Below are 115343 nucleotides of genomic sequence, written 5' to 3' on the forward strand. Positions count from 1 at the left end.
GGTCACGCGAAACAGGCCACAGCCGGGAGCCGGCACCGCCAGCAAGAAGAACCGGCGTGATCTTTCGAGAGTGTTCCTTCACAATAAAACCTTTCCAACGCGGCCTGATAAGGGTCAGGATTATGCTACGTCCGCATCGAACTGGATGCTGTGTAGGCGTTTATAAAGACCATCCGTTGCAAGCAATTCACGCCGACTGCCTTCTTCGACAACCTGTCCATTATCCATGACGACGATCTTGTCGGCTCGATTGATTGTTGAAAGCCGATGAGCAATAACAATAGATGTCTTGTTCAGGGTCAGGCGCTCAAGCGCATCCCTCACGAGGGATTCGGATTCTGAATCCAGTGCACTGGTCGCCTCGTCGAGGATAAGAATGTCAGCGTCTCTCAGCATGGCGCGAGCGATCGCAACACGTTGTCTCTGGCCGCCGGATAGGCCTGAGCCATTTTCACCAAGCTTGCTATCATAACCGTCAGGCATCTTCATGATGAAGTCATGCGCATTGGCAGCCTTGGCCGCAGCTATGATTTCTTCTTCTGTCGCATCGTCCCGGCCAACGGAAATATTGTGCTTTACGGTGCCCGAAAACAGGAAGGTTTCCTGACCTACATAAGATACGTGCTCGCGCAGGCTCGCAAATGACACATCACGCAAATCCATGCCGTTGATTTCAACGGAACCGTTTTGAGGATCGTAAAGGCGCATCATAAGATTGATTATGGTAGATTTTCCACTGCCGGAAGGACCGACCAGTGCGGTCATTTTGCCGCCCTCGAAGAGCACGCTGACATCCTTCAGAACTGGCTGGCCCGAAACATATTCGAAGCTGACGTTCTTCAGTTCCACATCGCCACTTGCCCTGGGGAGAGGCAGAGCATCCTTTTTTTCGGCAAGCGTCAAAGGTGCGTCCAGAACCTCGAACATCATGCGGACCCCGATCATGCCGCTTTCGATCTGGATTCTCATACGCGCCAGACGTTTTGCCGGTTCGTAGGCAAGAAGCAGAGCGGTTATAAAGGCCATCAGATCGCCAGGAGAACCACCTTTTTCCAGAACAGTATAACCGGAAACGGCAATGACGACGGCAATCGCGAGGCCCGACAGCGTTTCCATGATCGGGCTGGTCGCCGCTTCAAGCTTCGCGATACCATTGGCGCGATGCTCGACATCGGACACCGCCTTGTTCATACGTTGACGCATAAGCTTCTCAAGCGAAAACGCTTTGATCACGCGGACGCCGATGCTGGTTTCCTGCACGACGTTGACGATTTCGCCAAGCGAAGCAAGTTCCGCCTCCATGATTTTGCGCACACGACGCAAGACAAGACGGACACTGAAAATTGCAAGGGGTCCTATAATCATTGAAATCGCGCTCAGAAGAAAATTCTGGGCGAACATCACCACGATCAAGCCGATGAGCGAAAGCAGGTCGCGTATGAAGGACGTGACGATCGTATCGATAACGCTTCTGGCGGCCTGTGCATTGTAGGTTACGCGAACCAGCAGCTCCGACGATGGCAGGTTCTGAAAGAATGATACGCCTTGCTTCAGCAGGCGATCATAGATTTTGCGCTGCTGCTCTGCGACGATACTGTTGCCTGCTTTGCTCAGATAGTAGCTCTGAACGAACGTGGCGAGGCCCTTGACGATGAATATAGCGGCGACCGCGAACGCAATTTCAAGAACGACATCAAAGCCACGCTTCAGGTACACGCTGTTAACGATATCGCGCATGATCCAGGCGCTGAGAGATGTCGTTGCAGCAACGACAACCATTGCCGCGATTGCCATCGAGTACCAGCTAACATGCTTTTTAAAGTTCTCTTTGAACAGTCGTACCAGCAGCTTCTTGTCGTTTGGCGACAAAAATGATCCGATCACAGCGATATTCCTAAATTGGTGCAGAAACTACATTTGGTGAGTGTTATCACGTTAGACGAACAAACCCAAACTCGTGGAGTTATGTTGTGCGTGTGACGCTCATATATGATCTGCCCAAGTTTCATACTCAGAAAACTCAAAGCTTAACACTGATCCCAAATGCCGAGGCACGTCTAATCCAAAATTGGTTTAGTGCACTTAAATGGGTGATCGCTAAGTGTCAATCTCCCTCTGGTGAGGAAGCCATAACGTGCCGTTCTGCCTAGAGCAGAATAGCGGGCAATTCGCGCTTTAGTTGTTAGGCGAAAATGTGTAGTTTTCCCCAACTGAAAGGTTCTCAACATTGACAAATGGGCTGCCCAAAATCTATATGCCAAATTCAATGGTGGGCTATTGACAACGGCGTGGCATATAAACTCGTAAGTTTTTGCAATCTAATGTGTTTTATGACGGAAGTGTCCGTCAGGCAGGACGGTAAATGCCCCAAGTATTTTTTGATCTGTCGGAACTGTTCCTGAACTCGGGAGTGAAATTTAAGTATTACGGAATCGCTCGAACCGTAATGGAAGTCGCTTATGAACTGACTTTGGCGGATAAATCAGTAAGGTATGTAATCTATTCGCCGTTGCATCGTCGTTTTTTTGAAGTTTTTCCGCGTATAGGTGATGCATCGCCAACCGGCGTTTTAGATCCGAATGTCCCTTCAAGTGCGACGCCACTGCGCCTCAGACAAAATCTTTTTGATACGAATTTTTTGAAGTCTTTGTTCTACAGGGCGGTGCGCACTGTAGTTGAGCATCGCAATCGCAAACGTTGGGCAACTATTCCGGCGGGTGCAGTTCGAGAGGTTGATCTAGACGGGCAGATTCTGGTCTCGCTGGGTAGGCCTAAAATTATGTCAGATTATATCATGGCGTTGAGTGAACGGGGCGAAAAAGCCACCTTTATTCCAATGCTGCATGATATGATTCCGTTGCATAATTTCACCCACCGGAATCAGTTTTCGTTTCCGAGGAATTTCATTCATGATAATAAGGTCGCTATAGGAGCAGCGGCACTGATTTTGACGAATTCAGAATTTACGGCGCGGGAAGTAGAGCATTTTTCTAACATGGGAACATTGCCGCCCGTGCCGGACGTTGTGGCTATACCACTTTGCAACGAGCTTCGGCCGACAGTTGAGCCGATTGATAAGCGGCCTCCTCAAGGCCGTTACCTGTTGGGTGTCGGTATTTATAATGGCCGTAAAAACCTGGAATGTGTTGTTGAAGCCATGCTTATATTGCAGGCTTCCGGCGTCGTGCCGCCTGCGTTGGTGTTGGCAGGTGCAAGGCGCAAAAGGGTTGAAAAATTTTTAAAACTGGAAAAATTCCGTCCGATCGTCGACAAGTTTCACTTTGTTCTTAATCCGAACCAGGCGGAATTACGTTTGCTGTACGAAAACGCCTACGGTCTCGTTTTACCGAGCAGGATGGAGGGGTGGGGTTTGCCGATCAGTGAAGCTCTTTGGTGCGGGACCCCGGCGTTTGCCGCGGATGTGCCGGCATTGAGAGAGGCCGGTGGGACGCTGGCACTTTATTTTGATCCGGAGAAACCAGACGAGTTGGCGGATTTGGTTCGTGTATTGTTGTTGGATCCGGACAAGTATGCTGCCTTGAAAGCGAAGATAGCCGAGTTCAAACCACAAATGCGAACATGGAAGGATGTTGCGTCAGACATACTCCGTGCAGTTCATGAATTGGATAACAACGAGAGGCGGGCGACCACCTAAAGCGGCAAGTCGAAGCTGCGACAGGTTCGACAATCTGCTCTTTGTCCGTTCGTGCGGCGTGCGTGCCGATATTGTCGCTAGCCTGCCAATGGTTTCTATCTGATCACAAGCGACGCCTGTACGAAGGAGATACCCGAACTCCGCTTTTTTATTTCCACATCGCCCGCATCCGCGCGCCCACATCAATCCGGATCTGCTGCGCGCTGCGCTCCGAAGCTGCGGCCGAAACAATCGGCCATGTCGTCGTTTCGAAAAACTGCAGCAATGTGGCCGGTATGAAGCGGGTTCTTGAGGCGTAGACATGCCGGTCGCCCTGCTGGCTCTGGCCGCCGGTGAAGAAGCGTTGTGGCGTGATCAGCGACAGGCCGTCCTTGGCGCGGGTCATCGCGACATAGAGCAGCCTTCGCTCTTCCTCCAGTTCCTGGGTGGTGCCGACGCCAAGGTCGGATGGGATACAGCCATCGATGACGTTCAGGATGAAGACGGAACGCCATTCCTGGCCTTTTGCCGAATGGATGGTTGATAGGGTCAGGTAATCCTCGTCAAGCAGCGGCACGCCGGCCTGATCACTGGTGGCGTCAGGCGGATCGAGCGTCAGCTCGGTCAAAAATCGTTCTCGCGAGGGATAACCGCTGGCGATCTGCTCAAGCTGTAGCAGATCGGCCTTGCGGGTATCGGCATCCTCATGGATGCGTTCGAGATGGGGCTCGCACCATAGCCTTGCCTGGCCGATTTCGCCTGGCCATCCGTTTTGGCCCCGTCGCAGGCCCACCAGCATTTGCGTGAAGGCCGTCCAGTCCTCGCCGGTCTTCGGCGGCGGCGGAATTTCGGCAAGGGCAAGCAGCGGCTCGGCGTCTGCAGCGATCGTATCGAGAATGTTACCGGCTTTCTTCGGTCCGATGCCGGGCAGCATCTGCAGCAGCCGGAAGCCGGCGACACGGTCCCGCGGGTTCTGGGCGAAGCGAAGCACGGCCAGCATGTCCTTCACATGGGCGCTGTCGAGGAATTTCAGACCACCGAATTTGACGAAGGGGATGTTGCGGCGGGTCAGTTCCACTTCAAGCGGGCCGCTGTGGCTGGAGGTGCGAAACAGCACTGCCTGCTGTTTCAGCGTCATGCCGGTTTCACGATTGGCAAGGACCTGATCGATGATGAAGTTCGCCTGTTCGGTTTCGTCCTTCACCGTCACCAGCTTCGGGCGTTCGAGTGACTGTCGCTCCGTCCAGAGGTTTTTGGTGAACCGCTCACGCGCCAGATCGATGACGCCATTGGCGGCGGCAAGAATCGGCTGCGTCGAGCGATAGTTGCGATCAAGCGTGATGATATCCGCCGCCGGGCTGAAGGATGCCGGAAAATCGAGGATGTTTCGCACCGTCGCAGCCCGGAACGAATAGATCGACTGCGCATCGTCGCCCACCACCGTCAACCCACGGCCACCGGGTTTGAGGGCCATCAGCACCGAAGCCTGCAGCCGGTTGGTATCCTGATATTCGTCGACCATCACATGGTCGAAACGGTTGCCGATATCGTCTGCCAAAGTGGGGTCGCTCACCATCTGCGCCCAATAGAGCAGGAGATCGTCGTAATCGAGCACGTTCTGGACCTGCTTGGCCTCGACATAGGCCGCGAACAGTTGCTTAAGTTCGCTCTCCCAGTTGGCGACCCAAGGATAATGCTGGCGCAGGATCTCCTTCAGCGGGGTCTGGGAATTCACCGCACGCGAGTAGATCGCAAGGCATGTTCCCTTGGTCGGAAAGCGGCTTTCGGTCTTGGAGAAGCCCAGCTCGTGCCGGGCAAGGTTCATCAGGTCGGCGCTGTCTTCGCGGTCGTGGATGGTGAAATCGATATTGAGGCCGATCTGTTCGGCATAGATGCGCAACAGGCGTGCGCCGATGCCATGAAATGTGCCGGACCATGCCAGCGCATCGGTCAGGGCACCTGAATTGCCGCCTAGGACATGTTTACAGATACGCTCGACACGCCGCGACATTTCCGAGGCCGCGCGTCTGGAAAAGGTCATCAGCAGGATGCGGCGGGGGTCGGCGCCGTTGACGATCAGATGCGCGACGCGATGGGCGAGCGTATTGGTCTTGCCGGAACCGGCGCCGGCAATGATCAAGAGCGGTCCGGCCGTCTGTCCCTCCGTCAGCCCGACGCCGTGTTCCACCGCCTTGCGTTGTTGTTCGTTCAACTTGTCCAGATAGGCAACCGCCATGCCTGCAATCCTTGATATGTGGTTGTCCGTCCGTGGATAGCGGTGGAAATGGCCAGCCGTCGAGGCATCGGCTGGCCATTTCCACCGTTCCTGCAATGATTAGCAAAGACTCAAACACCAATCCAGAACAAATAATGAACGCTTCGACGTGATAATCCAAGCCGATATACCGGCCCCGGCGTCACTGTTTGGCAAGGATCTGATTTTCCCATCACGATAAGAATAGTAATGAGGAAAATCTCGTACTTAATTGAAATATATAATCATTTATTCTCGTCGCTCTCGCGTTTCCCGTTTCGGCTCGGAAAGGCCTGAACCAGGCCGGAGGCTTGCGCGTTCAATCATCGGCCTTGGGGAAAAGGCCTGTCTGTTGGGAGGACAAAATGAAAAATCTGAAATTCTGCCTGATCGCCGTAGCTGCCCTTGCCACTTCGACATTTGCCTCGGCCGAGCAGAAAGCCGTGAAATCCGATGTCACCATCGCCTCTGACATCAATTACCTGCTTTACACCCCGAAGGATTATGCTGGTTCAGACAAGACCTATCCCCTCGTCGTCTGGCTGCATGGCGGTGACCAGGGTGGCAGCGATGTTGAAAAACTGCGCACAAGTGGTCTGCCGAAAATGATCGAAGAGGGGCGTGATTTTCCTTTCCTGGTGTTTTCGCCGCAAAACCCCAGTGAGGAACTGCTTTACCCGATCGAGCGTGTCGCAGCCACTCTGCAGTCGGTGGTGGCCGATCATCGGGTGGACCGCAGCCGCATCTACCTGATCGGTTATAGCCGAGGTGGATTTGGCGCATGGTCAATGGCCGAACAGTTTCCGGAGACCTTTGCGGCTGTCGTGCCGATCGCCGGCGGCGGTATCCGGCATTATCTCAACCGCACCAATGAAAAGACCGCCTTCTGGGCTTTCCACGGTGCAAATGACGAGGTGATACCGCTGTCAGACACCGTGGTTCTCGTACAACGCCTTCAGGAGTTGAAACGCAATGTTCGGCTCACCGTGTTCGAGGAGACAAATCATCAGGCGGTGGAGGGAAAAGTGCTGAAAGACGAGGCGATGTGGACGTGGCTTCTCGAACAGAAGCTTGCTGAGGTCAAAGCACCGTCTTCTCCCTGAGTTTCCGGATTACTGATTGAGGCAATCACAGACGAAGCCGCCCGGCGCTTCCGCCGGACGGTTGTCTTTAGAGGCTCGATGTCGATCTAAAGGAAGCTGCTTTCGAACAGCTCGCCTGAATAGGCCGCGTGGGTAACGCCCGCTTCAAGGTCGGCCCTGGTCAACTCATCGACAAAAACACCGCTCTGCATGACGAGAACGCGGTCGCACATATGGGCGATGACCGCGAGATCGTGGCTGACAAGAACGAAAGTAAGGTCGCGTTCCTCGCGCTGGTCGGCGAGCAGATTGAGGATTTCCGCCTGAATGGAAACGTCGAGTGCGGATGTCGGCTCATCGAGCAGCAGGATCGGCGGCTCGAGGATCAACGCGCGGGCGATCGCCACACGCTGGCGCTGGCCGCCTGACAGTTCATGCGGGAACCGCTCGGCGAAATGTGCGGGCAGGCCGACCTGTTGCAGGGCGGCCGGCACTTTCGACCAGCCATCGCCAAGCCCCATGGAGCGGATCGGTTCGGCCAGAGCCCGGCCGATGCGATGGCGTGGGTGCAGCGAACCGTAAGGGTCCTGAAACACCATCTGCGCCAGTTTCAGTTCCTCGCGGCTGCGCACCTTGCCGACCGGCTTGCCGTCGAAACTGATAGATCCGGTCCACACCGATTCCAGCCCCGCAAGCGACCGCAGCAATGTCGATTTGCCGCAACCGCTTTCACCGACGATGCCGAGCGTTTCACCCCTGTTGACCTTAAGGCTGACGCCGCGAACGACGTGATTGCGGTTTTCCTTCGTGCCATAGACGACATCGAGCTTGTCTACCGTGATCATCGCATCACCTCCGCATCAATTGCCTGTCGGTCGAGTACCTTGAGACGCCTGACAGGATTGCGGGGGTCGGGCATCGCCGCGATCAGGCCGCGCGTATAGGGATGTTGCGCATCTTCCAGCTTCGTCAGCGTTTCCACCACGCGTCCGCCATACATGACCAGCACGCGCTCACAGAAGGCGGCAACCATGCGGATGTCATGGCTGATGAGAATGAGGCCCGAATTGTTTTCACGCACCATCTCGTCCAGAAGCAGAAGCACATCCTTGCGAACGCTGACATCGAGAGCCGAGGTCGGCTCGTCGGCGATAACCAGCTTCGGTTTGGCGAGCAGCATCATGGCGATCATCACGCGCTGCCCCATGCCGCCGGAAATCTGATGCGGGTAAAGTCCCATCACGCGGTCGGGATCGTTGATGCGCACGCGCAGCAGCATGTCTCGCGCGGCGTTTCTCGCTGCCTTGCCGGTGAGAGCGAGATGCAGTTCGGCCGCCTCCGCCACCTGTTTTCCGATCGGCAGGACCGGATTGAGCGAATAACGTGGGTCCTGCATGATCAGCGCCATCTCGCTGCCGCGGATCGCGCCCATCTGGCGTTCGGATCGGGTAAGCAGCGGTTCGGAGAGGAAGTCCATGCGCTCCGCCGTAACGGTGGCGCTTTTCGGCAGAAGCCGCATGGCGGCGCGGCCGGTCGTGGACTTGCCGGAGCCGGATTCGCCGACGATGCCGACACGCTCGCGCCCGACGTCAAAGTTGACATTGGAAACGGCGGGAATGGAGTTGCGGCCGAAGCGAACGTTGAGATCGCGGACCGAAAGAATGGGGGAGCTATCAGGAACGGGCATGGCGCGGATCCAGCAGGTCTCGCAGCGTATCGCCGGCGATGTTGAAGGCAAGGCTCGTCAGCAGGATGGCGATGCCGGGCATGACGGCGACCCACCAGTAATCGAGCATGAATTTACGGCCGCTGGAGATCATCGCTCCCCATTCCGGCAGCGGCGGCTGAGCGCCCAGACCGAGGAAGCCGAGCGACGCGGCAGTGAGAATGATGCCGGCCATGTTCAGCGTCAGACGGACGATGACCGAAGGAATGCACATCGGCGCAATGTATAAAAACAGGATGCGCAGCGGTGACGCGCCATAAAGGCGGGCGGCGGCGACATAATCGGTATTGCGCACGACGAGAGCTTCGGCACGGGCGAGACGCGCGATTGGCGGCCAGGCAGTCAGCGAGATCGCGATGATCGCCGTGCCGAGACCCGCACCCATGGCGGCCGCAAAGGCAAGCGCCAGCACGAGCGATGGGAAGGACAGAACGATATCGGTGGCGCGCATCAGGATCGCGTCGGTTCTGCCGCCGAAGAAACCGGCCATGACGCCAATCGCAAGGCCGATGGGGCCGACGATAACCGAGACCGACAAGACAGTCTGGATGGTGATGCGGGTGCCATAGACAAGCCGGCTGAAAATATCCCGACCGAATTCGTCGGTTCCGGCCAGATGCAGCCAGTTGGGTGGCTGAAGCGCGTTATCGAGGGCCTGGCGCGCCGGATCGAATGGCGCAATGAGTGGCGCAAAAATCGCGACGAGAACCAGGATGGCAAGGATGGCAAAACCGAACATTCCAAGCGGCTCGTCACCGAGCTTTCTTAATGTCCGGAATGTCGTGGTCGACAGGCGTGACAGGGCGCTGCGGCCGTGAACGCCATTATTCTGGGTGATATCGGTCATCGAGCGACCTCCTGTGTGCGCGGGTCCAGCGTGGTATAGGCCACGTCTGCCAGGAAGTTGAGCATCATGAAGATGAATCCGATGACGATGGTGGCCGCGAGAATGGCATTCATGTCACCGATGAGCAGGGCGTTGGTCATGTATTGACCGATCCCGGGCCAGGAAAAGACGATTTCCGTCACCACGGCGCCTTCGAGAAGATTGCCATAGGAAATGGCGAGAACGGTGATGAGCTGTACGGCGATATTGGGCAGCACGTGCCGGGTGACCGTGCGTGCCGGGCTGACGCCCTTGGCGCGCGCTGCGATCACATAATCCTGGCTGAGTTGCTCGAGCGTGAAAGCGCGTGTCATGCGGGTGATGTAGGCCATCGCCATATATGCAAGGATGATCGCCGGCAGGAGGATGTGCGAAAGCGCGTTCCAGAAAATCTCGGTTTCGCCGGCAAGCAGGGTATCGACCAGCATCAGCCCCGTTTTCGGTTCCACGAGGCCTTCGTAAAAAACGTCGACACGGCCGGGGCCAGCAACGAGATTGAGATTGGCGTAGAAAATCACCAGCCCGACGATGCCGAACCAGAAGACCGGGATCGAATGTCCCACCAGCGCGAAGACACGCGCGAATTTATCGATGAACGTATCACGAAACAGCGCGGCGGAAAGACCAAGCGGCACGCCGATAACGGTGGAGATGATGATCGCCAGCGTCGCCAGTTCCAGCGTTGCCGGAAAGGCCTGTGCCAGATCCTTGGTCACCGGATTGCCGGTTAGGATCGCTATGCCGAAATCGCCATGCAGCAGGCCGCGCAGATAAAGGAAAAATTGCTGGTAGAGCGGCAGATCAAGTCCGAGCCGCGCCCGCATGGCCTCATAGGCCTTGGGGTCCGCAAGCTCGCCGACGATTGCGCCAACCGGATCGGTCGGCATGACGCGGCCAATGATGAACGTGATGCAAAGCAGAATGAAGAGGCTGACGACAAGTTGCAGGAAGCGATGTCCAAGCCCGCGCAGTGAGATTTCCGTCATTGCAGGCCGCACTTCCGCAAGAGGGAACCGTCAGCGAATGGCGTACCGCGAACCGCTCGCCGATGACGCGCAATTCTCCATTGCAAAAACTCTTGATGGTACTTCATCCCAACTCCTCCCTGAGCTAACATGAAAACATATGACGTAACACAAAGTCATCATATGAGTAACGAAGGGATTCGTATTTCGCAAGAGGGAAGAGTGGCATGAGGGACGATATGGCAAAACCGCGGGAGCGACGGGCGCAACAGATCATCGACAATCTCAGCGCGGAAATTCGCAGCGGTAAACTGAGAAATGGTGACCAGCTTCCCACGGAACCGCAGCTTGAGCGCACCTATGGCGTGAGCCGAACGGTGGTGCGCGAGGCGATCGCGGATCTGCGCTCTGCCGGTTATGTCGTTCCCATCCAGGGCAAGGGGGTTTTTGTCAGCAATACCAGTGAATGGGCCGGGGTAAAGCTGACCCAGTCAGAAGCTGGCACCATTGCGGAAACGCTGGAAATGCTGGAGTTCCGGCTGGCAACGGAAGGGGAGGCGGCGGCGATTGCCGCATACCGCCGGACGGCCCAGCAGGAAGCCGCAATCTCTGCCGCGCACCGGAAAATGGCCCGCGCCATAGATGCCGGCGAAACCACCGTTGACGCCGATTACGAGTTCCACACAGCCATCGCGATCGCCACGAATAACCGCTTTTATCTGGAGGCTCTGCGCCAGTTCGGTTCGCGCTCTATACCGCGCGGTCAGTTTCCGACGCTGCCTGAGACGGGGGATGCGAATTATCTTCGCAAAGTGCAGGCGGAACACGATGCAATCCTGCGCGCCATCGTCGAACAGGACCCGGATGCGGCGCGAAAAGCCATGCGCGAACATATGCTTGCGAGCCAGCGTCGATATCGCCTGCTTTCGGAGGCGCAATAGCATCTCGACACTCATCTTATTTCGTGCGATGTCATATGATGACTTGCATGGAGAGAGGAGAGAATCGATGTATGTCGGCACCCAGGTTGCTGCACGCGATGATGAGGATTTCAAGGTTTGGGCGCAGCTCGGCGTCAAAAACATAAGCGCTGACCCGCCCGGAAAACCCGCGAGCTGGGTTCTCGATGACTTCGAGCGTCTGCGCGACAAGGTCGAAAGTTTTGGTCTGGTGCTGGACATGGTGCAACTGCCCCTGCCTTCCCGGCCGATCGAACAGGCATCGTATCCCGATATCCTGCTTGCCGGTCCGGAGCGTGACCGGCAGATCGATGCCGTCTGCACGATGATCGAGAACATTGCCAAAGCCGGCATTCCGGCAGCGAAATACAATCTCAACCTCATCGGCATTCCGCGCACTGAAATGGAACGTGGCCGCGGCGGTTCGCTGAATGAAGCGTGGCGCTGGGAAAAGGCCGACCACAATGCCGATCCGGGTGTCGCCGGGGTGCTTTCGGAAGACGAGAACTGGGAGCGCATCGATTATTTCCTCGAGCGCGTGGTGCCGGTCGCGGCAAGCAACAAGGTGCGTCTCGCCTGCCATCCCCATGACCCTTACACGCCGCCGGGCTATAAGGGCGTCACCCGCGTGCTTGGCACCGTCGAAGGGCTGAAGAAGTTCGTGCAGATGCGCGAAAATCCCTATCACGGCCTGAACTTCTGCCAGGGATCGATTGGCGAGATGCTCGATAATCCGCGCGAGGAGATCGACGACATCATCCGCTGGTTCGGCAGCCGCGACAAGATTTTCAACGTCCATTTCCGCAATATCAGCGGCGGCAAGCTGTCGTTCATGGAGACGTTCCCCGATGAGGGCGACATGGACATGGTGCGTTCGCTGAAGCTCTACCATGAGCTGGGCTATCGCTACATGATCATGCCCGATCATGTGCCGACGATTGCCGGCCGTGACGCTGTCGGCGTCGCCTTCGCCTTCTGCTACGGCTACATCGCAGCACTTCTGGAAGCACTCAACAACAAGCATCTTTGACCGTTTCAGGCCGGTCGGCGCAGGTCCGTGCCGCCGGCTTCATCCATAACTACCGATCTGTAGGAGGAGCAGGTATGAGAAAATCATTGATCCGTCTCGCATTCACCACCGTTCTGGGGGCAATGCTTGTGCCGGCGGCGCCAAGTCTGGCAAAAACCCCCAACGACCAGCTTATCATTGCAACGTCGCTGGCTCAGGTTCTGTCGCTTGATCCGCATCAGGCCACCGAAGCCAAGGCCAACGAAATCATGGCCAATCTTTATGATCGCCTGATTTCGGTGGATGGTTCGGGCAAGGTTTCGCCGCAGCTGGCGGAGCGTTGGGAGACAGACGACAAGGGCATCACGTTCCATCTTCGCGAGGCAAAATTCGCGTCCGGCAATCCCGTCACCTCTGCGGATGTGGTTTATTCGTTCAGCCGCCTGTTGAAGATGAACCAGGCGGCCGCCGCCAATCTTAAGCGTGTCGGTTATAATGCAGACAATGTCGACAAGCTGGTGAGCGCGCCGGATGAAAAAACGGTCCGCATCGAACTTTCTGGTGAAACCACGTCCGAACTGCTGCTCTATCGCCTAGCCATGGTCATTGCCAGCGTTGTCGACAGCAAGGAACTCAAGTCCCATGAAGTCAATGATGATTGGGGCAATGCCTGGCTGAGAACGAATTCCGCCGGTTCCGGCCCCTTCACGCTCAATCGCTGGTCGCCCAATGAGATCATCATTCTCGAGGCCAACAAGGATTATGTGGCCGGCAGCCCGAAAATGCGCCGCGTCATCGTGCGGCACGTGCCGGAAAGCCAGGTCGAGCGTCTGATGCTGGAGCGTGGCGATATCGACATTGCCAGCGCGCTGACGGCGGCCGACCTTGCGATCTTCAACAACAAGGAAGGTTTTCAGATCCAGCGCGTGCCGACCGGCGGTTTCTACGTTCTGTCCATGAATGCCGGCAAGGAGCCTTTGTCCAACCCCAAGGTCCGCGAAGCGATTGCCTATGGCATCGATTACAAGGGCATGGAAAAGACCATCATGGGGCCTTATGGCCGGGCACGCACGGTGCCGGTGCCGGAGAATTTCGAATATGCCATTCCAAGCCCGGACTGGAAACTCGATGTTCCCAAAGCCAAGGAACTGCTTAAGGAAGCCGGATATGAGAACGGCTTTACGCTTAATCTGAAGACGATTGCGCAGACACCGCGTATCGACCTTGCCACCGCAATCCAGGCGTCGCTGAGCCAGATCGGCATCAAGGTCAACATTCAGCAGGGCAACGGTTCGGACGTCATTGCCGCCCACCGCGCCCGCGATTTCGATCTGCTCATTCCGCAGACCGGCGCGTATATGCCGAATGTGCTGGGTTCGATGGAGCAGTTTTCCAGCAACCCCGACAATTCGCTTGCCGCCAACAATGCCGGTAATTTCGTCTGGCGCTCGGCCTGGGACATTCCGGAACTGACTGCGTTGACGGCAAAGGCTTCGCTTGAGCCCGACGCCAAGAAGCGTGGTGAAATCTACACCGAGATGCAGGAAAAGTTCGTAGCGCAGAATCCGGCCGTGCTGCCGATGTTCGAGCGGTTCGAACCGATCGTGCTGAATGCGCGCGTGAAGGACTATGTCGGCCATCCAAGCCAGACGACGCGGCTGGAAAAAGTGACGAAGGACTAAGGGTAAAACCACATACCATCTGAAAACCTGTGACGGGCGGTCTTACCGCCCGTTTTTTATGGGCAGTTGCAGCGTGATGTTTTAGGGCAAACCGTTGGTCTCACGCGATTATCCTCATCATCCCGAAATTTCGGGGGTTTTCTCAGGGACTTCATCGGATTAGACCGTGTGATGATCATTCCTTCCGCTGGGCGAGAGTCGCAAACTCCGCTCATCAACCTCCCGCAAAATACGTTGACGATCATGAACCTTGCACAGATAAAACTTCCGTCGCGGCCGCTTAGCCTCAAGCGTGGCGTCATTTCGGTGCCGGCAGCCTATTATTTCTCCATTCCGGTGCTTCTGGTAATCCTGGCGGTGATGCTTGTGGCCGAGGGCCCGGGCATATTGCGCGACTACCAGATCAGCAAAGATCCGCTGGAGATTGAAAGCGGTGATATCAACGGCAGCTGCAAGACACGCAAGGCGATCTTTACGACCTGCGAGGCGGACCTTTCTTATGAGCACGCCGGCGTGAGCTACACGAAGGAAGTCGAGGTTATGTTCGTCGATTTCCATTCCGGCGACTATGAGACCGGGCTGGTCATTTCCGCGAAAAACCCGGAGCTTGCTACGATCTCCCTCGGCCTCGATATGCTCTGGAACCGCATCATCACGCTCGGCGTATTTGTTGCCCTGCTTGGTTTCGGCAGTCTGGCAATGCTGTTTACGCTTATCCGCGTTCTGCGAGCCCGCCTGCAGCTGCGGCATCCGGCCCCTTTGACCGTTATCCCCGTGGCGCTGACGGCAGTCGCCGAAAAACGCAGCCGTCTTTTCGTGACCTATGCCGATACGGTGAGAGACGCCAGGACCAAGCGGCAGTCCTTCACCCATCTGGAGAGGGGACGCATCCCTGTCGTCGTCGGTCACACCGGAAAACACGATGTGGCGCTGGCAGTCTGGCACGGCAATACCGCGCTTCCGGTTCTGCTCGACGACCAGCTGGAACGGATCGACCTGTCGAATGAGGAGCGGGCGCAGGCTCTTGCATCAATAGCACCAATGGTGGCGAGCCAGGCACAGGAAGGCGCCTCCACTGCCGGTGCGGCGATAAAGAAACAACCGGGCCTTCTGCGGCGGCTCGGCACTTTCGTCGCAATCGTGGCCGTCATCATTGTCGCGGTCTTCGGTTACTGGTTGTGGTACGTCACAGCCGCGCCGTCGCAATTCAATTCGCCGGGCATGGACCTCAACAACATGATGCCTGCAGCCCTCAATGAATGGGGTTGCGCCCGTCTGCAGGAGCGCTTTGCCGACGGCCCGGCACCCTTTGGATGCACTGCCGCTGACTATCGAAGCTGGAAATAACGGCTTTTCTCTCTGATGTCGCCGGACCAAGCGCAGTGTTTTGCGCCGGTCCGGTGCATTTGCTGTTCGGCACAGAACGGATGGTGCCATTTATCAATAGTTGCATTAGAGATTTATAAATAAACCAAATTCATAGTGCGAGCATGGGCGGTTCTTCAGAGGCTGGGAGAGTGCATCATGTTCACGGTTCTGGAATGCGTTGCCGTACAACACGACAGGGCTGTCGTGCTTCTTGCGGCATTGATCTGCCTGCTTGGCATGCTTGCCTTTTTTCATCTGTTGTTACGTGCGGAGGAAAGTCCGGCTGGCCGCAAGCCCTATTGGGTGCTGACGGCCGCCTTTGCCGGAGGGCTCAGCGTCTGGGCCACACATTTCGTCGCCATGCTTGCTTATAAGGGTTCAGTCCCTATCGGCTTTGATTTTTTCTTCACGGCTCTTTCGGCAGGACTTCCGGTTCTGGGTTTCTGGCTGGCGCTCAGGGTGCCCTCGCAGGCAGGTTACAGCCCGGCAATCGTTGGAACTCTGGTGACCGTGTCGGTCGCCGTCATGCATTTCGTCGGCATGGCGGGAATGGATGTCGCCGCCACCGTCAGCTATCGCTGGGGGTCGGTTATTGGCGGTTTTGCCGTTGCCTGGGTGTTTTTTCTTCTGGCTTTTTTCCTGTTTCGCCGTTCCGGCTCCTGGAAACAACGTATCTTCCTCCCGGCCGGCTCTTCGATCCTGGCAATCTGCGCGTTGCACTTCACCACCGTTTCGGCAACGGTTCTGTCGCCGGATCCTTCCATTTCCGGTCCTGACCCCGATAGTCTCGCAAGGCTGATGGTGATCGGCGCCGTGTCCGGCGTAACGTTCCTGATCCTTTGTGCGACCGCTACCGCGGCCCTGGTAGATCGCTACCTTGTCGATCTCAAGGGCCTTGTCGATGCGACACTGGATGGCCTTGCCGTTGTGCGTGATGGTCGTATCGTTGAGCTTAACACCCGTTTTGCCGGTCTTCTCGGCAATGATGAGGTATCCCTGATCGGGAAAAATCCCGATGATCTGTTCAAGGCCATCGACGGGCAGCCCGCCTATCTGCCGCGCCATGCGCCGGTTGAGGCGATCCGCGAGCGGGCCGACCGGCAGCAGGTGTTCGAGCTTGCCGTGCGCACCATCGAATATCGCGGTCGCCCCTGCGAGGTGATGGCCATCCGCGACCTGACGGAAAAGCGCGAGGCGCAGCGGGAAATCGAATATCTCGCACGCCATGACGTGCTGACGGGCCTTGCCAACCGTACGATGTTCCAGACGCGGCTACGCCAGCAGATCGAGAATTGCGACGAAGAGGACGAATTTGCGCTGCTGGCGCTCGATCTCGACCGGTTCAAGGCGGTCAATGACATATTCGGCCATGCCGAGGGTGACCGGGTGCTGAAAAGGGTTGCCGCCATTCTCCACGAATGCGCAAGGGCAGGGGATGTGGTCGCGCGCCTGGGCGGCGATGAGTTCGTCATCCTGACGGCCCGGCACACCAAGGCGGATGAGGCGCGCCTGCTCGCCGAGACCATCCTTGGCATGTTCGCGTTGAAAATGAATGTTGCCAACGACCCGACCGCGGTCGGCGTCAGCATCGGCATCGCCGTTTTCCCGCGCGACGGTCGGGATGATGAAAGCATCATGCACGCGGCAGATCTGGCGCTTTACCGCGCCAAGGTCGGCGGGCGCGGCATATTGGCTTTTTACGATCCTCTGATGGATCAGGAGGCGCGTGAGCGCCGGCAGCTCGAAACCGATTTGCGGCTTGCCGTCAATCGCAACGAGTTGCTGCTGAACTACCAGCCGGTCCTGTCGGTGGAATGCGGTCAGGTCGTCGGTTACGAGGCGCTGGTGCGCTGGCAACATCCGACAAGGGGTGTCGTGTCGCCGGATGTTTTCATTCCGATAGCGGAAGAAAGCGGTATCATCATCTCGCTCGGCGAATGGGTGCTGCGTGAGGCCTGCCGCCAGGCGAGCACCTGGGCACCGCATCTGAAAATCGCGGTCAATGTCTCGCCATTGCAATTCTCTCTGGCAAATCTCGGCCATGTCGTGTGCACGGTGCTTATGCAGACCGGTCTTTCGCCGAACCGGCTGGAACTGGAAATCACCGAGGCGGCACTTCTGAAAGACCGCAAGGCGACGCTGATCATCCTCAACCAGTTGAAGGCGCTAGGCGTTGCCATCGTCATGGACGATTTCGGCACGGGTTATTCTTCGCTCAGCAATCTCCAGAGCTTCCCGTTCGACAAGATCAAGATCGATCGCAGCTTCATTGCCGCCATGAGCGATGATGACAATGCCCGCGCCATCGTGCGCGCGGTAATCGGCCTTGGCCGCAGCCTCGATCTGCCGGTGACGGCGGAAGGCATCGAAACCGATGCCCAATATCGCATGGTCGTGGATGAAGGATGCGCGCAGGCGCAAGGTTATCTCTTCGGCAAACCCGATGTGGCGCCCGCCGGGGCTGCAGGTGCGACCACGCGGAAGAAATATTCCGTGTGAAATAAAGCGCGACGGCATGATGCCGTTGCCTGCCTTTCCCCAAAATGATGGAACGAGAGCGGACGCAGATCGTTAGGGTCACGTGTGATGCGTCCACATCGTCGGCGAGATCCGGCACCGGACGGCCGGCGTTATCGAGCGATACAGACGCGCTTGTCGCGGGACGCACCACGGATGGATATCTATCTATGGAGAGACCGCGATGACAGACCGCCTCGAGCCGCAGGACCCACGGAGCCAGTACCCGCGTCCGCCATTTTCGACACCCGAACAGGAAATGCCGGGTCTGGTGACGAATATGACGCCTTTTCCGGACCACGGCGAAAAGAGCTACAAGGGCTCGGGCAAGCTTGCCGGGCGCAAGGCGCTGATAACCGGCGGCGATTCTGGCATTGGCCGTGCTGTTGCCATCGCCTTTGCGCGGGAGGGTGCTGATGTGGCGATCTCCTATCTGCCCGAAGAGGAATCCGATGCCGAAGAGGTCGTGGCGCTTATCGAGGCGGAAGGCCGCGTGGCCGTGGCGCTACCGGGCGATATCACAGATGAAGGCTGGTGCCGGGAACTGGTCGAAAAGGCGGCCGGTGATCTCGACGGGCTGGACATTCTTGTCATCAATGCTGCGAGACAGCAGTATCGCGAAGGCATAGACGAGCTGTCGACCGACGATTTCGACCGCACCATGAAGACCAATCTCTATGCGCTGCACTGGATTGCCCAGGCTGCCGTTCCACACCTGAAGCCGGGCTCGTCGGTGATCACGACAGCATCGATACAGGCCTATGAGCCGTCGCCGATCCTGCTCGACTACGCAACCACCAAGGCCGGCATTGTTGCCTACACCAAAGCGCTTGCCAAACAGCTGATCGAAAAAGGCGTTCGTGCGAATGCGGTGGCGCCTGGACCTTTCTGGACTGTGCTACAGCCGAGCGGCGGCCAGCCCGACGAAAAGGTGCGCAATTTCGGCAAGGACAGCGATTTTGGCCGGCCGGGACAGCCTGTGGAACTCGCGCCCGTCTATGTGCTGCTGGCCTCTCAGGACGGGAGCTTCATCAATGGCGAGGTCTATGGCGTGACCGGTGGCAGGGGCATTGCCTGAGGGCGGTGTGTCAGTCTTGAGGATATGACATGAAACAGCAGGCAGAACGTTCAGATACGCAGGTAAACGCCCTCGACGTCCGCGACCGGCTGATACTGGCGCTTTATGCCCAGCTGAAGGCGGAGCGGCAGACACGTGAGGCGATGGAATGGGTCATCCGTAACGGTGGCCTCACGCCCGAGGTGCTGGAGGCAATGGCATCCGACCCCGTGCCGGTGCTGGCTGAGGCGGATATTCCCGCCATCGAGCGTATTCTCGGCGCTGATCGATCTCCACATGACGCTAATAGCGGACGACCATCATGAACCGGAGAGCCAGCTGGAAGGGCCATCTTGCCTTTGCCGATTTCAACTGCGAAATCGGCCTTTATGCCGCGCTGACCTCCACGGAGAAAATCTCGTTCAACATCGTCAACCGCAAGACCGGCCACCGGGTTGAGCGGCAATATGTCGATAGCGATACCGGCGAGGCTGTCGGGCGTGACGATCAGGTCAAGGGTTACGAGCGCGACAATGGTGACTACATCGTCATCGAAGGCGATGAAATCGCGAAACTGATGCCGGAGAGTGACAAGGTCATTCGCATCCGGCATTTTCTTGAATGCGACGACATCGACAAGCTGTTTTTCGACAAATCCTATTACCTCGCCCCAACGCAGGAAGGCGGGGAGGAGGCGCTGACACTGCTGGCGAAGGCCATGCAGGACGAAAACGTCGTTGCGCTTGGCGAGGCGGTGCTTTTCCGCCGCAACCGCATGCTGCTGATCCGCCCAAGCGGCAAGGCGCTCGTCGCAACCACGCTGAATTTCGGTTACGAGGTGCGCGCTGAGAGCAGCGTCTTCAAGTCTATTCCAGATATCCAGTTCGATGCCGAGATGCTGGAGCTTGCCGGCCATATCATCGAAACACGCGCCGGCACCTTTGATCCCTCCGAATATAGCGACCGTTACAATGATGCCCTCGCAGAACTGGTGAAGGCCAAGATCGACGGCCGGGAAATCCCCAGGCGGGCCGCGCCGAAAGAAGACAATGTCATCGATCTGAAAGAGGCCCTGCGCCGCAGCGCGAAGGCCGAGGGCGGGAAGAAAACCACGACGGGCCGCAGGACTTCCCGGAAAGCGAGCTGATGCATGGGATTGCAGACCTATAACGCCAAGCGCAGTTTCGACAAGACGCCGGAGCCGAAGGGCACTCGGGCCGAAGCTCAGGGGTCGAGTTTCGTGATCCAGAAACACGATGCCCGCCGGCTGCATTATGATTTCCGGCTGGAAATGGACGGGGTGCTGAAAAGCTGGGCGGTGACGCGTGGCCCCAGCCTCGACCCCGAGGACAAACGCCTTGCGGTGCATGTGGAAGACCATCCGCTGAGCTATGGTGATTTCGAAGGCGTCATTCCCAAGGGCCAATACGGCGGCGGAACGGTCATCGTCTGGGATCGTGGCGTCTGGAGGCCGATTGGTGATGCGAGGAAAGGATATCGCAAGGGCCATCTCGAATTTGAACTTGATGGCGAAAAGCTGAAAGGGCGCTGGCACCTGGTGCGTATGCACGGAAAACCCGGTGAGAGCAGGGAAAACTGGCTGCTGATCAAGGGGGATGATGAAGAAGCCCGGCATCAGGGTGGTGCGGATATTCTGGAAGAGCGGCCGGAATCGGTAAAGACCGGACGCAGCGTCGAGGATGTCGCGGCCAAACCGAAAGACACGTGGAATTCCAAGCCGGTATCCAAAAAAGCTGCTGCCTCTTCTTCCGGCCAAAAGCAGGCGCACGCCTTGCCGAAGGGAGCACGCAAACAGACGCTTCCCTCTTTCGTGCCGCCGGCGCTGGCAACGCTGAAGCCGAAACCGCCGAGCGGTTCCCGCTGGCTGCATGAGATCAAATTCGATGGTTACCGTCTGCAGGTGCGGCTCGATCACGGCAAACTCCAGCTTCTGACCCGCAGCGGGCTGGACTGGACGGCGAAGTTTGGCGATGCGGTGGCACGCGCGCTAAAGGGCCTGCCGGCCGAAACACTGCTCATGGACGGGGAAATCGTCGTGGAACGTGACAGCGGCGCCTCCGATTTCTCGGCATTGCAGCAGGATCTAAGCGAGGGGCGAAGCGACCGTTTCGTTTTTTATGCCTTCGATCTGCTTTATCTCGATGGCAGCGATCTGCGCGGTGCGGCGCTTACCGACCGCAAGGCGCTGCTTGAAAAGCTGTTGCCGGCGGGTGATCCCAAGCTTCGGTACAGTGTACATTTCGAGGAGAGTGGCGAGCTTGTGCTGGACCATGCCTGCCGCCTCAGCCTTGAGGGCGTTATTTCCAAGGTCAAGAACAGCCAATATGTTTCCGGCCGCAAAGGCGAATGGGTGAAATCCAAATGCTCCATGCGGCAGGAATTCGTGATCGGCGGCTACACGGTCTCTTCGACATCGGACCACGCCATCGGCTCGCTGGCGCTTGGCGTTTATGAAAAGGGCAAGCTGCGCCATGTCGGCCGTGTCGGCACCGGCTACACGGGTGAGGTGGCCGAAATGCTGCTTGGCCGCCTGAAACCGCTGGACCGCAAGGAAAGCCCGTTCGGCGACAAACTCACCGCGCTTGCACGCCGCGACCTTCACTTCGTCACGCCGCAACTGGTGGCGGAAGTCGAGTTTCGGGCCTGGTCTGGCGATGGCAATCTGCGTCACGCTTCCTTCCGCGGCCTGCGCGAAGACAAGCCGGTGAAAGAAATCGAACGCGAGGAGAAGGCCGTGAGCGATACAGGCGCGCCGCAATCCACCATCAAATTCACCCATCCGGACCGGCTTTATTGGCCTGAGGACGGAGTGACCAAGGAGGGGCTCGCCGATTATTACGCGCAGGTGTGGCGGCACATGGCGCCCTTCGTCGTTGACCGACCGCTGGCGCTGCTGCGCTGTCCCGAGGGTATAGAGGGGCAGCGTTTTTTCCAGAAACACGCCTGGCGCGGCATCAACAAGGCCGTGGAACAGATCAAGGATCCCAAGGACAAGGGCGGCGAACCGCTGATCCGCATCACCGATTTCGACGGCCTTATGGCTCTGGTCCAGTCCGCCACGCTTGAAATTCACCCATGGGGCGCAACGACTGCCAACTGGGAGAAGCCGGACATGATCACCATGGATATCGACCCCGGGGAAGACGTGGCCTGGGAAGAGGTGATCGAGGCGGCGTTGGAACTGAAACGGCGTTTCGAAGACGCCGGGCTTGCGGCCTTCGTCAAGACGTCCGGCGGTAAGGGCTTGCATGTCGTGGCGCCGCTCAAACCGCAGGCGGGCTGGGCCGCCGTCAAGGCTTTCTCAAAAGCGATGGCCGCCGATATGTCGAAGGCTGAACCCGATAAATATCTTTCCGTGGCCACGAAAGCAAAACGCAAAGGTCGCCTTTTCATCGATTATCTGCGCAATGGCAGGGGCAATACGGCGGTTGCACCCTATTCGACCCGTGCACGACCGGGGGCGGCGATTTCCGCGCCGCTGGAATGGTCGGAACTCACGGCTGAGATCGGCCCGGCGCATTTTACCGTCAATAATATCGGCGCGCGCCTTTCAGCCCTGAAAAAAGACCCATGGGACGGTTTTTTCGCCGCAGCGGAACCGCTGCCGAAAAAAGCCCCTGACGGCAGATGATCATCAGCTTCGTTTTTCGGCGGCGAGGCTTTTCTTCAATGCGTCCATGATGTTGATGACATTGCCGCCGGTGCGGGCTTTCGTGCCGGTTTTCTTGTTGGACGACGGCGCCTCGTCGCCTTTGGTCTTCAAAAGCGCCTTGATCTTCTTCTGGATCGGGTCCTGCACCAGAGTTGGCTTCCAGCCGGTCATCTGTTTGCCGATGCGCTTTTCCATGGCCTGCAGCAGCGGTTTTTCAATTTTCATTTTCGGGTCGAGCGCGTCGATGCTCTCGCGCACCTCTTCGCCATAATGCAGCGTCCACAGGATGATGCCCTTGCCTGAAGGTTCCAGCAGAACTGCCCGTTCGCGGCGGTAAAGCACCAGCCGCGCAATGCCGAACACGCCATTGGCCGTCATGGCTTCGCGAATGACGCTGAAGGCCTCGGTGCCGATCTTGTCTTCCGGACGCAGAAAGTGCGGACGGTCATACCAGATCCAGTCGATGGACCCCTTCGGTACAAAAGTCTTGATATCGATCGTGCGGGTACTTTCCAGCGCCACGGCATCGATTTCGTCATCTTCCAGCAGCACATAATCGTCCTCGGCGCGGGGGAACCCCTTTACCTGATTTTTTGCTGCCACGGGCCGGTGAGTGATGCTGTCGACATACCGGCTTTCGACGCGATTACCGGTGTTGCGATTGAGAATGTGGAAACGGTATTTGTTGCCTTCGGTGGTGGCGGGCGTCAGCGAGACGGAGGCTGTTACCAGCGACAGCTTCAGATAACCCTTCCAGAAAACCTGCCGTGCCATTGTCCGCGGTCCGTTTCGCCGTTGATCTCCCGGATCAAACTTCCGCGGGGCGGTATTTGTTCCGGGAGAGTGGCAATCGGGCAGCGGGGCAGTCAGCCGAGCAGCGAGGTCAGCCCGTAGACGGCGGCGGAGATCAGTGCGGCGGCCGGCATGGTCACGATCCATGCGATGACGATGTTGCCGGCAAGCCCCCAGCGCACCGCGGAAACCCGGCGTGCAGCCCCCACGCCGACGATGGCGCCGGTAATCGTGTGGGTGGTGGAGACCGGAATGCCGAGCCATGTTGCGCCGAACAATGTCAGCGCGCCGCCGGTTTCGGCGCAGAAACCCTGCATCGGGTTCAGCCGGGTGATCTTCGAGCCCATGGTGTGCACGATGCGCCAGCCGCCGAACAGCGTGCCGAGCGCCATGGCCGACTGGCAGGAAATGACCACCCAGAACGGCACGTAGAAGCTTTCGCCCAGATGCCCCTGGCTGAACAGCAGCACGGCGATGATGCCCATGGTCTTCTGCGCGTCGTTGCCGCCATGGCCGAGCGAATAAAGCGAGGCGGAGATGAACTGCATGACGCGGAAGGTGCGATCCACCGCAAAAGGTGTCTGCCGAACGAACAGCCAGGAAACGGCGAGCACCAGAAGCAGCGCCAGGAAGAAGCCGATGGCCGGCGACATGAAGATCGCCCCGACGGTTTTCAAGAGGCCCGACCAGACGATCGAGTTAAAGCCGACTTTCGCAAATCCGGCGCCGACAAGGCCGCCGATCAGCGCATGTGACGAACTGGAAGGAATGCCAAAAACCCAGGTGACGATGTTCCAGACAATTGCGCCGATGAGGGCGGCAAAGATAACCTGCGGCGAAACGATGGCCGGATCGATGATGCCGGTGCCGAGCGTTTCCGCTACATGCAGGCCGAAAAACAGGAAGGCGATGAAATTGAAGAAAGCCGCCCAGGCAACCGCATATTGCGGGCGCAATACGCGGGTGGAAACGATGGTGGCGATGGAATTTGCAGCGTCATGGAGACCATTCAGGAAATCGAAGAACAGCGCGATGGCGATAAGGCTGACAAGCAGCGGCAGGGCAAGTGCGACATCCATCAGACGTTCTCGATAACGATGCCGCTGATCTCGTTGGCCACATCCTCGAAGCGGTCGACGACCTTTTCGAGTTCGCCGTAGATCTCGCTGCCGATCATATAGGCCATGGCGTTACCGGCCGCACCGTGGCGACGGAAAAGGTCTTTCAGGCCCTGATCATGAAGCTCATCGGAGCGGCCTTCGACGCGGGTGACTTCTTCGGCAATCGCCGAGAGGCGCTGTGCATTGGTGCCGACCTTTTCCAGAAGCGGAATGGCTTCGGCGATCAGGCTTGCCGCACGCACGATCTCGTGGCCCATCTCTTTCATCAGCGGGTCGAATTCGCCCTGTTCGAACAGGCGGATGGTCTTCACCGTCTTGTGCATCATGTCGATGGCGTCATCCATGGACTGGATGAGGTCCTTGATGTCGCCGCGATCAAAGGGGGTGATGAAGCTGCGCCGCACCGCAAGCAGCACATCGCGGGTAATCTCATCTGCCTGGTCTTCGAGGGCGACGATAAGGTCGCAATTCTTCTCGACATCGATGCCGCTTAACAGTTGATTGAGAGCACCAGCCGCCTTGACGACGGTTTCGGAATGTTTGCTGAACAGGTCGAAGAAACGATCCTCGCGCGGCATCAGCTTGCGGAAAATGCTCATCATGCGAATTGGCCCTCAATGGCGCTATTTATGTTGTAGGGGGTAATTGTCATAAAACTGTCATAAATGCAGGCAGGGCATTGATGCAACCCGGAAAATCGGCACTATCAACGCAAATGAAATCTTCCAAGAAAAGCCGGAAAACCCGTCCGGCGCGCCCCCTGACACTGCTTCAGCAGCTCGCTGCCGTTCCCGAAAAGCTCTTCACCGGCGCTTTCCGGCAGCAATATGCCGCCTTGTGTTTTCGCTACGGCGGCAACGGAGACGATGTTGAAATCCTCCTCGTCACGTCGCGCACCACCCAGCGCTGGATTATTCCGCGCGGCTGGCCGATGAAACGCAAGAAGCCGCATGAGGCGGCGGCGATCGAGGCGTGGGAAGAGGCGGGCGTGCGCGGCCGGGTGAGAAAGGCCGCCATTGGCCGTTACACCTATCTGAAGATGCTCGACAATGGCGACGTCGTCCCGTGCATGGTCGATGTATTCCAGATCGAGGTGACGGGTACGGAAACAAGTTTCAAGGAACGCGGCGAACGCCTGGTTGAATGGGTCCGTCCGGATGAGGCCGCGAGGCGCGTTCGGGAAATCGAACTGAAATCACTGCTGGTTGATTTCAGGCCCAAGGGCAAAAGGAAAGACAGGGCGGGTGAGAGACCCTGAGGGGCCGCCATGTTCTGTGTGCGCAGAGCCCGGATATTACGCTGTCCGGAGCTTTTGCCGTAATGCCATTGCAATATGACGCGCCCAATTTGGCCGGATGAATTTCATCAGGTGCATTATGCGTTTACGTCGTGCCGCCATGCGGCTTCCCGGCCGCTACCTCCTATACCATCATCGTTCTTTCCGTACTTCTGGCAGGGGCCGGCCACCATGCTTCTGCTCCGATAAGAACCGTTGCCCCATTCACGGAAAAAGCATTGCTGCCTCTCCCGCCAATGGGCGGTTTGCATGCAAACAAGGGGCTTTCAGCCGGGCTGCGCCTCGCGCGGCTGGACCGGGTGATCCGTCGTGTCCGCTTTCCCTGCCTCATCCGGTGCTTTCGGGAGGAGATTAGCGAAACGCCTGGTGATGCTGTCGATATAGGACAGGATGGTCGGCACGACGATTAGGGTGAGAAGGGTGGAGCTGATGAGGCCGCCGACCACCGCATGCGCCATTGGCGCGCGCTGTGCACCACCACCGCCGATGGCGAGCCCAAGCGGGATCATTCCGAAGATCATCGCAAGCGTCGTCATGATGATCGGCCGGAAGCGAATTACACCGGCATTCGCCAGCGCTTCGTTGAGCGAAAGTCCGCGTTTCCGCTCCCTGTTGGCGAAATCCACCAGCAGGATACCGTTCTTGGTGACGAGGCCCATCAGCATGATGAAGCCGATCAGCGAGAACATGTTGATCGTGCTGCCGGCCACCATCAACCCCAGAAGGACGCCGGCCAGCGAGAGCGGCAGTGAAGCCATGATAGCGAGCGGTTGCAGGAAGCTGCCGAATTGTGAGGCAAGCACGATGTAAATGAAAATAACCGCCATGGTGAGGGCCTTGACCATGTGGCCAATCGTTTCCTGCATGGTCTCGGCCTCGCCGCCGAAGCGGATGCGGTAACCATCCGGCAGATCGCGGGCGGCGGTCAGATTTTGCACGGTCTCCACCACGTCGCCAAGCGTGCGGCCGAAGATGTTGGCCGAAACCAGCACCTCGCGGCGATTGTCGATGCGACGGATTTCGGCCGGTGCCGGTGCGGCGCGGATCTCGGCGACCTGATCGAGACGCACCATCACCGGTGTGCCATTCGATGCCGTGCGACCGGTCGCGATCATCAATTCGCCGAGGGTTGCGGCATCGGAGCGCCGATCGCCGGGCAGGCGCACGACGATGTCATAACTGTTGCCACCCGTATCCGTCCATTTCGAAACGTCCTCACCACCGATGAGCGAGGAGAGGGCCGTGGCCAGATCGGAGCGGGAAATACCGAGATCGCTCGCCGCCTCGCGTTTCAGACGCACGGAAAGAACCGAGGTCACGTTGCGGGCGCTGGAATTCACATCAACGAGGCCGGGGATTTTTCTCAGGTCCTCGACCAGACCAGCGGCTATTTTCTCAAGGACGGCACGGTCGTCGCCGAGGATGCTGAGCTTTACCGGGCTTTCACCGCCGCCAAGACCGTCCTGAAGGATTGCGACCTCTATGCCGGGTATGGCTGACAGGCGCTTGCGGATCGGTTCGGCCAGTGTTGCGGGTGTTTGTGTGCGCGCTGTCAGCGGCACCAGACCCACCAGCACCATGGCGCGCTGCTTGCCCGCCGCGCCGCCCGTATTGATGGTGGAATAGAGTGTTTCAACCTCGGGAAACGCCCTCAGTGCCTTTTCGACCTGCCGCACCTTTGCCGTCGTGTAATCCAGTGACGAACCGGCCGGGGCCGTCACGCTAATCTGGAAGCGGCCCTCATCGGTAGCAGATACGAATTCCATGCCGACCAACGGCACCATGAACAGGCTGCCGATGAAGATGGCCGATGTGGTGAGCAGGGTGATGAGCCGGTGGCGCAATGTCCAGCCGATCACATGCCGATATTGTTCGGCCAGCCATTCGAAACCACGGTCGAAACGCGTAATCAGCCGGCCGATTGGCCCGCGCGTGGCATCCGGTTGCGCATCCGGGTCGTACCAGACGCTCGAAAGCATCGGATCAAGCGTGAAGGCGACGAAGAGCGAGATCAGCACGGCAGCCGACACGGTGACGCCGAATTCATAGAAGAACCGACCGATAATGCCGTCCATGAATGCGACCGGCAGGAAGACCGCCACGATGGTCGCTGTCGTCGCGATCACCGCAAGGCCGATTTCGTTGGTGCCGTCGAGCGCCGCGCGGATATGGGATTTGCCCATGTGCAGATGACGGGTGATGTTCTCGCGCACGACGATCGCGTCATCCACCAGAATGCCGATGGAGAGTGTGAGGGCCAGAAGGCTGAGTGTATTGAGGGTGAAACCAAGAAAATCGATGACGGCAAGCGTACCGATGATGGCGATTGGCAGTGTCAGGCCGGTGATGACCGTGCTTCGCCAGGAATTCAAAAACAGGAAAACGATGGCGATGGCGAGCGCTGCCCCTTCGATCAGCGTCGTCTGCACCTGATCGACGGATTCCCGGATGGGCGTGGAGGTGTCGGTGACGATGCGCAATTGCACATTCTGCGTGGCCAGCTCGGTATTGAGCTGCTGGATGCGTTTCTTCACATCCGTCACGACCTGAACCGTGTTGGCGTCCTGAACCTTGACGATATCGATCGCCAGCGCCGTCTGGCCATTATAGAGGGCGCGACTTTCGGCATCGACCGCCCCTTCGGAAACTGTGGCGACATCGCGCAGCAGGATCGCCGCGCCACCACGCCTCGCCACCACCATGTCCAGCAGCGCCTGCGGCTCTTCGACGCGACCCTGAACCTGGATCGTGCGTTCGGAGACGGGATCGACGATGCTGCCGGCCGGGCTGTTGCCGTTGCCGGTGCGCAGCGCGTTCACCACCTCGTTGACGCCGACCCCGAGCGCCCGCATGCGTGTTTCGTCCATGGCAACGTCGATCTGCCGTTTGCGGCCGCCCACCAGCGTCGCCTGTCCGACACCTTCAACGGTCGTCAGCTGGCGCACCACTTTCTGGTCGGCAAGGGTGGTGAGTGCTGGCACATCGAGCGACGTCGAACTGATTGCCAGCGAGAGGATAGGTTCGGCGGCGGGATCGAAACGCGAGACGACCGGCTTCTTGGCGTCTTCGGGCAAATTCGCTTCGATGGCGGCGACCTTGTCGCGCACATCCTGTGCCGCGGCGGCCCCCTTTACCTCGAGCTTGAATTTCACGACGACCACGGAGCGCCCCTCATATGAGGTCGAGGTGATCTCATCCAGACCGCCAATGGCGTTCAGCGCATCCTCGACCGGGCGCGTTATTTCGGTTTCCACGGTCTCCGGCGTCGCACCGGGATAGGTGGTGACCACGACGACGACGGGCACGTCGACATTGGGATATTGATCCAGCCCCAGCCGCTGCAGCGAAAAGAGGCCCATGACCAGCAATGTCACCATCATCATGGTGGCGAAGACGGGATGGGAGACTGATATACGCGTCAAGAACATTTCAGCCTGCCTTATCGATGGTCACGGCCATGTCCGGCTGCAATTCCGGAAGCGGTGCAGTCAGGATCGTTTCGCCATCCTTCAGGCCCGTGGCGATCTCGATCAGGCTGCCGCCGTTCCAGCGCGATCCGAGCGCTACCGTCTGGCGGCGCAGATGACCGTCCGTCACCTTGAGCACATGGTAGCCGGTCTCATCCTTGCGAAGCGCGATGGCGGGAACGACAAGCGCGTCGTTTTTTTCGCGGACAAGGATTGATCCGCTGGCAAACATTCCGCCCCACAACCGCCCGTCGCGATTGGCAAGCCGCAGATAGACGGCGACGAAACGTGTGCCATCATCGGCAACCGGGCTGATACGCTCGACAGTGCTCTTGACGGTCTGGCCGACGAGGCCGTCAATCTCCAGTTCCGCTGTCTGGCCAGGGGTTACACGGGGAATATCGCGGGTGGAGACCAGAACCTTCGCTTCCAGCACGCTGGTATCGACCAGTGTGAGAAGTTCGCCATCGGCGCTGACACGCGCGCCTGCCTCTGCCAGCCGGCGGGTGACTGTGCCACTGAAAGGCGCGCGGATTTCCGCATTGCTCAGTGCAAGGCGGGCAATATCCGTCTGTGCCGAAAGGCTTTGAACCCTTGCGGTTTTTACCACGACATCGCTTTTCGCCTTGTCCAGCTGTTCTGCCGATGTGATGTTTTTGGTGGCAAGCTGTTCGGTCCTCGTCAGTGCCAGAATCGCCAGCGTCAGTTCGGCCTCGGCCGCGTCCCGGTCGCTTTGCCGTTGCAGCAACGCCGCTTGCAGGTCGTCGGTTTCAAATCGCACCAGCACATCACCGGCCCGCACCGCCTGTCCGTCCCGAACGTTCATCTCCAGAATTTTCCCGGCCTCGCGGGCGCGGATCACGATACGGCTGACCGGCTGGAGTTCGCCGCTGATGCTGAGCTTTTCCACCATCTGGCGCGTGCCGATCTTCGCCGTTTCTGAAGCCGTCAATTCGAAGGGAATGCCGGCCGGGCTCAGGGAGGTGGCCTCGACAATTCCCCTGGCGCGTTCATTCGCATCGACGCTGCCGCGCGCCGGGTCGAGGGCAGTAACGACGAGAGCGCAGCCCGCAAGCGCGATCCCGGCCTTGATGCTTCTCTTCACCCACATAATACAATCCTTCCAGGCAAAGTTCCTTGGGTAGCGGCTCACCGAGCCGTCACGTCGCCGGTTATTCAGGCGGATGGTATCTGGATAAGTGACCATAATTGCAGCAGCATTACCCTGCCGCATCGTCTTCGCCGCAATACTTCCGCAACCTTTCTGGCAGACAAAGGCGGGCGAAGGGACGGTGACGCATGAGACTTCTGTTGATCGAAGACGAAAGGGAAATGGCCGATGCGCTGTCGGCAATGCTCGGCAAGCAGGGCATCGTCATCGACCATACGATGCGACTTGGTGACGCGATGGAACTGACGCGCCAGCATGTTTACGACGCCATCCTGCTCGACCGCCGGCTACCGGACGGGGAGGGGCTTGCGCTCATCCCGAAACTGCGCCGTGCCGGTGTCGATACGCCGATCATCCTGCTCACCGCGATGAATGAGCCGGAGGACCGCATTGCGGGACTGGATGGCGGTGCGGATGATTATCTGGGCAAGCCGTTTCTCGTCGGCGAGCTTCTGGCGCGGGTTCGCGCGGTTCTGAGACGACCGGTAAACCTTGCCCCGGCCCAGATCACCGTAGGCCGGATCGTGATCGACCCACTGCATCTCAGCGTCACCATCAATTCCCTTCCCTTCGATCTTCCCAGACGCGAACTTCTGGTTCTCGTCGCGCTCGCCAAGCGCAAGGGTAAATCTATGCTGCGTTCCACCCTCGAGGCGGCCGTTTATAATTACGAGGAAGAAATCCAGTCCAATGCGCTCGACGCGCATATATCGCGGCTGCGCAAACGCCTGCTCGACGCCTCGGCCGGGGTGAGCGTGCACAATATTCGTGGCATCGGTTATCTGTTGAAGGAAGAGGCATGAAAGCGCCGGGCAAATCCAACCCGTCCCTGTGGTGGCAACTGAGCTGGCAACTCAGCATCGTCGTCTCCGCCATGATCGCCGTCGTCATCGTCGGGCTTTGTGTTTACGGGGTGATGCGGGTCTCTCCCAATATCGGGCTTTGGGAGGATCTGTCTTCGACACTCGACGAGTCGCTTTCGCTCGATCCGCAGAAGGGGCTCGTCATCACCGAGGGACCGGCGCTGAAGGCCCTCAAGGCTGAGAATAAAGAGCTCTGGTTCGTTGCCTCGACGCTGGATGGGCAGTCCGTGACCTATGGCGCAGTGCCAGCGGTCTATGCCGAGCTATCACGTTACGCCCATCTGATGATGGATGCCGATATTCGCGGCGGTGCCGGCATATCCGAGGTTGCGCTGTCTGAAAGTCTCGATACGGCATCTGGGCCGCTGAGGGTCATGTTCGGTGGAACCTCCCATATCAGCGCGTCGTTTCTGACGCTTCTTCTCGGCACCTATCCAATCTATGTTCCGCTGCTGGCGGTTATCCTGCCTGCGGTGTTCTTTTCCGTGCCGCGCATCGTGCGCCAGGCGCTCGCCGGTCTCAGTTCCGTCGTCCGGAAAGCCCCGGAGATCGACCCGCGCCGGGCGGGCTCGAAGCTGCCCGTCGAGGACGTGCCGCGGGAAGTCGTGCCGCTGATCGTGTCTTTCAACAGCATCCTCGAACGGCTTGAGCAGCAGTTTCGGGCGCGGCAACGGTTTCTCATCGACGCGGCGCATGAACTCAGAACACCGATCGCCATCATGCAGACCCGGATAGAGGGTCTGCCGGAAGGGCCGGAACGGCAGCGCCTGATGGAGGATGTCGCGCGGCTTGGCGAGACCGCGGAGCAGCTTCTGGCCGTGGAGCGGAACGATCAGGTGCATGACCGATGGGAGACGGTCGATCTCGTCGAGATTGCCCGTACAGTCGTCGCCGATCTTGCGCCGCTGGCGCTGTCTGCGGGTTACGATATTTCCTTCGACACACAGATCGCGCGCTACGAGATGCAGGGCAATCCCTTCGCCCTGCCGCGCGCCGTCAATAATATCGTGCGCAACGCCATCGACCATGGCGGAAACAGAGGAATGATCCAGGTCTCGGTTCTCGCAAACGGGGAAGTTGCGATTTCCGATGAAGGGCAGGGCATAGCCGAAGACCAGCAGGAGCGGATATTCGAGCCATTTTATCGTGTGACACCGCGAAGCACGGGAGCAGGCCTGGGTCTCAGCCTCGTCAAGCAGATCGTCGCTGACCACAATGGACGTGTCCGTCTGGAGAGTTCCGCCTTCGGAAGCACATTCCGGCTCTGCTTCTGATCGCCATTTTTGCAGCGCCTGCGGACCGCGATTGTAATGCTGCCGCAATTTTAGCTGTCGTAGCGTGCGGGGCACAGGAAATCTTTCCAACCGGAGCACATCCAATGAAACACCAGCGGAATCCGTTCGTCACGGCCAGCGGCAGCAAAGTCGCGCGCAGCCGCAGCGCCACCTTCGCCACCTTGCCTTTTGCCCTCATCATGTCCGGCTGTGCCTCCGTTCCGCTGCAGGAAGGCGGCACGCTGACATCCTATGCGCAGCTCAGTCCCGCCAAGGGCAAGTTCACCAAGACCAGAACCTTCGTGGATGCCAAGGGACTGGCCGCGGTTAAAACCGTCGCCATCGTGCCCACCACCTTTTCCTTCACCGCCTCGTCGCGGGTCACCTCGGAAAAGGACCGCGCGCTTGTCTCGAACGCGCTCGATCGCGCCATCTGCGTGGCGCTCAGTGACAGATACCGGATCGCCGCTCTTGGCCAGCCGGCGGACATGACGGTGCGCACCGTCATCACCGATCTGGTGCCGACCGACAAGACCATGGCCGGTGTTTCGACGGCGGTGTCGCTCGGCAGCAACTTTGTCCTGCCGGTCGGCGTGCCGCGATTGCCGGTTGGCCTCGGCGGCCTGGCGGTCGAGTCGGAGGCGGTGGACACTACCGGCGTCCAGCGCGCAGCCGCCGTCTGGTCGAAGGGTGCCAATTCCTTCACCGACAATGCCCGTGTTTCGGAAATCGGCGATGCCTACGGGCTGGCATCGGACTTCGCCAATTATTTTGCGCGCATCCTCGTCACCGGCAAGACCTCCGAAGGTCTGGATATCTCAATCCCGTCCGGCCATCGCATGCGCTCGGCCCTCGGCGGCAAGCCTAAATATGCCGAGTGCGATGCCTATGGCCGGTCGCGTGGATTGCAGGGCATGGTGGCCGATCAATTCGGCGCACCGCCAAACTGGACGGACAAACAGGCAAAGGCCGCTTCGCGATAGGATCAACAGGTCTCATCCGCACCCGCCGTTGCCGTGTTGGCGGAACGGGCGGCCTGCGCCCATAATGACTGCGCCATCGTCTTCAGCCACAGCGATTCCGCCCATCTGTCGGTGGAATCGTTGCCGTCCCGGTCGGTAATCGCATAGGGTCGAGGGCCGAGTTCGCAGGTGAAGACCAGCTCGGCAGTATCGGGCGCACGGGATCGCCAGTGCCGGAACCCATAGTCCCACCAGTCCAGAAACAGATCGACCCATGGCCGATGATGGGCAAAGGAAATCTCGATCTGGATCTGCTCGCACGAGCCTACTCGTCCGTGAAAGGCCTGCGCATTATGGAGGATGCGGTGGATTTGCCTGTGGCTCTCGTCTTCCACCGGAAAGGCGAATTCGCGGGCAACGAGATAATGGGAGAGATCGGCGAGAAGCGGCAGATCGGGTCGCTGTTCGAGCAGGTCCAGCGTGAATAGGAGATCGCTGGTAATGCGGTTGCGGTGGGTCTCGATGTAGACGGGAACGCCAGCCTCTTCGGCAAGCCGCATCCAGCCGTCCAGCAGCGGCAGGCAGTCCTCCACCCGGCGCGGACGGATATCCGCCTGCAGATCGATATGGCTGACCGGAAACTCCTGCGCCAGTTCCAGCGTGTGGCGCAGGTCGTCGACATTGCGTGGAAAGCACACGCCTTCGATCCTGAGATCAGTGCCGCTGATCGCTTCATTGAGACGCCGCACATCCGCACGGTTGGTATAATGCGCGCTGATGCCATCGAACCCGGCTTCGGCGATCCGGGCAATGTTTTCCTCAAGGCCGGGTTCAGGGCCATTGCCGTTTAGCCGTTCCATGGCCCAGAGCGATTGAAAGACGAGCAGCTTCTGCATCAGGCCGCCCGCGCGCTTTTCAGCAATGTCTTGAGGTTGAGGCCGGGATCGGCAAGCGCCGCCGGATTGGGGCTGATGCCGGCGGCAATCAGCATCTCGGCCAGTTTTATGTCTTTGGCGACGCTGTTGCCGATACCCAGCCCGGCTGCTGCGACAAGCTGGCCGTCCTCAAGGAAGAATTCCAGCTCGCCATCGCCGAGCGGACGGATGACGCTTTGATGTCCCGGCTGCGGCAGGCCCGCGACTTGAAGGCCGAGATCATATTGATCCGACCAGAACCACGGGAGGGCGGCAAAGGCCTCGTTTGCGCCAAGACTGTTGCGCGCGGCGATTTCCGCCTGACTGCGGGCATTGCGCCAGCTTTCGAACCGGATATGCCCGCCGGCGGCTTGCGAGACGGCCGCGCAATCGCCCGCCGCGAAGATCTGGGGATCGCTGGTGCGCAGGAAGGCATCGGTCAGAATGCCGTTGCCGGTCGCAAGCCCCGCCGCTTCGGCCAGAGCGATATTGGGCACGACACCGATAGCGGAGACGACGATATCGGCGGGCACGCGCCCGCCATCGGCGAGCTGAACTGCTTCCGGCGTAATCTCCGAAACGCCCTGACCCAGATGGAAATGCACCCCTTCATCGCGATGGCGCGCATGTATCTTTTCGGCAAAACGCGGCGGAACCGCCCGGCCGAGTGGCCGCGCCGCCGCTTCGATAACGCTGACCGTAAGCCCCTTGCCGCGCAGCACCGCCGCAAGCTCCATTCCAATCAGCCCGCCACCGATGATCGCAATACGTGCGCTGCTATCGGCGCGGGAGAAAATCGCCTCCGCATCCGCATGGGTGCGGAAATTGAGCGCCTGTGCGGCACCGGGGCAGGCGAGTGTTCGCGGATGCGCGCCGGTTGCGAGGAGCAGCCTGTCATAACCGATCATACGCCCGTCATCGAGCGTCACCAGGCGGTCTTTCGCATTGATACGGGTCGCCGACACGCCTTGCAGATAAGTGATCCGGGCGGCCGCCAGCGTTCCGTCCGCGCAGATTGGTTTCATCCGCACCGCAGCTTCCAGCGGCTTGGAAAGCGGCGGCCGTTCATAGGGTGGATGCGGCTCGGCGCCGACCAGCGTGATATCGCCGTCGAAGCCGGTTTCGCGCAAAGTAAAGGCGGCACGGGTTCCCGCCTCGCCGGCGCCGATGATGACGATTGCGTCCATGATATCTCCGTGAGAAGGGGCCGGCGCGCTTTTCAGGGCGCACCGGCTGGGGGAGGGTCAGTTGCGGCTGGCGTAGTCGGTCATGTTTTTCCGCGTCACCAGTTCGAAGGGCACCATGACCTGCTTGTCGACCGGCGTGCCGCGCATCAGGGCGACGGCGGCATCGAGCGCACTTGTCGATTGCCCCCTGGCGTTCTGGAACACCGTGGCATCCAGATCGCCGGCGGCCATGGACGCAAGCCCGTCCGGGGTGGCGTCGATGCCGATGACGATGACATCATCCATCGAAACGCTCGCGGCCTTCAGGGCCTGCACCGCGCCGATGGCCATTTCGTCATTATTGGCGAAGACGACGTCGATGGGACGTCCGGCGGTGATCCAGTTCGTCGTCATGTCCATGGCGTTTGTCCGTGTCCAGGCCGCCGACTGCTCGTCGGCGATGGTGACCGCCTTGCAGTCGCCGGATGCGAGCGCCTGTTTAAAGGACGAGGTACGGTCACGCGATGCCTGATGGGCAAGGTCGCCCATCAATATGTAAGCCTGCGCATCCGCCGCCTTTCCTTTTTCCTTGAGCAACGAACAGGCCGCTTCACCGGCCAGCCGCCCGGCATCGGTTTCCCTTGAACCGACATAGGCCTGTTTTTCCGGAAGCCTGGCGACATTGTCCGGCTCGAGATTGAGATAGACAAGCGGAATGCCTGCCTTGGCGGCGGCATCGCTGATGCCGGGTGCTGCCGAGGTGTCCGCCAGCGTCACGATGATCGCATCGACGCCGGCGGCGATGAAATTATTGACCTGGTTGAGCTGCTTGGAAATATCGGCCTGCGCGTCCTCGACCTGGATCTTGACGCCGTCGACTTCCGATGCCCGGGCGCCGAGCCCTTCGCGCAGCAAGGTCTGGAAATTATTGTCGAAGCTCTGCATCGAAACGCCGATGGTCTCGGCCGACGCAGTGCTTGCGAAAAGGACCGCCAGAGCGGCCATGGTACAGATGGATTTCATGTTTGTCCTCCCTTGGGGCGCCGGGCCGCCCGGGTGCATTCCGGAGGCCCTTTCGGGCCTGCTCGAAAGCCCGGCCTAGCCGATGGTGACGCGTACTTCGCCGTCCACCACCTGCGCCGGATAGGTCTTCAGATTTTCGCAGGCGGGAAGCCGCAGGGCTTCACCGGTGCGGTAATCGAAGGCGCCGGAATGCTTGGGACATTCCACCTCGAAATCCATCACCAGCCCTTCGGCAAGATGGATCGCCTCATGGGTGCACAGGCCGGCAGTGCAATAAACGCTGTCATCCGGCCCGCGATAGATCGCGTAGGTGCGTCCGGCGTGGTCGAAGCGGATCGCGCCTTCCTGTTCAATGTCGTCCAGTTTGCAGGCTGAAACCCAGCTCATTCGGCTGCCTCCCCGATGGTATTGCGCGCCTTGCGGGCCGCGAGTTTTTCTTTGCGTTTGCGATAGCGTTCCTGCATGCGGGCCTCTCCCTCAGCCGAACCGTCGTGCCAGGTGCCGAACCACCGATCGAGCGGAATGAGGGCATCGCCGTAATTCACCTCGAAATATTTGTGGTGGAGGTAATGCGCATAGGCATGGCTATCGACCAGCTTGTCCTCGCCGACCTCGACCTTGTCGAAGCCGACATGGCCGGGGATCGCGCCGAAACCCGCATAATGCAGCTGGTAGAGCATGAGGACCGGATTGGACGGCAGGATCAGGTGATAAAAGGCTGTGCCGAAATAGAGCAGATGCTCGACCGGATGCATGGAGAGCGACGACCAGGGCGACGGGTTCACCGAATTGTGGTGGACGGAATGCACCCATTTATAAAGCAGCGGTATGTGGATGAGGCGGTGAATGCAGAAGAAGTGAAATTCGTGGATGATCGGCACCACAAGCGCCACGATGGCAAGCGTCCACGGATTTTCGGCAAAGCTGAGCCAGGGCGCATAACCATTGGCATAGGCCCACAGCATTGCCACTTCGATGGCGGTCCAGATCGTCACGCCGGAAAGGAAGGTACGCAGGATGTTGTCGAGGTTCTGGCTCTCGAACCAGAAGGCCTTGCTCTTCTGTTCGGCGGGAAACTTGCTGTTATATTTGAAGCGGTTTTCCTGCCGCTTGAGAATATAGAGATGGAGTTCGAAACCACCGTAGAAGAGGAAAACGCAGACCGCATTGACGGCATAAAGCCAGGCGACCCAGCCGATGCCGAGCGTGACCATGGTTTCGACCGGCGGAATGACAAAGGCCCAATAGGCGACAGCCGAAAGCGCGAAGATCGCATTCCACGGGAAAAAATAATGCGGCAGCCACTTCAGCACCGCCATCAGGCGCGGTGGAAAGGCGAAGAGCGGGGCCGTCTCCACCGGCTGGTTGGGCGCCCAGTCGCCGCGCTTGTTGCGCGTTCCATATTTCAGATCGTCCATGGCGCTCTCCTTCGGGCGCCCGCTTTCGACACGCCCGTGCAAGTTTTCACGATGAAGGAGGGCGTTCGCACGCCTTGGCCGCCCGTCGCTCCCTGCGATCTGCGGCTTTCCTCCCTGACGCAAAATTAGCAGGGAGGTTTGTGAATGCCGAAGCCTTCCTTGATCAAATCAGATCAAAGGCTCTCTGCGGTGATGGTAACGAAGCGGATGGGGGCGCTGTCGGGCTCGATATCGGTAAGACCGATCCGGCGAAGCACGAGGTCCAGCGCCCGACGGGCCTGCGCCTCGGGGGCCTGATCGAGCACGATATCCATGATGCCGTCATTCAGCGCCTTGCGCGTATAATCGGTCAATTCATGGCCGACGAAGAATATCTCGCCGCCGCGTGGGTGCCTGCGAAGAACGTCGATCAGTGCGGAATTGGCGCCGCCGACATTATAAAGGCCGGCCATGTCGGGATAGAGATCGAGCGCCATGCGCAGGGTTTCGGCGCTGTAATATTCGTCATCGCGGGTAAAACCCAGCCACTCGAAGCCATGTTCGCCGGGATGATCGCGGAAATAGTCGGAAAAGCCGCTGATACGGTCACGGTGAACCTGATAGATCGGATGGCAAAGCGCGATGACCGGGCCGGTCCGGCGCGCCATGCGGGTGATGAAATGCGCCGCCGTGCGTCCTGCGGCGCCATTGTCGATGCCGATGAATTCACCTTTTTCGGCCGAGGCACGTGTGACCACATGGACGACAGGCACGCCGCGCGCCACCACCGCCTCGACCGCGGCGCTGACCGCCGGACTGCTCGGGATGGCGAGGATCAGGCCGGCGCGGGCTTCGCCGGCGGCGATGATGCGGCTCGCCAGCTCCTCCGGCTTCATTTCCTCGGCAAAGCTGCGGTGAACGACGACAAGAGGATCGAGTGTCGCGGCAATTCTTTCGAAGGCCCTGGAAAGCCGCCGGTAAAAGGTGGTTTCGGGGCGTACCATCAGCACTTCTATGCGCAGCAGCCCGCGATGGGTTTCCGGCAAGGTGCGGGGATAGTCCAGTTCCCGTGCAGCGATGACGACCTTTTCCACGAGTTCGGCGCGAACACCGCCGCGCCCGTTCAGCACCCGCTCGACCGTTGCTGTCCCGACACCCGCGAGGCGGGCGATATCGCGATAATTCGGCCTGCTCAAATTCGGATTCCCTGCTGGTGGCGCGGCTGTCGGATTCTACCGCAGATGGATCAGGCGATGCCAAGTTTCTGCAGCCCGCATTCGCGGACAATCTCGGCAATATGGCTGAACTGCGCAGACAGCGGATTGCTCTTGCGCCACACCATGCCGATGGTGCGCGACGGGCGTGGTTCCGCCAGTCGGAAGACGGAGACCGTGGACTGGCGTGTTTCCATATCGACCGCCATCTGCGGAATAAGCGTGACGCCGATGCCGGCGCCGACCATCTGCACGAGGGTGGAGAGCGAGCTGCCCTCCATCAGGACGCGTGGCGGCGCATTCGTCGTGCTGCAGAAGGAAAGCGCCTGATTGCGGAAACAATGGCCTTCTTCAAGCAAGAGCAGGCGCATTTCACCCAGCTTGTCGGCGCTCGGCACCGGCATGCCCGCATCCTCCATCGGCCGCACCAGAATGAATTCCTCCGAAAACAGCGGAACTTCTTCCAGCGCCGGTTCCGAGACGGGCAGGGCGACGATCGCCATGTCCAGCTTCGCCTCCAGAAGATCCTCGATGAGTTTCTGCGTCACCGCCTCGCGTGGGCGCGCCTCCAGTTCCGGATAATGCCGCGTCAGCGTCTTGATGACCTGTGGTAAAAGATAAGGCGCGACGGTGGGGATGACGCCGATGCGCAGGCGGCCGCTGAGCGGGCCCTTCCCGGCGCGCGCCAGATCCTGCAGCTCATCCACCGACCGCAGGATCGAGCGGGTGCGCTCGGCAAACTCCTCGCCAAGCGTCGTCAGCCGGATCTGGCGGCTGCCGCGTTCGACAAGCGGCGCGCCGATCAGTTCTTCCAGCTCGCGGATCTGCAGCGAAAGCGCCGGCTGGGAAATCGCGCATGCCTCCGCCGCCCGGCCGAAATGGCCGATCTTGGCGAGCGCGTCGAAATAACGAAGATGTTTCATGGAGAGCGCAATCATAAGCTCAGCATATCGCAGCCTTTAGAATATACAATTGGAAATTATGGAACCCGGCTGTTAGTCATCTTCATGACAGAAAGAAGCTGTAGCTGTGAGAGATCACCAGCGCCACCGCACGGTTTTCCCATGACCTGCCGCGGGCTCTGGCTCGGAATGCTGCACATGTCGAATTGATTATTTCGTTTAATTGTAAAACCCATCGGAGGGCGAAATGGACGCAACTTCAAAACCGGCCGGCAAGTGTCCCGTCATGCACGGAGGCAATACGGCCTCCGGTAAATCGGTAACCGAATGGTGGCCGAATGCGCTGAACCTCGACATTCTGCACCAGCACGATACCAAGACCAACCCGCTCGGCACCTCCTTCAACTATCGTGAAGCGCTGAAGACGCTCGACGTCGAGGCCCTGAAGGCCGATCTGCGCGCCCTGATGACCGACAGCCAGGAATGGTGGCCGGCCGACTGGGGCAGCTATGTCGGCATGATGGCCCGCGTCACCTGGCATGCGGCCGGTTCCTACCGCGTGACAGACGGACGTGGCGGCGCCAACACCGGCAACCAGCGTTTTGCGCCGCTCAACTCCTGGCCGGATAACGTCAACACCGACAAGGGCCGTCGTCTGCTGTGGCCGATCAAGAAGAAATACGGCAACAAGCTTTCCTGGGCCGACCTCATCGCGCTCGCCGGCACCATCGCCTATGACGTTGCCGGTCTGAAGACCTATGGCTTTGCTTTCGGCCGTGAAGATATCTGGGCGCCGGAAAAGGACACCTATTGGGGTGACGAGAAAGAATGGCTGGCGCCGAGCGATGGCCGTTACGGCGACGTGAGCAAGCCCGAGACGCTGGAAAACCCGCTTGCCGCCGTGCAGATGGGCCTCATCTACGTCAATCCGGAGGGTGTGAACGGCAAGTCCGATCCGCTGGCGACGGCGGCGCAGATGCGCGAAACCTTTGCCCGCATGGGCATGGACGACGAGGAAACCGTGGCTCTGACGGCGGGTGGCCACACCATCGGCAAGTCGCACGGCAATGGCAGTGCTGCCAACCTCAGCCCCGATCCGGAGGCCGCAGGCCCGGAATATCAGGGTCTTGGCTGGATCAACACCAAGGGCCGCGGCATTGGCCGTGACACCGTGGTATCGGGCATCGAAGGCGCATGGACGAGCGAGCCGACCAAGTGGGACAACGGCTTCTTCGACATGCTGTTCAAGCATGAATGGACTTTGACGCACAGCCCCGCCGGTGCATCGCAATGGGCGCCGATCACCATCGCCGAGGAAGACAAGCCTGTCGACGTCGAGGATGCTTCGATCCGCACCATCCCGATGATGACCGATGCCGATATGGCCCTCAAGGTCGATCCGATCTACCGCGAGATTTCGCTGCGGTTCAAGGACGATCAGGACCATTTCTCTGACGTCTTCGCCCGTGCCTGGTTCAAGCTGACGCATCGCGACATGGGGCCGAAGTCCCGTTACATCGGCCCGGATGTTCCGGCGGAAGACCTGATCTGGCAAGACCCGATCCCTGCCGGTTCCACGAGCTACGATGTCGCTGCCGTCAAGGCGAAGATCGCCGCTTCCGGCCTGCCGGTCGCCGATCTGGTTGCGACCGCATGGGACAGCGCCCGCACCTTCCGTGGTTCGGACAAGCGCGGCGGCGCCAATGGCGCCCGCATCCGCCTCGCACCGCAGAAGGACTGGGAAGGCAACGAGCCCGCCCGTCTTTCCCGTGTGCTTTCGGTTCTCGAGACGATTGCCCGTGAAACCGGCGCGAGCATCGCCGATGTGATCGTTCTGGCCGGCAATTACGGTGTGGAACAGGCGGCGAAAGCGGCCGGCTTCGACATCGCCGTGCCTTTCGCGGCCGGCCGTGGTGATGCTTCCGCCGAGCAGACGGATGCCGACAGCTTTGCACCGCTTGAGCCGCTGGCGGATGGTTTCCGCAACTGGATCAAGAAGGACTATGTCGTCAGCCCCGAAGAACTGCTGCTCGACCGGGCGCAGCTTCTTGGTCTCACGGCGCCGGAACTGACCGTCCTCATCGGTGGCCTGCGCGTCATCGGCACCAATTATGGCGGCGCGGCACATGGCGTTTTCACGGACAAGCCCGGCGCGCTGACGACGGACTTCTTTGCGACGCTGACGGATATGGCCTATTCTTGGGTTCCGACCGGCAACAATCTCTACGAGATTCGTGACCGCAGGACCGGTGCGGCCAGATATACGGCGACCCGTGTCGACCTCGTAATCGGCTCAAACTCCATCCTGCGCGCCTACGCGGAAGTTTATGCGCAGGACGATAACAGGGAAAAATTCGTCCGCGACTTCATTGCCGCCTGGACGAAGGTGATGAACGCCGACCGTTTCGACCTCGTCTGAACGGAAAAGCGACCACCCGATAAAGCAACACCTCCCCGAGCGATCGGGGAGGTTTTTTTGACCTTGTCAAAGCATCCAAAAATCACATCAGCGGCGGTCGGAAGATGGAACCTGCCGCTCAGGGGAGGATTTTTCGGTTCTTCCCGCAGGCGTCTTGCCACTCTTTTCATTTTCATGCGCATCGGGCCCGGCGACAATGACGCCACGGCCCTGTTCCTCGCGCTTCTTGTCTGCGAAGTCGCCCGGTTCCTTCTTGCTATCCATGACAGTCTCCCGTGTTAAATTCATCTCATGGACTTAACGGGTCCCCCGGGTGGAAGGTTCCGCGCAAGCGAATGTTTCATTTTATAACGATCTTTGCTATTAACATGAATTGATAAGTCATGTTATTGGCGTAGGGGCGCGATGTCTGTTGCGGCGTTTGCCGCTTCCCGCGTCCCCAACCTCGGCTCGACAACCGGACGGTAACCGCATTGAGTTTCTGGCATTCCATGACCTGGCACACGGAAGGGATCAGCGTCACTGCGCCGGTCAAATGGCGCCAGTTTGACGGGCTGGTCAGCGCCTTCTGGGAGGCCGAAAGCCAGATGGGGGCGAAGGGTTATTATCTGGCCGCCGATCCCCGCATCATGATTTTCTTCAATGATGTCTCGTCACGGATCAGGATTTCCAACCGCGATGGCGAGCTTTCGCAGCATTCGCGGCCGATGACCCGGGCGGTCTATGTGCCGGCCGGCGTGCCGATGTGGACAAGCAGCAATGCCACACACCGTTTTTCCCATCTCAACCTGCATATCCACAAAGACCGGCTTTTGCGCTTCCTGTCGCCGGCGGTCGGTGGTTCTGCGGCCATGACGGCGTTGCGCCGTCCCGTCGAGATACAGGATATCGGTGCGGTGGAAACGCTGGCAGGCCTGCTTGTCGATGAACTGGCCGAGCCTGCCAAACATCCGCTTTATGCCGAAAGCCTGGTCGGCGGGATCGTTGCGGGGCTGCTGGATATTCCCGGCCCGACACCCGAGCAGGCCAATGGCCGGCTGACGCAGGCACAGATGAACAGGCTGCTCGCCCGCGTCGAAAAGCGGGGTGACGACCGTATGACGGTTGCCGAAATGGCCGATATTGTCGGGCTTTCCGAAAGCTGGTTCTCCACCGTGTTTCGCCAGACCACGGGCAAGACACCGCTGCAATGGCAGCTGGAGCGGCGCATCAATACCGCCCAGAAACTTCTGCTGGAAGGTGATCTGACCGTCGCCGATATCGCCGCGCAGCTCGGTTTTTCCGATCAGGCCCATCTGACCAAGGCCTTCCGCCACTCGGTGGGTGATACGCCGGCCGCCTGGCGGCGCATGCACAGGCTGCTTTGAACGGGTGGGTCGGCTCTCTGCCGCTCATGTTCAGCGGTTTGGCGCATTCCTCGAGCGTCTTCTCTACGTCATCCTCGGGCTTGTCCCGAGGATCTGCCAACTTCAGACTAGATGAGGCGTGGTTAGATCCTCGGGACAAGCCCGAGGATGACGTGGTGTGGTAGGAAAACCATACAATATATTGAAAAATATTGCTAATATATCCACTCACCACGTCTTGCGCAGGGTGACGGAAAACGCCCGGCCGGGATTGTAGAAGTCAGCGCCGAAACCACCATAAGCAACGTGTTTTTCGTTGAAGAGGTTGGAAACGTTGACATCCAGTGAGGCGGTCTCCTGGATCTTGTAGCTGAATGCCGCATCCACGGTGACACTGCTGCCGGTCGAGACCTTGTTGGCATTGTCGAAATAATAAGCGCCTGTGTAGCGGCCGCCGAGACCAAAGGTCATGTCGCCGAAGTGGTCGTTGCCGGCGAGCGTGTAGTTGACCCACAGCGAGGCCTGATGTTCCGGCACGAATTGCGGCCGGTTGCCGACATTGCCAGCCGTACCGTTTTCGGTGATTTCCGCATTGAGATAGGAATAGGCCGCCGTGAGGCTGAGATTGTCGGTGACTTCCGCCTTGGCTTCCAGATCGAGACCGCGCACGCGCACTTCGCCGATCGTGGTCGGCAGGCTGGTGATCGGGCTGGTGACGGTGATGTTGTTTTTCTTCAGGTCGTAAATCGAGGCTGTGAACAGGGCGGGGAAAGCCTCCGGCCGGTATTTGATGCCAAGCTCAATCTGTTCGCCGCGCTCCGGTTCAACGGTAAGGCCCGATGCTGGCACCACCGATTCGGCATAGCTGATATAGGGCGCGATCTCATTGGTGATCTTGTAGGACACGCCGATGCGCTTGGTCAGCTCGCTGATGTCGCCGCTCGCCGTCGTGCCGTTCAGCCGATTGGTCTGGTCAGTGTCGATCCAGTCGTTGCGCAGGCCGGCGCTGACGATCAGCCTGTCGAAGAAGGTCAAGTCCTGCTGCAGGTAGATCGCCTTGGTTTTCTGGTCCGTCAGCGAGCTGGCATAGAGCGGCACCGAGGCGGGTGCGCCGGTATAGACCGGGTTCATCCAGTTGATGCTTGGGGCCGATCCGAAGTAGTTTTTGCTGCCGGATGTATAGTCATTATAGAAGACGCCAACGAGGCTGCGGCTTTCGACATTTTCGAAGGTCGTGTCATATTGCAGCCGGGTGTCGATCAGGAAGTTTTCGGTTTCGGTGTCGTTGCCGAAAAAGGCGCGGTTGGCGATGGTCGAACCGTTGGTGGGCGTGGATGCGATATAGGCGTAACCGAAATCGGTATTGGTCTTGCTGTAGCGCGCATTGGAACTCAGCGTCAGGCCCGAGCCGAAATCGTGGTCGAACATCACGCTGACCGAATTGCGGTTGGTGCCGCGGTAGTTGTAATCCGGTTCGCCGAAGAAACGGCTGCGGTCGAAATGCGAACCGACCGGATGGCCGCCGCCGCCGGGAACGCCGTCCTTGTTGAGGTGGTCGTAAACCACGGTCAGGCTGGTGACATCGGTCGGACGCCAGGTCAGGCCGCCCATGAAGAATTTCTCGTCATCGCGGGAATAGTCATATTCCGCATCGGCATTTCTGAGCTTACCGGTCAGGCGATAGGACAGCGTATCGTCGCTGGTAATGTTGTCGCCGAAGTCGAAGCCGGTCTCGGCGCGGCTGTAGGAGCCGCCGGTGACATAGGCTTCGCCGAAACGGGCGCGTTTCGGCACCTTGGTGGAATAGTTCACCGAGCCGCCGGGATCCGAGACGCCAAAGGTGGTGGAGTTGCCGCCCTTCAGCACTTCCACGCGCTCATAGGCATAGGTTTCTTCGCGCAGCGCGCCGAAAGGGCGGCCGAGCGTCAGGCCGTCGCGATAGGTATAGGCGTCGAAGCCGCGTATCTTGAAATAGTCGAAACGATCATCCGAGCCGTAGAAATCCGTGGTCACGCCGGCGGTATATTGCAGCGCTTCTTCCACGGTCTGCACGCCGCGCTGCTGCATTTCCTTGGCGGTGATGACGGAAACCGAGGCGGGCGTATCGAGAATATCGGTCGCCATCTTGCTACCGCTCGTGGTGCGGGTGGCGACGATGGACTTCTGGTCATTGTCGCCGCTGTCGATGGTGATCCGTTCCAGAACCGTGCTGCCGCTTGTATTGGCAGCCTCCTGCGCCAGCAAGGGGCCGGGCAGGGTGGCGACAAGCGCCGTGCAGGCAAGCAGGGTGGCTTGCCCATACAAATGTGGCGCGGTTTTACGGTTTTTGCCGTCGATTTCGATTTTCATTGCCAGATTCCAGAAGTTGATGCCCCGATCGCCGCTTGCACGGCCCACTCTCGAAGCGCCCAATAACTTGAGAAAGTTAGTCCGGTATTGTAACTTTTTGCGGTTTTGTACAAAACCCCGGAAATTTCACCGCTCTACGGGCGGCATCTCTTCCTTAGGCTTGACGGGGGCATGTGAAGCTGAGAGTTCAAGTCCACTTTTGAACCTTTGAGAGCTTCGTCATGCTTCGTCCGTTCCGCTGCCTCGTGCCGGCCCTTGTACTGTTTCTGTCGATAATCGCGCCAAATATGGCCTTGGCGGATGATGCGACGAGTTATCCCATTGTCATCAAACACGCCTTCGGTACGACGACGATTGCGAAGAAGCCGCAGCGCGTCGCCACTGTCGCCTGGGCAAACCACGAGGTGCCGCTGGCGCTCGGCGTCGTGCCTGTCGGTTTCGCCGCCGCCAATTTCGGTGATGATGACGGCGATGGCCTCTTGCCCTGGGTGGCAAAGCAGCTCACCGAACTCAAGGCGGACAAACCGGTTCTGTTTGACGAGGGCGATGGCATCGATTTCGAGGCGGTGGCGGCAACGCAGCCGGATGTCATTCTCGCGGCCTATTCCGGTCTCAGCCAGTCTGACTACGATACGCTGAGCCAGATCGCGCCTGTGGTCGCCTATCCCGTTTCCCCGTGGGCGACGGACTGGCGCGAGATGATCCGGCTGAACAGCGCCGGCCTTGGCATGGCTGCGGAAGGTGAAGCGTTGATCAAACGCATCGAAGGCGAAATTGCCGAGGTGGTCGCTGGCCATCCGCAGTTGAAGGGCAAGTCGGCAATGTTCGTTACCCATCTCGACGCTACCAATCTCAGCGTCGTCAATTTTTACACCGCCAATGACAGCCGGGTGAAGTTTTTCGCCGATCTCGGGCTTGCCTCGCCGAAAAGCGTCGTGGAAGCAACGAAGCCGGGACAATTCGCCGCCGGCGTCAGCGCCGAGCGTGTCGATGCCTTCGACGATGTCGATATTGTCGTGACCTATGGCAGCAAGCCGCTGTTCGATGCCATGCGCGCCGATCCACTTTTGGCCCGCATGCCGGCCGTTTCCCATGATGCCATCGTCATGCTGGGGCGCGATCCGCTCGGAACAGCGTCCAATCCCACGCCGCTGTCGATTTCCTGGGTGCTGAAGGACTATGTCGATCTACTAGCGAAAGCGGCTGACAAATCCGCCGGGAAACCGCAATGACAAAGCCTGGGGCCGACAGCGCTCCCACCCTGCCATATGCCGGCCGCTCCGGCCGCAGGCGCATGTTCTGGCTTGGCATCGTGCTGGCGCTTCTCGCAGCCCTTTGCGCGCTTTCGGTCGCCATCGGCACGCGTGACGTATCGCTGGCCGATGTTACGGCGGCGCTTGCCGGCCGGGTCGAAACGGTTGCGGAAGCGGCCGTCGCGGTCCGCCTGCCGCGCACGGTGCTTGCGCTTCTGGCCGGGGCCGCGCTCGGTCTGGCGGGAGCCATCATGCAGGGCGTCACCCGCAATCCGCTGGCCGATCCCGGCATTCTCGGCGTTAATATGGGTGCGTCGCTCGCCGTCGTCATTGCCATCGTCTGGTTCGGCATTGCGTCTTCGCAGGCCTTCATCATTGCCGCCATCATCGGTGCTGGTCTCTCGGCCGTCTTTGTTTATGTCGTCGGTTCGCTGGGGCGGGGCGGGGCCACGCCACTGAAACTGGCGCTTGCCGGTGCCGCCACAGCCGTCGCCTTCTCCTCACTGGTCATCGCCGTGGTGCTGCCGCGCAGCGATATTGCCGGTGGCATTCGCGCCTGGCAGATCGGCGGTGTCGGCGGCGCGACCTTCGAGCGCATCGAGACCGTTCTACCGTTTCTGGCCGCGGGTTTCGCCATCAGTCTGCTTTCGGCGCGCAGGCTGAATTCGCTGGCGCTGGGTGACGAGCTCGCCGCCGGCCTTGGTGAAAACGTTGCTGTCGCCAGAGCCGTGGCCTCTTTCGGCGCCATTCTGCTCTGCGGTGCGGCCACAGCCATCTGCGGGCCAATCGGCTTTGTCGGGCTGGTGGTGCCGCATCTGTGCCGCCTGCTTGTTGGTGTCGACAATCGCTGGCTGCTGCCGTTTTCAGCGCTCGGCGGCGCCTCCCTGCTGCTTGCCGCCGATATTGTCGGCCGCATCGTCGCACGACCGTCGGAACTTGATGTCGGCATCGTTACCGCGCTGGTCGGCGCACCGTTCTTCATCTGGATCGTCAGACGCCAGCGGGTGCGCGAACTATGACCATGCACGCTGCCGTCATCGACACACTGGTTTTCAACCGACACGCCCGGCAGCGCCGGCGCCGCCTTGTCATTGCCGTCCTGTCGCTCCTGCTGATTGCCGCATTCGCCCTGACGCTGATGCTGGGGCAATCCTTTACGCCGCCCGGTGAGGTGATCCGCGTCTTGGCTGGCGAGGATATTGCGGGCGTCAGCTTCACCGTCGGGCAATTGCGCTTGCCACGTGCGCTGCTTTCGGTGCTTGCGGGCTTGAGCTTCGGGCTGGGCGGTGTTGCCTTTCAGATCATGCTGCGCAACCCGCTTGCCAGTCCCGATATTATCGGGATCAGTTCCGGCGCGAGCGCTGCCGCCGTCTTCGCCATCGTCGTGCTGCAGCTGAATGGGCCGCTTGTCTCGGTCTTTGCTGTCATCGCCGGTCTTGGCATCGCGCTGCTGGTCTATCTCCTGTCCTTCCGCAACGGCGTGGCGGGAACACGGCTTATCCTGGTCGGCATCGGCATTTCCGCCATGCTCGAAAGCTTCATCGCCTATATTCTTTCCGTCGCGCCCGCCTGGACGCTGCAGGAGGCGATGCGCTGGCTGACGGGCAGTGTCAACGGCGCCAAACTTGCCCAGACGTCGCCGCTCTTTATCGCGCTCATCCTGTTCGGTGGGCTGCTTTTGAGCCGCGCGCGCGATCTTGAGGCGCTTAGGCTCGGTGATGATGCCGCGGCCGCACTCGGCGTACGGGTTGGGAAAACGCGCATCATCGTCATCATCGCCGCCGTGGGCATGATTGCTTTTGCAACGGCGGTCTCGGGACCTATCGCCTTTGTCGCTTTCCTGTCGGGGCCGATTGCCGCGCGTATCGTCGGCAGCAACGGCTCGCTGCTCGTTCCCGCCGCACTTGTAGGCGCGGTGCTGGTGTTGGTGGGGGATTATTGCGGCCAGTTCCTGCTGCCGGGTCGATACCCGGTCGGCGTCGTTACCGGCGCGCTGGGCGCGCCCTATCTGATTTACCTTATCGTGCGGGTCAACCGCAGCGGAGGCTCGTTATGACCGGCCACTCCCTTTCCGTAAACGGCCTTTCGGCTGGCTATGGCGAAACCCTCATCATCGAAGGGCTCGATCTCGTTGTTCCGCGCGGCAGGATCACGGTCATCGTCGGCGCCAATGCCTGCGGCAAGTCCACACTTCTCCGCAGCATGTCGCGGCTGATCACGCCACGCGCCGGGCAAGTCCTGCTCGATGGCAAGTCGATCCACCGGCTTCCTTCGAAGGAACTGGCGCAGCGTATGGGTCTCCTGCCGCAATCGCCGATCGCGCCGGAGGGCATTGTTGTTGCTGATCTCGTCAGCCGTGGCCGACATCCGCATCATGGAATGTTCGCCCGCTGGTCGCGGCAGGATGACGAGGCGGTTGCCGCAGCCCTTGTCGCCACCGATACGGTTGACCTTGCCGAGCGGCCGGTGGATGAACTGTCGGGCGGCCAGCGGCAACGCGTCTGGATCGCCATGGCGCTTGCCCAGCAGACCGATATATTGCTGCTGGACGAGCCCACAACCTTTTTGGATATCAGCCATCAGGTCGAAGTGCTGGATCTTCTGACGGACCTTAACCACGCCCGGGAGACCACCATCGTCATGGTGCTGCACGATCTCAATCTCGCAGCCCGTTATGCCGATCATCTCGTGGCCATGAGGGACGGAAAGCTGCATGTCTGCGGCACGCCGGAAGAGGTGCTGACGGAAGAGAATGTGCGCCACGTCTTCGGCATCGAAAGCCGGGTCATCGAAGATCCGACCTCCGGCAAGCCGATGATGTTGCCGATCGGGCGGCACCGGGTGGTGGCTGAGGATGTCAGGTGCTGATCATGCCGCCTTGTGTTTGCTGGTGAGCTGAAAACCCAGGGAGTTGAGGACGGCGATCGTCGTTTCAAGCGTCGGATTTCCCGCTTCGCTGAGCGACTTGTAAAGATGCTCTCTGGCAAGTCCGGTTTCACGCGCGACCTGCGTCATGCCTTTTGCGCGCGCGATGACACCAAGCGCATTTGCAATGTATGCCGCATCATTGGTTGCGAACGCATCCTCCAGAAACACCTCAATGGCTTCATCGCTCCTGAGGTGTTCGGCGGGATCAAAGTTCGTGAATTTCTCACTCATCGTCATCACTCCACTGCGCCGCAATCTGCCTTGCGGCTTTGATATCCTTCTCCTGGGTGCTTTTGTCCCCGCCACAAAGGAGAACGATAATGACATCGCCTGACCTTACGAAATAAACCCGATAGCCAGGCCCATAATGGATGCGCAATTCGCTGATGCCATCGCCAACGGGAGCGACGTCGCCTGCATGACCAAAGGAAAGCCTGTTCAGGCGGGACGTAATCAGAGCCTTGCCCCGTTCATCCTTCAGTTTGCCAAACCATTTTTGAAATGTTGCAGATTGCTTTAGCTGCATTGTAATCGAGACTGTAATTTATAAGTTACAAAATGTGAAGGCAGAATATTGAAAACCGAAATCGGGTAGGTGAATGATGCTGCCGGTCTGGCAGCACACCAAGGCTGCCGGACTGTAGCAATAAGCCGCTGACGTTACAGCCTTATGCCAAGACGTCACGGCCAGGCCGCATAGGATGGCGGCGGCACGTTCTGCATCCGCATTGCGGCCCGGCGGAAACGTCCGGGAGACGTGCCCTCGTTGCGGGTGAAGAAGCGATTGAAATAGCCGGGGTCCTGAAACCCCAATCGAAACGCGATTTCAGCAACTTGCAGCGATGAGTTGAGAAGAAGGTCGCGCGCTTCGGACAGCAGTTCCCGGTGAATATAGGCCTGCGGCGAAAGCCCTGTGGCCTTGCGCACCGCAAATCCCAGGCGTTCACGGTTCACGCTCAGATATCTGGCATAATCGTCCACGCCCCATTGGTCGCGCTTGTGCTGGCTCACCAGCAGGACGAACCGTTCGGTAAGGCTGCCGGGGGTGGAGATGGCGGCGGCAATATCGGCGATGGCGTGCTGGCAGATGCGGATGAGGGTAACACAGAGCAGGCTGGCGATGATCGTGTCCGAACCGGTCGTTGCGCGGACGTTTTCGCTGGCGATGGTCTCGAGATAACCCGCCAGCTCCTGCCGGTCCTTTTCCGCTGGCACCTGCGTCAGAACACGCTGCAATATGTTGCGCACGGCGCTGGCGCTCGTGCCGGTGGGCATCGCATGGGCAAGCCCGATTTCGCTCGTCCTCAGCAGCGATCCACGGCTTCCGGCATTCAGCCGCAGGCGGCCGGCGGGGCCGCTGGGCAGCCAGACGAGCCCCGGTGCTACGACCGGCAGCGTCTTTTCACCTTGTATGATTTCCGCTTCCCCGGCGGAAAGGAGAAGCAGATGGGCGTTGTCCGATTCCAGCCGCAACTCCGATACGCGCAATGACGAGGAGAGGGTGCGTGCGGTTATCTCAGCGCGATTGCCGGCAATCTGGCTTTGCAGCGGCATTCAACCTCCAAAAGTACAATAATGCGCTACACTAGTGCATTTTATATGCGGCTGTCATTGCTAAACTTTGCTCAGCGCAGGGGAAAACCTTGAGGAGAACGGCAACCCCGATAAGGCGCTTTGGGAGGAACATCATGAATAGTCTGAAGCGCAGAACGCTGTTCTGCCTGCTCTCCGGTGCTGCCCTGTCGGCGGTATCTTTCGGTTTTGCCAATGCGCAGGACCGCACATCGGTGAAGATCGGTTATGCCGTTTCAAAAAGCGGCGCCAATGCCACGGGTGCTGGCATCACCACCATTCCAAACTACAAATTATGGGTGAAGGAGGTCAACGATGCCGGCGGCCTCACTTTACCGGATGGCAAGCGCCTGCCGGTGGAAGTGGTCGAATATGACGACCGTTCCTCGGCCGAGGATGCGGTGCGGTTCACCGAGCGTCTGGCCAGCCAGGACAAGGTCGATTTCATTCTGCCGCCATGGGGCACGGGCTTCAATCTGGCCGTCGCACCGCTTTATGAGCGCTTCGGTTATCCGCAGCTAGCGGTCACAGGCGTGACCGACAAGGCGCCCGAATTTGCCGCGCGCTGGAAGAAGAGCTTCTGGATGCTGGGCGGCGGCCATGATTATGCCAATGCGCTGGCCGACGTTTTGAAAGCCGCGCGCGAGGCCGGCCAGATCAACGACAAGGTCGCGGTGATTTCCGTGGCTGACGGTTTCGGCATCGATCTCATCAAGGCTGCGCGACCGGCGCTGAAGGAAGCGGGTTTCACACTCGCCTATGACAAGACCTATCCGGTCGGCACTTCGGATTTCGCAGCGCTGGTGAACGAGGCGGCGTCGAGCGGTGCCGACAGCTTCATCGCCTTTTCCTATCCGCCCGACAGTTTTGCGGTGACGAAACAGGCGCAGACGGCCCGGTTTAACCCGAAGCTTCTTTATGTCGGCGTCGGCGGTGCTTTCCCGATCTTCCCAAAGGTCTCCGATGGCAAGCAGGAGGGCGTGATCAGTATCGGTGGCGTTGATGGCAGCAGCGACAAGATCGAGGATTATTTCAAGCGCCACGAGGCCTTCATCGGCGCCAAGCCGGACAGCTGGGCAAGCGCCATCACCTATGCGAGCCTCGAAATGCTGGCCCAGTCCGTTCAACGCGTCGGCCTCGACAAGGCGGCGGTGGCAAATGAACTTTCGACGGGAAGCTTCGACACCGTCATCGGCCCGGTCAAGCTTGAAGACAACCAGCTTCGGCAGCTTTGGTGGGCGGGGCAATGGCAGGGTGACCGCTTTGTGGCGATTGCGCCGGCAGACCGTTCAGGCGTGGCAAAGCCAGTCATTCCGAAGCCGCAATGGTGAGCCTTTGCCGGCCGGGGCCGTGAACCCCGGCCGGCAGGCTTCGGCCATATTCCAGACTGGAGACATTCCCTTGTTTTTATCCACCCTCATCTTCGGCTTGATGCTGGGAGGGACCTATGCGCTGATCGCGCTTGGACTTTCGCTGCAATATGGCATTGCCCGCATCATGAACCTTGCTTATGGCGAAGTGCTGATTGCGGCTGCCTTCATCGCCTTCGTGCTGTTTTCCAGCTATGGACTGTCGCCGCTCTGGTCGCTGTTCATCATCGTGCCGCTCGGTTACGCCCTGTCTTTCGTGATCTATCGGGTCATGATGCGGCCGCTGGTGCGCCGTTCGGGCGGCTCCGGCCGTCTGGAAGTTGATTCCATTCTGGCGACCTTCGGGCTGCTCTTCGTTATCCAGGGCATCATGCTCGTGGCGTTTGGCGGCAACTACCATTCCTATTCCTATCTCGCCGAAGGTGTCGACATCTTCGGCACGACCGTGGCGCTGAACCGGCTCTTGTCCTTCGGCCTGTCGGTCGCGATCGGTGGCGGGCTTTATCTGGCGCTCACCCACAGCCGCTGGGGTCTCAACCTGCGGGCGGTGGCGCTTGCGCCCAAATCCGCGCCGCTGGTCGGTATCGATGTGAACCGTGTGGCTTCGATCGGCTTTGCCCTTGGCGGCGCACTCGCCGTGGCAGGTGGGGTGATGATCTCGATGTACCAGACCTTTTCCGCCTCCTATGGCGTGGTCTTCACCATGAAGGCGCTTGTCGTCGTCATCATGGGCGGTGTCGGCAATCTGCTTGGCGCGCTGGTGGCCGGTCTGCTGCTCGGCCTCGTGGAAACTTTCGTGCTCGTTTATGTCGATCCCGGCCTCACGCTTGCCGCCACCTATCTGCTTTTCCTCGTGGTGCTGCTCTGGCGTCCGGAAGGCATTTTCGCAAGGAGGGGCAAATGATCCCGCTTCTCATTGGCCTTGCCGCAGCCGCGCTGCTGGCGCTTTCCCCCTTCTTTTTTGATGCCTATGGCGTCGGCGTCATCATCGGCCTTCTCGGTTATGCGACGCTCGCCTCCGCCTGGGCGATGTTCTCCGGCCCGACCCGTTATATTTCGCTCGCCACCGTCGCCTTCTTCGGTGTCGGGGCCTATACGGTCGCGGTGCTGAGCGAAGTTTTGCCATGGCCGCTCGTGCTTCTGTGCGCGGCCCTTGTCGGCGCGGCGCTGGCGCTTGTCGTCGGGCTTTCCACACTGCGCGTCGCCGGCATTTATTTCGTGATCTTTTCCTTCGGTCTTGCCGAACTCATCCGCCAGCTCATCACCTGGTATGAGGTGAATGTGACCGGCACGCTCGGGCGCTATATCTTCCTGCCGCTGGAGCCGCAGCATGTGCTCTGGCAATTGCTGGCGCTGGCTGTCATCACCCTCCTGCTGGCAATCCTGATCGACCGCAGCAAGCTCGGACTGGCGTTGAAGGCAATCGGTGACGACGAGGTCGTGGCCGCCCATGCGGGCATTAATCTCGCCCGCACCAAGCTGACGCTCTTCGTGCTTTCCGCCACGATCATCACGCTGGTCGGCGCCATTCAAGCCCCGCGCTGGGTCTATATCGAGCCGGCCATCGTCTTTAATCCGCAGGTCTCGTTCCTCACCGTCATCATGGCGTTGCTTGGCGGAGCCACACGCCGCTGGGGACCCATTCTCGGTGCGGTGCCGCTGTTCCTGCTGTTCGAGTGGCTGGGCGCCAACTTCCCCAACCATTTTTCCATAATTCTCGGCGCTCTCTTCATCCTCATCGTCTTTGTTCTGCCGGATGGCGTGCTGGCGGCACTGGAGAAGCTACGCAAAAAGGAGAAAGCCGCATGAGCGCCGTTCTCGAAATCACCGATATCCGCAAGACCTTCGGCGGGTTGAAGGCGGTGGATGGCCTTGGCCTCACAATCGAGGCCGGCGAAGTCGTCGGGCTGCTCGGGCCGAACGGCTCCGGCAAGACGACGCTGATGAACCTGATCTCCGGGGCGCTGAAGCCCACCGAAGGGTCGATAAGGCTCAAAGGGCAGGAGATTGCCGGCCGGCGGCCGGATGTGATTGCGCGCGCCGGCGTGGCGCGCACCTTCCAGCTCGTGCGGCTTTTGCCATCGCTTTCCCTGCTTGAAAACGTTGCCGTATCGGCCATGTTCGGGCCGAAGCGGCTTTCACGTCCCGATGCGGAGAAGGTCGCGCGCGCCTGCCTCGAAAGAATAGGTCTTGCCGGGCGGGAAACCATGCCGGCCGGCGATCTCACCTATATCGACCAGAAACGGCTGGAACTGGCGCGTGCGCTGGCGGGCGAACCGAAGCTTTTGCTTCTCGACGAATGGCTTGCAGGCCTCAATCCCACGGAGCTGCAGGAAGGAATAGCGCTGATCCGGCGGCTGGCATCGCAGGGTACGACGATCCTGCTGGTCGAACATATCATGGCCGCTGTGCGCGCACTCTGCCCGCGATCCGTGGTCATGGCGGCCGGTCGCAAGATCGCCGATGGGCCGACGGCCGTGGCGCTTGATGATCCGCAGGTCATTTCCGCCTATCTGGGAGCGGCACATGCTTGAAATAGACGCACTGACAATCCGTTATGGCAAACATCTCGCGGTTGACGGCATATCGCTCAATGTTGCCAAGGGCGAAACGGTGGTGCTGCTCGGTGCCAATGGCGCTGGCAAGTCGTCGCTGCTGAAAGCGGTCGGCGGCATGGTGGCTCCGGCCTCCGGCGAAGTGCGCGTCAACGGTTCGTCGCTTGCCGCCGTCCCCGCCCATCAGATCGTGGAGCGGGGCGTGGCGCTGGTGCCGGAGGGACGTGGAATTTTCGCGGCGCTGACGGTGGAGGACAATCTCCGTCTCGGGGCCAATCCCCGCCATGCCCGTTCAGCGGAAAAGGCGACAAGAGAGCATATTTTTGCACTGTTTCCCCGCCTTGCGGAGCGGCGGCAGCAGCTTGCCGGCACCATGTCCGGCGGCGAACAGCAGATGGTCGCCATCGGGCGGGCTTTGATGTCGGCGCCGGATTATCTGCTGCTGGATGAGCCGAGCCTTGGCCTTGCGCCCATCGTCACGCAGGAACTTTTTGCCGCCCTGGCGGAGATCAAGAAGAGCGGCCTTTCCATTCTGCTTGTGGAGCAGAATGTGCGCGAAAGCCTTGCGCTTGCCGATCGCGGTTATTTGCTGGAAGCAGGACGGATCGTCGGGGCAGGCACGGCTGAGGCCCTGTCCGCCGATCCCGCCGTGCAACGGGCGTTTCTCGGCGGCACCACCGCCGCCATTGTCTGAACTCAGGAGAAAGACCATGCAGACTGTCAATCTTTTCATCGGCGGCGATCATTGCCCGGCCGCGAGCGGCAAGCGTTTCGAACGCAGCAACCCCATCACCGGCGATGTGGCGACGAGTGCTGCGGCAGCAACGGTGGAGGACGCCACCCGTGCGGCCGATGCCGCGGCCGCTGCCTTTCCCGTCTGGTCGGCAACCCCGCCCGGTGAACGCCGCCGCCTGCTCCTGGCTGCCGCGCAGGCGCTTCTCGCCGCCGGGCCTGACATTACCCAGGCGATGAAGGAAGAAATTGGCGCGACCGATGCCTGGGCCGGGTTCAACGTCAAACTGGCGAGCGACATGCTGGTGGAGGCGGCAAGCCTGACCACCCAGATCAAGGGCGAGATCATTCCCTCCAACCGTCCGGGAACCATGGCAATGGCATTGCGTCAGCCGGCAGGTGTTGTCCTGTCCATGGCGCCATGGAATGCGCCTGTTATTCTCGGTGTGCGCTCCATCGCCACGCCACTTGCCTGCGGCAATACGGTTGTCATGAAGACTTCGGAACTTTGCCCGCGCACCCATGCGCTGATCATCGAAGCCGTCGCTTCGGCCGGTCTGCCCAAGGGCGTGCTCAACGCCGTCTCCAATGCGCCGGAAGATGCCGCTAAGATCGTCGATACGCTGATCGCGCATCCCGCCGTCAGACGCGTGAATTTCACCGGCTCGACCCGCGTCGGCCGGGTGATTGCCGAAACCGCCGGCCGTTATCTGAAACCCGCTTTGCTGGAGCTTGGCGGCAAGGCGCCGTTCATCGTGCTTGATGATGCCGATATCGATGCGGCTGTCGCGGCTGCTGCCTTCGGCGCTTATATGAACCAGGGCCAGATCTGCATGTCGACGGAGCGCATCATCGTGCTCGACAGCGTTGCCGATACATTTGTGGAGGCCTTCGCCAAAAAAGCTTCGAGCCTCAAGGCTGGCGATCCGCGCGAGGGCAAAACACCGCTCGGCTCGCTGGTCAGCGCCGAAGCGACATCGCGCATCCGGGCGCTGGTGGATGATGCCGTTTCCAAGGGGGCGCGGCTGGTCGCGGGCGGCGGCGGCAATGGCACGATGGTGGATGCGATCGCCGTCGATGGCGTCACGCCCGCCATGCGGCTTTATGCGGAGGAAAGCTTCGGTCCCGTCGTCTCCATCATCCGGGCCGGCAGCATCGACGAGGCGGTGAGCATCGCCAACGAAACCGAGTTCGGTCTTTCCGCGGCGATTTTCGGCAGGGATCAGGCACGGGCGCTTGCCATTGCCGCCCGCATCGAAAGCGGCATATGCCACATCAACGGCCCGACTGTTCACGATGAGGCGCAGATGCCTTTCGGCGGCGTCAAGGCCTCCGGATACGGCCGTTTTGGCGGTACGGCGGGCATTGCGGAATTCACCGAGCTACGCTGGGTCACGTTGCAGGATGGGCCGCTGCATTATCCCATCTGAACCGCAAACGGTATGGGCTGGCGGGCGGCGTCATCGCCGCTCGTCGATCAGCCAGCCGGTGAGTTTTCTTACCGCACTGTCGCTGCTTTTCGGCCGTATCAGCCAGTAACCGCGTCCCGGTGCATCGAGGCTCGGGCCTGCCGTCACCAGCACGCCGGCCTCCAGCAACGGATCGACCAGTCCGGCCCAGCCGAGCGCGAAACCCTGTTCGCCAATGGTTGCCTGCACCACCATGGTGTAATTGTTGAAGCTGATATCGCCGCCATCATGCTCGGCAACGCGATGCACGCCGAAATGCTTGAAATAGGCAGCCCAGTCGAACCAGTGCGCCTGCGAGGTGTTTTCGAGGTGGATGAGTTTATGGCGTGAAAAATCAGCGACACCTGCCGGTGCCGGCGTTTCCGCCAGGAGCGCCGGCGAGCAGACCGGTGTGACCTTTTCCGAAAGCAGCAATACCGCTCCTTCGCCCGCCTCCTGCCGCGTGCCGAAAATCACCATCACGTCGCTGTCGTGTTTGCCTTGGCCAAGCGGATCCTGCGTGGCGACGATCTGGATGTTGATGTCCGGGTTGAGCGCGCGAAAACCATGCATGCGCGGGATGAGCCACAGGGACGAGAAGGCATAGTCCGTGTGCAGACGGATGGTCTGCCGCTCCTCCGTCCGGCGAAGCTGCTGCGCCAGAAGGTCGATAGCGTCGACATTGCGCGAGACGATCTCGAACAGCCTCTGACCCTCCGTCGTCAGTTCGATGCCGCGATGTCTGCGCTGCACGAGCGCCACGCCCAGTTCCTCCTCCAGCCGGCGAATCTGATAGCTGACCGCCGGCTGGGTCAGCCGCAGGGATGCAGCCGCCGCCGTCAGGCTGCCGCGGCGGGCAACCTCGGTGAAAATTCGCATCCATCCCAGATCAAGCGGCCGGTCTGACATTAAAATTCCTTATATCAACTATCGAAAAATACCCGCTTCACAGGCAAAAGCAACGTGGTGTTCAATAAACTGGATTGATAAAAGGGGAGCCGCAATGAAAACCATTTCTCATCTGCATCGCATCGCCGCCGGTCTTATTCTGTCCGTGGCGGCCTTCTCCACCCCGCTTCAGGCGGCTGATGACGCGGCCTGCAAGACGATCCGTCTCAGCGATCCCGGCTGGACCGACATCACCGCCACCAATGGCGTCGCCTCCGTGCTGCTCGATGCCTTGGGTTATGAGGCTGACGTCAAGACACTGTCGGTGCCGATCGGTTATCAGGCGATGAAAAACGGCGAGATCGACGTTTTCCTCGGCAACTGGATGCCGGCGCAGAAATCCTTCGTGGACGATCTGAATGCCGCCAAGGCGGCCGAGGTGATGACGAAGAACCTCGAAGGCGCAAAGTTCACATTGGCAGTACCGGCCTATATGGCGGAAAAGGGCGTCAAGGATTTTGCCGATCTCGCCAAACATGCAGATGAATTCGAAAGCAAGATTTACGGCATCGAGCCGGGCGCACCGGCCAACCAGAATATTCAGAAGATCATCGACGCCGATGATTTCGGCCTGAAGGGCTGGCAACTCGTCGAATCCGGCGAGCAGGCCATGCTGGCGCAGGTGGAAAGGGCGGGCAGGGACAAGAAGGCGGTGGTCTTCCTCGCCTGGGCGCCGCATCCGATGAATGAGAAGATCGATATCGCCTATCTCTCCGGCGGTGATGCCTATTTCGGTCCGAATTTCGGCGGCGCGGAAGTTTATACGCTCGCCCGCACCGGTTGGCCGCAGCAATGCCCGAATGCGGCGACGTTGTTCAAGAACCTGAAATTCGATATCGGCATGGAAAATACCCTGATGGGCTCCATTCTCGGTGGCGAGGATTCGAAGGCGGCGGCAGCGGCCTGGCTGAAAGCCAATCCAAAAGCGCTGGATGGCTGGCTTCAGGGCGTTACCACGCTGGATGGCAAACCTGGTGCGGACGCCGTCAAAGGCAAGCTTGGTCTCTAAGCCGGAAAGTGGAAATGCCGCGTCCCAATATCCTGATCCTGATGGCCGACCAGTTCAACGGGACTTTTTTTCCCGATGGCCCGGCCGATTTCCTCCACGCGCCCCATCTCAAAACACTGGCGAAGCGGTCCGTCCGCTTCGCCAACACCTATACGGCAAGCCCGCTCTGCGCGCCGGCCCGCGCCTCCTTTATGTCCGGGCAATTGCCGAGCCGCACGCGGGTTTACGACAATGCCGCCGAATTTGCTTCCGATATTCCGACCTATGCGCACCACCTGCGGGCGGCGGGTTATTACACCGGCCTTTCAGGAAAGATGCATTTCGTCGGCCCGGACCAGCTGCATGGCTTCGAGGAGCGGCTGACGACGGATATCTATCCCGCCGATTTCGGCTGGACACCCGATTATACCAAGCCGGGTGAGCGGATCGACTGGTGGTATCACAATCTCGGCTCGGTGACTGGCGCAGGTGTCGCCGAAATCACCAACCAGATGGAGTATGACGACGAGGTGGCCTATAACGCCACCCGCAAGCTTTACGACCTGTCGCGCCGCCTTGACGACCGGCCGTGGTGCCTGACAGTCAGCTTCACCCACCCGCACGACCCCTATGTGGCGCGGCGCAAATTCTGGGACCTCTATGAAGACTGCCCGGCGCTCGACCCAGAGACGGAAGCGCTTTCCTTCGATGAACACGACCCGCATTCGAAGCGGTTGCTGGAAGCCTGCGATTACGGGGCGTTCGAGATCACAGGTGAGCAGATACGCCGGGCACGGCGCGGTTATTTCGCCAATATCTCCTATATCGACGAAAAGGTCGGCGAAATCCTCGAGGTTCTGAAGGCGACGCGGATGGAGGAGGACACGATCATCCTCTTCCTGTCAGATCATGGCGATATGCTGGGTGAGCGTGGCCTGTGGTTCAAGATGTGTTTCTTCGAGGGGTCCGCCCGTGTGCCGCTGATGGTGGCCGCACCCGGCTGGCAGCCGGCTTTGATCGATGCCCCTGTCTCGACACTCGATGTCACGCCGACGCTGTGTGGACTTGCCGGGCTTGATATTACGTCACTCAAACGCTGGACGGATGGCGAGTATCTGGCGGCGTTGGCCAAGGGAACCGGCGGGCGTGGCCCGGTGCCGATGGAATATGCCGCAGAAGGCTCCATCGCACCGCTCGTCGCCATCAGGGACGGCCGCTACAAGCTGTCGGTCTGCGAGGCTGATCCGCCGTTGCTCTATGATCTCGAGGCTGATCCGGAAGAGCGCACCAACCTTGCCGGCGATCCCGCTTTCAGCGATGTACTCTCATTGCTTTCCGCCGAGATTGGCCGGCGTTGGCAATTGCCGGTGTTCGACGCCGCTGTTCGCGAAAGCCAGGCGCGGCGCTGGGTGGTCTACAAGGCGCTGCGCAACGGCGCCTATTATCCGTGGGACTACCAGCCCCTGCAGAAAGCCTCGGAGCGCTATATGCGCAACCACATGGACCTCAACGTGCTGGAGGAAAACCAGCGTTTTCCGCGCGGAGAGTGAAACAGGCGGGATGCCTCAAGCGGCGGCGGTCACCCTTGGTGCACCGCCTGCCGCCTGCACGGCAAGGCTGCCCGCCGCGACCCCGGCTTTGAGGCATCGCTGTTCGTCCTGCTCCTGAAGCCACGCATCAAGAAAACCGGCATTAAAGGCATCGCCGGCGCCGGTCGTATCGACAACCGGGACTTTCTGGGCCGCCACATGCTGCAGCTCCATCCGAGAGGAAACCCACGCGCCCTGCGCGCCGCCTTTCAACGCCACGACGGCAAACGTATCTGCCAGGGCGCGGATCGCGGTTTCCGGGTCAGAATGACCAGTGATCGCTTCGGCCTCTTCGAGATTGGGCAAAAATACGTCGACGCCTGCACAGGCCCTGAGCAGGCCCTTGTCGTAGATCAGCGAAGCATCCCAGCTTGGATCGAGCGACACTGACAACCCGCTCGCCTTGGCGCGCGAGACCAGATCGGGAATCTCATGCAGAGTCGCGAATTCGGCGATGTGCAGATGCCTCGCCCTGTCCCATGCAAAGGCGGCATCCAGCGTTGACGGCCGGGCGGCACCGGCGCGGCGCGTCAAAAATGCCCGGTCCTGACCAACCACTGTCGCGACCGTAACTTGCGGTCCGGCATCTGCCGCATGTTCCAGAAACTGCAGGTCGATACCGCTCTGCGCCATTTTATCGCCGATATCGCGCGAAAACGTATCGGTGCCGAGCCTTGCCAGCAGCGCAACCGGGCGGCCTATATGGGCAAAATGTGCGGCGGCAATGAAGGCGCCGCCGCCGGCGGCAATTTCCATGTCGCGGGCAAACAGTTCCCGGCCGAGCACAGGCAATTCATCGAGCCCGGTGAAAATGAGGTCGCAATAGATCCGGCCGATGCTGATGACGGCTGTTTTTTCTGTTGTCATCATGCGCGGCCCAGAAGCTTTTCCGTTTTCGCATCGAAAAGATAAAGCGAACCTGCTTCCGCCCGGCATTGCAACCGGCTACCGACAACGGGGATGGATTTGCCCCGGGCCGTGGCGATCACCGAGGTGGTGTCGGTATCCAAATGAACGAGCGTCTCCGGCCCGAGCGGCTCGACCGCCGTTACCGTTCCCTCAAGCGTAAACGTTCCCTGGGCAGCGCCGTTCTCGCCGACCAGCAGATCGTGTGGTCGGACGCCGATCAGAAGCTCACCCGTGGCGGAGGGCGCAACGCTGCTGGTTGTTTTGGTCCCTCGCAGCAGGTTCATCGAGGGGCTGCCGATGAAGCGGGCGGTGAAGATATCGACGGGTGTTTCGTAAAGTTCCGTCGGCGTGCCGACCTGCAAGATATGGCCGTCCTTCATCACCACGATACGATCCGCCATGGTCATGGCTTCTACCTGATCATGGGTGACGTAGACGGTTGTCGTCTTAAGACGTTGATGCAAGCGCTTGATTTCAATGCGCATCTGCGATCTCAACTGCGCATCGAGATTGGATAGCGGCTCATCGAACAGGAAGGCTGCGGGATCGCGCACCATGGCGCGGCCGATGGCGACGCGCTGCCGCTGGCCGCCCGACAGGGCCGCGGGACGGCGGTCGAGCAGGGCTTCAAGCCCCAGCACCCGGCCGGCCTCTTCGATGCGCCGGTTCTTTTCCGTCTTGTCGAGCTTTGATGTGTAAAGCCCGAAACCGATATTCTGGCGAACCGTCATATGCGGATAGATCGCATAGTTCTGGAAGACCATGGCGATGTTGCGCTGTTTCGGTTCTTTCTCATTGACGACGTTACCGGCGATCTTGAGCGTACCATCGGAAATCTCCTCCAGCCCGGCGATCATGCGCAGCGTGGTGGATTTGCCGCAGCCGGAAGGGCCGACAAAAACGACGAACTCGCCGTCTTCAATGGCCAGGTCTATGCCTTTGACCGCTTCGACCTTGCCGTAGCGCTTCACGAGTTGATTGAGTTCGATTGTCGCCATTATCGCGCTCCCGTCAGGGCGGTGAATTTCTCTGCCAGTTCGGCGGCTTTTGCTGCTTCGTGATCGGCGAACCGCTGGGCTTCCGTCGCAAAAGCGCCGAGCCTGTCGCGATATTCCGCAATCGCTTCCCGCATGCGTTCAGGCGCCGGGCCGCCAAAACGGCCGCGCACGGCGACAAAGTGCTCCGGCGAGACGATCTGCCTGAATTTGTCCTCGTTGATGCCGGTTTCGCGTCCCGTCAGTTCACTGAATGCCTTGAGGAACGGCTGGTATCCGTCATTCGGCAGATCCCCCTTCAAGGCGACGACGCTTTTGGCGACGGTCGCGGCAATTTCATGCGCCTGGCGGAACGACAGGTCTTCAATGCGGACAAGCGAATCCGCCAGTTCCGTGATGGTGATGCAGGATCGGCGGATATTCTGGTCGACCCTTTCAGGATCGATGCTGATCTGGCCAACGAGGCTGGCGAGCAGATCGAGAACCCGACCGGCAGAAGTGAAGGCCTCGTAACCCATGCCCTGCGTTTCGCCCTCGCTGTCATTCATGTCGGTGAAGGGCGTATTGTGCATCACATCCAGCACGGTCCGCGCCCGGCCGAAGGTCTGGCTGGCGAGGTGGCGCAGATGCTCGATCGGCACCGGGTTGCGTTTCTGCGGCATGATCGAGGAAATCTGCACCAGCGAATTCGGCACGTAGATCTGGCCGACCTCAAAACTCGTCCAGAACTGGAAATCCTGAATGAGCCGGCCGAGATGCAGGAACATCAGTTCGATCGCGCCATAGGTTGCCGTCGTATAATCCACCGCGGCGATGCAGGAATAGGAATTGCGTAAGGGTGCGGCAAAGCCCAGCAATTCGGCAACGCGCGCCCGATCGATGGGAAAGCCCGAGGTCGTGATGGCGGCAGCGCCCATCGGCGAAAGATCGACGATGCGGCGGGCCTCCGCAAAGCGGTCGATATCCCGGATCAACACTTCGATGGCGGCAGAAAGGTAATGGCCGAAGGTGGTGGGCTGGGCCGGCTGCCCATGCGTATAGGCCACGATGAGCGTTGATTGGTTACGCTCGGCGGCATCGATCAGCGCTTTCAGCAGAACACGCGCCTTGGCGGTGAGCGTGTCGATCTTGTCCTTCAGGCCGATCTTGAACAGCGTGTGATCGATATCGTTACGCGAACGGGCCGTGTGCAGGCGACCGGCGACATCGACGCCGATGCGGGCTTTCAGCTCCTTCTCGATCAGGAAGAAGAAATCCTCGACTTCGCCGGTATAGACGAGCTTGGAGGGCTCGATGGTCCTGTCGATATCCTCAAGCGCGCCGGCGATCTTGGCCGCTGTTTCGGCATCGAGAATGCCTGTCTCGCGCAGCATGACCAGATGAGCGCGGTCTATGCGGCGGAAGCCGTCGACATGGTGGTTCTTGGCGCCGTCGAAAAGCGGGCGCAGCACGGTTTCCTTGTAGACGGGGTCGGGAAACTTGCTGGTATCCGACTGGCGCGGGTTGATATCGGCCATGATATTATCCTTTCAGGCCCGCCAGCATCACACCGCGCACGATGTAGCGTTGCAGGACGATGAAGACGATGAGGGTAGGGATGGTCGCAATGGCTGCGCCCGTCATGATCATTTCCCACTGGATCTGCTGTTCCACGGCAAAGCTCGAAAGACCGACGGGCAGGGTGTAAAGTTCCTTGCTTGTCGTGACGATCAGCGGCCAGAAAAAGGCTGTCCAGTTGCCGAGGAAGGTGAAGATCGCGAGTGCGGAGAGCGCCGGCGTCACCAGCGGCAGGGCGACTTTCCACCAGATCTGGAATTCGTTGAGCCCATCAACGCGCGCAGCCTCGATGAAGTCGTTCGGAACCGTCTCGAAGAACTGCTTCATCAGGAAGGTGCCGAAGGCCGTCATCATGCCCGGGAACATGATGCCCCAGTAGCTGTCGAGCCAGCCCAGCTGGCTGGACATCAGATACCAGGGAATGACCAGCATTTCTGTCGGTATCATCAGCGTCGAGAGGATGGCGAGGAAGATGAAATAACGGCCGCGAAACTCGAATTTCGCCAGCGTGTAGCCGACGAGGCTGTCAAAGAAGCAGTTAGACGCGGTGACGATGACCGCAACCAGCATCGAGTTGAAGAACCAGCGCAGGAAACGGCCATCGGCCATAACGGTGATGTAGTTTGCAAGCGTCGGCGCGGCCGGAATGAGACGTAGATCGTAAACCTGATCCGCCGTCTTGAACGAGGTCGCGAACATGAAGAGCAGCGGCGAAACCATGATCAGGCCGCCGATGAACAGCAGCGTCCAAGCGAGAATGCGGCCGGGGCGGATACGGGCGTGGGAGAGTGGCGAGGCTTCGCTCATTTCTTTTCCCTCAGGACCCAGAGCTGGATCAGCGATACGACGAGAAGAATGGTGAACAGGACAACCGTCTGCGCGGCGGCATAGCCCATCGCATAGGAGTTGAACGCGGTCTGGTAGATCATCAGCACCAGCGGTTTGGTGGAGCCGAGCGGGCCGCCCGGATCATTGGTGGTCATGTTATAGACCTGGTCGAAAATGCGCAGGAAGCCGATCGAGGAAAACACCACGAGGAACACGGTGGTGGGTTTCAGAAGCGGCAAGGTTATCTTGCGCAGGATCGCCCATTCACCCAACCCGTCGATGCGGGCGGCTTCGTAAAATGTCGTCGGAATGGCGCGCAGGCCGGCCATGAAGATGATGATCTGGAAACCGAGGCCAGCCCAGATGGCGGTTACCATGACCGAATAAAGCGCCTGATCGGTGGAGCGAATAAAGGGCTGCTGGGGAATGCCGATCATGCCGAGGACGTCGTTGATGATGCCGATGGGTGGCGGCTGATAGAACCAGCGCCAGACCCAGGCCATGGCGGCAGCCGTGGTCAGGTAGGGCAGGAAATAAAGCGCGCGGATGAAACCGTGCAGAATGCGCACCCGGTCCAGATAAAACGCGATGACGAAAGCCAGAACGAGGCTGATCGGCGTGCCGACGATAAGATAGGCAAAGGTGTTCTTGAACACCTTCCAGAATTGCGGGTCCTTGAACAGCTTGACGTAATTGGCGATGCCGATGAACTTTGCCGGCCTGAGCAGGTCCCAGTTGGTGAAGGACAGGTAGAAGGCCTGCAGCGTTGGGTAAAAGCGGATGACGCTGTAAAACAGGATCGGGATCGCCAGAAAGCTCCAGATCCACAAAAGCCGTTTGGTGCGCATGGAAAGGCGATCTCCAAAGGAGCCGCCGGGGCGGCCGGATGCCGCCCCCTGTTGATCTATCGCTGTCATTGTTGGACCTGCGGTTTTCAGGGTTTCGCCGCGTCGATGATTTCCTGCTCGGCCTCGGCGGCCTGCTTGATGGAATCTTCGACCGACTGACCTTCGAGAAGCACCCGGTTGGTCATGTCGATGGCGTTCTGCCGCTGGGCGGCTTCATCCATGAACAGTGTCGTATGGGCATATTCCAGACCCTTGAGGAACGGCGCGTAGATCGGGTCCTTCAGGTTTTCTTCGGTCAGCGCTGCGGAGCGCCGTGCCGGCAGTTCACCCACCGTCTTCAGCCAGATCGCCATGGCTTCCGGGGAAGAGATATAGGCGAGGAACTTCTTCGACGCCTCAAGCTCTTCACCTGATGTCTTGGCGCTGATACCGTTGGCGAAATAGCTCGCATAGTTGGAGCGGATGTTCTTGTCATTGGTGGGAAGTTCGGTCACGCCCCACTCGAAATCCTTGATGGTGCGGAACGAGCCCAGCCGGAAGGTGCCGTCGATGGTCATGCCAGCCTTGCCAGCGCGGAAGGCGGCCTGGCCTTCATCCATGAAGCCAGCCTGACCGATCTTCTTTTCAAGCTGCAGGCTGGTGTAGAATTTCAGCGCCTGAACGCCCGCCTCGCTGTTATAGGCGACCTTCTGGTCGTTGTCGGTATAGGGTTCGCCACCATATTGGCGAATGAGAATCTCACGCCACCACTGGTGATCCTGGCCGCCCATGTCGAGCGTGGAGCCGGCGACCGTCAGGTTTCCGGCGGCGTCGTGCTTGGCGATCTTTTCCGCGGCTGCCACGAATTCGTCGAGCGTCTTCGGCGGATTGGCGGCGTCGAGACCTGCTTCGGTGAAGAGCTTCTTGTTGTAGAACAGCGCCAGCGAACGAACCGCCGTCGGCAGGCCGTAATAATCGTCGCCGCGCTTCATGGCGCTGACGATCGGGAAGAATTCGCTTTCGATCTTGTCATGCGGGAAGGCGTCGGTCGGCAGTGGCTGCAGGATGCCGCCGGCCGCGAACTTGTCCAGCCAGCCATAGAACAGCTGCATCACATCAGGGCCCTTGCCGGAAAGATTGGCGGCGATGACGCGCGTCTGGTAATCGGCGTAAGGGAAGGTCACCTGCTTGACGGTGATGTCAGGATTGGCCTTCTGGAATTCCGCGATCAGCTCATCCATGGCTTTTACGCGTGTGTCGAAGACATATTGCCAATATTCGATTTCAACCGCCTGGGCGGCGTTGAATGCAAATGTGCTGAAACCGGCGACCAAGCCGGCGAACAGAGTTGCCCTGCGCATGTAACCCTCCATTTCCTCCGTCCGGTCTTCCGGATGCGGAGTGATCGTTCCCTTTATCCGCGCTTTCGCGCGTGCTCATCGACTCGGCCGGCAACGGGATTTTTCGTGTCCCATCCCCCATGCGAGCCTGACCCCCGGTCGTTCTCTACGGTTCTCCGAACACGGGCATTTGTCAATAAGATAATTTACTTGAATTATTATATTGCGCTTATCGTCATTTGGACGTTATGAATTTTCTAAGGGACGGGGAAATTGAAGAGATGACGGTGCACACGGTGGATGCCTATCCCGTAGCAATCGGAAAAAATCCTGAGCGGAGCCGCGAGCATAACAGGCGAGTCGTCCTCGACCTCGTCCGGCGGCACGGTTCGCTCGGCCGCGCCCAGATCGCCAAGATCACCCACCTGACAGCCCAGGCAGTCGCCAACATCGTCGATGAGCTGGTGGGCGAGGAATTGCTGAAGGAACTCGGGCGACGGCGCACCGGCAGGGGCCAGCCGCCGATCCAGTTCGCCGTCAATCCGGATGGCGGCGCGACGATCGGCGTGGAAATCGCCGCCGACCATATGGTCACCGTCGGCCTTGATCTGGCCGGCATGCTGCGCACCCATCGCGTCACGCCGCTCACGGACACCACGCCGGAGGCCATATTCAAGACCTTCGCCGCCGAGCATGCGGCTGTTGCGAAAAATCTCGGTTGCAGACTGCTTGGCACCGGCGTCGTCATGCCCGGTCCCTTCGAGATCGATGGCATGACCTCGGTCGGGCCAACGACCCTTTCCGGCTGGGGCGGCATCGATGCCCGCCAGATGCTGAGCGATGCCTGCGGCCAGCCGGTGGTGGTGGAAAATGACGCGACGGCCGCGGCCGTCGGGGAACGCCTGTTCGGTGCGGGGCTGGCGATCCCCAATTTCTGCATGATCTATTTCGGCGTCGGTATCGGTCTTGGCATCATTCAGGATGGCTCGCCCTATCGCGGCGCTTTCGGAAACGCCGGCGAAATCGGTCACGTCACCGTATCGCCGCGGGGCAGGGCCTGCCCTTCCTGCGGGCAGAAAGGTTGCCTGGAAGCCTATGCTTCCGTTTACGTGCTGAAGGAAAAGCTCGGCCATGCCGGTATCGCCGATACGGAACTTGGCGATCTTGAAGCCCTGTTCAAAGCCGGCGATCCGGTCGTGACAGAGTGGATCGACGATGCCGCGGCCCATCTCGCGCCGATGATCGCCATGCTGGAGAACATTCTTGATCCGCAGACGGTCATCCTCGGCGGCGCGCTGCCGGAGGTCATCATCAGCGACATCATTCAGCGCATGGGGGATTTGCCGACCTCGGTCGCAAGCCGGCGCCAGCGGGAACTGCCGCGCGTCATGCATGGCAAATCCGGGCAGTTGACCGCCGCCCTTGGTGCCGCGGCACTGCCGCTGTTCGATATCGTCACACCAAAACTGGAGACATCCCCGGGAGCCGCAGCACAGGCGCCGGGCTGAATATTGGAGGAGACCGCCCATGCTTACCCCCCGCGAACGCATCGAACGGCAGATGACCGATCCATGGCTCGTTCGCCTGCACCGCAAGCTGAGCGCGCTGAAATCCACCGCAACCGTCATGCATACCGGCGCGCATCCGGATGATGAGCAGAACGGCCTCCTTGCCTATTTCCGCATGGAACTGGGCATGCGGATCATCATCGCCTGCTCGACACGCGGCGAGGGCGGGCAGAATGCGCTGGGGCCGGAAAGGCTGGGGGCGCTCGGCGTCATTCGCTCGCGGGAACTCGAAGAGGCCGCCCGTGTCATCGATGCCGACATAAGCTGGCTCGGTCACGGACCGGCGGATGTGATCCACGATTTCGGCTTCTCCAAGGATGGCGACCAGACCTTCGGCCGCTGGGGGCACGAGCGCATCGTCGAGCGGCTGGTGCGGGCCTATCGCAAGGAGCGGCCCGATATCGTCATCCCGACATTTCTCGATGTGCCGGGGCAGCACGGGCATCACCGCGCCATGACGCGGGCTGCAAGAAGCGCGATTGCGCTGGCGGCCGATCCTTCCGCTTACCCTGAACATTTCTCCGAGGGACTGAAGCCCTGGACGGTGGCGAAGTTCTACCTCCCGGCATGGTCGGGCGGTGGCGATACCTATGATGACGAAGTGCCGCCGCCGGAAACGACGCTGACGATCAATGCGGCCGGCAGGGAGCAGGCGACCGGTGCCGAATATGACCGTATCGGCGAATGGTCACGTTATTACCACGCCTCGCAGGGAATGGGGCACTGGCCGAAGCGGGCGCAGGAACTCTGGCCGCTTCATCTCGAACTCTCCGCCACAGCCAATCGAGAAGAAGGATCGATCCTCGACAACCTGCCATCGACGCTTGCAGCCCTTGCCGGCGTTGCGGGGCTGGATGCCGAATCTCAGAAAGCGCTGGTCGAGGCCGAACAGGCCATCACCAGGGCGATTGCGGCCTTTCCCGACACGCGGGAAATCACCAGATCGCTGCTGGATGCCGCAGCCCTTCTGCAAAAGGTGGATGAAGCCGCGGCAAGCGAATTCGCGGACTTGCATGGCCACAGGATCACGCGCAAGCGGGCCGAGGTCGATGCTGCCATTCTGACGGCGCTTAATCTTTTCGAGCGGGCCTATGCCGAACCGGCGGAGATCGTTCCGGGTGGGGAAACGTCGCTTTATGTGGAGCTTTCCGACCGGGCAGCCGAATTCGATGTCAAGGTCACACCGGTCCTTCCGAGCGGAGTGTCGTCGTCCATCAGCTCGCTGGGACGGACGGTTGTCTTTTCCCTCGCGGCCGATCAAAGCGCGGCTGTTTCAGGTCTCTATCAGCCGGACTGGAAAGCGGCAGGCGGCAACGGCCATGGTTTCGTACGTGTGGCTGCAAAGCTCGAAGGGCGGGAGGTTTCCGCCCTCTTCGATCTCGAAGAACCGTTTTTCGTTACGCCGGCGCAGTCGCTCACGCTTTCGCCGGATGCTTTTCTCGTTCCGCTGGGACAAGGCCGGGACACACATGTGTTTCAGGCCCTCGTGAAAGGCGCGGATACACCGCTGTCATTCAGGAGCGCCGGCGGCTGGAATGTGCAAAAATCGGGAGACGATTGGATTGCCGAACGCACGGGCGAGGGCGCGGCGGGGCTTGCACAGCTTGAGGCGATTTCCGGTTCGCAGCCGGCCTTTCAGATCACCCCCATCGCCTATCCGCATATTGGCCGGGCGCGGTTTCTCGCGCCATCCGTCATGAAAATCCTGTCGCTGGACCTCAAGCTGCCCAGGCGCGCGCGGATCGGTTATGTCGGCGGCGGTGCGGACCGGGTCGGTTCATGGCTGTCGCGCATGGGTCTTGATGTCACCGAACTCGACGCGCAGGCGCTCGGCGGCGATCTCTCGCCTTTCACGACAATTGTCGTCGGCATATTCGCCTTCGGCATCCGCAGGGATCTCACTGCTGCGACGGAGAAGCTCCATCGCTTTGTCGAAAACGGCGGCCATCTCGTCACGCTCTATCACCGGCCGACCGACGGATGGAACCCGGAGACAACGCCGGTCCGGCGTCTTGAAATCGGCAAACCGTCGCTGCGCTGGCGGGTAACGGACCCGAAGGCAGAGGTGACGGTGCTGTTGCCCGACCATCCGCTGCTTGCCGGGCCCAATGTCATCGATGCCGCCGACTGGGCGGGCTGGGACAAGGAGCGCGGGCTTTATTTCGCTTCGCGCTGGGATGATGTCTATGAGCCATTGCTCGCCATGCATGATGTTGACGAGCAGCCGCTGAAGGGGGCGCTGGTCTCGGGCATCATTGGCAAGGGTCGTCATACCCATACCAGCCTCGTGCTGCATCACCAGATGGACAAGCTTGTACCGGGGGCGTTCCGCCTCATGGCAAACCTTGTGCAACCGGCGTGAATGGCCACGGACAAAGTGAGAAACACGAAAACCCGCGCGAAACCGATACGCGCGCGGGTATCGGCTGGCTGTTGCTGGACATGACGCTTGTTGCGGGCGGAATGACGGCGCTCGTCAAGGCGCAGGGCGTTACCTATCCCGCCTTCCAGCTCGTCTTCATCAGGGCGATGATCGGCCTCATCTTCATCCTACCTTTGATCTGGCGGCACAGGATGGAGATGCTGCGTGTCAAATATCCCTGGCGCAACCTCTTCCGCATCTGCTGCAACGCCATCGCGCTCACGAGCAATTTCATCGCCATCACCCTACTGCCGCTTGCCACCGTTAACGCCATCGGCTTCTCCCGACCGCTGGTGACGATGGCGATGGCCGTTGCCTTTCTCGGTGAAAGGGTGAGCCGATATCGCTGGGCCGGAGCCTGTCTTGCCTTTGCCGGCGTGCTCGTCGTCATCGGGCCGGGTGGGGCGGAGTTTAACGCAGGCGTGCTCGTGGTCCTTGTGTCGGTGGTGTTCGGCGCACTCGCGGTGATCCAGACCCGGGCGCTGCGGCAGGAAAACACCACGGTCATGATGGTGTTTTATACCGTCGGCCTTGCCGTCATCACTGCCGTTCCGGCGATCTGGACGTGGAAGCCGGTTGCGCCGCTCGACTGGGGTCCGCTGCTCGCCATCGGGCTTCTGGCGCAGATGGGGCAATATTGCTTCCTGCGGGCCTACCGTATCGCCGATGCCAGCGTTCTCGCACCCGTCAGCTATCTCTCGATCCTGTTCGTCACGGCTGTTGGATATTTCCTGTTTGATGAGGTGCCGGAAACCCGCGTCGTGCTCGGCATTGCCATCATCCTCGTTTCGTTGCAGTCCACCGCAATTGTGGAATATGTCCTGAAGACGCTGCGCCGCCGGAAATAACGGAAGCGCCCTTACCGCTGGAATTCCATGACCCTCAGTCGGATCCAGTTCAAGGTCGCGAGTTTGGCGCGATCGTAAAAGGAACGGGCGAAGCGCACATAACGCATGATCCAGGCGAGCCAGGCGTAGGTGAGGAGCTTTTCCCGGCCCGCGTGATAGATGCGTTCGACGATCAGGAAGGTTGCCAGATGGGCAAGGATCGTCAGACCGATCCCGGTCTTGATTGCGCCGTGGGCAATCAGGAGAAGGCCGACGATCTTCATGGGTTCGGCAATGGCGAAGGGCACGGCGAGACAGAGCAGGATGGCGAGACGCGGCAAGCCGGCAATCCGGTTTTCCAGTCGCCTGATGAATGTCAGGCCGGATATGGTTCTGATAATGGGCCGGTAAAGCGGCCGGAAAATGCCGTCGAGGATCAGGGCAAATATGATGATTGCCCTGATTGGAAAGACGAGGATCGTGCGGATTTTGCTGTTCACCTCAGCCGTGTCTCCAAAGAGGTTGTTCCCCTCATTCTTAATCGCCTGAAACGTGGCAAAAGGAAGTTGTTTTTTCAGCTTCCGTCCTGCCGAACACTCGCATACATGCCGGTGGTGCGAAATTCGCTGGGGTTGGTGCCATAGAGCCTGCGGAAGACCTTGGAAAAATAGTTCGGGTCCTCGAAACCGCACAGCACGGACACTTCCTTGACGGGAATATTCCCGGCTGTCGTCAGCAGTTTTGCCGCCCGCCGCAATCGCCGCTGCAGCACGAATTCAGCGGGCGGCAGCCCTTCGCTCGCCGTGAAGATGCGGGAAAAATGCGCGCGGCTGAGGCCGGCCACCGCCGCAAGGTCGCTGACCGAAAGCCGCTCGCCGAGGTGGCTGTCTATATAGCTCAGCACCTGCTGCAGGGTGCGATATTCACCGCCGAAAGAGGGGTGCGAGCCGAATACATCGTCATAAAGCGTCATCGCCGCCTCATAGGCAACGGCGGAGGCGGCGCCTGGCGTTTCCGCGCCATTGACGAGGCGTGAGCAGCATTCGGCAAGGTGATCGACGGTTTCAGGCTGCAGCTTGAGGATCGGACCTGTGACGGCGAGGATGTTGCGGTGAATGCGCAGCGCCTCCTCGCCATTCATGGAAATCCAGAAGAATTCCCATTCCTTGCCGTCTTCCAGCCAGTAGCGGTGATTGTGCGGGATCAGCAGCAGCAGGGTTTCACCCGGTTTCACCACATAATGGCGGTTCTCGTAACGCAGATTGCCCTGTCCGCCGATGCAATATTGAAGCACCGTGAAGGGCGTCTGGCCGCGCTTGCGTCCGTCCCAGTCATAATTGCCGCCGCGGCGGATTTCATAACCGCTGCTGGTTGGCATGGTGTGCAGCGTCTGGCGGCCGCGCGGCAGCGAGACGGTGCGCATGCCGGGTCCCTGATCGATCAAATCGCGCAGCACAAAATTACCCATGAAAGCATAATCCTTCTCTGGTCCTATCCGTCTTTATACGCATAATCCCGATCCGAGGAGACAGCCAGCGGGATATTGCTGCTGAAAAATTGGGAGGAAGGCCGGTTTTCCGGGATTCTCAAGGGTATTTTTTCTGCAGCGCCATTTCATGATCCTTCGGCCCGTTTCACCCGTTCGATTTGCAACAGAGGTGGCGTTATGAGTTTCAAAATCGCTATTATTGGCGCAGGCAGCGTCGGTTTCACGAAAAAATTGTTCACCGATCTCCTGTGCGTGCCGGAGTTTCGCGACATCGAGGTCGCGCTGACGGATATCAGCCAGCACAATCTCGATATGATCAAGGCGATCCTTGAAAAGATCGTCGAGGCCAATGGTTTCCCGGTGAAGGTGACAGCCGATACCAATCGCCGCCGTGCGCTCGAGGGTGCGAAATACATCATCAGCTGTGTGCGGGTCGGCGGTCTGGAAGCCTATGCCGATGATATCCGTATTCCGCTGAAATATGGCATCGATCAATGCGTGGGCGATACGATCTGCGCCGGCGGCATCCTCTATGGCCAGCGCAACATTCCCGTCATTCTGGATTTCTGCAAGGATATCCGCGAGGTCGCGGCACCAGGTGCAAAATTCCTGAACTATGCCAACCCGATGGCCATGAACACCTGGGCGGCCATCGAATATGGCAAGGTGGATACGGTCGGTCTCTGCCACGGCGTGCAGCACGGTGCGGAACAGATCGCCGAAATTCTCGGCGCAAAAAGCGTGTCCGAGCTGGATTACATCTGCTCAGGCATCAACCACCAGACATGGTTCATCGATCTAAGGCTCAACGGCCGCAAGATCGGCAAGGAAGAGCTGGTCGCCGCCTTCGAGGCGCATCCGGTCTTCTCGCAGCAGGAGAAGTTGCGCATCGACGTGCTGAAGCGTTTCGGTGTTTATTCGACCGAAAGCAACGGTCATCTCTCGGAATATCTGCCGTGGTATCGCAAACGGCCGGAGGAAATCGCCCGCTGGATCGACATGTCCGACTGGATTCACGGCGAAACCGGCGGCTATCTCCGCCACTCTACCGAAACGCGCAACTGGTTCGAAACCGAATTTCCGCAGTTTCTCGCCTCGGCTGCCAAGCCGATCGATCCGGCAAAGCGCTCCAACGAACATGCGAGCCATATTCTCGAGGCGCTGGAGACGGGACGTGTCTATCGCGGCCATTTCAACGTCAAGAACAACGGCGTCATCAGCAATCTGCCCGCCGATGCCATTATCGAGTCGCCCGGCTTCGTCGACCGTTTCGGCATCAACATGGTGTCGGGTATCACGCTGCCGGAAGCCTGCGCTGCCACCTGCATGGCCTCCATAAACGTCCAGCGCATGTCTGTGCATGCGGCGGTGAGCGGCGATATCGATCTCTTGAAGCTTGCCGTGCTGCATGACCCGCTGGTCGGTGCCGTCGCCACGCCGGAAGAGGTCTGGCAGATGGTGGACGAGATGGTCGTCGCGCAGGCGCGCTGGCTGCCGCAATATGCCGATGCGGTGCCGGCGGCGAAGGAACGGCTTGCCAAATCCAGCGTCAAGACCCGCGACTGGGCGGGGGCTGCGCGCCGCAACGTGCGTTCCATCGAGGAATTGCGGGCCGAAAAATCGGCGCTGAAAAAGGCTGTTTGAGGAAAGCATGGGAACAGGCCGGCGGCGAAAGGGAGTTCGCCGCCCGGTCGTAACGATCACAGAGGGTGGGCGGTCGAAGAGCTGCCATTTGGGAGGAATGACGATGTTACTTCAACGCAGGATCGGTATCATCTCGGCACTGGGACTTGGTGTTTCGATGATCGCACTCAATGCGAATGCCTTCGAAACCACCACGCCGCCCGAGCCGCCGCAATTTCCGGCCGAAGGCAAGATCAATTATGTCGCGCGCGACTCGATCCTCGAATTCAAGGCGCTGCCGAGCTATAGCGAACCCGACTGGGTCAGCGAGAAATTCGAAAAGACCGGCAAGCTGCCGCCGCTGAAGGAGCGCCTGCCGGAAGAGCCGCTGGTCTATAAGGCGGCCAACATGCCAGATGGCGCCGGCGTTTACGGTGACACCATGCGCCATGTGGTTGGCGGCCGGCCGGAGGGCTGGAATTACATTGCCGGCCAGAGCCAGGGTTGGGGCGGCATCGATATCGCCCTTTCCGAATGCCTGACGCGCACCGCGCCGCTCTTCCAGGTGGATGCCAAGGACACCGAACCGCTGCCCAATCTGGCCAAAAGCTGGGAATGGTCCGAGGACGGCCACAAGCTGACGATGCATCTGGTTAAAGGTGCCAAGTGGTCGGATGGCGAAGCCTTCAACGCCGATGACGTGATGTTTTATTGGGAAGATGCCGTCGTCGATCCCAATGTCTCCCCGCTCGGTGGCGGTGCATCGCCCGAGGCTTTCGGCGAGGGAACGACGCTCACGAAGATCGATGACCACACCGTCGAATGGACCTTCAAGGCGGCTTTTCCCAAGCAATATCTTTACACGATGGCCTATCCGAGTTTCTGCCCCGGGCCGTCGCATGTTCTCAAACCCCAGCATCCGAAATATTCCAAGAACACCTATAACCAGTTCAAGAACGCATTCCCGCCGGAATATATGAACATGCCGGTGATGGGCGCATGGGTGCCGGTCGCCTATCGGCCCGATGATATCATCGTGCTCAGGCGCAATCCCTATTACTGGAAGGTCGATGAAAAGGGCCAGCAGCTGCCCTACCTCAACGAGGTCCATTACAAGCTTTCAACCTGGGCGGACCGCGATGTGCAGGCCGTGGCGGGATCGGGCGATTTCTCCAATCTCGAACAGCCGGAAAACTTCGTCGCTTCGCTGAAGCGTGCGGCAGACCCCAATGCGCCGGCCCGCCTTGCCTTTGGGCCGCGGCTTATCGGCTATAATCTGCAGATGAATTTTTCCGCCAACGGCTGGGGCAATCCGGATGAGCGCGGACAGGCGATCCGCGAGCTGAACCGCAACGAGGTGTTCCGTCAGGCCGTGACATCAGCCCTCGACCGCAAGGCGATCGGCGACTCGCTGGTGAAGGGGCCGTTCACGGCGATCTATCCGGGCGGTATTTCGTCGGGCACCAGCTTTTATGATCGCGCCTCCACGGTCTATTACCCCTTCAACCTCGAGGCCGCCAAGGCAGCACTTGCCTCGATCGGCCTGAAGGACACCGATGGCGATGGTTTCCTGAATTTCCCCAAGGAAACGCTGGGTGGCCGCAACGTCGAAATTACCCTTCTCGTCAATAACGGCTATGCGACGGACAAGAGCCTTGCGGAAGGTCTCGTCGGCCAGATGGCGAAACTCGGCCTGCGCGTTGTCATCAACAGCCTCGATTCCAACCAGCGCGATGCGGCCCATTATGGCGGGCAGTTCGACTGGCTGGTGCGGCGCAACTCCACCGAGCTTTCATCCGTGGTGCAGAATACCGAGCAGCTTGCCCCTGTCGGTCCGCGCACCAGCTGGAACCACCGCTCGCCCGAAGGCAAGGAGCTGGATCTGATGCCGTTCGAGAAGGAGATGGCCGATCTGGTGCGGAAATTCATCTCCTCGCAGGACAACGCCGAACGGGCCGAGCTGATGAAGCAGTATCAGAAGGTCTACACGCAGAACCTCTATACGATTGGTCTCACCGAATATCCCGGTGCACTCATCGTCAACAAGCGCTTCTCGAATGTGCCGCAGGGCACGCCGATCTTCATGTTCAACTGGGCTGAAGACGCCATCATCCGCGAACGCCTGTGGGTCGCTGCCGACAAGCAGGGCAAATACGAACTTTTTCCTGAGCAGCTTCCCGGCAAGCCGGGTGAGGGCGGCCCGATCAACTAAAGCATTTCCAGTAAAAGTGCGTAGCGGTTTTACGTCCGGACAATGCGAAACTTGAAGAACTCCTCCCGGAGAACACCCGGTACCGGTCGCGCGTGAAGCGCGGCCGGAGACACACGGCCCATCCAAACCGAGGAAGACCGTTCGATGCTGAGATTTCTGACGATACGCGTAGCATCCGCCATTCCGGTGCTGTTGATCCTGAGCGTGGTGACCTTCGCCATCATTCAGGCGCCGCCCGGCGACTATGCCGACTATATCCGCTCGCAGCTGATGAACCAGGGCGGCGCGTCCTTCGAACAGGCGGAAGCGCAGGCGCAGGCCTATCGTGTCGAACACGGCCTTGATCAGCCGCTTGTCGTGCAATATTTCAACTGGATCGGCGGCATCGTTACCCGCGGCGATTTCGGTTACAGCTTCTATTACAACAAGCCGGTTGCCGATGTGGTTGGCGAACGCCTGCCGCGCACCATTGCGCTGGCGCTGGTCTGCCATATCTTCGCATCCATTCTCGGCATCGCTTTCGGCATCTGGGCGGCCACACGGCAATATTCCTGGGTCGACAACCTGCTTTCCACCGTCGCCTTCCTTGGCATGACGATCCCGCGCTTCCTGATGGCGCTGATCCTCGTCTATCTCATGGTGTTTCATTTCGACGTGTCGGAGATCGGCAGCTTCTTCTCGCCACAATATGGAGGTGCGCCATGGTCGTGGGGCAAATTCGTCGATCTCGTCAGCCATGTCTGGCCGGTGGTCGCCATCGCCGTCTTCGGTGGGCTGGCCTATAATATGCGGGTGATGCGCGGCAATCTGCTCGATACGCTGAATGCGCAATATGTCGAGACGGCCCGCGCCAAGGGGCTTTCGGAAGGTGCGGTCATCATGCGCCATGCCGTGCCGAATGCCGTGCACCCGCTGGTCATGTATCAGGGCGTTGTGCTGCCCTACATGCTGAGTGGCGAAATCGAGACGGCCATCATCTTCGCGCTGCCGACCGTCGGCCCGGCCATTGTCGGCTCCATGGCGGTGGGCGATGTCTATGTCACCGCGACCTTCATGATGGTGCTGGCCGCGACGCTGATCGTCGGCAACATCATCGCCGACATGCTGCTTGCCATGCTTGACCCACGCGTTCGCGAATTCGGGAGGGCCTGAGATGATGGCGTTTGACGAAGTGAAAAACGAAACCGCCATCACCCCCAAGCCTGAACGCGGCACGCAGGGTAATGAGTCCTATCTCGCGCTGGTATGGCGTCGTCTAAGACGCTCCTTCACAGGCATGGTCGGGCTGGTGCTGGTGGCGCTGCTTATCCTGATTGCCGTCTTTGCGGATTTCTTCGCGCCGATGAACCCGCTTGAAACCAATGCCAGCTTCTCGCCGCCGCAGGTGGTGCGGTTTTCCGACAAGGAGGGCAATTTCAGTCCGTTCCCCCGCGTTTACGCGACTGCCGAAACCGAAGAGCTTGATCCGGTCACCTTCCAGCCCATCGTCGGTCCGGATTACGACAATCCCGTTTATCTTGGTTTCTTCGTCAAAGGTGCGGAATACAGGCTTCTGGGTCTCATTCCGATGAGCCGGCATTTCTTCGGCTCGACGGACGGCAAGCCGGTGCATTTTCTCGGAACCGATAAATTCGGACGCGACGTGCTGTCGCGCGCCATCTACGGTTCGCGTATCTCGCTCGCCATCGCGCTCAGCGTCGTCGCCATCGTCACCGTCATCGGCACCAGTGTCGGGCTGATATCAGGCTATTTCGGCGGGCCGCTGGATGCCTGGGTGCAGCGTTTCGTGGAAGTGGTGCTGGCCTTCCCGCAATTGCCGCTTTATCTCGCGCTGACGTCTCTGATCCCGGTCACCGCGCCAACCACCGTGTTCCTCGTTTTCGTGGTCGGTGTCATGTCGGCGCTCGGCTGGGCGCAGATGTCGCGGGAGGTGCGCGGCAAGACGCTGGCTCTGGCGCGTATCGATTATGTGCGGGCGGCCATTGCCGTCGGGGCGACCGACCGGCGTATCATCTTCCAGCATATTCTGCCGAATGTGATGAGCCATGTGATCGTCGCCGTGACGCTGCACATTCCAAGCGTCGTGCTGCTCGAATCCTTCCTCGGTTTCCTCGGCTTTGCGGTGAAGCCGCCGCTGATTTCCTGGGGGCTGATGCTGCAGGATACCGCGACCTATTCCGTCATCGGTTCCTATCCCTGGATTCTCGCACCGGTCGGTTTTGTGCTGGTCACCGTCTTCGCCTTCAACGCGCTCGGCGATGGCCTGCGCGATGCCGTCGACCCCTATTGAGAGGAGCGTAAAATGGTAGCTAGCCAGAACAACACATACGCCCCTGCGATCCGCTTCGATGCTGATAATCGCAACGACGACGCCATCATCGACGCCCGCAATATCGCCGTGAGCTTCAAGGTGGAGCACGGCACTGTCGAAGCAGTGAAGGACATTTCCTTCCAGCTCTACCGGGGTGAGACGATTGCCATCGTCGGCGAATCCGGTTCGGGAAAATCGGTAACGGCGCGCACCGTCATGGGTCTTCTGACGAAGCGGGCTTCCGTTTCGAAATCCGCGACCGTGCGGTTTAACGGCGACGACATATTGAAGTTTTCGAGCCGCCAGCGCCGGGCACTGCGTGGCAACCGCATCTCGATGATCTTTCAGGAGCCGATGAGTTCGCTGAACCCGATCTATACGATCGGTAGCCAGATCGTCGAGGCGATCCGTGTTCATTCGAGACTCAGCCGGAAAGAGGCCGAGGCGAGGGCGCTCGATCTTTTGCGGCAGGTGCAGATACCGGAACCGGAAGCGCGGCTGAAGCAATATCCGCACCAGCTTTCCGGCGGCCAGCGTCAGCGTGTGATGATCGCCATGGCGCTCTCCAACGATCCGGACGTGCTGATTGCCGACGAGCCGACCACCGCGCTCGATGTGACGGTGCAGGCGCAGATCCTCAATCTCATACGCGACCTGCAGAAAAAGCGCGGCATGGCCGTGGTGCTCATCACCCATGACCTGACCATCGTGAAGCAGTTTTCAGATTACGTCTACGTCATGCAGCACGGCGAGATGCGTGAGCACAACACCACGGAAAAGCTCTTCGAAGCGCCGCAGCACCCCTACACAAAGAAGCTGCTCGGCTCCGAACCGCATGGCACGGCGAAACCGCTGCCGGAAAATTCCGGTGTGCTGCTGACGGCGACCGGCGTGCGCGTTTCCTTCATGATGCGTTACGGCGGGTTGTTCAAACCGGAATTGAAAGAACTGATCGCCGTCGACAGTCTCGGCCTGACCCTCAGGCGGCACGAGACGCTGGGGCTCGTTGGTGAATCGGGTTCCGGCAAGACCACTTTCGGGCAATCGCTGCTGCGGCTGAACGAGCCGGTGGGCGGCGAGGTGGTCTTCGATGGCGAGAGGGTCGATGGGCGTTCCCGCGCTCAAATGCGGCCCCTGCGTTCGCGTATGCAGATCGTCTTTCAGGACCCTTTCGCCTCGCTCAATCCGCGCATGACCATCGGCCAGATCATCGAGGAAGGCCTCATCATCAACGGCCTGGGCAAAACCAAGGCCGAAAGACTGGAGCGGGTGCGCGATGCGCTGGAGGCGGCGGGCATGCCCGGCAACATCCTCTCACGGTTCCCGCACGAATTTTCCGGCGGCCAGCGCCAGCGCATCGCCATTGCCCGTGCCGTGGCGCTGGAGCCGGAATTCATCCTTCTCGACGAGCCGACCTCGGCGCTCGATCTTTCCGTGCAGGCGCAGATCATCGACCTCCTGCGCAAGCTGCAGGATGAGCGGGGCCTGAGTTACCTGTTCATCTCGCATGACCTGAAGGTGGTGCGCGCACTCTGCCACCGCGTCATCGTCATGCAAAGCGGGCGCATCGTCGAGGAAGGCCCTGTCGAAGACGTTCTTACTCACCCAAAAACCGAATATACTCAGCGGCTTGTACGAGCCGCCTTCGAAATCGCTTGAATGCCAAATGCCGGAGGTAGAAATGGCAAGAGATCCCAAGATCACATTTATCGGCGCAGGTTCCACTGTTTTCATGAAGAACATCATCGGTGATGTGCTGCAGCGTCCAGCGCTTTCCGGCGCCACCATTGCGCTGATGGATATTAATCGTGAAAGGCTGGAAGAAAGCGCCATCGTCGTCAACAAGCTGATTTCGACGCTCGGGGCAAAGGCGAAGGCCGAGACCTATACCGACCAGAAAAAGGCGCTTGCGGGTGCCGATTTCGTCGTCGTCGCTTTCCAGATCGGCGGATACGAGCCCTGCACGGTTACCGACTTCGAGGTGCCGCGCAAATATGGCCTGCGCCAGACCATTGCCGATACGCTGGGTGTCGGCGGCATCATGCGCGGCCTTCGCACCGTGCCGCATCTGTGGAAGATCTGCGAGGACATGCTGGCCGTCTGCCCCAACGCCATCATGCTGCAATATGTGAACCCGATGGCGATCAACACCTGGGCGATTGCCGAGAAATACCCGACGATCCGCCAGGTGGGCCTTTGCCATTCCGTGCAGGGCACGGCCATGGAGCTCGCCCATGATCTCGATATTCCCTACGAGGAAATCCGCTATCGTTCGGCCGGCATCAACCATATGGCGTTTTTTCTGGAGTTCGAGCATCGCCAGCCCGATGGCAGCTACAGGAACCTTTATCCCGATCTTGTGCGCGGTTACCGCGAAGGCCGTGCGCCAAAACCCGGCTGGAACCCGCGCTGCCCCAACAAGGTGCGTTACGAGATGCTGACGCGGCTCGGTTATTTCGTCACGGAAAGCTCCGAGCATTTCGCCGAATATACGCCCTATTTCATCAAGGAAGGCCGCGAAGACCTGATCGAGAAATTTGGCATCCCGCTTGATGAATATCCGAAGCGCTGCATCGAGCAGATCGAGCGCTGGAAGGGTCAGGCGGCGGCTTATCGTTCTGCCGACAAGATCGAGGTGAAGCCATCAAAGGAATATGCCTCTTCCATCATCAATTCGGTCTGGACCGGCGAACCCTCCGTCATCTACGGCAACCAGCGCAACAATGGCTGCATCACCTCGCTGCCGGCCAATTGCGCCGCGGAAGTGCCGTGCCTTGTCGACCATAACGGCGTGCAGCCGACTTTCATCGGCGAATTGCCGCCGCAGCTCACCGCTTTGATGCGCACCAACATTAACGTGCAGGAGCTGACGGTGCGGGCGCTGATGAGCCAAAACCGCGAGCACATCTTCCATGCGGCGATGATGGACCCGCATACGGCGGCGGAACTGGATCTCGACCAGATATGGTCGCTAGTGGACGATCTTCTTGTCGCCCATCGCGACTGGCTGCCGGAGTGGACGCAGGTGGAGGTGAAGCGGGCGCGGGCGGTGTAAACTGCCCACCGTCAACGGCGGACCGGAGGCTGCTGTGGAAGCGCGTGGCCTTCGGACCTCTGGCAAAGGTTTTGTAACCTCTCTTCCGTCATCCTCGGGCTTGACCCGAGGATCCATCGTCGTGCCGGATTGTGGATCCTCGGGTCAAGCCCGAGGATGACGCCGAGTGTTGTGAAAGACTTGGCGGCAGCCTTTGGCGGTCGTTATGACAAGCCACAAAACAATCGGCGTGCGGAACTTGCCCTGTTCCGGCTACCTTTCCATAACATCCTTGGGGGAATTGACTTGTATCAAGGCCGCTAAGCTCCACGATACCTAAACACCCCGTGACCCGGCCACTCCCCGAACAGGAGAAATGTCGGGTACAAATTCTAAACGCAAAGGTGGCTGGCTTCTTCGGTTTCATCGTATTACGGTTGAAACCTGAAGGGTTCATGGGGAAGACGGATGTCTAAAAAAGGCTTGCTCATTGGTCTGGTGGTTCTGGTTATTGCCGGTGTCGCCTATTTCTCCTGGTCAAAATTGAAGGGAGAGGGACTTCCCGCCGGCTTTGTGGCCAGTAACGGCCGGATCGAGGCAGTCGAGATCGACATTTCCACAAAAACCGCCGGCCGCCTTAAGGATATCATGGTGCGCGAAGGCGATTTCGTGAAAGCCGGGCAAGTGCTTGCGCAGATGGACACGGCCCAGCTGGAAGCCAGGAAACGTCAGGCGGAAGCGCAGCTTCGCCGCGCGAAAATTGCCATCGATACCGCCAACAGCCTCGTTGCCCAGCGGGAAGCGGAAAAAACCTCCGCTCAGGCGGTGGTCGAACAGCGCAAGGCGCAACTCGATTCCGCGTCGAAGACCAATACACGCTCCAAACAGCTGCTGACGGGCAACGCCGTGTCGCAGCAGATCGTCGACGACAGCGAGGCGGCCGAGCAATCCGCCCGTGCCACGCTTGCTTCGGCGCAGGCTTCGCTTGCCGCATCCGACGCGGCAATCAATGCCGCCAGGGCGCAGATCGTTGATGCCGAAGCGGCTGTGGATGCGGCGCAGGCCGATATCGACAGCATCGAGACCGACATTGCCGATGCGACACTGAAATCGCCCCGCGACGGTCGTGTGCAATATCGTATCGCCCAGCCGGGAGAAGTGCTCTCCGCCGGTGGGCGGGTTCTCAACCTCGTCGATCTCGGCGATGTCTATATGACGTTTTTCCTGCCGACGGCCGAGGCCGGCCGCACGTCCATGGGCTCCGATGTCCGCCTGATCCTCGACGCCGCGCCGCAATATACCATTCCGGCCAAGGTTTCCTTCGTTGCCGATGTCGCGCAATTCACACCCAAAGCGGTGGAGACCGAAGAGGAGCGCCAGAAGCTGACGTTCCGGGTGCGGGCGCAAATTCCGCAGGAGCTGCTGCAGAAATATATTCAATATGTCAAAACCGGTCTGCCCGGCATGGCCTATGTCCGGCTTGATCCGCAGGCCGCCTGGCCGGAAAACCTCGAACGCAATCTCGTCAAGTGACGGTGGCCGCCATGGTCGCGCCCTCTACGAATACGAAAAACGATCCGAATGCGCCCGTCGCGCGGCTGGCGGATGTGCGGCTGACCTTTGGCAGCACGGTAGCGCTGGCCGACATATCGGTCGAGATTCCCGCTGGCCGGATGATCGGGCTTATCGGGCCGGATGGTGTCGGTAAATCCAGCCTGCTGTCGCTTGTCTCCGGCGCACGCGCCATACAAAAGGGAAAAGTGGAGGTTCTGGGCGGCGATATGTCCGATCCGCGCCACCGTGAGGATACCTGCCCGCGCATTGCCTATATGCCGCAGGGTCTCGGCAAGAACCTCTATCCGACCCTGTCCGTCTTCGAGAATATCGATTTCTTCGGCAGGCTGTTCGGGCAGGGCAGCAGGGAGCGGCAGGCGCGTATCGCCGAATTGCTCAAGAGTACCGGTCTGGAGCCTTTTACGGACCGCCCGGCCATGAAACTTTCCGGCGGCATGAAGCAGAAGCTCGGGCTCTGCTGCGCGCTGATCCACGATCCTGACCTGCTCATTCTCGATGAGCCGACCACCGGCGTCGACCCGCTGTCGCGCCGGCAGTTCTGGGAGCTGATCGATACGATCCGTGCCGGACGTCCGGGCATGAGTGTGATCGTCGCCACGGCCTATATGGAAGAGGCAGCCGGTTTCGACTGGCTGGTCGCCATGGATGGCGGCAAAATCCTCGCCACCGGCTCCCCCGACGAACTTCTCGAACGCACCTCGACCGCCAATCTCGATACCGCCTTCATCGCTCTCCTGCCGGAAGAAAAGCGCAAGGATTATCACGAGGTGCATATCGCGCCACGCACGGTGGCGGATGATGGCGACTATGCCATTGAGGCGTCGCATCTCAGCATGCGCTTCGGTGATTTCACCGCCGTCGACAATGTCAGCTTCAAAATCCCGCGCGGCGAGATTTTCGGCTTTCTCGGCTCGAATGGTTGCGGAAAATCCACCACCATGAAGATGCTGACCGGGCTTCTGGCCGCCAGCGAAGGCGAAGCGAAACTGTTCGGGCACAAGGTGGATGCCAGCGACATGGCGATCCGCCACCGCGTCGGGTACATGAGCCAGGCGTTCTCGCTCTATTCCGAACTGACCGTGCGCCAGAACCTTGATCTGCACGCGCGGCTGTTCAAGCTGCCGGAAGAAACCATTCAGCCGCGTATCGCCGAGATGGCGGAGCGTTTCGATCTGGGTGAGGTCATGGAAACCATGCCTGACGACCTGCCGCTTGGCATCCGCCAAAGGCTGTCGCTGGCCGTGGCGATGATCCATTCACCTGACATTCTCATCCTCGATGAGCCGACCTCGGGTGTTGACCCGGTGGCGCGGGACGGCTTCTGGCAAATCCTCGCGGATCTGTCGCGTAACGACAATGTCACCATCTTCATCTCCACCCATTTCATGAATGAAGCGAAGCGCTGCGACCGGATTTCGCTGATGCATGCCGGCAAGGTGCTGATCAGCGATACGCCTGACGCGATTACCAAAAGCCGCGATGCCGCGACGCTGGAGGAGGCTTTTGTCGCCTATCTCGAGGATGCCTCCGGTGTCAAAAAGGCGGAGCCCGCGACAGCGTCCGCCGCGGTAGCAGACGTACCCGTGACGCAACATGCAACACCTGCTCGCAAACGTTTCTTCGATGTCAGACGCATGTTCAGCTATACGCGCCGTGAGGCGCTGGAACTGCAGCGCGACCCCATTCGCGGCACGCTGGCGGTGCTCGGCAGTGTCATCCTGATGTTCGTGATCGGCTACGGTATCAATCTCGATGTCGAGGATCTGACCTTCGCGGTGCTGGACCGCGACGATTCCACCATCAGCCGCGATTACGTGCTGGACATAGCCGGCTCGCGCTATTTCATTGAGAAGGAACCGATCCGCGACTATGCCGATATGGACAGGCGCATGCGCGACGGGGAACTCAGCCTTGCCATCGAAATCCCGCCCGGTTTCGGCCGCGATGTCCTGCGTGGCAAGACGGTGGAGGTTGGCGCATGGATCGATGGCGCCATGCCGCAGCGCGCGGAGACCGTGCGCGGTTACGTGCAGGGCATGCATCAGACATGGCTGGCGCGCAAGGCGAGTGAAATCTACGGCAGCGCGGCGACGCAAAGCAGTTTCAGCATCGAAACGCGCTATCGTTACAATCCCGATGTCAAAAGCCTTGTCGCCATGGTGCCGGCGGTCATTCCGCTGCTGCTGATGCTCATACCGGCCATGCTTTCGGCACTCAGCGTCGTCCGGGAAAAGGAGCTCGGCTCCATCGTCAATCTTTACGTGACGCCGACGACGCGGCTGGAATTCCTGATCGGCAAGCAGCTTCCCTACGTTGCGCTTGGCATGCTCAACTTCCTGCTTTTGACAGCATTTGCGATCTTCATCTTCCGGGTGCCGTTTACCGGCAATTATCTTGCTTACGCGACGGGCGCTTTGCTCTTCGTCATCATCGCCACATCCATCGGTCTCGTCATGTCGTCCTTCATGAAAAGCCAGATCGCGGCGATCTTTGGCACCGCCTTGCTGACGCTCATTCCGGCGACGCAATATTCGGGCATGATCGATCCCGTTTCGTCGCTGCAGGGGGCGGGGGCCTTTATCGGCAACATCTATCCCGCCACCTATTTCATGACAATTTCGCGCGGCACCTTCTCAAAGGGGCTGGATTTCGCCGGCCTTTCCGGCTCGTTCCTGCCGCTCATCATCGCCATTCCGCTGCTGCTCATCGCCGGCGCCGCCCTTTTGAGGAAACAGGCGTCATGAGGTTGTTTTCGTCCAACATCTTCCAGCTCGGCATCAAGGAACTGCGCGGTCTGGCGCGTGACGGCATGTTGCTGCTCTTGATTGTCTACGCTTTCACACTGCAGATCTACACCGGCTCCAGCGCGCTGCCGGAAACGCTCAACAATGCCGCCATCGCCATTGTCGACGAGGATCAGTCGCCGCTTTCCGGCCGCATCAGCACAGCTTTTTATCCGCCCTATTTCGCGCCGCCGAAGCAGATTTCGATCGCGGAAATGGACAAGCGCATGGATGCCGGGCTCGATACCTTCGCGCTTAATATTCCACCGGATTTCCAGCGTCGACTGATGGCCGGGCAGCAACCCGCGATCCAGCTCAATATCGACGCCACCCGCATGAGCCAGGCTTTCAGCGGCGGCGGTTATGTGCAGACCATCGTGACGAGCGAAGTTCAGGAATATATGAACCGATATCGCGGTGTGACTTCGGTGCCGGTGGACCTGACGCTGCGCTCCCGCTTCAACCCGGAACTGGACAAATCCTGGTTCGGCTCGATCAACAACATCATTACCGCCATCACCATGCTGTCGATCGTACTGACGGGAGCGGCGCTCATTCGCGAGCGTGAGCATGGCACGGTCGAGCATCTGCTGGTCATGCCGGTCACGCCGCTGGAAATCATGCTCAGCAAGGTCTGGTCCATGGGCCTTGTTGTGCTGGTGGCTTCGGCATTTTCGCTGTTCGTTGTTGTCAGGGGTCTGCTTGCCATTCCCATCGAAGGCTCGCTCTTGCTCTTTCTGCTTGGAACTGCCCTGCAACTCTTCGCCATGACGTCGATGGGCATATTCCTCGCAACGGTTGCCGGGTCCATGCCGCAATTCGGCATGTTGCTGATCCTGTTCCTGCTGCCGTTGCAGGTGCTTTCCGGCGCCATGACGCCGCGTGAAAGCATGCCTGATATCATCCAGTATCTCATGCTTCTCGCACCCAACACCCATTTCGTCATCCTGGCGCAATCGGTGCTTTTCAGGGGCGCGGGGCTGGATGTGGTGTGGCCGCAACTGCTGGCGCTGCTCGCCATCGGTTCGGCGCTCTTTATCTTTGCGCTTCGCCGCTTCCGGCGTTTTCTGCGTTGAAGTGAGGGGAACCCGCCACTTTTACGCCATTTCCGGACAAGTTGAATTAATTGTGTTCGGTAACGGTATGTTCGCCTTCCAGGAATATGCCTATGAGGACGGCTGGGTAAAAGCGGGCTTTGTTCAGGAGTAGCATAATGAATATTGCAGCACGTCTGTCTTTGACGGCCATGATCGCACTGGCCGCGACATCATCTTTCGCCTCTGAAGATATGACGTCGGAGACGAGCGAGGCGATATTCGGTTTCGCTGGCGCCATGACGAAAGAAGACATGCTGAAAAGTGCGGCGCTCATTCCCGTGGAATATGAAAGAAACGCCACTATCGGCGGCGGCTACCAGTTTTATCCCTACCGCATCGGCAATGTAAAACTGGGCGGCGAGATCGGCATTGCCGCCAGATTTGGCAAAGGCTTCACCGGCGAGGTCTGGGCGGGCCCGGTCGCCCGGTATGAGCAGATCAGGCTTGGGGAGCGGCTGTTCATCACGCCAAGCTTTACCGCCGGTCTCAGCCTTGTCACGGATGCGCAGCCGGGCCGCGAGCGTGAGCAGGAAATCAAGGACGACGGCAATGCCAATGTCCTGTTTTATCTCGGGCCGGAAATCAACGTCTCCTTCAGCGAGGATTCCTCGACGGAATTCTTCTGGCGTCTTCACCACCGTTCCGGCGGTGGCAAAACTTTGGGCAATATGAAGGGCGCCACAAACGCCAATGTATTCGGTGTCCGCTACAAGTTTTGAGACGAAAGCGCCGGGCAAAGCGCCGCGAACCGGCTGAATTTCAGTCACGTTTCTTTTTCGCTGCAAATCGTCATGGTGAACCCTTGCGTCTGGTGCATGGGTGGATTGCCTTATTCTGCCTGTTCATTGGGCATGGGAAAGCGCATATAGAGGGCATCAAAGGACGCCGGAACGAAAACGTTGCTGACGTCACCTAAACCTCAAGAAAGGGTCATGTCATGAACGTAGCACGCAGCTTTAACAATTGGCGCAAATATCGTCAGACCATCAACGAACTGGGCCGCATGAGCACCCGTGAACTGCACGATCTCGGTCTCGACCGCAGCCAGATCACCAGCGTTGCCCGCGCCGCAATCGGCAAATAATCAAGACGATATTGCCGTGTCTTAATGCCCAAACGCCCGCTTCGCGGGCGTTTTTGTTTTTGCAGCTCATTTAATCTCGTCGTCGCCTTGGGGCGCCTGTAACGAGGTTTTGCCCGATTGCGTGAAATACGGATGTCGCGTTTTTTGCAGACGATGCGGTAGGGACGGGGAACTATTGCATCGATATCCCGCGGCGTAAAATTCGCCATGCACAAAATGCATATCTGTACTGCAAGCTTATGCCTGTGAAATGCGCAGGAAAATGCTATCTTCCAATCATCGAAACGGATGTACCTCCTCCCACATCCTTTTGATAATGCGGGTGATCCTACTCCTCCTCCCAAGGATTGCCCCGGGGACAGCGGTTTTCCTCCTCCCATATCGCTGTTCATCTTTTCAGAAGCCTGCCGCACCTCCTCCCGCGGCAGGCTTTTCTGTTTTCAGCCCTATCTTCAGGTCACCTTATTTTCAGGAATTGCCTCAATCGAACGGCATCATGCCGATCGGGGTCACCGCATGTGTACCGGCGCGTTTGGCAAGCGCGTAGGACAGGCATTGCTCCACCGCGTCCTGTGGCACGGGCTTGGCAATCACTCCGGCACCGATGCCGAGATTGACGACAACTTCCGGGTTTGCCGTCATGAAAATCACCACGACGCCATGATCCTGGGAAAGACGTCGGCCGATCTCGGGGCCGGTCTGGCCGTCGGCAAGGTTGACGTCGACGAAGGCGATGTCGGCGCGGCTGCCGAGTGCAACAGCCTCATCCAGCCGGTTGGCGATGCCGATGACGTCTGCCTCTTCATCCGCCTGGAGAATGGAATCCTCTATATCCATGGCGATGAGGAACTCATCTTCGACGATCAGCACCCGCGGTTGTTCCAAGCGGAAACCCGGTTCGCTTTGCAAGACGTCTGCCAACATATGCCTGCCTCCATTCTGTGCGCCCAAGCGCTGTCGGCAAGCAAACACCTGTCGGCACAACTCGTTCCAAACTGAGATAAACATAGTGAATGGAGTGTAAACGGCGTGCCTTTTCGGCTATCACCATTCAATAGCGAAGCAGTTGATTCGGTTTGGTTTTCATCCGGGGGAAGGGTGGGAGAACGTTGCCGTAGCGCATCTTTCGCCGCTGGAGCACAAGTCTTTTGGCCGCAATCGGCCGATAGCTTATATGCAATTCAACGCGTTAAAGCCTCCTTCGTGCACCAGGAAGGAAGTGCGGGAACGCCGCCGATCATTCGCGTGCCGCGGCCAAAACGGCGCGGGACCCTATGAGTTTAGAAAGAGAATAACACGATGACCCAGTCTCCGCGCGCTTCGATTGCCCGCAACACTCCCAATATCGCTGTCGTCGGCGTTGGTGGCGGTGGCGGAAATGCGATCAACAACATGATCTCCGAAGGGATTAGCGGGGTCGATTTCATCGCCGCCAATACGGATGCGCAGGCACTGAAGAAAACCAACGCGCCGCGGATGGTGCAGCTCAGTTCCGAGCTGACCGGCGGACTTGGTGCAGGGGCCGATCCTGAGGTCGGCCGGCAGGCGGCGATCGATTCACTCGATGAGATCATGGATCATTTGAGCGGTTACGATATGTGTTTCATCACCGCCGGCATGGGCGGCGGCACCGGCACGGGCGCTGCCCCGGTGATTGCGGAAGCCTGCCGGGCAAAGAACATCCTGACTGTTGGCGTCGTTACGCTTCCTTTCAGCTTTGAAGGTGCGCGCCGCATGCGGGCTGCCGAATACGGCTTTGCCAACCTGTTGAATACCGCCGATACCGTCATTGTCATTCCCAACCAGAACCTGCTGCGCATCGCTGACGCCGGCACCACCTTCGAGAATGCGCTGAAGACGGCCGATAAGGTCCTGTCGCTCGGCGTGCGTTGCGTGACCGATCTCATCCTGCGCGAGGGTCTCGTCAATCTCGATTTTGCCGATGTGCGTTACGTTATGAAAAATGGCGGCCGGGCGCTGATGGGCACGGCACAGGCCAAGGGCGAAAAGCGCGCCTCGGAAGCGGCGGCAGCCGCCATCGCCAACCCGCTGCTCGGCGAACCGTCGCTGAAAGAAGCGCGCGGTGCGCTGGTGGCCATCTCCGGCGGCAACGATCTGACACTCTATGAGATCGACGAGGCTATGACGCTGGTGCGCGAGGCGGTGAGCGAGGAGACGGATGTGGTTATGGGCGCTTCCTTCGACCCAACGCTGGACGGTGCTTTCAAGATCTCCGTCGTGGCCACCGGCCTGCGCAACTGAGGCGCAGCTACAGCGACAGGGAGTTATGGGGGAGTACGAGGGTGCGGCTCGTTTCTTCTCCCCGGCGGGGAGAAGAGACAGGCAGCGTGCTCCCCGTTCTCCGATAAACTAAGCGACGACATTTTATAAACAGCGTTCACGCCACAAACCGAACAATTAAAAGCCGTCGCGGGTAATTTTCGTGACGGCTTTTTGTTGTTTTTGAACAATTATTCCGCCATTCGGGGAGGCGGGGTTGCAACGCATCGTTGATAACGAAAAAAGATAATAGTACTCTTTATGTCGACAAGAAGGATTTGGTTATGACGGATATAATTGCTTCTGCCGAGCGCAAGCGCGGCTCCGGCGTAAAGATGGTCTATGATCTGCTGCGCGACGAGATTCTCGATCTGGTCCTGCCGCCGGGAAGCCCCATTGACGAGGTGCAGCTTGCCGAACGATTCAAGATGTCGCGCACGCCGATCCGTGAGGCGCTGGTGCGGCTTTCGGGCGAGGGGCTGATCGATACGCTGCCGAACCGGTCGACCATGGTGTCGAATATCGACTTCCTCAACATGCACACCTATTTCGATGCGCTGGTGCTGATGTACCGGGTCACCACCCAGCTTGCGGCACAATATCATCGCCCCGAGGATCTGGCCGGAATCCGCGCCCACAATGCGGAATTCGCCATTGCGGTGGAAGAGCAGAATGCGCTGGCGATGATTTCCACCAATGCAGCCCTTCACCTTTCCATCGCCGAGGCAGGCCGAAACCCCTATTTCACCAGCCTGTTCAAGCGCCTGCTGGATGAGGGACGGCGCATTCTGAGGCTTTATTATCAGTCTTATGAGGATCGTCTGCCGAAGCGTTTCGTCCATGATCACGATGCAATGATCGCCGCCATCGCCGCCCGCGATATCGCCCTTTCCGAAAAACTGGCGCGTGAACATGCCGAACAGATCGTGCAGCAGGTGCAGAAATTGCTGGTGCGGAATGAGCGGCTGGAAATAAATCTGTAGCTTGTCGATTTCTTGTCGACAAATAAAATACAAGATAGTAATGTCCTTGTTGAAAGGGTGGCGCATAGCTGCGTCCATTCCTGAGAACCATGTGCCTTAGGAGCTAATAATGACGGCCAGCATTTTTTCCGGCGTGATTCCCGCCTTGATGACCCCCTGCAAGGATGATCGCACTCCTGATTTTGATGCGCTTGTGCGCAAGGGCAAGGAACTGATCGCCGATGGCATGTCGGCCGTCGTTTATTGCGGTTCCATGGGCGACTGGCCGCTTCTCACCGATGAGCAGCGCATGGAAGGCGTGGAGCGTCTGGTCAAGGCTGGCATCCCTGTTATCGTCGGCACCGGCGCGGTGAACACGGCGTCTGCCGTGGCGCATGCCGCGCATGCCCAGAAGGTTGGCGCCAAGGGCCTGATGGTTATCCCCCGCGTCCTGTCTCGCGGTTCGGTCATCGCGGCGCAGAAGGCGCACTTCAAGGCCATTCTCTCGGCCGCTCCTGAAATTCCGGCCGTTATCTACAACAGCCCCTATTACGGTTTCGCCACCCGCGCCGATCTCTTCTTCGCCTTGCGCGCCGAACACAAGAACCTGATTGGTTTCAAGGAATTCGGCGGCCCGGCTGATATGCGTTATGCAGCTGAAAACATCACCAGCCGCGATGATGAAGTGACGCTGATGATCGGCGTCGATACCGCCGTTTTCCACGGTTTCGTCAATTGCGGCGCAACCGGCGCCATCACCGGCATCGGCAACGTGCTGCCGAAGGAAGTCATTCATCTCTGCAAGCTGTCGCAGGCCGCTGCCAAGGGTGATGCGGATGCCCGCAGCCGCGCGCTGGAACTGGAGCAGGCGCTGGCCATACTCTCCTCCTTTGATGAAGGTCCGGATCTGGTTCTTTATTTTAAGCACATGATGGTGCTGAAGGGCGACAGGGAATACACGCTGCATTTCAACGAAACCGATGCCCTGACGGACAGCCAGCGCGGTTATGTCGAGGCGCAGTTCAAGCTGTTCAACAGCTGGTATGCCGACTGGAGCAAGCTTCCGGGCGCCGTTCAGACCTGCAAGGCTGCCTGAGATATTGCTGCTGCGAAAAAAAGGCCCGCAACTGCGGGCCTTTTTTGCATGTGATGAGGTTTGATGCCTCTCCTCCGTCATGCCGGACTAGATCCGGCATCCAGCCACGGCGCGTCTGCGCCGTGAAAGAGTCTTCCGCGATCAAGGACTTGATCGCCCTGGACCCCGGATCTAGTCCGGGGTGACGGAGCGGGGATGCTATGCAGTCGCAAAAAACGCTGAGTGACGTTGTTGCCATGAGGCCCGCAATTGCGGGCCTTTTTTCATTTCCACATCCAAATGGTCAGGAGACTGCGTCCAGACCCTTCTCCAGCAGCCGGTCGAGTCCGGCCATTTCCGCAGCGGAAAGCGTAATGCCTTCGCTCTCGGATTTGACGCGCGCCGCAAAGCGGCGGCCGGAGGGCAGGCGGGCGCCCTGGCCGATGATGGCGTCGAACAGCACTTCCGCGCGCTGGAAGGGGTCGCCCGGGCGGCCCTTGGCGAAGGCTTCCGGAGAAAATGCGACGATCAATTCGCCATGGGTCGGGGCAAGTGTTGTCGTGCCGAGGAAATCGAGGGCTTCGGGGCTGGTCAGGTCACCGATCATGATGCCGGCAAGAAGTTCGATCATGGTGCCGATCGCCGATCCCTTGTGGCCACCAAAAGGCAGCATGGAACCGGCCAACGCGGCTTCCGGGTCGGTCGTCGGCTTGCCTTCGGCGTCCAGCGCCCATCCTTCGGGTAAGGATTTGCCGGCGCGCCGGTGCAGTTCGATTTCGCCGCGCGCCGCAACCGACGTGGCAAAATCGAAGACATAAGGTGAGGTGTCCTTGCGCGGCCAGCCGAAAGCGAAGGGATTGGTGCCAAGCAGTGGTTTGCTGCCGCCTGTGGGGGCAACGGTGGAGTAGCTGGGGCACATCACCAGTCCAGCGAGGCCGTTCGATGTCAGCCCCTCAACCTCCGGCCAGAGCGCCGAGAAATGTGTGCAGTCATTGATGACGAGTGCGGCGATGCCCGAACGTTTCGCCCGCTCGACAAGAACCGACAGGCCCAGCTCGAAGGCGGGATTGGCAAAGCCGCCATTGGCGTTGACTTTGACAATCGCCGTGCCGTCGTCCTCAGCCACATCAGGGATCGCGTCGGGCTTCACCTTGCCGGCCTTGACGGTGCGCAACGCGCCTTCGATACGGTAGATGCCGTGCGATTTGCAGGCGTCGCGTTCACCGGCGGTGATGACGCGGGCAAGCGCTCCCGACTGCACCTCATTCAGCCCCGCCTTGCGGAAAATTTCTTCAATCCGCTTTGAAAGCGCATCAATGGTCAGGGTGGTGGCGTCGCTCATCATGATCCTCCGATATCGGCTCGCACATCTTGAATACATAAAGTATACAAAGACATGTCTATTGCAACTCGTCTTTTCGGTGAAGTGCCGCGAAAGCGTAAATCGGTACCGAAGATACAGAGTTTTCAGTTTTTGTGACGGTTTCCTCTTCCCTCTCATTCGCGGGCGGGCCGCAGCACTCGCTTTGGCGCAAGTCCTTGGGCTGAAAAGAGACTTTTCGTCAGTTCCCCGCGCAGCCACCCATGCGGCAAATCCCGATTGTTCGCAGCTGCAAAATTCTTTTTGTATACTAGTTGTATTTTTATGTTGATTTATCGGCCCCATAGGGAAATAGTGACCGCGCCTTCAACGGCAGACCAATTGTGGGAGCAATCAAGAATGAAAAAATCGGTCATCATCGCCAGCCTTCTGGCCGCTACTTCCGTTATCACGCCGGCCAAGGCCGACAAGCTTGACGACATCATTTCCGCCGGTACGCTGCGTTGCGCCGTCGTGCTCGATTTCCCGCCCATGGGTTCGCGTGACGACGCAAACAACCCTGTTGGCTTCGACGTCGATTATTGCAACGATCTCGCCAAGGCGCTCGGCGTCACGGCTGAAATCGTCGAAACGCCGTTCCCCGAGCGTATTCCGGCACTGATGTCGGGCCGCGTCGATGTCGGTGTTGCCTCGACCTCCGATACGCTGGAGCGCGCCAAGACGGTCGGCATGACCGTGCCTTACTTCGCTTTCGAAATGGCTGTTACCGCCAACGACAAGTCGGGCATTAAGTCCTTCGAGGACATGAAGGGCAAGACGGTCGGCGCAACCGCCGGCACGTTCGAAGCCATCGCGCTTGAAAAGTCGGTCAAGGAGTGGGGAACCGGCGAGTTCCGTCCTTACCAGACGCAGGCCGACGTGTTCCTCGCACTCAGCCAGGGCCAGATCGACGCCACCGTTTCCACCTCCACGGTTGCGCAGTCCAACGTCAAGGGCGGCAAGTTTGCCGGTATCTCGGTCGTCGGCAAGGCACCCTATGATATCGATTACGTCGCGCTCTTCACCAACCGTGACGAATATGGGCTCATCAACTACCTGAACCTCTTCATCAACCAGCAGGTTCGCACCGGCCGTTACGCCGAACTCTATGAAAAATGGGTTGGCGGCGAAGTTCCCTCGCTCACCGTCAACGGCGTTTATCGCTAATCAGGACTTTTCGTAAACGGCGCGGTCAAAATGATCGCGCCGTTGATCGTTTCTGAAAAGGCGGGACGCTTAATGTTCAACTATACATTCCACTGGAATCAGGCGCTGAAGGCTTTGCCGCAGCTTCTGGACGGTGCGGTGGTAACGCTGCAGATCGCCCTTCTGTCGATGGTGATCGGTCTTACCTTCGCCATCCTGCTGACGCTGTTCCGGCTCTCCGGCAACCGCGTTCTCGGCGCTTTGGCCTCCGTCTGGGTGGAGGTTGCCCGCAACACGCCGGCACTGTTCCAGATTTACATGGCCCATTTCGGGCTTGGCAATTTCGGCATCCACCTCAGCCCCTATACCGCGCTTCTGGTCGGTATCGCGTTTAACAATGCCGGTTATCTGGCAGAGAATTTCCGCGGTGCGCTGAAAGCCATACCGGATACGCAGACGCGGTCGGGCCGTTCGCTTGGCATGACCTCGATGCAGACTTTCCGGCTGATCATCCTGCCGCAGATGCTGCGCGTGGCTTTCCTGCCGGCCACCAACCAGATGGTCTGGGCGATCCTCATGACGTCGCTCGGTGTCACGGTCGGCATGAACACGGATCTCGCCGGCGTCACGCAGGCGCTCAATGCGCGCTCGTTCCGCACCTTTGAATTCTTCGCGCTCGCCGCGGTCATCTATTACGTGATCGCCAAGATCGTCACGCTCGCCGCCAGATTGCTGGCCTGGCGTCTGTTCCGTTACTGAGAGAGGTGCGCCATGTTTGAAACCGCTCTCACCTGGAGTGATCTCGCCTTCCTGGCCAAGGGTGCCGGCATGACGCTTGCCGTCACCGCCGTCGCCGTCACGGCAGGCACCCTGATGGGGATCATCTTCGGTATCATCCGTTTCCAGTTCGGTCCCTATTGGTCGCTGCCGCTGACCTTCGTGCTGGATATTTTCCGCTCCGTGCCGCTGCTCATCCAGCTGGTTCTCGGCAATGCCTTCCAGTCGATCGCCAAGCTCGGCTGGCCGCCATTCACCACCTCCTGCGTGGTGCTGTCGCTTTATACGGCAGCCTATTGCACCGAGATCGTGCGCGGCGGCATCGATGCCGTGCCGTCCAATACGCGCCGTGCCTGCCGCTCACTCGGCATGACATGGTCACAGGACATGCGCTACATCGTCCTGCCGCTCGCCACCCGCGTCTCGCTACCATCCTGGATCGGACTGACGCTCGGTGTCATGAAGGATTCGGCCCTGGTGCTTTGGCTTGGCCTTATCGAGCTTCTGCGCGCCTCGCAGATCCTCGTTACCCGCCTGCAGGAACCGCTGACCATCCTGATGATCTGCGGCGCCATCTACTTCCTTATCAGCTTCCCCATCGCCCGTTTCGGCGGGTATCTCGAAAGACGGTGGTCCCCCAATGATTGAGATCGAAAACGTCCGCAAATCCTTCGGCCCGCTGGAGGTTCTGAAAGGGATCAACCTCACCGTCAACAAGGGTGAGGTCGTCACCATCATCGGCGGTTCCGGTTCCGGCAAATCGACGCTGCTCACCTGCATCAACGGCCTGGAGCCGATCGACAGCGGCAAGATCGTCATCGACGGCACGGAAGTGCATGCCAAATCGACAGACCTCAACAAGCTGCGCCGCAAGGTCGGTATCGTCTTCCAGCAATGGAACGCCTTTCCGCATCTGACGGTGCTTGAAAACGTCATGCTGGCGCCGCGCAAGGTTCTTGGCATCTCGAAGGAGCAGGCGGAGGAGATCGCGGTCAAGCAATTGACCCATGTGGGCCTAGCCGAAAAGCTGAAGGTCTATCCGAACCGCATGTCGGGTGGCCAGCAGCAGCGTATGGCGATTGCCCGCGCGCTTGCGATGTCGCCGGAATATATGCTGTTCGACGAAGTCACCTCGGCGCTGGACCCGATGCTGGTCGGCGAAGTGCTCGATACGCTGAAGATGCTGGCGGATGAAGGCATGACGATGATCTGCGTCACCCATGAAATGGCGTTTGCCCGTGATGTCTCCAACCGCGTCGCCTTCTTCCATCAGGGCGTGATGGCGGAAATCGGCACGCCGGACCAGCTGTTCGGCGCGCCGCAGCATGCTGAAACGCAGAAGTTCCTGGCGAGCGTGCGGTAATGCCTGCAAATGATGTCATCGTCATAGGGGCCGGCGTTGTCGGCCTCTCGGCGGCAATCGCCGCGCAGGGCCGCGGTCTTTCGGTCACGGTCATCGATCGTGAGGGACCGGCGGCGGGCGCGTCCGCCGGCAATGCCGGCGCCTTCGCCTTCACCGATATCCTGCCGCTTGCATCGCCGGGCATTCTCTGGAAAGCGCCGAAATGGCTCATCGATCCGCTGGGGCCGCTCAGCGTGCCGCCGGCCTATGCGCTGAAGATCGCACCGTGGATGTTCCGCTTCTGGCGCGCCTGCGCGGCATCGAAAGTCGAGCATTCCACCACCGCGCAGACGGCGCTGATGGACCTTTCCAAAGCAGAGCTGGAGCCGTTTCTCAAAAAGACGGACACGATTGCGATGCTGCGCAAGGAGGGGAACCTTCAGGTCTATGAAAGCGAAGCGGAATTCGAAAGCGCGCTTGCCAGCTGGAAGGCACGCGAACGCCACGGCATCGAGTTCCGGCATCTGAACGCCGAACAGATGGCCGAGATACAGCCCGGCATCGCGCCGCGTTTTACCTGCGGCACCTTTACGCCCGGCTGGTTTTCCATTGCCGATCCCAAGCTTTACACCCTGACACTGGCCGAGCATTTTCGCAGCATTGGTGGCCGCATTGAATGCCTCGATGTCGGCTCGCTCCGACCGCTGGACGATGGCGTCGAGGTGGTGAGCCATGATGGCCGCACCCGCAAGGCCGGCAAGGTGGTGCTGGCGGCGGGGGCTTTCTCGCACCGCATCGCCCGCTCGCTTGGCGAAAAAATTCCGCTGGAAACGGAACGGGGTTATAATACCACCCTGCCTCCAGGTGCTTTCGATCTGCGCACGCAGGTCACCTTCGGCGGCCATGGTTTCGTCGTTACCCGCCTTTCCTCCGGTATCCGCGTTGGCGGTGCCGTGGAGCTGGGCGGACTGGAGCTTCCGGCCAATTTCGCCCGTTCCGAGGCGCTTTTGACCAAGGCAAAGGCTTTTCTGCCGGGCCTGAAAACTGAAGGCGGCAAGCAGTGGATGGGCTTTCGCCCCTCGCTGCCGGACAGCCTGCCGGCTATTGGGCAAGCGCAGCACACGGCGCGGGTGGTTTATGCTTTCGGCCACGGGCATCTGGGGCTGACGCAATCGGCGGGCACGGCCCGCATCGTCGCCGATCTTCTGACGGGGCAAAAGCCCGTCATCGATACAAGGGCATTTTCGCCGCAACGTTTCTGACGGGGATTTTTCAATGTCTTCTTCCGTTTCGACAATAGCTGCTCCTCAGGCGCGCAGCATTCTGGCCGGCGCCGCGCAAGGCAAGGTCATCGCCACCACCGAGGCGCTGAGCTTCTGGGGCGGGGTCGATCCCGCCACTGGCATGGTGATCGATGTGCATCACCCGCTGCATGGCATCTGTCTCACCGGCGGCGTGCTGTTCATGCCGACCAGTCGAGGCTCCTGCACCGGTTCCGGCGTGCTGCTCGATCTCATCCTCACCGGCCGTGCGCCCTCGGCGCTGGTTTTCTGCGAAGCTGAAGACGTCCTGACGCTTGGTGCCCTCGTTGCGGCGGAAATGTTCGACAGGGCTCTGCCGGTCGTCCGCCTTGATGCAGATAGTTTTGCCCGCTTCTCGCGTGCTGCGCATGTCAGCATCAACGAGAACACCATTGAGGCCGACGGTATCTCGCTTGCCATCGCACCGCCGGCGACGGCCCATCTCGACCTGAAGGACGAGGATGGCGCAATGCTGGAAGGGCGCGACGGCATTGCCACACGCCAAGCCATGCGCATCATCGTCGCCATGGCCGCGCAGCAGGGGGCGTCGGCGCTTGTCGATGTGACGCAGGGCCATATCGATGGCTGTATCTATGCCAGCCCCGCCAACCTGACCTTTGCCGAAAAAATGGCTGACATGGGCGGTAAGGTGCGGGTGCCGACCACCATGAACGCCATTTCGGTGGACAAGGCGCATTGGCGGGCGCAGGGCGTGCCGGAGGATTTCGGCGATCCGGCCGCAAGGCTGGCGGATGCCTATGTGCGCATGGGCTGTCGCCCCACCTTCACCTGTTCCCCATACCTGCTCGACAGCGCGCCGAGTGCCGGCGAATCGATCGGCTGGGCCGAGTCGAATGCGGTGATCTTCGCCAATACGGTGCTCGGTGCCCGCACCGCAAAGCACCCGGATTTTCTCGATCTCTGCATTGCGATGACGGGCAGGGCGCCGCTTTCGGGGGTGTATCTCGAAGAAAACCGCCGGCCGCAGCGCATCGTCGATGTGGCCCTGCCAGCTGGCATCGATGACGCCTTCTGGCCGCTCGTCGGTTATCTCGCCGGCAAGGCCGCGCCGGATTGCATTCCGCTGCTGCGTGGTCTTGGAGCTGCGAAACCGTCGCGGGATGATCTGAAAGCGCTTTGCGCCGCCTTCGGCACCACCTCTGCCTCGCCCATGCTGCATATCGAGGGCGTGACGCCCGAAGCGGGACTTGCGCCGCTCGAAACCGCCGGGACAGTGACCATTTCGCTCGCCGATATGGCCGCCGGCTGGTCGCTTCTGAACGAGGGGCCGGAAGAGGTGCAGCTCGTCGCCATCGGCAGTCCGCATGCCTCGCTGGAGGAATGTCGGGCGCTGGCGGCCGTGTTTAATGGCCGCAAGCGCCATGCGGATGTCGCCGTCATTGTCACCGCCGGTCAACAGGTCATCGATGCGGCCGTGCAGGACGGCACGCTGCAGAGCCTGAAGGACAGCGGCGTGCAGGTGCTGCCGGATCTCTGCTGGTGTTCGATTTCCGAGCCGGTCTTTCCGACGAAGACCCGCGCACTGATGACCAATTCCGGCAAATACGCCCATTACGGCCCCGGCCTCAGCGGCCGCGCGGTGCGCTTCGGCAGCCTTGCCGATTGCGTTGACAGCGCGCTGACCGGCCGTGCCGTATCCCGCCTTCCTGTCTGGCTTTCGTGAGGAGAACTGAATGCGCAGTATCAAGACAGTTCATGTGATTTCCGCCCATGCGGAAGGTGAAGTGGGGGATGTGATCGTCGGCGGGGTGAAGCCGCCGCCGGGCGAGACGATCTGGGAACAGAGCCGCTTCATCGCCCGTGATGAGACGCTTCGCAACTTCGTGCTCAACGAGCCGCGCGGCGGCGTGTTCCGCCACGTCAATCTGCTGGTGCCGCCGAAACATCCTGACGCGGATGCCGCCTTCATCATCATGGAGCCGGAAGATACGCCGCCCATGTCCGGCTCCAATTCCATCTGCGTTTCCACAGTGCTTCTGGATGGCGGCATCGTGCCTATGCAGGAGCCGGAAACCCATATGCTGCTGGAAGCGCCCGGCGGACTGGTGAAGGTGCGCGCCGAATGCCGTAACGGCAAGGCCGAGCGCATTTTCGTGCAGAACCTGCCGAGCTTTGCCGCAAAGCTCGATGTCGAGCTTGAGGTCGAAGGCCTCGGCACGCTGAAGGTGGACACCGCCTATGGCGGCGACAGCTTCGTTATCGTGGATGCCGAAGCGATGGGTTTCAGCCTGAAGCCGGAAGAGGCGCATGAGATCGCCCGCCTCGGCGTGCGCATCACCAATGCCGCCAACAAGGCTTTGGGTTTCGACCATCCTGAAAACCCCGACTGGCGCCATTTTTCCTTCTGCCTCTTCGCCGGCAAGGTGGAGCGCACGACGGAAGGCCTCAGGGCAGGGGCGGCCGTCGCCATCCAGCCGGGCAAAGTGGACCGCTCGCCGACCGGCACGGCGCTTTCCGCCCGTATGGCCGTGCTGCATGCACGCGGCGAAATGAAGGAAGGCGAAACGCTGACGGCGGTGTCGCTGATCGGCTCGACCTTCACGGGCCGCATTCTCGGAACAACAACAGTTGGCGACCGCCCGGCCATCCTGCCGGAAATCTCCGGCCGCGGCTGGGTCACCGGCATCCACCAGCATATGCTTGATCCGTCCGATCCTTGGCCGGAGGGGTATCGGCTGACGGATACCTGGGGTGCTCGGTAAAGGCGCAAATGGTCACTCAGGTGGAATGTTGAGTACGCCACGGCGGTGCCGCGTATTTCTTCTCCCCACCGGGGAGAAGGTGGCCCGAAGGGTCGGATGAGGGGGCTACCTTGCCGGAATTCGGAGAGCTTGCCCCCTCATCCCGCTGCCGCGGACTTCTCCCCGGCGGGGGAAGAAACAAGCGGCGCCCGCTCATTCCACCGTCGTTCGCTTTATCTACCGAGACGCCTTGTCGTCTCCCGCACGATCAGCTCGAACCCGACATCCACCCGCGCGCCTTCGGGAACAGCGGCATCCTTTTCCGGCTCCAATATCGAAAGCAGCAATTCGCCCGCCCTGCGGCCGATCATCTGGGCGTCGACCCGGATCGTTGAAATCGCCGGGTAACATTGGCGGCTGATATCGAAATCGCCGAAACCGAGGATGGATACCTGATCGGGCACGGCAATGCCGCGGCGGTGACATTCCATCAGCGCGCCGACGGCGGAAATATCGGAGACGGCGAAAATGCCTTCGACATCGGGCGCCTTTGCAAGCAGGGAGCCGAGCGTCTTTGCCCCGTGATCATAGGAGACTGGTGCGCTGCCTTCGCGGATGATGAGATCGTCGGAAATGCCGGCTTCGCGCAACGCTGCCGCAAATCCGACAAGGCGGCTTTCGCCGCGCCAGTCGTTCACGGCGCCGTCAGCCCGGGAGCCGATTGCGCCTATGCGCTTTAAACCAAGCGATATCAGATATTTGGCGGCGTTTCTTCCCACTTCGTAGTTGGAGAAGCCAACCGCATGGTCGATGGGGTGCTCCGGAACGTCCCAGATTTCCACGATCGGAATGCCGGCGCGCATCAGAACTTCGCTCGCCATCTTGGTATGCACCGTGCCAGCGACGACGATGGCATCGGGACGGCGCTCCATCATGGTGCGGATGACGCGCTCCTCTTCCTGCAGGTCATACATCGTATAACCGATCAGCAACTGGTAATCGGCCGCGCGCAGCGCCTTGGCCAGCCCCTGCGCACTGTCGGCGAAGTTGGAGTTGGTGAGCGTCGGCAGGATGGCGGTGATGAAATTGGTGCGCCGGGAAGAGAGCGAACCGGCGATTCGATCCGGCACATAGCCAAGCTTCTCGATGGCCTTCATTACCTTCTGGCGTGTTTCTTCCGACACCAGGGCAGGATCGGCAAGCACCCGCGAAACGGTCATCTTGGAGACGCCCGCGAGTTTCGAGACGTCGCTCATGGTTGCTTTTTTTGACGTGACTAACGCTGCGGCCAAGGGCGTGCGCTCCACCAAAGCATGTCTCCCTAAATTCGAACCGTTTCAGGACAAGACATACACGAAGATATCAAGGGAAAGCACGCCGTATGATTGCGGATCAATACGGCGTGCACCGGATTTATGCGACGCGGCTATAGACCAGATGATAAAAACGTCCGTCGCACATGCTCATCATCTCATCCGTCAGTACCCGGCCTTCCAGCCGGACCGGCGAGACCAGCGCTTCCTCGACGGCTTCCATCGAAGGATAGTCGATTTCCTGCACCATGATGATTGAGGCTGCGTCCGGGTCGGTGCGCTCGGTGCGCATCACCCGCACGGCCTGCGCATTCGGCATGCGTTTCCAGACCGGCAGCAGTTTTTCCTCGACGATGCGGAAAAATTCCTCCTCCCGGCCGGGGTGGATCCTGCCTTCGAAAATTGCCGAGCGTGTATACATGGTTTCCTCCCGAATGAATGCCCGATGCAACAGTTCTGTAGATCGGACTTGCAATGATACCGATAACATGCATTATTGATCCTGCCAAGAACGTGAAACGGTGTCGACAAGAGGAAAATCGATAACCAGTCGAAATTGTTGAATTTTAAGGAAAATTCACATGGTTTTGGGCTTTCGCGGTTTCTTGGGAGGAGTTTTTTGTCAATCGCGGTGAAATGTTATCGAGAACATTTTTCGCTTTGTGCAAGATCGCTGTTCCGCTTTGGGCAGCCACTTAAAAGGTTGGAGGAGAAACCATGAGCATTTCAAGATTTCTGAAGAACGTGACCGTTGCCGTCGGTGTTGCCGCAGCAACGCTCGCCGCCAGCACATCCGCCCATGCTGTCTCGCTCAGCGAGATCACGGCGCGCGGCAAGGTCAAGATCGGTGTTCTGACCGGCGCTCCGCCGATGGGCATGGTGGATGAGAAGGGCAATCCTTCCGGTTATGATGTGGATGTCGCCAACCTCATCGGCACCTATCTGTCGCTGCCGGTTGAGCTTGTGCCGCTGACGCCGCCTGCGCGCATTCCAGCCCTTCAGACCGGCAAGGTCGACTTCCTTGTCGCAACGCTTGCACCGACCGGCGAGCGCGCCAAGACCGTGATGTTCACGCAGCCTTACAGCGCCTTCAACATGGACATCATCTCGGGCAAGGACCAGAAGTTCGAAAATCTCGACAGCCTCAAGGGCAAGCGCGTTTCGGTCAATCGCGGCTCCTCGCAGGAAACCGCGCTACGCAAGGCCAATGTCGAAGGTCTCGAAATCGTCGTTTACGAAGACGATTCCACCAGCGCCCAGGCACTGCTTGCCGGCCAGGTCGATGCTGTCGCCCTGCCGTCCACGGTTGGCGAAGCGATCATCAAACAGCGCCCGGAAGCCGGTCTGCAGGTTGGTTTCACCTTCTTCCAGCAGGGCAATTCCATGGCGACAAAGCTTGAGGATTTCGAGCTGCGCCAGTGGCTGAACACGTCCATCTACCTCATGAAGATGTCGGGCGATCTCGACCGTATCTCGGTGAAGTGGACCGGTCGTCCGCTGCCGCAATTGCCAAGCTTCTGATTGAGCCTTTCAACGCGTCCGCCGGAGAAAAATTTCCGGCGGACCGGGAAATGTCAACGGAGTGACGCATGTCCTATACTTTTCAATTCGGCGCGCTCGCCCAGTATCAGAATGAGATTCTGAACGGCATATGGCTGACGATCAAGCTGTCGGTCCTCTCCATCGTGCTCGGCTGCGCTTTCGGCATTCTTCTGGCCTCGCTGCGCTCCATCAAGGGCGGCATCGTCCGCATCATCGTGGACGGTTATGTGGAGGTTATCCGCAACACGCCGTTCCTGGTGCAGCTTTTCATCGTCTATTTCGGCCTTCCGGGTCTCGGCTTTCGCGTCGGGGCGGATACCGCGGCGCTGATCGGCATGACGATCAATCTCGCGGCCTATTCGACGGAAATCATCCGCGCCGGCATCGAGGCGGTGCACAAGTCGCAGATCGAGGCGGGCGAAGCGCTTGGTTTCACCAGATACCAGATCTATCGCCACGTCATCATCGTGCCTGCCATCGCCAAGGTCTATCCATCGCTCTGCAGCCAGTTCGTGCTGATGATGCTGGCATCGAGCATATGTTCGGCTATTTCCACCCATGAGCTTGCGGCTGCCGCAGCCTTCGTGGAATCGCAGACCTATCGCTCCTTCGAGGTCTATATCGTCGTCACGCTCATCTATCTGGCGCTGGCGCTCAGCCTGCGGCTTATCCTTGCCCTTATCGGCATGTGGCTGTTTGGCCGCCGTGTCGCCCGCAAGACGATGACCGCTTTGCCGGAGGTGCAGTCATGACTCTTCGAACTTTCGGCTGGAACGAATTCGGCTTCCTGCTGACCGCCCTGCAATGGACCGTGCTTCTGACGATCATTGCGCTTATCGGCGGTGGCATCGTCGGCTTTTTCATCGCTCTTGCCCGCACCTCGGATAACAAGCTGCTGCGCATTGCCGCCGGCACCTATATCCAGGTCATTCAGGGCATTCCGGTGCTGATGATCCTGTTCCTGTCCTATTATGGCCTCAGCCTTGCCGGGCTGGAGCTGCCGCCTTTGATTGCCGCCGGCGCGTCGATGACCATCTATACGTCAGGTTATCTCGCTGAAATCTGGCGCGGCTGCATCCAGGCGGTGCCGAAGCAGCAATGGGAAGCATCGGAATCGCTGGCGCTCACCCGCGCCCAGCAATATCGCTACGTCATCCTGCCGCAGGCGATCCGCATTTCCCTGCCGCCGACCGTCGGTTTTGCCGTTCAGGTCGTCAAGAATACGTCCATCGCATCGATCATCGGTTTCGTCGAACTGGCGAGAGCGGGGCAGCTCATCAACAATGCCACGTTCCAGCCGTTCCGCGTCTTCGTCGCGGTGGCCGTGCTTTATTTCATCGTCTGCTACCCGTTGTCCCAGCTGTCGCGTTGGCTGGAAAGGAGGCTTCATGCCGGAAGTAATCGTTGAAAACGTTCACAAGAGCTTTGGCGCTCTGGAAGTCCTCAAAGGCGTGTCGCTGACGGTTGGTCGCGGTGAAGTCTTTGCTCTCATCGGCCGCTCGGGCTCGGGCAAGAGCACGCTGCTGCGCTGCATGAACGGGTTGGAGAAGATCAATTCGGGCCGCATCGAAATCGCCGGTCATGCGATCGGCGAAGATGCCAAGGCGCTGCGCAAGCTGCGCACCGACGTCGGCATCGTCTTTCAGAGCTACAATCTTTTCCCGCATCTGACGGTCGGTGAGAACATCATGCTCGCGCCGCGCATCGTCAAGGATGTGGCCAAATCGGAAACCAGGGATATCGCCCGCGAGGTTCTGCAACTCGTCGGCCTGTCGGAGAAATTCGATTCCTATCCCGACCAGCTGTCCGGCGGCCAGCAGCAGCGCGTGGCGATTGCCCGCTCGCTTGCCATGCGGCCGAAGGTGATGCTGTTCGACGAGGTGACCTCGGCGCTCGATCCTGAATTGACCGAGGAAGTGCTGACCGTCATGGAAAACCTCGCCAAGGGCGGCATGACCATGATCCTCGTGACCCACGAAATGGCTTTTGCGCGCCGCGTGGCGACCGAAACCATCTTCATGCACAAGGGCAAGATCTGGGAGCAGGGCCGCTCGTCCGAACTCTTCGCCAATCCGCAAACGCCGGAACTCCGGCAATTCGTCAAGGCCGATGTGAAGTAGTTCACCGGCACAAAGGAAAGTCCATGACCACTGAAATCGTGCAACTGTGCCCGCTCATCCCGGCACTGGAACAGGAACTCGCTGAGCGCTTCACCGTGCACCGCCTGTTCGAAGCGGCAGACAAGGCGGCGTTCCTTGCTGAAAAGGGCGCTGCAGTCCGCGGCGTCGTCACCGGCGGCCATATCGGCCTGCCGGCAGATATCGGCGCTGCACTCCCCAACCTCGAAATCGTCGCCATCAACGGCGTCGGTTTCGACAAGGTCGATCTCACTGATGCCAAACGGCGCGGTTTCCGCGTTTCCAACACGCCTGACGTGTTGACGGCGGATGTCGCTGACCTCGCGCTCGGTCTGGTTCTGGCGCAGGCGCGCAAGCTGCCGCAGGCGGATCAGCATGTGCGCACGGGGCAATGGCTGAAGGGCGATATGGGGCTTTCCACGCGTGTGGCTGGCCGTCGTTACGGCATTTTCGGCCTTGGCCGCATCGGCCAGGCAATCGCAAAGCGGCTCGAAGGCTTTGACGCGCGGATTTCCTATACTGCCAGAAACCGCCGCGATGTCGCCTATGATTACCACGACAGCATCGAGGCGCTCGCCGCCAATTGCGACGTGCTGATCATCGCCGCCGCAGCTACCGCCGAAACGCGCCACATCGTCAATGCCGGTGTGTTGCAGGCGCTTGGGCCACAGGGTGTGCTCGTCAACGTGGCGCGCGGTTCGCTGGTGGATGAGAAGGCGCTGGTCGAGGCGCTTTCAAACGGCACGATCGGTGGTGCGGCGCTTGATGTCTTCGAGGATGAGCCGCGTGTGCCGGAAGCGCTTTTCGCTTTCGACAACGTCACGCTTGCCCCGCATGTCGGCAGCGGCACGCACCAGACGCGACGCGCCATGGCCGATCTCGTTCTTGCCAATCTCGACGCACATTTTGCCGGCAAGGAACTGCCGACTCCAGTGGTCTGACAGACCTCTATCGAAGCCTTTAATCTGACGGCGCGGCTTTTATCCGCGCCGTTTCGATTCTTGCCGTTGGCTGTTCCTCATTTAGCCTGCAAAAGGCAGCCATTTGCCCGTAATCCCGGCCTGTCTTTCATATTTATATAATATGTATAATCCTACTATTCTGCTTCCTTATAAAGCGATGAGGCGGAGAGGTGCGTTCCAAAGGCCCGAAGACACCCGAGCAGAACCGGATGTCGCGAGAAAAGCGCGATGCTACGCCATCTGCCCCTTCTGCAATGACTGAAAACGCCAATCCCTCCGACCGGCACGTGCTTCTGGAAGCGATGATCAATCATGTGCCGGATTTCATCTATGCCAAGGATCTGGAGGGTCGTTTTCTTTTCGCCAATCGCGCCATCGTTACGGAAAACGGCTTTAAGAGCGTCGAGGAACTGATCGGCCTTACCGATTACGATATTCACGGCGACGCGGCGCGGCGCGCCGGCATTCCCGATACCGAAGCGCGGGTGATGCGCACCGGAGAGCCTGATCTTGGCTACGAGGAACCCGCCATGCGCGGCGATATCGACCGTTGGCTGATGATGTCGCGTGTGCCGCTGAAGGATGAGAGCGGCAAGATCATCGGTGTGGTTGGCGCTTCCAGGGATATCACCCAGAAAAAGGCCTCGGAAAGACTGCTTCAGGCGCAGGCGCGTATCCTGGAAATGATCGTCGCGGCGGCGCGGATCGAAGATTTTCTCGAGGAATTCGTCAAGGCCATTGAAAACCTTGCCACCGGGCTTGCCTGTGCTGTCAGGGTGTTCGAGGCGGCGGCGGGAGAACCGTCCGTTTATGTCTCTCCGGCGCTGGTGTCGCATACGGGCCTGACGGCGCTCATTTCCACCGTCAGCGATGCCGGCAAGCTTACCCATCCGGCCGACAGCACTGCTTTCAGTTTCGATATTCCCGCCAGTGAGGGCAAGGCGCATGGCTTTGTCTGGTGCGTGCTGGCGGGCCGCCAGGCGGATGCGGCGCTGGTCGAATTCATCGGGGCTGCCGCCCGCATGGCGGGACTGGCGATCGACCGGAAACGTGCCGCCGCGCATATCGCTTTTCTCGCCGACCACGACATGCTCACCCGGCTACCCAATCGCCGTTTTCTCGATACGCGGCTACCGAAAATATTGGCGGTGGCGGCAAAGGCAAAACGGCAGGTCGGCATCGGTTTTCTTGATCTCGATAATTTCAAGCAGATCAATGATACGCTTGGTCATAGCGTCGGCGACGCGCTGCTTTCGAGAACGGCTGAGCGTATCGCGCACAGCCTCAGCCGAAACGATCTCGTGCTGCGGGTGGGCGGCGACGAATTCGTCGTCATTCTGGAAAAGCAGAAACTCGGTTTCGAAGACCGTCTGCAGCGCATTCAGGCGGCGGTCTCGCAGCCGCTGCGCATCGGCAATTACGATATCAAGGTCACCTGCAGCATCGGCATGGCGTTTTTTCCGGAACACGGGGAAACCACGGCGGAAATCGTCGCAGCCGCCGATCTTGCCATGTATGAGGCCAAACATAATGGCCGGGATGGCATTGCCACCTTCACGCCACGCATGGCGGACGATCTGAGAAAGAAGTTCACCCGCATCGAGGAGCTGCGCAAGGCGGTGGAGCGGGATGAGTTTGTTCTGCATTTCCAGCCGCAGGTTGACCTTCTCACCGGCCGTATCAGCGGGGTGGAGGCGCTGGTGCGCTGGCAGCACCCGGTGGAGGGTCTGCTGGCTCCATTGGAATTCATCGGTCTTGCGGAAGAAACCGGCCTCATCGTGGAGCTTGGGGAAAGCATTCTGAAAAAAGCCTGCCAGCAGGCGCAGGCTTGGATCGCGGCCGGCCTGTTGCCCATTAAAATGGCGGTCAATATTTCGCCCCGGCAGTTTCAGGGCGGGCTTGTGGAGCAGATCCAGTCGGCGCTGAAGGAAAGCGGTCTTTCGCCCTCGCTGCTCGAAATCGAAATCACCGAGACGCTTATCATCCAGGACGTCGAAACATCGGTGCGGATCATGCGCGCCATCAAGCAGATGGGCGTCAGCCTTGCGCTGGACGATTTCGGCATCGGTTATTCCTGTCTCGGCATGCTCAAGACCTTTCCTCTGTCCTGCATGAAGATAGACCGCTCGTTTCTTACGCACCTGCCGGAAAAAACCAAGGACAGCGCCATCGTTTCGATCATGATCCAGCTTGCCGGGTCTCTGGATATCGACGTCATTGCCGAGGGTGTGGAGACCGGCGAGCAGGCGGCGTTTCTGCGCGCGGCCGGCTGTCCCTACGGGCAGGGTTATTATTTCAGCCGCCCGGTTCAGGCGGACGTGATTGAAGACATGCTGGCGAAGATCACGACATTCCCGACAGGCCCTGCCAGCGATCTGCAATAAACCGGCTATGAAGGCTCTGTTTTGACGGGCCTGATGTGGGCGAGGCCGGAAGGGCTCCGGCAGTATTCCCGCGCCTTTTATTTCTATAACCCCCAACCTCCTTGTGATCGTACCGGGTCAAGATGACGTACATCCGTCCTTTGCGGCGCGGTGTATTTATATTTTATGATCAATGAAATTATTATAATCGATTATTTTTATTAAGTAATGAATGCCGTTATTTGAAAATATAAAATGATATTATTATATTTTAAAGTATTTATTTGTTGTAATTTTACTACTTAATATTGTTCTGTACTTTTATTGTATTTGTAATCTGCCGATTTGAATTGCGAGTCTCCTGCTATTTCTGTCATTTGCTGAATCAGCGCAGGGAAGCGGGCGGCAGGGAAAGACCAGCCCTCAGTTTTGCGCATTTGTTGAAAAATTTTTGACTGGAGATTACAAATGAACATCAAGAGCCTTCTTATCGGCTCCGCTGCAGCTCTCGCAGCAGTATCCGGCGCACAGGCCGCTGACGCTATCGTCGCTGCCGAGCCCGAGCCCATGGAATATGTTCGCGTCTGCGACGCTTTCGGCACCGGCTTCTTCTACATCCCCGGCACCGAAACCTGCCTGAAGTTCTCGGGTTACATCCGTTTCCAGACCAACGTGGGTCGCGATGCAGCCAGCCCGTCTGACTGGGATTCGACAACACGTGCCCAGTTCAACATCGACACCCGCACTGACACTGATCTCGGCGCTCTGCGTGGCTACATCGGCCTTCGTGGAAATGCTGACTCCGGCGTTGGCGGCGCGACTGCCGGTACGAGCGGTAACCTGGGTTCTGGCGTTTTCGTTGACCAGGCCTTCATTCAGCTTGGCGGCTTGACGGTTGGTAAGGTTTACAGCTGGTGGGACGAAGACCTTTCCGGCGAAACCGACGTGTTGTCTTCCAACGCCCTGTTCAACTCTCTCCGCTATGTCTACGATGCCGGTTCCTTCTGGGCAGGTGTTTCGGTCGACGAGCTCGAAGGCATTACTGTTTCGAGCTTCAACGAGCGTGACAACAATATCGGTGTTGCTCTCGGCGCAGGCGCAAAGCTCGACAGCGTAACTCTGCAGCTAATCGGCAGCTATGACACCGATCGTGAAAACGGTGCGGTACGCTTGATGGCGACTGCCGACGTTGGCCCGGGCACGCTTGGTCTGGCCGGTGTTTGGGCATCCGGCGCAAATGCTTATTACAATGTCTCCGAGTGGGCAGTTGCCGCAGAATACGCCATCAAGGCAACCGACAAGCTTAAGATCACCCCCGGCGCTCAGTTCTTCGGTGGTTACGGCCTCGCTTCCTGGGACGAATTCAAGGACGTCGATGCTTGGAAGGCCGGTGTGACGGTTGATTACAAGATCACCGATGGTTTCAACGCAAAGCTCACTGCAAACTACCTCGATGTCGACAACCAGCCTGAGGCTTGGACCGGATTCCTTCGTCTGCAGCGTTCGTTCTAATAACTCGCATAACCAAAAAGCCTAAACCGGGTTAGACAACTCAGATCCACCCCGTTTCCGAACGGGTGAGTCACTAGCTCCAGTCAAAGTTCCTGACATGATGTCAGGTTTGCTCCCCGGACCCCTCCAGGCCGGGGAGTTTTTGTTTCTGTACGAGGTTTCCGGCAATTCACTTCCGCTATCGGAAGAATGCCGGCCCATTACCCTCTTCTTGGTCAGTAACGCCCTGTTGCACGTGGGCCGCCGGCTCCGGTGGCCGGGGAGGGTGGACCGGTTCTTCAAAGGTCCGCAGCAGGCGGCCCCAACCCGGATCGTGCATATGCGCTTCAAGACCGGCGCGGGCGGCGAGGGCCAGTGCTTCTTCCTGGCCGAAGTTAATCGCTGCATCAACGTCGGTTGTCAGAACCCGGCCGTTTTCCATCAACATCCTGCCATCCACGAAGACGGTATCGACATCGCTGCCCAGCACCTGATGCACCAGCCGGTGCACCGGCATCCACATCGGCATCAGATGCGGTTTGCGCATGTCGATAATGACGACGTCGGCCTTTTTGCCGACTTCCAGCGAGCCGATCTCGTCTTCCATGCCAATGGCATGGGCAGCGTCGATGGTGATCATTTCGAATATCTTGCCCGGCGGCAGCAGGAAACGATCATGGTTGTGCAGCAGATGTTGAGTGAATTGCGCCAGACGCGCCGTCTGCAACATGTCGAAATGACGGCTGGGGGCCGCGCCGTCGGTGGTGATGGCAACACGAATGCCTTTCGACATCATTTCCATGATCGGTGTCGCCCGGCCGGGCGGTGCGTGGGTAACCCGAGTTCCGGTTTCCGCCAGAATGTCGATCTCGTCATGCGAGATGCCCCAGCAATGCTGGAGATGGATATCAGGGCCAAGCAGCGCGTTTTCCTTGTCCTGATACGCCATGCGGATCTGTCCGGCAAAGGCGTCCGAATGCAGCCTGACGCCGGTTTTTCGTGCCGTTTCGCGGATCCGGCGCGCTTGCATCCGGTCATTTTCCGTCAGTTTCACCGCCTGATCGGGTGTTGAGGCATTGGAGGGTTCCACTGACGGAACGATGGTGAAAGGTGTGAGGAAGACGCTGATGCGGCCATCCGCCGTGCCGTGCAGGGCATCGATGGTTGCCTCGCTGCCTTCGATCATCTCTTCGAAGCTGATATGGCGGCGCTCCGGCGAACCGCTCTCCCATCGGGTGACTGGATGCGGCCATGGCAGGCCGGATGGGCCGACACAGATGATTTCGCGAAGGCCGATTTCCTCATAGGCGCGTGCATGGTTGACGGCGAAGACGGGATCGTCGGCGCGCGGCATCGAGGTGATGATGCTGGCGCCGGTCGTCACGCCGGCGCGTAACCGCTCAATGCCGGAGACCAGGCCGTCGGCGTACCAGTAATCGCGGGTGACATAATGATAATAGGTCGGCGTCACCACCTTCATCCAAATGGCATTGGTATCGGCGGCAATGCTGCGGATCAGCGCATGCCCGGCATGGCCATGCGCATCGATCAGGCCGGGAATGATGAGTTTGCCCCGGCACTCGATGATCTGCTTGTCGGGGTGCCGTGCGGCGAGTTCCCCGGCCGTGCCGATGTCAACGATGCGATCATCCTGAATGGCAAGGCCGCCATCCTCGATAATCCGTCTTTCCCGATCCACGGTGACGATCGTGCCATGCAGCAGCAGATAATTTCCCATTCGCCTTCTCCCATATGTTTACAGTCGGTATCCAGAATTTCGCAATTTTGAATACGATAATTGTCAACAATATTATTGACAATAAGCCGCAGCAAAACAATACTCCGCTTGCTCAGCCGCCAGCCGGCTTTCCAACGACCTATAAAAAGGGGGGATCAAATGTCCCGAATTAGAAGTTTTGTCCTGGCCGCCATGGCCGCCGCCGCCATTGCCGCTCCCGCAAGTGCAGAGACCCTGCGCTGGGGTAGCCGCGCCGATCTTTATTCGCTCGATCCATATTCGGTGCCTTCCACCTCCAACCTCGCTTTCCTCAATCACATCTATGAAGGGCTTGTCCGTTACGGGCCGGACTTCAAGATCGAGCCGGCACTGGCGACGGAGTGGAAGCTCGTTGATGGAAAGACCTGGCGCTTCACCTTGCGCAAGGGTGTGAAGTTCCATGACGGCTCGGATTTCACCGCTGATGATGTGGTCGCTTCTTTCACGCGCGCTTCAGAT

The 115343-nt window shown here is 59.6% G+C and carries 99 protein-coding genes (1 of these 99 running past the window's edge); 61 read left to right on the forward strand and 38 right to left on the reverse strand.

Annotated elements, in window-relative coordinates; all coding sequences use genetic code 11:
- Together PL640_RS18940 and PL640_RS18945 are read right to left on the reverse strand one after the other, a co-directional pair.
- The coding region (locus PL640_RS18940; RefSeq protein ID WP_271362076.1) for a sugar phosphate nucleotidyltransferase at positions 1 to 82 on the reverse strand (82 nt) is incomplete at its 3' end.
- Between the two features lie 38 nt (positions 83 to 120).
- A complete protein-coding gene (locus PL640_RS18945) occupies positions 121 to 1884 on the reverse strand; it encodes an ABC transporter ATP-binding protein (protein WP_271363049.1) in 1764 nt (587 codons plus the stop codon).
- 478 nt (positions 1885 to 2362) lie between these two features.
- Between PL640_RS18945 and PL640_RS18950 the strand changes: the two genes are divergently transcribed.
- Entirely contained in the window at positions 2363 to 3655 is a 1293-nt protein-coding gene (locus tag PL640_RS18950) for a glycosyltransferase family 4 protein (RefSeq protein WP_271363050.1), read from the forward strand.
- A 148-nt stretch (positions 3656 to 3803) separates the two neighbouring features.
- On the opposite strand, the gene PL640_RS18955 is transcribed toward PL640_RS18950, so the two are convergent.
- The gene (locus PL640_RS18955; RefSeq protein WP_271363051.1) at positions 3804 to 5870 is read right to left on the reverse strand and encodes an ATP-dependent helicase; all 2067 of its coding nucleotides are present in this window, start codon (positions 5868 to 5870) and stop codon (positions 3804 to 3806) included.
- Between the two features lie 383 nt (positions 5871 to 6253).
- On the opposite strand from PL640_RS18955, the gene PL640_RS18960 reads away from it, so the two are divergent.
- The gene (locus tag PL640_RS18960) at positions 6254 to 6991 is read left to right on the forward strand and encodes a prolyl oligopeptidase family serine peptidase (RefSeq protein WP_142841893.1); all 738 of its coding nucleotides are present in this window, start codon (positions 6254 to 6256) and stop codon (positions 6989 to 6991) included.
- A gap of 86 nt (positions 6992 to 7077) precedes the next feature.
- Here the strand turns inward: PL640_RS18960 and PL640_RS18965 are convergent, their stop codons facing one another.
- The 4 genes from PL640_RS18965 to PL640_RS18980 are packed head-to-tail and all read right to left on the reverse strand — an operon-like array spanning position 7078 to position 10568.
- Positions 7078 to 7815 carry an ABC transporter ATP-binding protein gene (locus tag PL640_RS18965; protein ID WP_271363052.1) on the reverse strand — a complete coding sequence of 246 codons (738 nt, stop codon included), beginning with the start codon at positions 7813 to 7815 and terminating at the stop codon, positions 7078 to 7080.
- Positions 7812 to 8657, reverse strand: coding sequence for an ABC transporter ATP-binding protein (locus PL640_RS18970; RefSeq protein WP_271363053.1), 846 nt, complete (start codon positions 8655 to 8657; stop codon positions 7812 to 7814). Before PL640_RS18970 ends, PL640_RS18965 begins: the two co-directional genes overlap by 4 nt.
- Entirely contained in the window at positions 8644 to 9543 is a 900-nt protein-coding gene (locus tag PL640_RS18975; RefSeq protein ID WP_271363054.1) for an ABC transporter permease, read from the reverse strand. The genes PL640_RS18970 and PL640_RS18975 overlap by 14 nt, the downstream gene beginning before the upstream one ends.
- The gene (locus PL640_RS18980; protein WP_271363055.1) at positions 9540 to 10568 is read right to left on the reverse strand and encodes an ABC transporter permease; all 1029 of its coding nucleotides are present in this window, start codon (positions 10566 to 10568) and stop codon (positions 9540 to 9542) included. The genes PL640_RS18975 and PL640_RS18980 overlap by 4 nt, the downstream gene beginning before the upstream one ends.
- 206 nt (positions 10569 to 10774) lie before the next feature.
- Here PL640_RS18980 and PL640_RS18985 point away from each other — a divergent pair, with 206 nt between their 5' ends.
- The 9 genes from PL640_RS18985 to ligD all read left to right on the forward strand — a co-directional run bounded on the left by PL640_RS18985 (position 10775) and on the right by ligD (position 22791).
- Entirely contained in the window at positions 10775 to 11488 is a 714-nt protein-coding gene (locus PL640_RS18985; RefSeq protein ID WP_046801148.1) for a FadR/GntR family transcriptional regulator, read from the forward strand.
- 67 nt (positions 11489 to 11555) lie between these two features.
- Positions 11556 to 12536, forward strand: a complete 981-nt coding sequence (locus PL640_RS18990) for a mannonate dehydratase (protein WP_271363056.1) — start codon at positions 11556 to 11558, stop codon at positions 12534 to 12536.
- 122 nt (positions 12537 to 12658) lie between these two features.
- Positions 12659 to 14197 carry an ABC transporter substrate-binding protein gene (locus PL640_RS18995; protein ID WP_405048500.1) on the forward strand — a complete coding sequence of 513 codons (1539 nt, stop codon included), beginning with the start codon at positions 12659 to 12661 and terminating at the stop codon, positions 14195 to 14197.
- 243 nt (positions 14198 to 14440) lie between these two features.
- The gene (locus PL640_RS19000; protein WP_271363217.1) at positions 14441 to 15544 is read left to right on the forward strand and encodes a hypothetical protein; all 1104 of its coding nucleotides are present in this window, start codon (positions 14441 to 14443) and stop codon (positions 15542 to 15544) included.
- A gap of 177 nt (positions 15545 to 15721) precedes the next feature.
- Positions 15722 to 18064, forward strand: coding sequence for a bifunctional diguanylate cyclase/phosphodiesterase (locus tag PL640_RS19005; protein ID WP_271363058.1), 2343 nt, complete (start codon positions 15722 to 15724; stop codon positions 18062 to 18064).
- 202 nt (positions 18065 to 18266) lie between these two features.
- A complete protein-coding gene (locus tag PL640_RS19010) occupies positions 18267 to 19160 on the forward strand; it encodes an SDR family oxidoreductase (RefSeq protein WP_271363060.1) in 894 nt (297 codons plus the stop codon).
- A 29-nt stretch (positions 19161 to 19189) separates the two neighbouring features.
- Positions 19190 to 19465 (forward strand): hypothetical protein, encoded by a 276-nt coding sequence (locus PL640_RS19015; RefSeq protein WP_271363061.1) that lies wholly within the window; start codon positions 19190 to 19192, stop codon positions 19463 to 19465.
- On the forward strand, positions 19462 to 20286 hold the full coding sequence (ku, locus tag PL640_RS19020; protein ID WP_271363062.1) for a non-homologous end joining protein Ku: 825 nt from the start codon (positions 19462 to 19464) through the stop codon (positions 20284 to 20286). The genes PL640_RS19015 and ku (PL640_RS19020) overlap by 4 nt, the downstream gene beginning before the upstream one ends.
- Positions 20287 to 20289: 3 nt before the next feature.
- The gene (gene ligD, locus PL640_RS19025; RefSeq protein ID WP_271363064.1) at positions 20290 to 22791 is read left to right on the forward strand and encodes a DNA ligase D; all 2502 of its coding nucleotides are present in this window, start codon (positions 20290 to 20292) and stop codon (positions 22789 to 22791) included.
- Between the two features lie 3 nt (positions 22792 to 22794).
- Here the strand turns inward: ligD and ku (PL640_RS19030) are convergent, their stop codons facing one another.
- The 3 genes from ku (PL640_RS19030) to PL640_RS19040 all read right to left on the reverse strand — a co-directional run bounded on the left by ku (PL640_RS19030) (position 22795) and on the right by PL640_RS19040 (position 25327).
- A complete protein-coding gene (gene ku, locus PL640_RS19030; RefSeq protein WP_271363065.1) occupies positions 22795 to 23586 on the reverse strand; it encodes a non-homologous end joining protein Ku in 792 nt (263 codons plus the stop codon).
- Positions 23587 to 23678: 92 nt separating this feature from the next.
- Entirely contained in the window at positions 23679 to 24683 is a 1005-nt protein-coding gene (locus PL640_RS19035; RefSeq protein ID WP_271363067.1) for an inorganic phosphate transporter, read from the reverse strand.
- A complete protein-coding gene (locus PL640_RS19040; protein ID WP_271363068.1) occupies positions 24683 to 25327 on the reverse strand; it encodes a DUF47 domain-containing protein in 645 nt (214 codons plus the stop codon). Before PL640_RS19040 ends, PL640_RS19035 begins: the two co-directional genes overlap by 1 nt.
- 113 nt (positions 25328 to 25440) lie before the next feature.
- Between PL640_RS19040 and PL640_RS19045 the strand changes: the two genes are divergently transcribed.
- A complete protein-coding gene (locus PL640_RS19045; protein WP_271363069.1) occupies positions 25441 to 25983 on the forward strand; it encodes an NUDIX hydrolase in 543 nt (180 codons plus the stop codon).
- Between the two features lie 305 nt (positions 25984 to 26288).
- Here the strand turns inward: PL640_RS19045 and PL640_RS19050 are convergent, their stop codons facing one another.
- The gene (locus PL640_RS19050; protein ID WP_271363070.1) at positions 26289 to 29450 is read right to left on the reverse strand and encodes an efflux RND transporter permease subunit; all 3162 of its coding nucleotides are present in this window, start codon (positions 29448 to 29450) and stop codon (positions 26289 to 26291) included.
- A 1-nt stretch (position 29451) separates the two neighbouring features.
- Positions 29452 to 30600 (reverse strand): efflux RND transporter periplasmic adaptor subunit, encoded by a 1149-nt coding sequence (locus PL640_RS19055; RefSeq protein ID WP_271363071.1) that lies wholly within the window; start codon positions 30598 to 30600, stop codon positions 29452 to 29454.
- Between the two features lie 188 nt (positions 30601 to 30788).
- Here PL640_RS19055 and PL640_RS19060 point away from each other — a divergent pair, with 188 nt between their 5' ends.
- The 3 genes from PL640_RS19060 (at position 30789) to PL640_RS19070 (ending at position 33780) form a co-directional block, all read left to right on the forward strand.
- Positions 30789 to 31463, forward strand: a complete 675-nt coding sequence (locus PL640_RS19060; protein WP_271363072.1) for a response regulator transcription factor — start codon at positions 30789 to 30791, stop codon at positions 31461 to 31463.
- On the forward strand, positions 31460 to 32797 hold the full coding sequence (locus PL640_RS19065) for a sensor histidine kinase (RefSeq protein WP_271363073.1): 1338 nt from the start codon (positions 31460 to 31462) through the stop codon (positions 32795 to 32797). The genes PL640_RS19060 and PL640_RS19065 overlap by 4 nt, the downstream gene beginning before the upstream one ends.
- 104 nt (positions 32798 to 32901) lie before the next feature.
- Positions 32902 to 33780, forward strand: a complete 879-nt coding sequence (locus PL640_RS19070) for a DUF3313 domain-containing protein (RefSeq protein WP_271363074.1) — start codon at positions 32902 to 32904, stop codon at positions 33778 to 33780.
- 2 nt (positions 33781 to 33782) lie between these two features.
- On the opposite strand, the gene PL640_RS19075 is transcribed toward PL640_RS19070, so the two are convergent.
- From PL640_RS19075 to PL640_RS19105, 7 genes are all read right to left on the reverse strand, one after another.
- Entirely contained in the window at positions 33783 to 34655 is an 873-nt protein-coding gene (locus tag PL640_RS19075; RefSeq protein ID WP_271363075.1) for a sugar phosphate isomerase/epimerase family protein, read from the reverse strand.
- Positions 34655 to 35860, reverse strand: coding sequence for an NAD(P)/FAD-dependent oxidoreductase (locus tag PL640_RS19080; RefSeq protein ID WP_271363077.1), 1206 nt, complete (start codon positions 35858 to 35860; stop codon positions 34655 to 34657). Before PL640_RS19080 ends, PL640_RS19075 begins: the two co-directional genes overlap by 1 nt.
- Positions 35861 to 35917: 57 nt before the next feature.
- Entirely contained in the window at positions 35918 to 36862 is a 945-nt protein-coding gene (locus PL640_RS19085) for a substrate-binding domain-containing protein (protein WP_269699921.1), read from the reverse strand.
- A gap of 75 nt (positions 36863 to 36937) precedes the next feature.
- Positions 36938 to 37249 (reverse strand): MocE family 2Fe-2S type ferredoxin, encoded by a 312-nt coding sequence (locus PL640_RS19090; RefSeq protein WP_065116896.1) that lies wholly within the window; start codon positions 37247 to 37249, stop codon positions 36938 to 36940.
- Positions 37246 to 38280, reverse strand: coding sequence for a sterol desaturase family protein (locus PL640_RS19095; protein ID WP_271363079.1), 1035 nt, complete (start codon positions 38278 to 38280; stop codon positions 37246 to 37248). The genes PL640_RS19090 and PL640_RS19095 overlap by 4 nt, the downstream gene beginning before the upstream one ends.
- A gap of 173 nt (positions 38281 to 38453) precedes the next feature.
- Positions 38454 to 39455 (reverse strand): LacI family DNA-binding transcriptional regulator, encoded by a 1002-nt coding sequence (locus PL640_RS19100; RefSeq protein ID WP_271363080.1) that lies wholly within the window; start codon positions 39453 to 39455, stop codon positions 38454 to 38456.
- Positions 39456 to 39505: 50 nt separating this feature from the next.
- On the reverse strand, positions 39506 to 40411 hold the full coding sequence (locus PL640_RS19105) for a hydrogen peroxide-inducible genes activator (protein WP_142857849.1): 906 nt from the start codon (positions 40409 to 40411) through the stop codon (positions 39506 to 39508).
- Between the two features lie 211 nt (positions 40412 to 40622).
- Between PL640_RS19105 and katG the strand changes: the two genes are divergently transcribed.
- Positions 40623 to 42794 carry a catalase/peroxidase HPI gene (gene katG, locus PL640_RS19110; RefSeq protein ID WP_271363081.1) on the forward strand — a complete coding sequence of 724 codons (2172 nt, stop codon included), beginning with the start codon at positions 40623 to 40625 and terminating at the stop codon, positions 42792 to 42794.
- 87 nt (positions 42795 to 42881) lie between these two features.
- Here the strand turns inward: katG and PL640_RS19115 are convergent, their stop codons facing one another.
- Positions 42882 to 43058: a hypothetical protein gene (locus tag PL640_RS19115; RefSeq protein ID WP_110759478.1), complete on the reverse strand. Its 177-nt coding sequence runs from the start codon at positions 43056 to 43058 to the stop codon at positions 42882 to 42884.
- Between the two features lie 209 nt (positions 43059 to 43267).
- On the opposite strand from PL640_RS19115, the gene PL640_RS19120 reads away from it, so the two are divergent.
- Complete coding sequence (locus PL640_RS19120) at positions 43268 to 44161, forward strand: helix-turn-helix domain-containing protein (RefSeq protein ID WP_271363083.1); 894 nt, start codon at positions 43268 to 43270, stop codon at positions 44159 to 44161.
- Between the two features lie 207 nt (positions 44162 to 44368).
- Here PL640_RS19120 and PL640_RS19125 read toward each other — a convergent pair whose 3' ends face one another.
- Positions 44369 to 46489, reverse strand: a complete 2121-nt coding sequence (locus tag PL640_RS19125) for a TonB-dependent siderophore receptor (RefSeq protein ID WP_271363084.1) — start codon at positions 46487 to 46489, stop codon at positions 44369 to 44371.
- A 221-nt stretch (positions 46490 to 46710) separates the two neighbouring features.
- Here PL640_RS19125 and PL640_RS19130 point away from each other — a divergent pair, with 221 nt between their 5' ends.
- Genes PL640_RS19130 through PL640_RS19145 form a run of 4 tightly spaced genes read left to right on the forward strand, consistent with a single transcriptional unit; the run spans position 46711 to position 50610 of the window.
- On the forward strand, positions 46711 to 47721 hold the full coding sequence (locus PL640_RS19130) for an iron-siderophore ABC transporter substrate-binding protein (protein ID WP_271363085.1): 1011 nt from the start codon (positions 46711 to 46713) through the stop codon (positions 47719 to 47721).
- Positions 47718 to 48761, forward strand: coding sequence for a FecCD family ABC transporter permease (locus PL640_RS19135; RefSeq protein WP_271363087.1), 1044 nt, complete (start codon positions 47718 to 47720; stop codon positions 48759 to 48761). Before PL640_RS19130 ends, PL640_RS19135 begins: the two co-directional genes overlap by 4 nt.
- Positions 48758 to 49798 carry a FecCD family ABC transporter permease gene (locus tag PL640_RS19140; RefSeq protein WP_271363088.1) on the forward strand — a complete coding sequence of 347 codons (1041 nt, stop codon included), beginning with the start codon at positions 48758 to 48760 and terminating at the stop codon, positions 49796 to 49798. Before PL640_RS19135 ends, PL640_RS19140 begins: the two co-directional genes overlap by 4 nt.
- Complete coding sequence (locus tag PL640_RS19145; RefSeq protein ID WP_271363089.1) at positions 49795 to 50610, forward strand: ABC transporter ATP-binding protein; 816 nt, start codon at positions 49795 to 49797, stop codon at positions 50608 to 50610. The genes PL640_RS19140 and PL640_RS19145 overlap by 4 nt, the downstream gene beginning before the upstream one ends.
- Here PL640_RS19145 and PL640_RS19150 read toward each other — a convergent pair whose 3' ends face one another.
- The 3 genes from PL640_RS19150 to PL640_RS19160 form a co-directional block, all read right to left on the reverse strand.
- Positions 50611 to 50901: an addiction module antidote protein gene (locus tag PL640_RS19150; protein ID WP_269709214.1), complete on the reverse strand. Its 291-nt coding sequence runs from the start codon at positions 50899 to 50901 to the stop codon at positions 50611 to 50613.
- Entirely contained in the window at positions 50894 to 51196 is a 303-nt protein-coding gene (locus tag PL640_RS19155; RefSeq protein ID WP_271363090.1) for a type II toxin-antitoxin system RelE/ParE family toxin, read from the reverse strand. Before PL640_RS19155 ends, PL640_RS19150 begins: the two co-directional genes overlap by 8 nt.
- Before the next feature lie 155 nt (positions 51197 to 51351).
- The gene (locus tag PL640_RS19160) at positions 51352 to 52224 is read right to left on the reverse strand and encodes a helix-turn-helix transcriptional regulator (protein WP_271363091.1); all 873 of its coding nucleotides are present in this window, start codon (positions 52222 to 52224) and stop codon (positions 51352 to 51354) included.
- A 134-nt stretch (positions 52225 to 52358) separates the two neighbouring features.
- On the opposite strand from PL640_RS19160, the gene PL640_RS19165 reads away from it, so the two are divergent.
- The 6 genes from PL640_RS19165 to PL640_RS19190 all read left to right on the forward strand — a co-directional run bounded on the left by PL640_RS19165 (position 52359) and on the right by PL640_RS19190 (position 58329).
- The gene (locus PL640_RS19165; protein WP_271363092.1) at positions 52359 to 53573 is read left to right on the forward strand and encodes an amino acid ABC transporter substrate-binding protein; all 1215 of its coding nucleotides are present in this window, start codon (positions 52359 to 52361) and stop codon (positions 53571 to 53573) included.
- A 70-nt stretch (positions 53574 to 53643) separates the two neighbouring features.
- Positions 53644 to 54516: a branched-chain amino acid ABC transporter permease gene (locus tag PL640_RS19170; RefSeq protein WP_269709210.1), complete on the forward strand. Its 873-nt coding sequence runs from the start codon at positions 53644 to 53646 to the stop codon at positions 54514 to 54516.
- A complete protein-coding gene (locus PL640_RS19175; RefSeq protein ID WP_003521750.1) occupies positions 54513 to 55421 on the forward strand; it encodes a branched-chain amino acid ABC transporter permease in 909 nt (302 codons plus the stop codon). Before PL640_RS19170 ends, PL640_RS19175 begins: the two co-directional genes overlap by 4 nt.
- On the forward strand, positions 55418 to 56146 hold the full coding sequence (locus tag PL640_RS19180; protein ID WP_271363094.1) for an ABC transporter ATP-binding protein: 729 nt from the start codon (positions 55418 to 55420) through the stop codon (positions 56144 to 56146). Before PL640_RS19175 ends, PL640_RS19180 begins: the two co-directional genes overlap by 4 nt.
- A complete protein-coding gene (locus PL640_RS19185) occupies positions 56139 to 56861 on the forward strand; it encodes an ABC transporter ATP-binding protein (protein ID WP_137454067.1) in 723 nt (240 codons plus the stop codon). The genes PL640_RS19180 and PL640_RS19185 overlap by 8 nt, the downstream gene beginning before the upstream one ends.
- A 16-nt stretch (positions 56862 to 56877) precedes the next feature.
- Complete coding sequence (locus PL640_RS19190) at positions 56878 to 58329, forward strand: aldehyde dehydrogenase (protein ID WP_271363096.1); 1452 nt, start codon at positions 56878 to 56880, stop codon at positions 58327 to 58329.
- 30 nt (positions 58330 to 58359) lie between these two features.
- On the opposite strand, the gene PL640_RS19195 is transcribed toward PL640_RS19190, so the two are convergent.
- Positions 58360 to 59256: a choline sulfate utilization transcriptional regulator gene (locus PL640_RS19195; RefSeq protein WP_271363097.1), complete on the reverse strand. Its 897-nt coding sequence runs from the start codon at positions 59254 to 59256 to the stop codon at positions 58360 to 58362.
- A gap of 94 nt (positions 59257 to 59350) precedes the next feature.
- Between PL640_RS19195 and choX the strand changes: the two genes are divergently transcribed.
- Complete coding sequence (choX, locus tag PL640_RS19200) at positions 59351 to 60304, forward strand: choline ABC transporter substrate-binding protein (protein ID WP_271363098.1); 954 nt, start codon at positions 59351 to 59353, stop codon at positions 60302 to 60304.
- Positions 60305 to 60318: 14 nt separating this feature from the next.
- On the forward strand, positions 60319 to 61833 hold the full coding sequence (gene betC, locus PL640_RS19205) for a choline-sulfatase (protein ID WP_271363099.1): 1515 nt from the start codon (positions 60319 to 60321) through the stop codon (positions 61831 to 61833).
- Between the two features lie 15 nt (positions 61834 to 61848).
- On the opposite strand, the gene PL640_RS19210 is transcribed toward betC, so the two are convergent.
- From PL640_RS19210 to PL640_RS19235, 6 genes are read right to left on the reverse strand one after another with little or no spacing between them, the layout of a single operon-like run.
- The gene (locus PL640_RS19210) at positions 61849 to 62742 is read right to left on the reverse strand and encodes a carbohydrate kinase family protein (protein ID WP_271363100.1); all 894 of its coding nucleotides are present in this window, start codon (positions 62740 to 62742) and stop codon (positions 61849 to 61851) included.
- Positions 62739 to 63779, reverse strand: a complete 1041-nt coding sequence (locus tag PL640_RS19215) for an ABC transporter ATP-binding protein (RefSeq protein ID WP_271363101.1) — start codon at positions 63777 to 63779, stop codon at positions 62739 to 62741. Before PL640_RS19215 ends, PL640_RS19210 begins: the two co-directional genes overlap by 4 nt.
- Complete coding sequence (gene argH / locus PL640_RS19220) at positions 63779 to 65293, reverse strand: argininosuccinate lyase (RefSeq protein WP_271363103.1); 1515 nt, start codon at positions 65291 to 65293, stop codon at positions 63779 to 63781. The genes PL640_RS19215 and argH overlap by 1 nt, the downstream gene beginning before the upstream one ends.
- 4 nt (positions 65294 to 65297) lie before the next feature.
- Positions 65298 to 66140, reverse strand: coding sequence for a carbohydrate ABC transporter permease (locus PL640_RS19225; RefSeq protein WP_271363104.1), 843 nt, complete (start codon positions 66138 to 66140; stop codon positions 65298 to 65300).
- Positions 66137 to 67078, reverse strand: coding sequence for a carbohydrate ABC transporter permease (locus PL640_RS19230; RefSeq protein WP_065116872.1), 942 nt, complete (start codon positions 67076 to 67078; stop codon positions 66137 to 66139). Before PL640_RS19230 ends, PL640_RS19225 begins: the two co-directional genes overlap by 4 nt.
- Before the next feature lie 17 nt (positions 67079 to 67095).
- A complete protein-coding gene (locus PL640_RS19235) occupies positions 67096 to 68361 on the reverse strand; it encodes an extracellular solute-binding protein (RefSeq protein WP_142841941.1) in 1266 nt (421 codons plus the stop codon).
- 248 nt (positions 68362 to 68609) lie between these two features.
- Between PL640_RS19235 and PL640_RS19240 the strand changes: the two genes are divergently transcribed.
- From PL640_RS19240 to PL640_RS19250, 3 genes are read left to right on the forward strand one after another with little or no spacing between them, the layout of a single operon-like run.
- Positions 68610 to 69836, forward strand: a complete 1227-nt coding sequence (locus PL640_RS19240) for an ROK family transcriptional regulator (RefSeq protein WP_142841942.1) — start codon at positions 68610 to 68612, stop codon at positions 69834 to 69836.
- Between the two features lie 19 nt (positions 69837 to 69855).
- Positions 69856 to 72258 (forward strand): PIG-L family deacetylase, encoded by a 2403-nt coding sequence (locus PL640_RS19245; RefSeq protein WP_271363105.1) that lies wholly within the window; start codon positions 69856 to 69858, stop codon positions 72256 to 72258.
- Positions 72255 to 73166, forward strand: a complete 912-nt coding sequence (locus PL640_RS19250; RefSeq protein WP_271363106.1) for a DMT family transporter — start codon at positions 72255 to 72257, stop codon at positions 73164 to 73166. The genes PL640_RS19245 and PL640_RS19250 overlap by 4 nt, the downstream gene beginning before the upstream one ends.
- An 11-nt stretch (positions 73167 to 73177) precedes the next feature.
- On the opposite strand, the gene PL640_RS19255 is transcribed toward PL640_RS19250, so the two are convergent.
- Both PL640_RS19255 and PL640_RS19260 read right to left on the reverse strand, forming a co-directional pair.
- Positions 73178 to 73645 (reverse strand): hypothetical protein, encoded by a 468-nt coding sequence (locus PL640_RS19255; protein ID WP_271363107.1) that lies wholly within the window; start codon positions 73643 to 73645, stop codon positions 73178 to 73180.
- Positions 73646 to 73719: 74 nt separating this feature from the next.
- Complete coding sequence (locus PL640_RS19260) at positions 73720 to 74613, reverse strand: AraC family transcriptional regulator (RefSeq protein ID WP_065116866.1); 894 nt, start codon at positions 74611 to 74613, stop codon at positions 73720 to 73722.
- A 198-nt stretch (positions 74614 to 74811) separates the two neighbouring features.
- Between PL640_RS19260 and PL640_RS19265 the strand changes: the two genes are divergently transcribed.
- The 11 genes from PL640_RS19265 (at position 74812) to PL640_RS19315 (ending at position 90353) form a co-directional block, all read left to right on the forward strand.
- Complete coding sequence (locus tag PL640_RS19265) at positions 74812 to 76278, forward strand: alpha-glucosidase/alpha-galactosidase (RefSeq protein ID WP_142841946.1); 1467 nt, start codon at positions 74812 to 74814, stop codon at positions 76276 to 76278.
- A gap of 103 nt (positions 76279 to 76381) precedes the next feature.
- The gene (locus PL640_RS19270) at positions 76382 to 78469 is read left to right on the forward strand and encodes an ABC transporter substrate-binding protein (RefSeq protein ID WP_271363108.1); all 2088 of its coding nucleotides are present in this window, start codon (positions 76382 to 76384) and stop codon (positions 78467 to 78469) included.
- A 144-nt stretch (positions 78470 to 78613) separates the two neighbouring features.
- Positions 78614 to 79621, forward strand: coding sequence for an ABC transporter permease (locus tag PL640_RS19275; RefSeq protein ID WP_065116863.1), 1008 nt, complete (start codon positions 78614 to 78616; stop codon positions 79619 to 79621).
- A gap of 1 nt (position 79622) precedes the next feature.
- Positions 79623 to 80759: an ABC transporter permease gene (locus PL640_RS19280; RefSeq protein WP_271363109.1), complete on the forward strand. Its 1137-nt coding sequence runs from the start codon at positions 79623 to 79625 to the stop codon at positions 80757 to 80759.
- Positions 80760 to 80771: 12 nt separating this feature from the next.
- Positions 80772 to 82439, forward strand: coding sequence for an ABC transporter ATP-binding protein (locus PL640_RS19285; protein WP_271363110.1), 1668 nt, complete (start codon positions 80772 to 80774; stop codon positions 82437 to 82439).
- A 22-nt stretch (positions 82440 to 82461) separates the two neighbouring features.
- Positions 82462 to 83835: an alpha-glucosidase/alpha-galactosidase gene (locus PL640_RS19290; RefSeq protein ID WP_271363111.1), complete on the forward strand. Its 1374-nt coding sequence runs from the start codon at positions 82462 to 82464 to the stop codon at positions 83833 to 83835.
- A gap of 447 nt (positions 83836 to 84282) precedes the next feature.
- Positions 84283 to 85347 (forward strand): HlyD family secretion protein, encoded by a 1065-nt coding sequence (locus tag PL640_RS19295; protein ID WP_271363112.1) that lies wholly within the window; start codon positions 84283 to 84285, stop codon positions 85345 to 85347.
- Between the two features lie 11 nt (positions 85348 to 85358).
- Positions 85359 to 88133: a ribosome-associated ATPase/putative transporter RbbA gene (gene rbbA / locus PL640_RS19300; RefSeq protein ID WP_271363113.1), complete on the forward strand. Its 2775-nt coding sequence runs from the start codon at positions 85359 to 85361 to the stop codon at positions 88131 to 88133.
- Entirely contained in the window at positions 88130 to 89248 is a 1119-nt protein-coding gene (locus tag PL640_RS19305; RefSeq protein WP_269699953.1) for an ABC transporter permease, read from the forward strand. Before rbbA ends, PL640_RS19305 begins: the two co-directional genes overlap by 4 nt.
- A gap of 137 nt (positions 89249 to 89385) precedes the next feature.
- Positions 89386 to 89988, forward strand: a complete 603-nt coding sequence (locus PL640_RS19310) for a hypothetical protein (RefSeq protein ID WP_052820447.1) — start codon at positions 89386 to 89388, stop codon at positions 89986 to 89988.
- Positions 89989 to 90206: 218 nt separating this feature from the next.
- Positions 90207 to 90353, forward strand: a complete 147-nt coding sequence (locus PL640_RS19315) for a DUF1127 domain-containing protein (protein ID WP_080843067.1) — start codon at positions 90207 to 90209, stop codon at positions 90351 to 90353.
- Between the two features lie 480 nt (positions 90354 to 90833).
- Here the strand turns inward: PL640_RS19315 and PL640_RS19320 are convergent, their stop codons facing one another.
- The gene (locus PL640_RS19320) at positions 90834 to 91277 is read right to left on the reverse strand and encodes a response regulator (protein ID WP_142841954.1); all 444 of its coding nucleotides are present in this window, start codon (positions 91275 to 91277) and stop codon (positions 90834 to 90836) included.
- A gap of 375 nt (positions 91278 to 91652) precedes the next feature.
- On the opposite strand from PL640_RS19320, the gene ftsZ reads away from it, so the two are divergent.
- The 3 genes from ftsZ to PL640_RS19335 all read left to right on the forward strand — a co-directional run bounded on the left by ftsZ (position 91653) and on the right by PL640_RS19335 (position 94691).
- Entirely contained in the window at positions 91653 to 92615 is a 963-nt protein-coding gene (gene ftsZ / locus PL640_RS19325; protein WP_046801213.1) for a cell division protein FtsZ, read from the forward strand.
- Positions 92616 to 92917: 302 nt separating this feature from the next.
- Positions 92918 to 93616: a GntR family transcriptional regulator gene (locus tag PL640_RS19330; protein WP_080843068.1), complete on the forward strand. Its 699-nt coding sequence runs from the start codon at positions 92918 to 92920 to the stop codon at positions 93614 to 93616.
- Positions 93617 to 93725: 109 nt separating this feature from the next.
- Entirely contained in the window at positions 93726 to 94691 is a 966-nt protein-coding gene (locus tag PL640_RS19335) for a dihydrodipicolinate synthase family protein (RefSeq protein ID WP_142841955.1), read from the forward strand.
- A gap of 283 nt (positions 94692 to 94974) precedes the next feature.
- On the opposite strand, the gene PL640_RS19340 is transcribed toward PL640_RS19335, so the two are convergent.
- Positions 94975 to 96012, reverse strand: a complete 1038-nt coding sequence (locus tag PL640_RS19340; RefSeq protein ID WP_271363115.1) for an Ldh family oxidoreductase — start codon at positions 96010 to 96012, stop codon at positions 94975 to 94977.
- Positions 96013 to 96390: 378 nt separating this feature from the next.
- On the opposite strand from PL640_RS19340, the gene PL640_RS19345 reads away from it, so the two are divergent.
- From PL640_RS19345 to PL640_RS19375, 7 genes are all read left to right on the forward strand, one after another.
- A complete protein-coding gene (locus PL640_RS19345) occupies positions 96391 to 97197 on the forward strand; it encodes an ABC transporter substrate-binding protein (RefSeq protein ID WP_142842085.1) in 807 nt (268 codons plus the stop codon).
- 72 nt (positions 97198 to 97269) lie between these two features.
- A complete protein-coding gene (locus PL640_RS19350; RefSeq protein ID WP_065116852.1) occupies positions 97270 to 97935 on the forward strand; it encodes an amino acid ABC transporter permease in 666 nt (221 codons plus the stop codon).
- A 12-nt stretch (positions 97936 to 97947) separates the two neighbouring features.
- Positions 97948 to 98601, forward strand: a complete 654-nt coding sequence (locus PL640_RS19355) for an amino acid ABC transporter permease (protein WP_065116851.1) — start codon at positions 97948 to 97950, stop codon at positions 98599 to 98601.
- A complete protein-coding gene (locus tag PL640_RS19360) occupies positions 98594 to 99316 on the forward strand; it encodes an amino acid ABC transporter ATP-binding protein (protein WP_020811659.1) in 723 nt (240 codons plus the stop codon). The genes PL640_RS19355 and PL640_RS19360 overlap by 8 nt, the downstream gene beginning before the upstream one ends.
- Positions 99316 to 100557 (forward strand): NAD(P)/FAD-dependent oxidoreductase, encoded by a 1242-nt coding sequence (locus PL640_RS19365; protein WP_271363116.1) that lies wholly within the window; start codon positions 99316 to 99318, stop codon positions 100555 to 100557. Before PL640_RS19360 ends, PL640_RS19365 begins: the two co-directional genes overlap by 1 nt.
- 13 nt (positions 100558 to 100570) lie before the next feature.
- On the forward strand, positions 100571 to 102280 hold the full coding sequence (gene lhpI, locus PL640_RS19370) for a cis-3-hydroxy-L-proline dehydratase (RefSeq protein ID WP_271363117.1): 1710 nt from the start codon (positions 100571 to 100573) through the stop codon (positions 102278 to 102280).
- A gap of 10 nt (positions 102281 to 102290) precedes the next feature.
- Entirely contained in the window at positions 102291 to 103319 is a 1029-nt protein-coding gene (locus tag PL640_RS19375; RefSeq protein ID WP_142841959.1) for a trans-3-hydroxy-L-proline dehydratase, read from the forward strand.
- Between the two features lie 212 nt (positions 103320 to 103531).
- Here PL640_RS19375 and PL640_RS19380 read toward each other — a convergent pair whose 3' ends face one another.
- Both PL640_RS19380 and PL640_RS19385 read right to left on the reverse strand, forming a co-directional pair.
- Positions 103532 to 104554: a LacI family DNA-binding transcriptional regulator gene (locus PL640_RS19380; RefSeq protein ID WP_271363118.1), complete on the reverse strand. Its 1023-nt coding sequence runs from the start codon at positions 104552 to 104554 to the stop codon at positions 103532 to 103534.
- A gap of 157 nt (positions 104555 to 104711) precedes the next feature.
- Positions 104712 to 105032: a hypothetical protein gene (locus PL640_RS19385; RefSeq protein WP_003505663.1), complete on the reverse strand. Its 321-nt coding sequence runs from the start codon at positions 105030 to 105032 to the stop codon at positions 104712 to 104714.
- A 296-nt stretch (positions 105033 to 105328) separates the two neighbouring features.
- On the opposite strand from PL640_RS19385, the gene PL640_RS19390 reads away from it, so the two are divergent.
- The 7 genes from PL640_RS19390 to PL640_RS19420 all read left to right on the forward strand — a co-directional run bounded on the left by PL640_RS19390 (position 105329) and on the right by PL640_RS19420 (position 113128).
- Positions 105329 to 106132: a transporter substrate-binding domain-containing protein gene (locus PL640_RS19390; protein WP_142841962.1), complete on the forward strand. Its 804-nt coding sequence runs from the start codon at positions 105329 to 105331 to the stop codon at positions 106130 to 106132.
- 68 nt (positions 106133 to 106200) lie between these two features.
- Positions 106201 to 106905 (forward strand): amino acid ABC transporter permease, encoded by a 705-nt coding sequence (locus PL640_RS19395; RefSeq protein WP_142841963.1) that lies wholly within the window; start codon positions 106201 to 106203, stop codon positions 106903 to 106905.
- Positions 106902 to 107561, forward strand: coding sequence for an amino acid ABC transporter permease (locus PL640_RS19400; protein ID WP_003499527.1), 660 nt, complete (start codon positions 106902 to 106904; stop codon positions 107559 to 107561). Before PL640_RS19395 ends, PL640_RS19400 begins: the two co-directional genes overlap by 4 nt.
- Entirely contained in the window at positions 107542 to 108273 is a 732-nt protein-coding gene (locus PL640_RS19405; RefSeq protein ID WP_065116843.1) for an amino acid ABC transporter ATP-binding protein, read from the forward strand. The genes PL640_RS19400 and PL640_RS19405 overlap by 20 nt, the downstream gene beginning before the upstream one ends.
- Before the next feature lie 23 nt (positions 108274 to 108296).
- On the forward strand, positions 108297 to 109232 hold the full coding sequence (locus PL640_RS19410; RefSeq protein ID WP_271363122.1) for a 2-hydroxyacid dehydrogenase: 936 nt from the start codon (positions 108297 to 108299) through the stop codon (positions 109230 to 109232).
- Between the two features lie 230 nt (positions 109233 to 109462).
- The gene (locus PL640_RS19415) at positions 109463 to 111637 is read left to right on the forward strand and encodes a putative bifunctional diguanylate cyclase/phosphodiesterase (protein WP_271363218.1); all 2175 of its coding nucleotides are present in this window, start codon (positions 109463 to 109465) and stop codon (positions 111635 to 111637) included.
- Positions 111638 to 112084: 447 nt separating this feature from the next.
- The gene (locus tag PL640_RS19420) at positions 112085 to 113128 is read left to right on the forward strand and encodes a porin (protein ID WP_142841966.1); all 1044 of its coding nucleotides are present in this window, start codon (positions 112085 to 112087) and stop codon (positions 113126 to 113128) included.
- Positions 113129 to 113306: 178 nt separating this feature from the next.
- Here PL640_RS19420 and PL640_RS19425 read toward each other — a convergent pair whose 3' ends face one another.
- Positions 113307 to 114845 carry an amidohydrolase family protein gene (locus PL640_RS19425; protein WP_271363123.1) on the reverse strand — a complete coding sequence of 513 codons (1539 nt, stop codon included), beginning with the start codon at positions 114843 to 114845 and terminating at the stop codon, positions 113307 to 113309.
- Between the two features lie 159 nt (positions 114846 to 115004).
- On the opposite strand from PL640_RS19425, the gene PL640_RS19430 reads away from it, so the two are divergent.
- Positions 115005 to 115343, forward strand: the beginning of a protein-coding gene (locus PL640_RS19430) for an ABC transporter substrate-binding protein (RefSeq protein WP_271363124.1). The gene runs 1227 nt beyond the window's last position; only the first 339 of its 1566 coding nucleotides appear in the window; the start codon lies at positions 115005 to 115007; its stop codon lies beyond the right edge, outside the window.

The organism is Agrobacterium sp. ST15.16.024 (genome assembly GCF_027956545.1).
Lineage (GTDB): Bacteria > Pseudomonadota > Alphaproteobacteria > Rhizobiales > Rhizobiaceae > Agrobacterium > Agrobacterium cucumeris.

Coding starts and splice junctions, on each gene's coding strand:
- PL640_RS18950 (WP_271363050.1), top strand. CDS start 2,363: ATGCCCCAAGTATTTTTTGATCTGTCGGAACTGTTCCTGAACTCGGGA.
- PL640_RS18955 (WP_271363051.1), bottom strand. CDS start 5,870: ATGGCGGTTGCCTATCTGGACAAGTTGAACGAACAACAACGCAAGGCG.
- PL640_RS18960 (WP_142841893.1), top strand. CDS start 6,254: ATGAAAAATCTGAAATTCTGCCTGATCGCCGTAGCTGCCCTTGCCACT.
- PL640_RS18965 (WP_271363052.1), bottom strand. CDS start 7,815: ATGATCACGGTAGACAAGCTCGATGTCGTCTATGGCACGAAGGAAAAC.
- PL640_RS18970 (WP_271363053.1), bottom strand. CDS start 8,657: ATGCCCGTTCCTGATAGCTCCCCCATTCTTTCGGTCCGCGATCTCAAC.
- PL640_RS18975 (WP_271363054.1), bottom strand. CDS start 9,543: ATGACCGATATCACCCAGAATAATGGCGTTCACGGCCGCAGCGCCCTG.
- PL640_RS18980 (WP_271363055.1), bottom strand. CDS start 10,568: ATGACGGAAATCTCACTGCGCGGGCTTGGACATCGCTTCCTGCAACTT.
- PL640_RS18985 (WP_046801148.1), top strand. CDS start 10,775: ATGAGGGACGATATGGCAAAACCGCGGGAGCGACGGGCGCAACAGATC.
- PL640_RS18990 (WP_271363056.1), top strand. CDS start 11,556: ATGTATGTCGGCACCCAGGTTGCTGCACGCGATGATGAGGATTTCAAG.
- PL640_RS18995 (WP_405048500.1), top strand. CDS start 12,659: ATGCTTGTGCCGGCGGCGCCAAGTCTGGCAAAAACCCCCAACGACCAG.
- PL640_RS19000 (WP_271363217.1), top strand. CDS start 14,441: ATGAACCTTGCACAGATAAAACTTCCGTCGCGGCCGCTTAGCCTCAAG.
- PL640_RS19005 (WP_271363058.1), top strand. CDS start 15,722: ATGTTCACGGTTCTGGAATGCGTTGCCGTACAACACGACAGGGCTGTC.
- PL640_RS19010 (WP_271363060.1), top strand. CDS start 18,267: ATGACAGACCGCCTCGAGCCGCAGGACCCACGGAGCCAGTACCCGCGT.
- PL640_RS19015 (WP_271363061.1), top strand. CDS start 19,190: ATGAAACAGCAGGCAGAACGTTCAGATACGCAGGTAAACGCCCTCGAC.
- ku (WP_271363062.1), top strand. CDS start 19,462: ATGAACCGGAGAGCCAGCTGGAAGGGCCATCTTGCCTTTGCCGATTTC.
- ligD (WP_271363064.1), top strand. CDS start 20,290: ATGGGATTGCAGACCTATAACGCCAAGCGCAGTTTCGACAAGACGCCG.
- ku (WP_271363065.1), bottom strand. CDS start 23,586: ATGGCACGGCAGGTTTTCTGGAAGGGTTATCTGAAGCTGTCGCTGGTA.
- PL640_RS19035 (WP_271363067.1), bottom strand. CDS start 24,683: ATGGATGTCGCACTTGCCCTGCCGCTGCTTGTCAGCCTTATCGCCATC.
- PL640_RS19040 (WP_271363068.1), bottom strand. CDS start 25,327: ATGATGAGCATTTTCCGCAAGCTGATGCCGCGCGAGGATCGTTTCTTC.
- PL640_RS19045 (WP_271363069.1), top strand. CDS start 25,441: ATGAAATCTTCCAAGAAAAGCCGGAAAACCCGTCCGGCGCGCCCCCTG.
- PL640_RS19050 (WP_271363070.1), bottom strand. CDS start 29,450: ATGTTCTTGACGCGTATATCAGTCTCCCATCCCGTCTTCGCCACCATG.
- PL640_RS19055 (WP_271363071.1), bottom strand. CDS start 30,600: ATGTGGGTGAAGAGAAGCATCAAGGCCGGGATCGCGCTTGCGGGCTGC.
- PL640_RS19060 (WP_271363072.1), top strand. CDS start 30,789: ATGAGACTTCTGTTGATCGAAGACGAAAGGGAAATGGCCGATGCGCTG.
- PL640_RS19065 (WP_271363073.1), top strand. CDS start 31,460: ATGAAAGCGCCGGGCAAATCCAACCCGTCCCTGTGGTGGCAACTGAGC.
- PL640_RS19070 (WP_271363074.1), top strand. CDS start 32,902: ATGAAACACCAGCGGAATCCGTTCGTCACGGCCAGCGGCAGCAAAGTC.
- PL640_RS19075 (WP_271363075.1), bottom strand. CDS start 34,655: ATGCAGAAGCTGCTCGTCTTTCAATCGCTCTGGGCCATGGAACGGCTA.
- PL640_RS19080 (WP_271363077.1), bottom strand. CDS start 35,860: ATGGACGCAATCGTCATCATCGGCGCCGGCGAGGCGGGAACCCGTGCC.
- PL640_RS19085 (WP_269699921.1), bottom strand. CDS start 36,862: ATGAAATCCATCTGTACCATGGCCGCTCTGGCGGTCCTTTTCGCAAGC.
- PL640_RS19090 (WP_065116896.1), bottom strand. CDS start 37,249: ATGAGCTGGGTTTCAGCCTGCAAACTGGACGACATTGAACAGGAAGGC.
- PL640_RS19095 (WP_271363079.1), bottom strand. CDS start 38,280: ATGGACGATCTGAAATATGGAACGCGCAACAAGCGCGGCGACTGGGCG.
- PL640_RS19105 (WP_142857849.1), bottom strand. CDS start 40,411: ATGATTGCGCTCTCCATGAAACATCTTCGTTATTTCGACGCGCTCGCC.
- katG (WP_271363081.1), top strand. CDS start 40,623: ATGGACGCAACTTCAAAACCGGCCGGCAAGTGTCCCGTCATGCACGGA.
- PL640_RS19115 (WP_110759478.1), bottom strand. CDS start 43,058: ATGGATAGCAAGAAGGAACCGGGCGACTTCGCAGACAAGAAGCGCGAG.
- PL640_RS19125 (WP_271363084.1), bottom strand. CDS start 46,489: ATGAAAATCGAAATCGACGGCAAAAACCGTAAAACCGCGCCACATTTG.
- PL640_RS19130 (WP_271363085.1), top strand. CDS start 46,711: ATGCTTCGTCCGTTCCGCTGCCTCGTGCCGGCCCTTGTACTGTTTCTG.
- PL640_RS19135 (WP_271363087.1), top strand. CDS start 47,718: ATGACAAAGCCTGGGGCCGACAGCGCTCCCACCCTGCCATATGCCGGC.
- PL640_RS19140 (WP_271363088.1), top strand. CDS start 48,758: ATGACCATGCACGCTGCCGTCATCGACACACTGGTTTTCAACCGACAC.
- PL640_RS19145 (WP_271363089.1), top strand. CDS start 49,795: ATGACCGGCCACTCCCTTTCCGTAAACGGCCTTTCGGCTGGCTATGGC.
- PL640_RS19150 (WP_269709214.1), bottom strand. CDS start 50,901: ATGAGTGAGAAATTCACGAACTTTGATCCCGCCGAACACCTCAGGAGC.
- PL640_RS19155 (WP_271363090.1), bottom strand. CDS start 51,196: ATGCAGCTAAAGCAATCTGCAACATTTCAAAAATGGTTTGGCAAACTG.
- PL640_RS19160 (WP_271363091.1), bottom strand. CDS start 52,224: ATGCCGCTGCAAAGCCAGATTGCCGGCAATCGCGCTGAGATAACCGCA.
- PL640_RS19165 (WP_271363092.1), top strand. CDS start 52,359: ATGAATAGTCTGAAGCGCAGAACGCTGTTCTGCCTGCTCTCCGGTGCT.
- PL640_RS19175 (WP_003521750.1), top strand. CDS start 54,513: ATGATCCCGCTTCTCATTGGCCTTGCCGCAGCCGCGCTGCTGGCGCTT.
- PL640_RS19180 (WP_271363094.1), top strand. CDS start 55,418: ATGAGCGCCGTTCTCGAAATCACCGATATCCGCAAGACCTTCGGCGGG.
- PL640_RS19185 (WP_137454067.1), top strand. CDS start 56,139: ATGCTTGAAATAGACGCACTGACAATCCGTTATGGCAAACATCTCGCG.
- PL640_RS19190 (WP_271363096.1), top strand. CDS start 56,878: ATGCAGACTGTCAATCTTTTCATCGGCGGCGATCATTGCCCGGCCGCG.
- PL640_RS19195 (WP_271363097.1), bottom strand. CDS start 59,256: ATGTCAGACCGGCCGCTTGATCTGGGATGGATGCGAATTTTCACCGAG.
- choX (WP_271363098.1), top strand. CDS start 59,351: ATGAAAACCATTTCTCATCTGCATCGCATCGCCGCCGGTCTTATTCTG.
- betC (WP_271363099.1), top strand. CDS start 60,319: ATGCCGCGTCCCAATATCCTGATCCTGATGGCCGACCAGTTCAACGGG.
- PL640_RS19210 (WP_271363100.1), bottom strand. CDS start 62,742: ATGATGACAACAGAAAAAACAGCCGTCATCAGCATCGGCCGGATCTAT.
- PL640_RS19215 (WP_271363101.1), bottom strand. CDS start 63,779: ATGGCGACAATCGAACTCAATCAACTCGTGAAGCGCTACGGCAAGGTC.
- argH (WP_271363103.1), bottom strand. CDS start 65,293: ATGGCCGATATCAACCCGCGCCAGTCGGATACCAGCAAGTTTCCCGAC.
- PL640_RS19225 (WP_271363104.1), bottom strand. CDS start 66,140: ATGAGCGAAGCCTCGCCACTCTCCCACGCCCGTATCCGCCCCGGCCGC.
- PL640_RS19230 (WP_065116872.1), bottom strand. CDS start 67,078: ATGACAGCGATAGATCAACAGGGGGCGGCATCCGGCCGCCCCGGCGGC.
- PL640_RS19235 (WP_142841941.1), bottom strand. CDS start 68,361: ATGGAGGGTTACATGCGCAGGGCAACTCTGTTCGCCGGCTTGGTCGCC.
- PL640_RS19240 (WP_142841942.1), top strand. CDS start 68,610: ATGACGGTGCACACGGTGGATGCCTATCCCGTAGCAATCGGAAAAAAT.
- PL640_RS19245 (WP_271363105.1), top strand. CDS start 69,856: ATGCTTACCCCCCGCGAACGCATCGAACGGCAGATGACCGATCCATGG.
- PL640_RS19260 (WP_065116866.1), bottom strand. CDS start 74,613: ATGGGTAATTTTGTGCTGCGCGATTTGATCGATCAGGGACCCGGCATG.
- PL640_RS19265 (WP_142841946.1), top strand. CDS start 74,812: ATGAGTTTCAAAATCGCTATTATTGGCGCAGGCAGCGTCGGTTTCACG.
- PL640_RS19270 (WP_271363108.1), top strand. CDS start 76,382: ATGTTACTTCAACGCAGGATCGGTATCATCTCGGCACTGGGACTTGGT.
- PL640_RS19275 (WP_065116863.1), top strand. CDS start 78,614: ATGCTGAGATTTCTGACGATACGCGTAGCATCCGCCATTCCGGTGCTG.
- PL640_RS19280 (WP_271363109.1), top strand. CDS start 79,623: ATGATGGCGTTTGACGAAGTGAAAAACGAAACCGCCATCACCCCCAAG.
- PL640_RS19285 (WP_271363110.1), top strand. CDS start 80,772: ATGGTAGCTAGCCAGAACAACACATACGCCCCTGCGATCCGCTTCGAT.
- PL640_RS19290 (WP_271363111.1), top strand. CDS start 82,462: ATGGCAAGAGATCCCAAGATCACATTTATCGGCGCAGGTTCCACTGTT.
- PL640_RS19295 (WP_271363112.1), top strand. CDS start 84,283: ATGTCTAAAAAAGGCTTGCTCATTGGTCTGGTGGTTCTGGTTATTGCC.
- rbbA (WP_271363113.1), top strand. CDS start 85,359: ATGGTCGCGCCCTCTACGAATACGAAAAACGATCCGAATGCGCCCGTC.
- PL640_RS19305 (WP_269699953.1), top strand. CDS start 88,130: ATGAGGTTGTTTTCGTCCAACATCTTCCAGCTCGGCATCAAGGAACTG.
- PL640_RS19310 (WP_052820447.1), top strand. CDS start 89,386: ATGAATATTGCAGCACGTCTGTCTTTGACGGCCATGATCGCACTGGCC.
- PL640_RS19315 (WP_080843067.1), top strand. CDS start 90,207: ATGAACGTAGCACGCAGCTTTAACAATTGGCGCAAATATCGTCAGACC.
- PL640_RS19320 (WP_142841954.1), bottom strand. CDS start 91,277: ATGTTGGCAGACGTCTTGCAAAGCGAACCGGGTTTCCGCTTGGAACAA.
- ftsZ (WP_046801213.1), top strand. CDS start 91,653: ATGACCCAGTCTCCGCGCGCTTCGATTGCCCGCAACACTCCCAATATC.
- PL640_RS19330 (WP_080843068.1), top strand. CDS start 92,918: ATGACGGATATAATTGCTTCTGCCGAGCGCAAGCGCGGCTCCGGCGTA.
- PL640_RS19335 (WP_142841955.1), top strand. CDS start 93,726: ATGACGGCCAGCATTTTTTCCGGCGTGATTCCCGCCTTGATGACCCCC.
- PL640_RS19340 (WP_271363115.1), bottom strand. CDS start 96,012: ATGAGCGACGCCACCACCCTGACCATTGATGCGCTTTCAAAGCGGATT.
- PL640_RS19345 (WP_142842085.1), top strand. CDS start 96,391: ATGAAAAAATCGGTCATCATCGCCAGCCTTCTGGCCGCTACTTCCGTT.
- PL640_RS19350 (WP_065116852.1), top strand. CDS start 97,270: ATGTTCAACTATACATTCCACTGGAATCAGGCGCTGAAGGCTTTGCCG.
- PL640_RS19355 (WP_065116851.1), top strand. CDS start 97,948: ATGTTTGAAACCGCTCTCACCTGGAGTGATCTCGCCTTCCTGGCCAAG.
- PL640_RS19360 (WP_020811659.1), top strand. CDS start 98,594: ATGATTGAGATCGAAAACGTCCGCAAATCCTTCGGCCCGCTGGAGGTT.
- PL640_RS19365 (WP_271363116.1), top strand. CDS start 99,316: ATGCCTGCAAATGATGTCATCGTCATAGGGGCCGGCGTTGTCGGCCTC.
- lhpI (WP_271363117.1), top strand. CDS start 100,571: ATGTCTTCTTCCGTTTCGACAATAGCTGCTCCTCAGGCGCGCAGCATT.
- PL640_RS19375 (WP_142841959.1), top strand. CDS start 102,291: ATGCGCAGTATCAAGACAGTTCATGTGATTTCCGCCCATGCGGAAGGT.
- PL640_RS19380 (WP_271363118.1), bottom strand. CDS start 104,554: ATGAGCGACGTCTCGAAACTCGCGGGCGTCTCCAAGATGACCGTTTCG.
- PL640_RS19385 (WP_003505663.1), bottom strand. CDS start 105,032: ATGTATACACGCTCGGCAATTTTCGAAGGCAGGATCCACCCCGGCCGG.
- PL640_RS19390 (WP_142841962.1), top strand. CDS start 105,329: ATGAGCATTTCAAGATTTCTGAAGAACGTGACCGTTGCCGTCGGTGTT.
- PL640_RS19395 (WP_142841963.1), top strand. CDS start 106,201: ATGTCCTATACTTTTCAATTCGGCGCGCTCGCCCAGTATCAGAATGAG.
- PL640_RS19400 (WP_003499527.1), top strand. CDS start 106,902: ATGACTCTTCGAACTTTCGGCTGGAACGAATTCGGCTTCCTGCTGACC.
- PL640_RS19405 (WP_065116843.1), top strand. CDS start 107,542: ATGCCGGAAGTAATCGTTGAAAACGTTCACAAGAGCTTTGGCGCTCTG.
- PL640_RS19410 (WP_271363122.1), top strand. CDS start 108,297: ATGACCACTGAAATCGTGCAACTGTGCCCGCTCATCCCGGCACTGGAA.
- PL640_RS19415 (WP_271363218.1), top strand. CDS start 109,463: ATGTCGCGAGAAAAGCGCGATGCTACGCCATCTGCCCCTTCTGCAATG.
- PL640_RS19420 (WP_142841966.1), top strand. CDS start 112,085: ATGAACATCAAGAGCCTTCTTATCGGCTCCGCTGCAGCTCTCGCAGCA.
- PL640_RS19425 (WP_271363123.1), bottom strand. CDS start 114,845: ATGGGAAATTATCTGCTGCTGCATGGCACGATCGTCACCGTGGATCGG.